102 protein-coding genes and 1 tRNA gene (2 of these 103 only partly in view) are annotated in these 115,001 nt (G+C 63.0%); 49 read left to right on the forward strand and 54 right to left on the reverse strand.

From position 1 onward, the window contains the following. From phnN to C8J36_RS11790, 6 genes are all read right to left on the reverse strand, one after another. On the reverse strand, positions 1-551 hold the 5' portion of the coding sequence (gene phnN / locus C8J36_RS11765; RefSeq protein ID WP_062593620.1) for a phosphonate metabolism protein/1,5-bisphosphokinase (PRPP-forming) PhnN. The gene continues 40 nt to the left of window position 1, outside the view; 551 of the gene's 591 nt are visible here — the first part of the coding sequence; the start codon lies at positions 549-551; its stop codon lies off the left edge, out of view. Continuing rightward, the gene (locus tag C8J36_RS11770) at positions 548-1,690 is read right to left on the reverse strand and encodes an alpha-D-ribose 1-methylphosphonate 5-triphosphate diphosphatase (protein ID WP_132535440.1); all 1,143 of its coding nucleotides are present in this window, start codon (positions 1,688-1,690) and stop codon (positions 548-550) included. Before C8J36_RS11770 ends, phnN begins: the two co-directional genes overlap by 4 nt. Further along, complete coding sequence (locus C8J36_RS11775) at positions 1,690-2,397, reverse strand: DUF1045 domain-containing protein (protein ID WP_132535117.1); 708 nt, start codon at positions 2,395-2,397, stop codon at positions 1,690-1,692. The genes C8J36_RS11770 and C8J36_RS11775 overlap by 1 nt, the downstream gene beginning before the upstream one ends. A gap of 372 nt (positions 2,398-2,769) precedes the next feature. Then, complete coding sequence (locus tag C8J36_RS11780; protein WP_245506546.1) at positions 2,770-3,264, reverse strand: gluconokinase; 495 nt, start codon at positions 3,262-3,264, stop codon at positions 2,770-2,772. Between the two features lie 113 nt (positions 3,265-3,377). Beyond that, entirely contained in the window at positions 3,378-4,424 is a 1,047-nt protein-coding gene (gene fba, locus C8J36_RS11785; RefSeq protein ID WP_062593624.1) for a class II fructose-bisphosphate aldolase, read from the reverse strand. Positions 4,425-4,593: 169 nt separating this feature from the next. Beyond that, positions 4,594-5,544: a DMT family transporter gene (locus C8J36_RS11790; protein ID WP_132535121.1), complete on the reverse strand. Its 951-nt coding sequence runs from the start codon at positions 5,542-5,544 to the stop codon at positions 4,594-4,596. Positions 5,545-6,021: 477 nt separating this feature from the next. Here C8J36_RS11790 and C8J36_RS11795 point away from each other — a divergent pair, with 477 nt between their 5' ends. Then, positions 6,022-7,119 (forward strand): DUF475 domain-containing protein, encoded by a 1,098-nt coding sequence (locus C8J36_RS11795; RefSeq protein ID WP_062593626.1) that lies wholly within the window; start codon positions 6,022-6,024, stop codon positions 7,117-7,119. A 219-nt stretch (positions 7,120-7,338) separates the two neighbouring features. Here C8J36_RS11795 and C8J36_RS24920 read toward each other — a convergent pair whose 3' ends face one another. The 5 genes from C8J36_RS24920 to C8J36_RS11815 all read right to left on the reverse strand — a co-directional run bounded on the left by C8J36_RS24920 (position 7,339) and on the right by C8J36_RS11815 (position 12,103). Further along, positions 7,339-7,500, reverse strand: coding sequence for a hypothetical protein (locus C8J36_RS24920; RefSeq protein WP_165915037.1), 162 nt, complete (start codon positions 7,498-7,500; stop codon positions 7,339-7,341). A gap of 270 nt (positions 7,501-7,770) precedes the next feature. Continuing rightward, positions 7,771-9,288 carry a tripartite tricarboxylate transporter permease gene (locus C8J36_RS11800; protein WP_132535123.1) on the reverse strand — a complete coding sequence of 506 codons (1,518 nt, stop codon included), beginning with the start codon at positions 9,286-9,288 and terminating at the stop codon, positions 7,771-7,773. Between the two features lie 9 nt (positions 9,289-9,297). Beyond that, positions 9,298-9,792, reverse strand: coding sequence for a tripartite tricarboxylate transporter TctB family protein (locus C8J36_RS11805; protein WP_062593630.1), 495 nt, complete (start codon positions 9,790-9,792; stop codon positions 9,298-9,300). After that, a complete protein-coding gene (locus tag C8J36_RS11810; protein WP_062593706.1) occupies positions 9,789-10,733 on the reverse strand; it encodes a tripartite tricarboxylate transporter substrate binding protein in 945 nt (314 codons plus the stop codon). The genes C8J36_RS11805 and C8J36_RS11810 overlap by 4 nt, the downstream gene beginning before the upstream one ends. A gap of 299 nt (positions 10,734-11,032) precedes the next feature. Beyond that, positions 11,033-12,103 (reverse strand): ABC transporter substrate-binding protein, encoded by a 1,071-nt coding sequence (locus tag C8J36_RS11815; protein ID WP_132535125.1) that lies wholly within the window; start codon positions 12,101-12,103, stop codon positions 11,033-11,035. Positions 12,104-12,246: 143 nt separating this feature from the next. Between C8J36_RS11815 and C8J36_RS11820 the strand changes: the two genes are divergently transcribed. The 4 genes from C8J36_RS11820 to C8J36_RS11835 all read left to right on the forward strand — a co-directional run bounded on the left by C8J36_RS11820 (position 12,247) and on the right by C8J36_RS11835 (position 17,257). Next, positions 12,247-12,945, forward strand: a complete 699-nt coding sequence (locus tag C8J36_RS11820) for a response regulator transcription factor (protein WP_132535127.1) — start codon at positions 12,247-12,249, stop codon at positions 12,943-12,945. A 5-nt stretch (positions 12,946-12,950) separates the two neighbouring features. Then, entirely contained in the window at positions 12,951-14,354 is a 1,404-nt protein-coding gene (locus C8J36_RS11825) for a sensor histidine kinase (protein WP_165915043.1), read from the forward strand. A 160-nt stretch (positions 14,355-14,514) separates the two neighbouring features. Continuing rightward, on the forward strand, positions 14,515-15,966 hold the full coding sequence (locus C8J36_RS11830) for an NAD-dependent succinate-semialdehyde dehydrogenase (protein ID WP_132535131.1): 1,452 nt from the start codon (positions 14,515-14,517) through the stop codon (positions 15,964-15,966). A gap of 46 nt (positions 15,967-16,012) precedes the next feature. Next, the gene (locus C8J36_RS11835) at positions 16,013-17,257 is read left to right on the forward strand and encodes a Xaa-Pro peptidase family protein (RefSeq protein ID WP_132535133.1); all 1,245 of its coding nucleotides are present in this window, start codon (positions 16,013-16,015) and stop codon (positions 17,255-17,257) included. 20 nt (positions 17,258-17,277) lie between these two features. Here C8J36_RS11835 and C8J36_RS11840 read toward each other — a convergent pair whose 3' ends face one another. Next, positions 17,278-18,807 carry a UdgX family uracil-DNA binding protein gene (locus C8J36_RS11840; RefSeq protein ID WP_245506535.1) on the reverse strand — a complete coding sequence of 510 codons (1,530 nt, stop codon included), beginning with the start codon at positions 18,805-18,807 and terminating at the stop codon, positions 17,278-17,280. 32 nt (positions 18,808-18,839) lie between these two features. After that, entirely contained in the window at positions 18,840-20,072 is a 1,233-nt protein-coding gene (locus tag C8J36_RS11845) for a putative DNA modification/repair radical SAM protein (RefSeq protein WP_062593639.1), read from the reverse strand. 190 nt (positions 20,073-20,262) lie between these two features. On the opposite strand from C8J36_RS11845, the gene C8J36_RS11850 reads away from it, so the two are divergent. The 3 genes from C8J36_RS11850 to C8J36_RS11860 all read left to right on the forward strand — a co-directional run bounded on the left by C8J36_RS11850 (position 20,263) and on the right by C8J36_RS11860 (position 22,074). Beyond that, positions 20,263-20,823 (forward strand): type 1 glutamine amidotransferase domain-containing protein, encoded by a 561-nt coding sequence (locus tag C8J36_RS11850; RefSeq protein WP_132535137.1) that lies wholly within the window; start codon positions 20,263-20,265, stop codon positions 20,821-20,823. Between the two features lie 145 nt (positions 20,824-20,968). Beyond that, positions 20,969-21,871: a CoA ester lyase gene (locus C8J36_RS11855; RefSeq protein ID WP_165915044.1), complete on the forward strand. Its 903-nt coding sequence runs from the start codon at positions 20,969-20,971 to the stop codon at positions 21,869-21,871. Then, positions 21,868-22,074 carry a DUF1737 domain-containing protein gene (locus C8J36_RS11860; protein ID WP_132535141.1) on the forward strand — a complete coding sequence of 69 codons (207 nt, stop codon included), beginning with the start codon at positions 21,868-21,870 and terminating at the stop codon, positions 22,072-22,074. The genes C8J36_RS11855 and C8J36_RS11860 overlap by 4 nt, the downstream gene beginning before the upstream one ends. 36 nt (positions 22,075-22,110) lie before the next feature. Here C8J36_RS11860 and C8J36_RS11865 read toward each other — a convergent pair whose 3' ends face one another. After that, a complete protein-coding gene (locus tag C8J36_RS11865) occupies positions 22,111-22,545 on the reverse strand; it encodes a metallopeptidase family protein (RefSeq protein WP_062593648.1) in 435 nt (144 codons plus the stop codon). 171 nt (positions 22,546-22,716) lie between these two features. Between C8J36_RS11865 and C8J36_RS25330 the strand changes: the two genes are divergently transcribed. The 5 genes from C8J36_RS25330 (at position 22,717) to bfr (ending at position 29,932) form a co-directional block, all read left to right on the forward strand. Then, positions 22,717-23,670: a hypothetical protein gene (locus tag C8J36_RS25330; RefSeq protein ID WP_245506536.1), complete on the forward strand. Its 954-nt coding sequence runs from the start codon at positions 22,717-22,719 to the stop codon at positions 23,668-23,670. Beyond that, positions 23,621-25,132: a DNA polymerase Y family protein gene (locus tag C8J36_RS11870; protein ID WP_281029234.1), complete on the forward strand. Its 1,512-nt coding sequence runs from the start codon at positions 23,621-23,623 to the stop codon at positions 25,130-25,132. The genes C8J36_RS25330 and C8J36_RS11870 overlap by 50 nt, the downstream gene beginning before the upstream one ends. Next, positions 25,129-28,707: an error-prone DNA polymerase gene (locus C8J36_RS11875; RefSeq protein ID WP_132535145.1), complete on the forward strand. Its 3,579-nt coding sequence runs from the start codon at positions 25,129-25,131 to the stop codon at positions 28,705-28,707. Before C8J36_RS11870 ends, C8J36_RS11875 begins: the two co-directional genes overlap by 4 nt. A gap of 444 nt (positions 28,708-29,151) precedes the next feature. Next, the gene (locus tag C8J36_RS11880; RefSeq protein WP_082476961.1) at positions 29,152-29,463 is read left to right on the forward strand and encodes a (2Fe-2S)-binding protein; all 312 of its coding nucleotides are present in this window, start codon (positions 29,152-29,154) and stop codon (positions 29,461-29,463) included. After that, positions 29,429-29,932 (forward strand): bacterioferritin, encoded by a 504-nt coding sequence (bfr, locus tag C8J36_RS11885; RefSeq protein ID WP_062593659.1) that lies wholly within the window; start codon positions 29,429-29,431, stop codon positions 29,930-29,932. The genes C8J36_RS11880 and bfr overlap by 35 nt, the downstream gene beginning before the upstream one ends. 91 nt (positions 29,933-30,023) lie before the next feature. Here bfr and C8J36_RS11890 read toward each other — a convergent pair whose 3' ends face one another. The 14 genes from C8J36_RS11890 to rplU form a co-directional block, all read right to left on the reverse strand. Beyond that, complete coding sequence (locus C8J36_RS11890) at positions 30,024-30,572, reverse strand: RNA pyrophosphohydrolase (protein WP_132535442.1); 549 nt, start codon at positions 30,570-30,572, stop codon at positions 30,024-30,026. Between the two features lie 53 nt (positions 30,573-30,625). Then, entirely contained in the window at positions 30,626-31,831 is a 1,206-nt protein-coding gene (locus C8J36_RS11895) for a divergent polysaccharide deacetylase family protein (protein ID WP_132535147.1), read from the reverse strand. Positions 31,832-32,075: 244 nt separating this feature from the next. Next, positions 32,076-33,398 carry a S41 family peptidase gene (locus C8J36_RS11900; protein ID WP_062477523.1) on the reverse strand — a complete coding sequence of 441 codons (1,323 nt, stop codon included), beginning with the start codon at positions 33,396-33,398 and terminating at the stop codon, positions 32,076-32,078. After that, complete coding sequence (locus C8J36_RS11905; protein WP_245506537.1) at positions 33,388-34,782, reverse strand: murein hydrolase activator EnvC; 1,395 nt, start codon at positions 34,780-34,782, stop codon at positions 33,388-33,390. The genes C8J36_RS11900 and C8J36_RS11905 overlap by 11 nt, the downstream gene beginning before the upstream one ends. Positions 34,783-34,964: 182 nt before the next feature. Then, positions 34,965-35,447, reverse strand: coding sequence for a 23S rRNA (pseudouridine(1915)-N(3))-methyltransferase RlmH (rlmH, locus tag C8J36_RS11910; protein WP_062593664.1), 483 nt, complete (start codon positions 35,445-35,447; stop codon positions 34,965-34,967). A gap of 167 nt (positions 35,448-35,614) precedes the next feature. After that, positions 35,615-36,061 (reverse strand): ribosome silencing factor, encoded by a 447-nt coding sequence (rsfS, locus tag C8J36_RS11915; RefSeq protein WP_062593720.1) that lies wholly within the window; start codon positions 36,059-36,061, stop codon positions 35,615-35,617. Between the two features lie 100 nt (positions 36,062-36,161). Continuing rightward, a complete protein-coding gene (locus C8J36_RS11920; protein WP_132535446.1) occupies positions 36,162-36,755 on the reverse strand; it encodes a nicotinate-nucleotide adenylyltransferase in 594 nt (197 codons plus the stop codon). 39 nt (positions 36,756-36,794) lie between these two features. Beyond that, positions 36,795-38,075 (reverse strand): glutamate-5-semialdehyde dehydrogenase, encoded by a 1,281-nt coding sequence (locus C8J36_RS11925; protein ID WP_132535149.1) that lies wholly within the window; start codon positions 38,073-38,075, stop codon positions 36,795-36,797. Next, positions 38,068-39,261 (reverse strand): glutamate 5-kinase, encoded by a 1,194-nt coding sequence (gene proB, locus C8J36_RS11930; RefSeq protein ID WP_132535151.1) that lies wholly within the window; start codon positions 39,259-39,261, stop codon positions 38,068-38,070. The genes C8J36_RS11925 and proB overlap by 8 nt, the downstream gene beginning before the upstream one ends. Continuing rightward, a complete protein-coding gene (obgE, locus tag C8J36_RS11935) occupies positions 39,261-40,286 on the reverse strand; it encodes a GTPase ObgE (protein WP_062593669.1) in 1,026 nt (341 codons plus the stop codon). The genes proB and obgE overlap by 1 nt, the downstream gene beginning before the upstream one ends. A 123-nt stretch (positions 40,287-40,409) precedes the next feature. Further along, complete coding sequence (locus C8J36_RS11940; RefSeq protein WP_132535153.1) at positions 40,410-41,018, reverse strand: GNAT family N-acetyltransferase; 609 nt, start codon at positions 41,016-41,018, stop codon at positions 40,410-40,412. Further along, positions 41,015-41,647 carry a GNAT family protein gene (locus C8J36_RS11945; protein ID WP_062593672.1) on the reverse strand — a complete coding sequence of 211 codons (633 nt, stop codon included), beginning with the start codon at positions 41,645-41,647 and terminating at the stop codon, positions 41,015-41,017. Before C8J36_RS11945 ends, C8J36_RS11940 begins: the two co-directional genes overlap by 4 nt. A 123-nt stretch (positions 41,648-41,770) precedes the next feature. Then, on the reverse strand, positions 41,771-42,040 hold the full coding sequence (rpmA, locus tag C8J36_RS11950; protein ID WP_062477551.1) for a 50S ribosomal protein L27: 270 nt from the start codon (positions 42,038-42,040) through the stop codon (positions 41,771-41,773). 30 nt (positions 42,041-42,070) lie between these two features. Next, positions 42,071-42,388 carry a 50S ribosomal protein L21 gene (gene rplU / locus C8J36_RS11955; RefSeq protein WP_132535155.1) on the reverse strand — a complete coding sequence of 106 codons (318 nt, stop codon included), beginning with the start codon at positions 42,386-42,388 and terminating at the stop codon, positions 42,071-42,073. A gap of 336 nt (positions 42,389-42,724) precedes the next feature. Here rplU and C8J36_RS11960 point away from each other — a divergent pair. The 7 genes from C8J36_RS11960 (at position 42,725) to C8J36_RS11990 (ending at position 48,241) form a co-directional block, all read left to right on the forward strand. After that, positions 42,725-42,814, forward strand: a tRNA-Ser gene (locus tag C8J36_RS11960). Positions 42,815-43,420: 606 nt separating this feature from the next. Continuing rightward, entirely contained in the window at positions 43,421-43,690 is a 270-nt protein-coding gene (locus C8J36_RS11970; RefSeq protein ID WP_132535159.1) for a hypothetical protein, read from the forward strand. Then, complete coding sequence (locus C8J36_RS11975) at positions 43,687-44,454, forward strand: hypothetical protein (protein ID WP_132535161.1); 768 nt, start codon at positions 43,687-43,689, stop codon at positions 44,452-44,454. Before C8J36_RS11970 ends, C8J36_RS11975 begins: the two co-directional genes overlap by 4 nt. A gap of 31 nt (positions 44,455-44,485) precedes the next feature. Next, entirely contained in the window at positions 44,486-44,737 is a 252-nt protein-coding gene (locus tag C8J36_RS25140; protein WP_207897494.1) for a hypothetical protein, read from the forward strand. Positions 44,738-44,830: 93 nt separating this feature from the next. After that, positions 44,831-47,041, forward strand: coding sequence for an AAA family ATPase (locus tag C8J36_RS11980; protein WP_132535163.1), 2,211 nt, complete (start codon positions 44,831-44,833; stop codon positions 47,039-47,041). Between the two features lie 361 nt (positions 47,042-47,402). Beyond that, complete coding sequence (locus C8J36_RS11985) at positions 47,403-47,930, forward strand: HGGxSTG domain-containing protein (RefSeq protein ID WP_132535165.1); 528 nt, start codon at positions 47,403-47,405, stop codon at positions 47,928-47,930. An 11-nt stretch (positions 47,931-47,941) separates the two neighbouring features. Next, positions 47,942-48,241 carry a hypothetical protein gene (locus C8J36_RS11990; RefSeq protein WP_132535167.1) on the forward strand — a complete coding sequence of 100 codons (300 nt, stop codon included), beginning with the start codon at positions 47,942-47,944 and terminating at the stop codon, positions 48,239-48,241. Here C8J36_RS11990 and C8J36_RS11995 read toward each other — a convergent pair. The 4 genes from C8J36_RS11995 to C8J36_RS12010 form a co-directional block, all read right to left on the reverse strand. Then, the gene (locus tag C8J36_RS11995; protein ID WP_132535169.1) at positions 48,238-48,492 is read right to left on the reverse strand and encodes a hypothetical protein; all 255 of its coding nucleotides are present in this window, start codon (positions 48,490-48,492) and stop codon (positions 48,238-48,240) included. The two genes, C8J36_RS11990 and C8J36_RS11995, sit on opposite strands and share 4 nt — an antisense overlap. Before the next feature lie 52 nt (positions 48,493-48,544). Further along, positions 48,545-48,895: a helix-turn-helix domain-containing protein gene (locus C8J36_RS12000; RefSeq protein ID WP_132535171.1), complete on the reverse strand. Its 351-nt coding sequence runs from the start codon at positions 48,893-48,895 to the stop codon at positions 48,545-48,547. Next, on the reverse strand, positions 48,892-49,524 hold the full coding sequence (locus C8J36_RS12005) for a recombinase family protein (RefSeq protein ID WP_132535173.1): 633 nt from the start codon (positions 49,522-49,524) through the stop codon (positions 48,892-48,894). Before C8J36_RS12005 ends, C8J36_RS12000 begins: the two co-directional genes overlap by 4 nt. Before the next feature lie 119 nt (positions 49,525-49,643). Next, positions 49,644-49,961 (reverse strand): hypothetical protein, encoded by a 318-nt coding sequence (locus tag C8J36_RS12010; RefSeq protein ID WP_132535174.1) that lies wholly within the window; start codon positions 49,959-49,961, stop codon positions 49,644-49,646. An 887-nt stretch (positions 49,962-50,848) separates the two neighbouring features. Between C8J36_RS12010 and C8J36_RS12015 the strand changes: the two genes are divergently transcribed. Then, positions 50,849-51,355: a hypothetical protein gene (locus C8J36_RS12015; RefSeq protein ID WP_132535176.1), complete on the forward strand. Its 507-nt coding sequence runs from the start codon at positions 50,849-50,851 to the stop codon at positions 51,353-51,355. 17 nt (positions 51,356-51,372) lie between these two features. Next, entirely contained in the window at positions 51,373-54,414 is a 3,042-nt protein-coding gene (locus tag C8J36_RS12020; protein ID WP_132535178.1) for a hypothetical protein, read from the forward strand. A 582-nt stretch (positions 54,415-54,996) separates the two neighbouring features. Here C8J36_RS12020 and C8J36_RS12025 read toward each other — a convergent pair. After that, positions 54,997-55,329, reverse strand: coding sequence for a hypothetical protein (locus C8J36_RS12025; protein ID WP_132535180.1), 333 nt, complete (start codon positions 55,327-55,329; stop codon positions 54,997-54,999). After that, positions 55,316-56,782, reverse strand: a complete 1,467-nt coding sequence (locus C8J36_RS12030; RefSeq protein WP_132535182.1) for a hypothetical protein — start codon at positions 56,780-56,782, stop codon at positions 55,316-55,318. The genes C8J36_RS12025 and C8J36_RS12030 overlap by 14 nt, the downstream gene beginning before the upstream one ends. A 281-nt stretch (positions 56,783-57,063) precedes the next feature. On the opposite strand from C8J36_RS12030, the gene C8J36_RS12035 reads away from it, so the two are divergent. Then, on the forward strand, positions 57,064-57,318 hold the full coding sequence (locus tag C8J36_RS12035; protein ID WP_132535184.1) for a hypothetical protein: 255 nt from the start codon (positions 57,064-57,066) through the stop codon (positions 57,316-57,318). A gap of 357 nt (positions 57,319-57,675) precedes the next feature. Here the strand turns inward: C8J36_RS12035 and C8J36_RS12040 are convergent, their stop codons facing one another. The 5 genes from C8J36_RS12040 to C8J36_RS12060 all read right to left on the reverse strand — a co-directional run bounded on the left by C8J36_RS12040 (position 57,676) and on the right by C8J36_RS12060 (position 61,167). Continuing rightward, positions 57,676-58,401, reverse strand: a complete 726-nt coding sequence (locus tag C8J36_RS12040; protein WP_132535186.1) for an SOS response-associated peptidase family protein — start codon at positions 58,399-58,401, stop codon at positions 57,676-57,678. 197 nt (positions 58,402-58,598) lie between these two features. Next, a complete protein-coding gene (locus C8J36_RS12045) occupies positions 58,599-59,045 on the reverse strand; it encodes a thermonuclease family protein (RefSeq protein ID WP_132535188.1) in 447 nt (148 codons plus the stop codon). Between the two features lie 102 nt (positions 59,046-59,147). Then, entirely contained in the window at positions 59,148-59,426 is a 279-nt protein-coding gene (locus tag C8J36_RS12050; RefSeq protein ID WP_132535190.1) for a hypothetical protein, read from the reverse strand. A gap of 10 nt (positions 59,427-59,436) precedes the next feature. Continuing rightward, positions 59,437-60,720: a Y-family DNA polymerase gene (locus C8J36_RS12055; RefSeq protein ID WP_132535192.1), complete on the reverse strand. Its 1,284-nt coding sequence runs from the start codon at positions 60,718-60,720 to the stop codon at positions 59,437-59,439. Between the two features lie 6 nt (positions 60,721-60,726). Further along, positions 60,727-61,167, reverse strand: coding sequence for a S24 family peptidase (locus tag C8J36_RS12060; RefSeq protein ID WP_132535194.1), 441 nt, complete (start codon positions 61,165-61,167; stop codon positions 60,727-60,729). 184 nt (positions 61,168-61,351) lie between these two features. Here C8J36_RS12060 and C8J36_RS12065 point away from each other — a divergent pair, with 184 nt between their 5' ends. Continuing rightward, positions 61,352-61,603, forward strand: coding sequence for a DUF982 domain-containing protein (locus C8J36_RS12065; protein ID WP_132535196.1), 252 nt, complete (start codon positions 61,352-61,354; stop codon positions 61,601-61,603). A gap of 150 nt (positions 61,604-61,753) precedes the next feature. Then, positions 61,754-63,277, forward strand: a complete 1,524-nt coding sequence (locus tag C8J36_RS12070) for a P-loop NTPase fold protein (protein ID WP_132535198.1) — start codon at positions 61,754-61,756, stop codon at positions 63,275-63,277. 197 nt (positions 63,278-63,474) lie between these two features. Here C8J36_RS12070 and C8J36_RS12075 read toward each other — a convergent pair whose 3' ends face one another. Together C8J36_RS12075 and C8J36_RS12080 are read right to left on the reverse strand one after the other, a co-directional pair. Continuing rightward, positions 63,475-63,852 carry a hypothetical protein gene (locus C8J36_RS12075; RefSeq protein ID WP_132535200.1) on the reverse strand — a complete coding sequence of 126 codons (378 nt, stop codon included), beginning with the start codon at positions 63,850-63,852 and terminating at the stop codon, positions 63,475-63,477. A gap of 9 nt (positions 63,853-63,861) precedes the next feature. Continuing rightward, complete coding sequence (locus C8J36_RS12080) at positions 63,862-65,094, reverse strand: site-specific integrase (protein WP_132535202.1); 1,233 nt, start codon at positions 65,092-65,094, stop codon at positions 63,862-63,864. A gap of 639 nt (positions 65,095-65,733) precedes the next feature. Here C8J36_RS12080 and C8J36_RS12085 point away from each other — a divergent pair. Next, the gene (locus C8J36_RS12085; protein ID WP_132535448.1) at positions 65,734-66,750 is read left to right on the forward strand and encodes a calcium-binding protein; all 1,017 of its coding nucleotides are present in this window, start codon (positions 65,734-65,736) and stop codon (positions 66,748-66,750) included. Between the two features lie 202 nt (positions 66,751-66,952). Here the strand turns inward: C8J36_RS12085 and ispG are convergent, their stop codons facing one another. The 3 genes from ispG to C8J36_RS12100 all read right to left on the reverse strand — a co-directional run bounded on the left by ispG (position 66,953) and on the right by C8J36_RS12100 (position 70,419). Next, complete coding sequence (gene ispG, locus C8J36_RS12090) at positions 66,953-68,206, reverse strand: flavodoxin-dependent (E)-4-hydroxy-3-methylbut-2-enyl-diphosphate synthase (protein WP_062596384.1); 1,254 nt, start codon at positions 68,204-68,206, stop codon at positions 66,953-66,955. A 174-nt stretch (positions 68,207-68,380) separates the two neighbouring features. After that, the gene (locus tag C8J36_RS12095; RefSeq protein WP_245506549.1) at positions 68,381-69,583 is read right to left on the reverse strand and encodes an MFS transporter; all 1,203 of its coding nucleotides are present in this window, start codon (positions 69,581-69,583) and stop codon (positions 68,381-68,383) included. 56 nt (positions 69,584-69,639) lie between these two features. Further along, complete coding sequence (locus tag C8J36_RS12100; RefSeq protein ID WP_132535204.1) at positions 69,640-70,419, reverse strand: DeoR/GlpR family DNA-binding transcription regulator; 780 nt, start codon at positions 70,417-70,419, stop codon at positions 69,640-69,642. Between the two features lie 211 nt (positions 70,420-70,630). Here C8J36_RS12100 and C8J36_RS12105 point away from each other — a divergent pair, with 211 nt between their 5' ends. Together C8J36_RS12105 and C8J36_RS12110 are read left to right on the forward strand one after the other, a co-directional pair. Next, a complete protein-coding gene (locus C8J36_RS12105; protein ID WP_132535206.1) occupies positions 70,631-71,008 on the forward strand; it encodes a CidA/LrgA family protein in 378 nt (125 codons plus the stop codon). Between the two features lie 149 nt (positions 71,009-71,157). After that, positions 71,158-71,865 carry an LrgB family protein gene (locus C8J36_RS12110; RefSeq protein ID WP_132535452.1) on the forward strand — a complete coding sequence of 236 codons (708 nt, stop codon included), beginning with the start codon at positions 71,158-71,160 and terminating at the stop codon, positions 71,863-71,865. Positions 71,866-71,977: 112 nt separating this feature from the next. On the opposite strand, the gene pyc is transcribed toward C8J36_RS12110, so the two are convergent. Further along, entirely contained in the window at positions 71,978-75,433 is a 3,456-nt protein-coding gene (pyc, locus tag C8J36_RS12115; RefSeq protein WP_132535208.1) for a pyruvate carboxylase, read from the reverse strand. Positions 75,434-75,843: 410 nt separating this feature from the next. On the opposite strand from pyc, the gene C8J36_RS12120 reads away from it, so the two are divergent. After that, positions 75,844-77,598 carry a glucan ABC transporter ATP-binding protein/ permease gene (locus C8J36_RS12120; protein WP_062596380.1) on the forward strand — a complete coding sequence of 585 codons (1,755 nt, stop codon included), beginning with the start codon at positions 75,844-75,846 and terminating at the stop codon, positions 77,596-77,598. 86 nt (positions 77,599-77,684) lie between these two features. Here C8J36_RS12120 and C8J36_RS12125 read toward each other — a convergent pair whose 3' ends face one another. Continuing rightward, on the reverse strand, positions 77,685-78,086 hold the full coding sequence (locus C8J36_RS12125) for a RidA family protein (RefSeq protein WP_132535210.1): 402 nt from the start codon (positions 78,084-78,086) through the stop codon (positions 77,685-77,687). After that, a complete protein-coding gene (leuD, locus tag C8J36_RS12130) occupies positions 78,086-78,691 on the reverse strand; it encodes a 3-isopropylmalate dehydratase small subunit (RefSeq protein ID WP_132535212.1) in 606 nt (201 codons plus the stop codon). Before leuD ends, C8J36_RS12125 begins: the two co-directional genes overlap by 1 nt. Positions 78,692-78,940: 249 nt before the next feature. Here leuD and C8J36_RS12135 point away from each other — a divergent pair, with 249 nt between their 5' ends. Then, positions 78,941-79,441, forward strand: coding sequence for a DUF3597 domain-containing protein (locus C8J36_RS12135; protein WP_062596377.1), 501 nt, complete (start codon positions 78,941-78,943; stop codon positions 79,439-79,441). 97 nt (positions 79,442-79,538) lie between these two features. On the opposite strand, the gene C8J36_RS12140 is transcribed toward C8J36_RS12135, so the two are convergent. Continuing rightward, positions 79,539-79,862 (reverse strand): hypothetical protein, encoded by a 324-nt coding sequence (locus tag C8J36_RS12140; RefSeq protein WP_132535214.1) that lies wholly within the window; start codon positions 79,860-79,862, stop codon positions 79,539-79,541. Between the two features lie 139 nt (positions 79,863-80,001). After that, on the reverse strand, positions 80,002-82,542 hold the full coding sequence (locus C8J36_RS12145; RefSeq protein WP_245506550.1) for a DNA translocase FtsK: 2,541 nt from the start codon (positions 82,540-82,542) through the stop codon (positions 80,002-80,004). A gap of 439 nt (positions 82,543-82,981) precedes the next feature. Here C8J36_RS12145 and C8J36_RS12150 point away from each other — a divergent pair, with 439 nt between their 5' ends. The 4 genes from C8J36_RS12150 (at position 82,982) to pbpC (ending at position 92,800) form a co-directional block, all read left to right on the forward strand. Then, a complete protein-coding gene (locus tag C8J36_RS12150; protein ID WP_132535218.1) occupies positions 82,982-83,374 on the forward strand; it encodes a hypothetical protein in 393 nt (130 codons plus the stop codon). Positions 83,375-83,643: 269 nt separating this feature from the next. Further along, on the forward strand, positions 83,644-85,041 hold the full coding sequence (locus tag C8J36_RS12155) for an FAD/NAD(P)-binding protein (RefSeq protein WP_132535220.1): 1,398 nt from the start codon (positions 83,644-83,646) through the stop codon (positions 85,039-85,041). A 188-nt stretch (positions 85,042-85,229) separates the two neighbouring features. Beyond that, positions 85,230-90,671, forward strand: a complete 5,442-nt coding sequence (locus tag C8J36_RS12160; protein ID WP_132535222.1) for an alpha-2-macroglobulin family protein — start codon at positions 85,230-85,232, stop codon at positions 90,669-90,671. 77 nt (positions 90,672-90,748) lie between these two features. Further along, positions 90,749-92,800: a penicillin-binding protein 1C gene (gene pbpC / locus C8J36_RS12165; protein ID WP_245506551.1), complete on the forward strand. Its 2,052-nt coding sequence runs from the start codon at positions 90,749-90,751 to the stop codon at positions 92,798-92,800. A gap of 55 nt (positions 92,801-92,855) precedes the next feature. Here the strand turns inward: pbpC and C8J36_RS12170 are convergent, their stop codons facing one another. Further along, positions 92,856-93,065, reverse strand: coding sequence for a hypothetical protein (locus C8J36_RS12170; protein WP_132535224.1), 210 nt, complete (start codon positions 93,063-93,065; stop codon positions 92,856-92,858). 424 nt (positions 93,066-93,489) lie between these two features. Here C8J36_RS12170 and C8J36_RS12175 point away from each other — a divergent pair, with 424 nt between their 5' ends. After that, positions 93,490-93,669: a hypothetical protein gene (locus tag C8J36_RS12175; RefSeq protein ID WP_132535226.1), complete on the forward strand. Its 180-nt coding sequence runs from the start codon at positions 93,490-93,492 to the stop codon at positions 93,667-93,669. A 94-nt stretch (positions 93,670-93,763) separates the two neighbouring features. On the opposite strand, the gene C8J36_RS12180 is transcribed toward C8J36_RS12175, so the two are convergent. Beyond that, entirely contained in the window at positions 93,764-96,802 is a 3,039-nt protein-coding gene (locus C8J36_RS12180) for a PAS domain-containing protein (RefSeq protein WP_132535228.1), read from the reverse strand. Positions 96,803-97,060: 258 nt separating this feature from the next. Between C8J36_RS12180 and C8J36_RS12185 the strand changes: the two genes are divergently transcribed. Both C8J36_RS12185 and C8J36_RS12190 read left to right on the forward strand, forming a co-directional pair. After that, complete coding sequence (locus C8J36_RS12185) at positions 97,061-97,594, forward strand: DUF4142 domain-containing protein (RefSeq protein WP_132535230.1); 534 nt, start codon at positions 97,061-97,063, stop codon at positions 97,592-97,594. Positions 97,595-97,896: 302 nt separating this feature from the next. Beyond that, positions 97,897-99,768, forward strand: a complete 1,872-nt coding sequence (locus C8J36_RS12190; RefSeq protein ID WP_245506552.1) for an AI-2E family transporter — start codon at positions 97,897-97,899, stop codon at positions 99,766-99,768. 19 nt (positions 99,769-99,787) lie between these two features. Here C8J36_RS12190 and C8J36_RS12195 read toward each other — a convergent pair whose 3' ends face one another. Then, positions 99,788-100,486 carry an FCD domain-containing protein gene (locus C8J36_RS12195; RefSeq protein WP_062596367.1) on the reverse strand — a complete coding sequence of 233 codons (699 nt, stop codon included), beginning with the start codon at positions 100,484-100,486 and terminating at the stop codon, positions 99,788-99,790. Positions 100,487-100,718: 232 nt separating this feature from the next. On the opposite strand from C8J36_RS12195, the gene C8J36_RS12200 reads away from it, so the two are divergent. The 5 genes from C8J36_RS12200 (at position 100,719) to hydA (ending at position 105,748) form a co-directional block, all read left to right on the forward strand. Further along, complete coding sequence (locus C8J36_RS12200) at positions 100,719-101,516, forward strand: ABC transporter substrate-binding protein (protein WP_062596366.1); 798 nt, start codon at positions 100,719-100,721, stop codon at positions 101,514-101,516. 63 nt (positions 101,517-101,579) lie between these two features. Further along, the gene (locus tag C8J36_RS12205) at positions 101,580-102,251 is read left to right on the forward strand and encodes an amino acid ABC transporter permease (protein ID WP_132535234.1); all 672 of its coding nucleotides are present in this window, start codon (positions 101,580-101,582) and stop codon (positions 102,249-102,251) included. Beyond that, positions 102,251-103,012, forward strand: coding sequence for an amino acid ABC transporter ATP-binding protein (locus C8J36_RS12210; protein WP_132535236.1), 762 nt, complete (start codon positions 102,251-102,253; stop codon positions 103,010-103,012). The genes C8J36_RS12205 and C8J36_RS12210 overlap by 1 nt, the downstream gene beginning before the upstream one ends. Before the next feature lie 26 nt (positions 103,013-103,038). Continuing rightward, on the forward strand, positions 103,039-104,304 hold the full coding sequence (locus tag C8J36_RS12215; RefSeq protein ID WP_132535238.1) for a cysteine desulfurase-like protein: 1,266 nt from the start codon (positions 103,039-103,041) through the stop codon (positions 104,302-104,304). 37 nt (positions 104,305-104,341) lie between these two features. Further along, complete coding sequence (hydA, locus tag C8J36_RS12220; protein WP_132535240.1) at positions 104,342-105,748, forward strand: dihydropyrimidinase; 1,407 nt, start codon at positions 104,342-104,344, stop codon at positions 105,746-105,748. 79 nt (positions 105,749-105,827) lie between these two features. Here hydA and C8J36_RS12225 read toward each other — a convergent pair whose 3' ends face one another. Beyond that, the gene (locus C8J36_RS12225; RefSeq protein WP_132535242.1) at positions 105,828-106,742 is read right to left on the reverse strand and encodes a polyprenyl synthetase family protein; all 915 of its coding nucleotides are present in this window, start codon (positions 106,740-106,742) and stop codon (positions 105,828-105,830) included. A gap of 414 nt (positions 106,743-107,156) precedes the next feature. On the opposite strand from C8J36_RS12225, the gene mtgA reads away from it, so the two are divergent. The 4 genes from mtgA (at position 107,157) to C8J36_RS12245 (ending at position 109,598) form a co-directional block, all read left to right on the forward strand. After that, positions 107,157-107,843 (forward strand): monofunctional biosynthetic peptidoglycan transglycosylase, encoded by a 687-nt coding sequence (mtgA, locus tag C8J36_RS12230; RefSeq protein ID WP_165915039.1) that lies wholly within the window; start codon positions 107,157-107,159, stop codon positions 107,841-107,843. 71 nt (positions 107,844-107,914) lie between these two features. Continuing rightward, positions 107,915-108,562: a glutathione S-transferase family protein gene (locus tag C8J36_RS12235; protein ID WP_132535244.1), complete on the forward strand. Its 648-nt coding sequence runs from the start codon at positions 107,915-107,917 to the stop codon at positions 108,560-108,562. 172 nt (positions 108,563-108,734) lie between these two features. Next, entirely contained in the window at positions 108,735-108,917 is a 183-nt protein-coding gene (rpmF, locus tag C8J36_RS12240; RefSeq protein WP_062477634.1) for a 50S ribosomal protein L32, read from the forward strand. Between the two features lie 273 nt (positions 108,918-109,190). Continuing rightward, positions 109,191-109,598 (forward strand): hypothetical protein, encoded by a 408-nt coding sequence (locus C8J36_RS12245; RefSeq protein WP_062596358.1) that lies wholly within the window; start codon positions 109,191-109,193, stop codon positions 109,596-109,598. Between the two features lie 94 nt (positions 109,599-109,692). Here C8J36_RS12245 and phaR read toward each other — a convergent pair whose 3' ends face one another. After that, on the reverse strand, positions 109,693-110,274 hold the full coding sequence (phaR, locus tag C8J36_RS12250) for a polyhydroxyalkanoate synthesis repressor PhaR (RefSeq protein WP_062596357.1): 582 nt from the start codon (positions 110,272-110,274) through the stop codon (positions 109,693-109,695). A gap of 221 nt (positions 110,275-110,495) precedes the next feature. Between phaR and C8J36_RS12255 the strand changes: the two genes are divergently transcribed. The 3 genes from C8J36_RS12255 to C8J36_RS12265 form a co-directional block, all read left to right on the forward strand. Beyond that, positions 110,496-111,677: an acetyl-CoA C-acetyltransferase gene (locus tag C8J36_RS12255; protein ID WP_132535246.1), complete on the forward strand. Its 1,182-nt coding sequence runs from the start codon at positions 110,496-110,498 to the stop codon at positions 111,675-111,677. A gap of 111 nt (positions 111,678-111,788) precedes the next feature. Then, positions 111,789-112,514: a beta-ketoacyl-ACP reductase gene (locus C8J36_RS12260; RefSeq protein WP_062596355.1), complete on the forward strand. Its 726-nt coding sequence runs from the start codon at positions 111,789-111,791 to the stop codon at positions 112,512-112,514. 151 nt (positions 112,515-112,665) lie between these two features. Further along, positions 112,666-115,001 carry the 5' portion of a helicase-related protein gene (locus C8J36_RS12265; protein ID WP_165915045.1) on the forward strand. It continues 973 nt past the right edge of the window, so only the first 2,336 of its 3,309 coding nucleotides appear in the window; the start codon lies at positions 112,666-112,668; the stop codon falls past the right edge of the window.

Raw genomic sequence — 115,001 nt, forward strand, 5'->3', positions numbered from 1 at the left:
GCGAAGCGCTCGCCGGCCTCTTCCAGCGGGCCGCTATTGTCGATGGTGGTCAGATGCGGATCGCTCGTCATATCCGGCACCTGGCGGGCGAGCCGCTGGCGGATCTCAGCCTCGCTTTCCCGCGCGCGGGCAATCAGACGGGCGGCGATGACCTCCGGCGACGCAACGATATTGACGACAGCTACGCGCGGAAATGCCTCCCGAAATTTCTCAAGCACGGCGCGGCTGCCATTGGCCACGAGCGTGCGTCCGTCCTTGAGTTTGGCGTGACATGCGGCGGGAATGCCGTAGTGAAGGCCGTGGGCCTCCCAATGCACGGCAAACGCACCCTGCTCGGCACGGGCGCAAAACGCCTCGGGCGATATGGCTTCGTGATCCTCGCCCCCGGCGTCGTGCGCGCGCGTGATCACGCGGCGCACAAGCTCCACCTCGGTCGATCTCGTCTTCAGCCGGGTCATGGCATAATCGATGACGCTGTCCTTGCCGGCGCCGCTCGGGCCGACGACGACGATCATGGCGCCGGTGCCGCCTGTCGGGTGATCCGGGGTCATGCGACACGCCGCCCCTTGCGCCAGACGGAGCGGACGATGGGAACGCCACGTGGGCGCTCGACGCGCACGAGGTCGGCGCGGCGACCGATCGCGATCCGTCCCCGATCTTCCAGACCGACCGTGCGGGCGGGATTGTCGCTGACGAGCGCGATCGCTTTTTCCAGGCCGAAGCCCTCGATGGCATCGGCGAGCAGAAAAGGCGCGTGGATAAGGCTGAAGGGCACATAGTCGGAGGAGAGCACATCGAGCACGCCGCGCTCGGCAAGATCACGCGCAGCGATGTTGCCGGAGTGCGAGCCGCCGCGAACGACGTTCGGCGCGCCCATGAGAACGCTGAGGCCGGCATCGTGCGAGAGGTCGGCGGCCTCCAGGCTGGTCGGAAATTCCGCCAGCTTGACGCCGAGGTCGATCGATTCTTCGACATGGGCGACCGTGGCATCGTCGTGGCTGGCGATCGGGATGCCGCGGGCGGCGCAGAGCTCGGCAAGCGCGATGCGGTGGCGGGCGGAATTGCGTTCCGACAGCGCCAGCTGCTTCTCGACATAGATTGCGAAGGCCTCGTCCGAGAGGCCGCGCTTGATCTTGTAATAGAGGATGTACTGATCCATCGTCTGGAACTGGCGCTGGCCCGGCGCGTGGTCCATCAGAGAGACGAGACCGACCTTCGGATCGTCGCGGAAGGCGTCGAACTGGTCGAGCACATTGTCGGTCGAGACCTCGCAGCGCAGGTGGATGCGGTGATCGGCGCGCAGCCGGTTCTCATGCTCGGCCTCGGCCAGCGCATCGGCCATGGCGCGCATCTCGCCGGTGGCAAAGCCATCGTCGCCCTCCGCCGATCCCATGCGCAGACAATCGAAGACGGTGGTGATGCCGGAGGTGACGATCTGCGCGTCATGCGCCTGGATCGCCGCCATCTTCATCCAGCGCAGGCCCGGACGGGGGGAATAATGCGTTTCCAGGTGGTCGGTGTGCAGTTCGACCAGGCCCGGAATGAGGTAATCGCCCTCGAAGTCTTCTCCGGTGTGCAGCGAGCCGGTCGAGATATCGGCAATCTCGCCGTCGCGAACGAGGACGGATCCCTTGACGATTTCATCCGGCAGAACAATGCTGGCATTGGTGAAGATCTGCTCGATGGCCATCATTTCTCTCCTTCGATCGCGGCATCGCCCAGCGGCATCAGCGAGTGGACGGTAAAAGGACTGCCGCGCTTCGGCTCTATGAAGAGCGCAAGGGCGGTCACCGGCAGCGGCTTTCCGAGGAAACCGGCAAAGGCCTCTTCGAGTGCGGTGCGCATGGCGGGGCGCCGATCTTCCGGAACCTTGCCGGTCAGCGTCATGTGAAAGCGAAACGCGTCGAAGACATAGGGATAGCCCCAGGTTTCGAGATTCCGCCGCTCGGCCGGCGGCAGCGTCTCCGGCTTGCGCCGCTCCATGTCTTCGGGCGACAGGGCTGCCCGGAAGGGCTCGAACCGCCGCACGGTTTCGGCGGCAAAGCTCGCAAGCGCATCCGACGGCGCACCGGGAACGAGCGCGAAGAAAGGCCCGAGCTGTCCGAGCGTCAGGGACGGGATCTCGAACGGCTCGCTTTCGGCGGAGAACTCGTCCAGCGCTGCCAGCAGCTCGGCCTCCGTGCGGCCGGGCGCAAGTTCGAAGGGCGCCTTCAGCGTGGCGTGAAAGCCGTAGCGCCGTGGGTCTGCCGTCAGCGTGCCCAATTCTTCCGTCGAGAAACCGGGGACCTCGGGCGTCGGCACGCGACCATCGAGAAAGGCATCGCGGGAGAGCCAAGCTGATGCAGCCAGGGTCAGCGCGTCGTCTTTGGGGGGCGTGAAGTAAAGGGCGTAGCGCATCGCATCCTCATCCTGGCCGCTTCCGGCCTTCGCACGATCTTGCAAAGCCGTGGCAGTCTTTCCTGTTCCACATCATCCGAGCACCAGGAGACGCATGTCGAAGCAGATGTGGATTTGTACCGTCGTTGCGGCACGCGTGTCATTCTCGTGTGACGACGTCATGACATCGCGCCATGTTCCCACCTTCCGTCGCCTCGCCCGCGTTCCCCCGTCGGTATGCCGTCTTGAGAATCACGGAAAGTCGTCTTCCGCATGTCCTTAAAGCGCTTTCCCCGCCGGAGTCACCGGGGCGAATGCGCTCTCAAAGAAGCAAAGCCGCTATGCGTCAAATATGCCGCAGCCCGGGTATCGGTGCCTTTGTCTAAAAAGCTGTCATTCCGTCGGGAGATTGCCCAGGCCATCGATGGCGGCGATCACGACCGCCTCGAGCGGGCGATCGATATCGACCGTGACCACGAGGTCTTCGCCTGTCGGCGGTTCCAGCGTGGCCAACTGGCTGTCCAGCAATGTCGTCGGCATGAAATGGCCCGTTCGGTGGCCCATGCGGGATTCGAGGACGGCTCTGGTGCCGGTGAGATAGACGAAGGCGAGCCGCCCGCCCGCGGCTTGGCGCAGGTGATCGCGGTAGACTTTCTTCAAGGCGGAACAGGATACGACGACCGCGTGTCCCGCATCCGAACCCTCGTGCAGAGCCTTGCCGACGGCATCGAGCCACGGCCAGCGATCCTCGTCGGTCAGCGGCGTACCGGCCGACATCTTGGCGATGTTTTCCGGTGGGTGAAGGGCGTCTCCCTCGATGAAATCGGTTGCGAAAGCCTTGGCGATGGCCTCGCCGACGGAGCTCTTGCCGCAACCGCTCACGCCCATGACCACGACGGGCGCGGGAAGGTGGTTGGCGGCTGTCGCGTCGAGAGAGGTGTCGGGGGCGGAAGCCCCCGGTTTTCCCCCCCGTTTTTCCTGGCTGCTACCCTGCACTGTGATCATGCCATCTTTGCGTAGGCGGCAGCCATTTCGGCCATGCGCTTGATACGGATCGACGGCGCCTTGCCGGCGGTGCGGAAGGCCTCGAAACGCTCCAGGCAGACATCGGTCATCAAGGCCGTCGCGGGCTTCAGATAGCCGCGCGGATCGAAGTTCTCAGGCTTCTCCTTGAAGCATTTGCGGATCGTTCCGGTCATCGCAAGACGCAGGTCGGTGTCGATATTGACCTTGCGGACACCGAAGGGAATGCCGCGCTGGATTTCCGACAGCGGCACGCCCCAGGTCTGGGTCATCTCGCCGCCATAGGCGGTGAACAGGTCCTGCAGGTCCTGCGGCACTGTGGAAGAGCCGTGCATGACGAGGTGCGTGTTGGGCAGGGCCTTGTGGATTTTCTCGATCGTCTCGATCGACAGGATGTCGCCATCCGGCGCGCGGGTGAACTTGTAGGCGCCATGGCTGGTGCCGATGGCGACGGCAAGCGCATCGACGCCGGTCTTGGCCACGAAGTCGAGGGCCTGTTCCGGGTCCGTCAGCAGTTCCTCGCGCGTCAGCCTGCCTTCGAAACCATGCCCGTCTTCCTTGTCGCCCGCACCCGTTTCCAGATTGCCGAGGCAGCCGAGTTCGCCTTCGACCGAGACACCGGCCGCGTGGGCGATCTTCACGACTTCGGCGGTCACCGCGACGTTGTATTCATAGCTTGCCACCGTCTTGCCGTCGGCGAGCAGCGAGCCGTCCATCATCACGGAGGTGAAGCCGTTGGTGATGGCCGAGATGCAGGTGGAGGGCTGGTCGCCGTGATCGAGATGGAGGCAGATCGGGATATGCGGATATTCCTCGGCCGCGCCGAGGATCAGGTGCCGCAGGAAGCCGTCGCCGGCATAGGCGCGCGCGCCGCGGCTCGCCTGGAGGATGACGGGGCTGTCCGTCTTGTCGGCAGCTCGCATGACCGCCTGGACATATTCCAGATTGTTGACGTTGAAAGCCGGTACCGCGTAGTCGTTTTCGGCCGCATGATCCAGCAATTGCCGAAGGCTGATCAGTCCCATTCCCACTCTCCCCGTTGTGCCGGCCGCATTGTTCGCCGCCGCGATTTTCTCCGGGCGTCCTCTCGAGGTTACGTCGCCGTCCCTTGGAGCCGCTGCCGCCCGTTCCCTGTTGGTTGACCAGCATAAGGATCGCAACCGCTTTGGCAACGCTCAACGGTCAATCCGGTCGCTATTCGTCGCGGTGGTTGATTTTCTTTAGCTTTTGCTCACGGAAAAAGATGAAGAGACCGGAGGCGACGATCAGCGCGGCACCGATGACGACCGTCGGGCGTGGCGTGTCGCCGAAAAAGATCCAGCCGAAGACCACGGCCCAGAAAAGCAGCGTGTATTGCAGCGGCACGACGGTTGCGGCATCCGCGAGCTTCAGGGAACGGCTGACAAGCACATGGGCGAGCATGGCGACCACGCCGAGCAGGGCGGGAAGGAGAATGGTTGCGGGATCGAGCGGCTTCCAGCTGCCGGGAACGACGGCCATCCCGATCAGCGAAAAGACGAGAGAGCCGACGAACTGCCAGACCACCAATGTCGTATCCGGCGTGGTGCGCAAGGTGCGGCCGAGCATGATGGCAAAGGCGAAGCAGGCACTGCCGAAGAGTGCGACCAGGGCCGGAAGCGACAGGCTCTCGCGCGAAGGGTCGAGCGCGACGAGCACGCCGGCAAAGCCGATGAGGATCGCCGTCCAGCGCCGCCAACCGACCTTTTCGCCGAGCAGGAAGGGCGACAGCGCCGCGACATAGATGGGGGCCGCGAGCCAGTAGATCATCGCATCGGCGAGCGGCATGAAGCCGACGGCAAAGTAGAAGGCGGTGGCATCGATGGCAAAGAGCAGTGCCCGCAAGGCCTGCAGCCCCGGACGCTCGACGCGGATGACGCTCGATACGCCCCGGCGCAGAACGAGCGGCAGCAGCACGAGGAGGGCGGCGACACTGCGGATCGCCATCAGCTGCAGGACCGGATAGGTCTCGACCAGCCATTTTCCCATCGTGTCGTTCAGCGAGAACATCAGCATGCCCAGGAGCATGAAGACGATTCCAAGGCCGGCCGAATGTTGCAGGGTCGCCGGACAGGCCGGGGTGACAGGCGGAATGGCAGGCGGTTGGGGAGGCGCGGTGGACGACATGGCGGCTTGCTCGGCGGGATCGGAGATGAGGTCGGGGAGCAGGCCGGTGCGCGGGTCGGTGCGCGCTCGATCCGGCGCTGCAGGCCGCTCCGCCTGTTGCCACAAAAGGCAGGCATGATCCAGTGCCGGTTCGCGATGGTCTCATGACAAAAGGAAATGAGTTTACCCGTCGCGCGTGTCCCGACTTGACGTCGGGTGCGAGATGGATAGATAGTTCAGCAATCCCGCGCATACGACATCGACACTCGCGCGGGACGAACTTGGTGCCGGGCCCCTCTGGCGAGAGTTTTAACGGCGCTCTCGCGATGTCGGTACCGCCAGCACACTGAGCCGGCGGATGTAAATTCCCATGACAAAGAACGTCTTCACGACGATGCGTACCCGCGCGGGCACGACATCGGTCTTTGCGTATAACGCGTCCTCCCTCACCGGGGCGAACCCGGCTGCGGATGCGGCTGCAAACGGGGGAGCAGGCGCATGACCCCCTCCACCGAGACCCCGACCCTCAGCTATTTCACCTGGGCCTTCATCGTCACCGGCGTCGGCCTTGCGCTCGGCGCCTGGCTCGGCTGGAACGAGACCGGCACGATCGGCGGCATGGCCACCGTCTTCTTCATCTGTACGGTTCTCGCCGTGCTCGAAATCTCGCTGTCCTTCGACAATGCCATCGTCAACGCCAACAAGCTCAAGGACATGACGCCGGTCTGGCAGCAGCGCTTCCTGACCTGGGGCATCCTGATCGCCGTCTTCGGCATGCGGATCGTCTTCCCGCTCCTGATCGTGGTCATCGCCGCCGGTATCGGCCCGATCGATGCGATCATCCTCGCGGCCGCAAGGCCGGACGAGTATGCGCGCATCATGAACGACGCCCACCTGCCGATCGCAGCCTTCGGCGGCACCTTCCTGATGATGGTCGGTCTCTCCTACTTCTTCGACCATGACAAGAAGATCCACTGGATCTCGTTCATCGAAAAGCGTCTGTCGGCGGCAGCCAGCATCAAGGGCGTCGAAATCGCCTTCGTCCTCATCCTGATTCTCGCCTTCTCCGCACTGATCCCGGACGATGCGGCGACGCCGGACGTCGAAAGCACCACCTTCGTCTTCTCCGCCATCTATGGCCTCGTGACCTTCCTTGTCGTCGAAGTCATCGGTGGCCTGCTCGATGCGTCGCAGAGGACGATGAGCGAGGCGGCAAAGGGCGGTCTCGGAGCGTTCATCTATCTCGAAGTGCTCGATGCCAGCTTCTCGTTCGACGGCGTCATCGGCGCCTTCGCCCTGACGCAGAACCTGTTCGTCATCGCTATCGGTCTCGGTATCGGCGCCATGTATGTGCGTTCCATGACGATCATGCTGGTGGAGAAGGGGACGCTCGCGGAATATCGCTACCTGGAACACGGTGCGTTCTACGCGATCCTGATCCTGTCGGTGATCATGTACGTCCAGACGCTGGTGCATATCCCGGAAGTCATCACCGGGCTCGGCGGCGCGACGCTCATCGGCATCGCTCTCTGGTCGTCCATCCGGTATAACCGGAAGCATCACCCCGTGGGCGCAGACGCCGTCTCCCCTCATTGAGGATCGGCGGCAAAAGCCGCTTTTACGTTTTATTCTGCAACAGCCCGCGGTTCGAAAGGATCGCGGGTTTTTCATGTGCCGTGACCGACGCCACCCCCCGCACAAAAGCAAAGCCCGCCGGTCCGTCATGGACCTGCGGGCTTTCTGCAGCCCGGGATAGATCATCCCAGGCGGAGTATCGGATGCGACATCCTGTCGATAGCCGTTTCGAAGGGGGTATCAGCCGCGGCGATAGGGAGCCGGGAAGCTGGTCGGGTCGATGCCGAGGGTGCTGAGGTCGCGGGCCTGGGGGCGACGGCCGCCTTCGATGGCTGCTGCTGCTGCGGATGCGGCGCCGATAACGGCAAAGGCACGGCCGAAAATGTTACGCTTGCTGGTCATTCTCTTCGTCTCCTGTTTTCGTCTTGTGTGACCTTAAGATGGGCCTTCCAAGCCGCTTTCACAACGTACAAGAGTTCATTGCAGCCATGCGTGGCAAGCAAGACGGAGGTCTTAAGAGATCGTTACTTTGCAAGGCAGCGCAACGATAGTGCCGAACCTGTGTATCTTTACAGGAATTAAACCGATTATATTTGCTGGTGAGCGCTGAACGAAAAATGGCCGGATGCTTCGGGGCATCCGGCCATTCATGGTTTCAAGAGGTGGTTTCGATCAGTCTTCGCTGGCGGCGAGCTGCGAGAGCACCTGGCCGCGGCCGCGGGCCCGCAGGATCAGGGGGACGATCAAAGCGAGCGCTGCGATGATCAGCAGGACCGCGGCGATCGGCGAGGTGAAGAGCACGCTCGGATCGCCCTGGCTGATCGCCAATGCCCGGCGCAGCTGTTGCTCGGCGAGCGGCCCGAGAATGAGGCCGACGACGACAGGGGCGATGGGATAGCCGAGGATGCGCATGACATAGCCGAGAAGGCCGAAGGCGAGCAGCATGCCGAGTTCGAAAACCGACGGATTGGCGCCGATGGTACCGAGCGTCGCGAATAGCAGGATGCCTGCATAGAGCCAGGGCTTCGGGATGGTCAGCAGCTTTACCCAGAGACCGACCAGCGGCAGGTTGAGGACGAGCAGCATGAAGTTGGCGATCAGCAGCGAGGCGATGAGGCCCCAGACGAGCTGCGGATTGGTCGCAAACAGCAGCGGGCCCGGCTGCAGGCCGTATTGCTGGAAGCCGGCGAGCATGATGGCGGCGGTGGCCGTCGTCGGCAGGCCGAGCGTCAGCAGCGGCACCAGGGTACCGGCGGCGGACGCATTGTTGGCGGCTTCCGGTCCGGCGACGCCTTCGATCGCTCCTTCGCCGAATTCCTCCGGATACTTCGTCAGTCGCTTTTCGGTGGCGTAGGAGAGGAAGGTGCCGATTTCGGCACCGCCGGCCGGCATGGCGCCGATCGGGAAGCCGATCAACGTGCCGCGCAGCCAGGGCTTCCAGGAGCGGGCCCAATCCTGCTTGGTCATCCAGACCGAGCCCTTGACCGCCTCGACCTTGTCCGGCCCGGTGGCGCCCTGTGCCGCGATGTAGAGCGTCTCGCCGATCGCGAACATGGCGACGGCCAGCGTCGTCACCTCGATGCCGTCGAGCAGATCCGGGACACCGAAGCTCATGCGGGCCTGGCCCGTCAGCTGGTCGATGCCGACGATGGCAAGCGCAAAGCCGATGAAGAGCGAGGTGAGACCGCGCAGCGTCGAATCGCCGAAGGCCGAGGAGACGGTGACGAAGGCGAGGACCATGAGCGCGAAATATTCGCGCGGGCCGAAGACGAGCGCCACCTTGACCACGAAGGGTGCGATAAAGGCGAGACCGATGGTGGCGATGAGGCCGGCGACGAACGAGCCGATGGCGGCCGTGGCAAGCGCGGGCCCGCCGCGCCCTTTCCGGGCCATCTTGTTGCCCTCCAGCGCGGTCACGATGGAGGCGCTTTCGCCGGGCGTGTTGAGCAGGATCGACGTGGTGGAGCCGCCATACATGCCGCCATAATAAATGCCTGCGAACATGATCAGCGATCCCGCGGGATCGAGCCGGTAGGTCACGGGAAGCAGGAGCGCCACCGTCAGCGCCGGACCGATGCCCGGGAGAACGCCGACCGCGGTGCCGAGCGTCACCCCGACGAGCGCGTAAATCAGGTTCATCGGCTGCATGGCAATGCCGATGCCCTGGAGCAGGAATTCGAATGTCGACATGACGCTCTCTTATAAGAAGAGGTGTTCGAGCGGCCCTGCCGGCAGCGACAGCTGCAGGAGACCGGCGAAGATGAGCCAGACGGCGAGACAGAGAAGAATGCCGACCGGAATGGTGATCCACAGCTTGCGCCGGCCGAAGCCCGCGGCCGTGAAGGCAAAGAGCAGGCCCGTGGCAACGGAGAAGCCGACCGTGCGCAGGAAGAGCATCTGCAGGACGAGGCCCCCGACGATCCAGGCGACCGGCGGAATCTCCTGGCGTTCGCGTGTCGGAAACTCGTTGCGGAAGGCGGCGACGGCCGTCCAGATGGCGAGACCGAGAAGACACCAGGCGATGACGAAGGGAACGGTGGCGGGGCCGATCTTGGAGTAATTGGCCATGGCCGAAAGGCGGGAGCTATCCCAGAAGATCAGGCCGGCAAGGGCCCCGAGGAAGACCGCAACTGCAAGCGCCGCCCTGTCGGGGCGGCGCGAGCTTGCGCTGGGGGTGCGCGAGACGTCGCTCATTGAACGAGGCCGATTTCTTTAAGGATGGTTTCGGTTGCCGAGACGTCCTTGGCGAGCTGTGCCTTGAAGGCGTCGCCCGAGAGATACGTATCCTGCCAGCCCTTGGTCTTCAGCGTTTCCTGCCAGGAGGCGGACTTCACCATCTTTTCGACGTCGGCTGTGACGGCGGCCTTCTGTTCGGCGGAAAGGCCGGGTGCAGCGGCGACCATGCGCCAGTTCTGCACGACGACGTCGAGGCCGCTTTCCTTCAAGGTCGGTGCTTCGACGCCGGCGATCTTCTCGGCGCTGGAGACGGCGAGAAGGCGCAGCGTGCCGGACTTCACCTGCGATTCGAATTCGCCGTAGCCGGAGATGCCGGCGGTGACCTGGTTGCCGAGGATGGCTGCGAGAGCCTCGCCGCCGCCCGAGAAGGCGATGTAGTTGATCTTGGTCGGATCGACACCGGCGGCCTTGGCGATGAGGCCGACCGCGATGTGGTCGGTGCCGCCGGCCGAGCCGCCGGCCCAGGACACCGAACCCGGATCCTTCTTCAGCGCCTCGACGAGGTCGCCCATGGTCTTCAGCGGCGATTCCGCGGGGACGACGATCGCTTCATATTCGCCGGTCAGGCGGGCGATCGGCTCGACTTCGCTCAGCGAAACCGGCGACTTGTTCGTAAGGATGGCGCCGACCATGACATAGCCGCCGACCAGCAGTGCGTTGGGGTTGCCGGCCGACTGGCTGGCGAACTGGGCGAGACCGATGGTGCCGCCGGCGCCGGGCACGTTCTGAACCTGGACGTTGCCGGCGATCTTTTCCTGCTGCAGGGCGGTCTGCATCGAGCGCGCCGTCTGGTCCCAGCCACCGCCGGGGTTTGCCGGGGCGATGATGGTGTAGTCGGCTGCGGCCGCCGGAAGCGCCATGGCCCCGGCGATCAGGGATGCAATGAGAAACTGTTTCAAGGTGACGTCCTCCGTCAGCGCGTGTGCGCGCTTTGCTTCGATTGTTGACGCGAGGAGTTTTGGAAACAGGCGCGCGGCCAAGATCGACACGATCCTCGCTCCGACTGTTTTGGGTGAGACACTCCTCCGCACCGCTTCGTCACCGCCTCCACGCTGACGAACACCAGTAAGCCACCATAATAAGCTGACATCAACCTGACATCCATGCATCCAGCGCATAACACAGCGTCGATCGCACGAGATTTCCGGGTGGCAGGCGGCTGTTCTCGGAGAAAGCCCGGCGTTTTCGCCGTCAGAGGCTAGCGAAGACCGAGCACGTCCTTCCAGCGGGCGATCAGACGGGCGCGCTTCACCTGGTCGAGATAGACCATCAGGCCGGGGCTGACGGGAACGGGGCGCAGCTGCGCGCCGAGAATGTCCTGGAGGGTGCTCGCCGTGTTGTCGCCGGCCACCTCCGGATTGACGGCGGCGATGTGGAGTTCGCGCGCCATGATCGACTGACCCTCGGCCGACATGAAGAATTCGAGATAGCGGCGTCCGAGTTCGGGTGCGGCGGCGGCCTCCGGCACGAGGCCGATCCTCGAGATGACGACCGTGTAGTCGGTCGGCAGGATGATGCCGAGATCGGGATGATGTTCGGCCCAGTCGGCCGCATAGGACCCGACGATGTTGTAGCCAAGCAGGAAACGGCCGTCGGCGACCCGCTCCAGAATGTCGGAACTCGTCGCGTAGAGCTTGACGCCGGCCTCGCCCATCGCGCGGATCACCGACCAGATATCGCTGAATTGCTCCTGGTCGCGCGCCATGAACAGAAATCCGACGCCGGAGCGCTCGATGTCGTAGGTGCCGATGCGGCCACGGGCTGACTGTCCCGCATCCTTGAGGAAACGGACGAACTCGGCCCGCGTCGAGGGCGGCTTGCGCCCGACGAAACTCGGCTTGTGGTAGACGAACACGGCCGGCTCGAATGTCAGCGCATAGGCCGTGTTGCGCCAGTTGGCCCAGGCCGGCCAGGAGCGCGAGAGCGGCAGATTGCTCGGCTGTGCATAGCCGTCATTGGTGAGCTTTACCTGTAGGTCCATGGCCGAGGAAAAGGCGAAATCCGCCGTCTTCTGCCCGGCATCCGTTTCCCGAACGATCCGGTCGTAGATCTCGCCGGTCAGCATGTTTTCGTGACGAACGGCAATGTCGGGATTGGCGTCTTGGAAGCCCCGGATCAGCGGCTGCGCAAGAGGATCGTCAAGCGAGGAGTAGACGTCGAGGATGGGTGCATCCGCCCGGCCGGATCGGGCAGGAAAGAAATCGGGCGCAGCCGCCGCATCGATCGCACCGGCGAGAAACAGGAGGATGGCGGCAGCGCGGCTGTACATGAGCGGGAGTGTGCGCCAGCGCCCGCTGCCGCACAAGTGTCGCGGTTACGGGTTCCGTTGCCTTTCCAGCCTCATGGCCGAATATCGTTTTGCCTGTGCCCGGACTTATTCTAGGATTGGCGGGGTCGAGGAGCCGCCGCGTTTTGAGAATTCTTCTGGTCGAAGACAACAAGGTCCTGTCGGAGGGGCTTGCCGCCATTCTTCGCGGCAGCGGCTATGCCGTTGACGTCGTGCGCGACGGCGCTTCGGCGGACGCGGCCGCGGCGACGGAGCGTTTCGACCTCGTGATCCTCGACCTGACGCTGCCGGAGATGGACGGGCTCGACGTGCTGCGCTCCATGCGGGCGCGGCAGAACCGATCGGCCGTGCTGATCCTCACCGCCCGTGGGAGTGCGGAGGAAAAGGTGCGCGGCCTCGATCTCGGTGCCGACGACTATATGATCAAGCCGTTCGATATCGGCGAGTTCGAAGCGCGCGTCCGCGTCCTCCTGCGGCGGCAGGCGGGTCTGCGTTCCTCCATGATCTCCTTCGCCTCCGTTTCGCTGGATCTGACCTCGCGGACCTTCTCGTCCGACGGCGTTCCCATCGATATTCCCTCGCGTGAAACAGGCCTTCTGGAGATCCTGTTCATGCGGGCCGGCAAGGTGGTGGCCAAGGATGCCATCATGCAGTCGCTGACGGCGTTCGACGACGATCTCAGCCCCAACGCCATCGAGCAATATGTCAGCCGCCTGCGCAAGCGCCTGTCCCCCTATGGGCTGACCGTGCGCACGGCGCGCGGCATCGGCTACTATCTCGACAAGGCGGACGCGCCGGCAGAGCCTGCACCGGAGACGCGATGAGCGGCGTGCGTGCGGCACATTCGCTGCGCCGGCGGCTGCTCGCCTGGCTGCTGGCGGCCACCGCCGTCATCGGCATCATCGCGCTCGGTGACACATACCGGGAAGCCGTGAAGACGGCGAACAGCGTGTCGGACCGCGTGCTGGCGGGATCCGCGCTCGCAATCGCCGATCGCGTCGTCGTCGCCGAGGACGGCACGCTCGAGGTCGATATGCCCTATGTCGCGCTGGAAATGCTGACCTCGGCTGCACAGGACCGGGTGTTCTACCGGGTCGACGGGCCGCCCGGCCACTTCATAACGGGCTATCGCACCCTGCCCGGCATCGCCGAAATGCAGGGGCGGCAGGCCGTCTACCTCGATTCGGATTATCGTGGCGAGCCGATCCGCATTGCAGCGCTGGAGCGCTCGGCCTCGACCGGGATCAACTCCCTGCCCTTCGTGGTGACGGTGGCGGAAACCACGGTGGCGCGCCAGCAGCTCGCCCGCGCGCTGCTGTTTCGCTCGGCGCTGCGGCTGTTTCTTCTGATCTTCGGCGCGGCGGCCATCGTCTGGATCGCCGTTACATTGTCGCTTCGTCCGCTCTACCGGCTGGGCGACGCGATCGCCGAGCGCAGCCCCGACGATCTCCGTCCGATCCGGCAGTCTGTCCCGCGGGAGGTGGAGGGGCTGGTCGAAACGGTCAATTCCTTCATGGTGCGGCTGCAATCGGCGCTCGATGCCATGCGGCATTTCTCGGGCAATGCGGGCCATCAGCTGCGCACGCCGCTTGCCGTCGTGCGGACGCAGCTTGCGCTGGCGGCCCGGTCCGAAAAGCCTGAGGACATCAAGACCTTCATCGCTCGCAGCGATGAGGCCGTCGGGCATGCCGAGCGGATTCTGGCGCAATTGCTGCTGCTTGCGAAGATCGACGCGACGGGATCGGGATTTGCGACGGCGCTCCCGCCGATGGACCTGATGGGGGTGGCGCGGGAGATCACGGCGGAATACGTGCCCCGCGCGGCCGATGCCGGCATCGACCTCGGCTTCGAGGGCGAGGGGACGGCGTCGATCGCGGCGGAACCGCTGCTGATCGGCGAACTCCTGCGCAATCTCGTGGAAAATGCGCTCGCCTATGCCGGGCAGGGCGCCGAGGTGACGGTGAGGGTGGGGCATGCCGCGGGCGTCGTGCTGCTCGATGTCGAGGACAACGGCCCCGGCATTCCGCCGGAACGATTGCCGGCCGTGCGCCAGCGCTTTGCCCGGGGGGAGAGCGAGGCGCCCGGTCTCGGGCTGGGACTGCCGATCGTCGAGGAGATCGCGGTTCGCTTCGAAGGCCGCCTTTCGCTGGGTCCGGCGGTGACAGCCGAGGGCAAGGCCGATCACGGTCTGAAGGCGAGGGTGACCTTTCCCGCGATTGTCGACGGCACGTGAACTCGCGGTCCTAAACGCGACCATTCGAAGGCGTGGTGATCCGATCAGCGGATTTCATTGGTCACGTCAAGGCAATCGCGGCAATCTCCGCAGCCATCTCTTGAAGGCGTCGATGGTGTCTGACGCTCGAAGAGGCGTGCGTCGATCCGGGAGCCTGCTCATGCGTGTCACATCCGATCTTACCCGTCATCTCAAGGACCCGCGGATCCTTGCCGAAGCCGAGGTGACGGGCGCGGCCTTCGAGGTGCGGAATCCCTCCAACGGCGTTCTGCTGGCCATCCTGCCGGATATGGGCGTTCCGGAAACGCGCGCCGCGATCGAGCGGGCGGCATTGGCGCAGCCGGCCTGGGCGGGGCTTCCGGCCAAGGATCGCAGCCAGCTCATGCGGCGCTGGCACGATCTCGTTCTCGCGCATATCGACGATCTCGCCGCGATCCTGACGGCCGAGATGGGCAAGCCGCTTGCCGAGGCCCGGTCGGAGGTGCAGCACGCCGCCGCCTATATCGAGTGGTATGCGGAAGAGGCGAAGCGCGTCTATGGCGAGACCTTCCCGGCACCCTCCACCGACCGGCGGATGTTCGTGATCAAGCAGCCGGTCGGCATCGTCGGCACGATCACGCCCTGGAATTTCCCGGCCTCCATGGTGGCGCGCAAGGTCGCGCCGGCGCTGGCGGTCGGCTGCCCCGTCATCCTGAAGCCGGCCGAACAGACGCCACTCGTTGCCGTCGCGCTGCACCGGCTGGCGCTCGATGCCGGTTTTCCCCAAGGCGTCTTCCAGCTCGTTCTTGCGAGCGAAGGCCAGGCGGTCGGCTACGAGCTCTGCACCCACCCGAAGGTCCGCAAGATCAGCTTTACCGGCTCGACCGAGGTCGGGCGGCTTCTGATGCGGCAGTGCGCCGACCAGATCAAGAAGGTTAGCCTGGAGCTCGGCGGAAGCGCGCCGTTCATCGTCTTCGATGACGCGGATATCGATGCCGCGGTGGATGGCGCCGTGCAGGCGAAGTTCCGCAATGCCGGGCAGACCTGCACCTCGGCCAACCGGATCTACGTCCAGTCCGGCGTCTACGATGCCTTTGCGGAGAAGCTCGCGGCCCATGTCGCCGATCTTGAGGTCGGGGACGGCTTCGAGCCCACCGTTTCGGTCGGCCCGCTGATCGACGAGGCGGCGTTGCGCAAGGTGGCGCATCATGTGGAGGATGCGACGCTGCGCGGGGCGCAGGTGCTCTGCGGCGGCGGCCGGGTCGGCGAGACCGGCACCTTCTTTGCGCCGACGGTGCTGACCCATGTCGATCACGGCATGCTGGTCGCCTGCGACGAGACTTTTGGCCCGGTCGCGCCGGTCATACGGTTCGAGACGGTCGAGGATGTGATCCGTCAGGCGAACGACACGATCTATGGCCTTGCCGCCTATTTCTACGCCACGGAGCTGCGCAAGGTCTGGCGGGTGGCGGAGGCACTGGAATACGGCATGATCGGGATAAATACCGGCCGCATGTCGTCGGAGGCAGCACCCTTCGGCGGGTTGAAACAGTCGGGGATCGGCCGCGAAGGATCGCGTCATGGCATGGAGGATTATCTCGACATGAAATATCTCTGCATGGGCAATATCTGAAACGCGTCGCCCCTGGGCGCGTCCCCTCATGCGGATGGAGACGAAGATGGCGTATCTCGACCGGGACCGGGCGGCACGGCTCATGGCGGCAGCCGGGCTCGATGCGCTTCTTCTGTTCACGCCCGAAGGCTTTACCTATGCGACGGGAGCGAGCCCGGGTGTCGGCACGATGTGGCGGCGGGCCGGTGCCGTCGCGGCCCTCGTGCCGGCAGACCCGGCTCTTGCCATCGGTGCCGTGGTCAGCGACCTTTTTGCAGAAAGTTTCCGGGCATCGAGCGCGGTCACGGATATCCGCGTCCACCCGCTTTGGGTGGAGACCGCGGATATCAGGCCGCATGACGGGGCCCTGCCTGTGCCAAAGCTCATTGCCGCCGCTTGGGCCGGCGCAGGCCGGGATTCAGGCTTTGCGCGGCCGGAAACGTTCGATGCGTCCCACGGATTTCGGCTGGCCGGCGATCTCCTGGCGTCGCGAAAACTGCAGGCCGCGCGTGTCGGCGTCGAACTCGATAGCCTTTCGGTCTCGGATTTCGGCCTGCTGACGGAGGCTTTGCCCGATTGTCGGCTGATGGATGGCAGCGACGTGCTGCGGCGGTTGAAGATGGTGAAATCGTCGCAGGAGATCGAGCACCTGCGAACGGCCGTCCGGCTGTCGGAGATCGGGATCGGCGCTCTGGCCGCAGCGATCGCCCCCGGACAGACGCGCGATGCGCTGGCGCACGTCTGGACGTCGGCGGTTCAGACGGCAGCGCGCGTGCAGGATATCCGCAATCTCACCGGTCACTGGGAATATGTGTCCGTCGGGGAAAATCCATGGTCGCGCGGCGGCGTGGTGGAGACCGGCTCCCTGATCAAGGTCGATGTCGGTTGCCTCGTCCAGGGCTATACCTCGGACACCGGCCGGACATTCGTTTGCGGTGAACCCACCGCGATGCAAAGCAGGCTATTTGATGCGCTGTCGCAGGCCTTCGATGCAGGGCTCGCGCACATCCGGCCGGGCAACGAGATGCGGACAGTGCATGAGGCTGCGACCGCCGCGATGGCGGGAGCCGGATTTCCCGGTTTTACGCGCGGCCATTTCGGACATGGGCTGGGCGCCGGGCTCGGCAGCGAGGAATGGCCGTTCTTCTCTGCAACCAGCGGTGTGGTGCTGGAGCCAGGCATGGTCGTTGCCTTCGAGACGCCCTGGTATGTCGATGGCGTCGGCGGCATGATCATCGAAAACCAGTTGCTGATCACGCCGGAGGGTCATGAGGTGATGAACGACCTTCCCTCACATTTGATCTCTGTGTAGCGGAAAACGCATAGCCGGCTTTACAGTCTGTCGCTCAAGCTCTTGATGGCTTGGAGATCCTCGCGAAACCGGTCGATCTCCTCGCGCTTGCGCCCCTCGTCGGGGATGCGCAGGAGGTAGGACGGGTGGACCGTGGTGTAGAGCGCGCGGCCATCGTCGAGCTCGACCTTGCGGCTCCGGTAGTCGCCCAGCCGCTCGGCATGGTCCATGACGGATGTCAGCGCGGTTGCGCCCATCGCCACCACCAGTTTCGGCTGGATCAGGTCGAGCTCCAGCTTGAGCCACCAGCGACAGGCGCGGATTTCGCCCATATTCGGCTTCTGGTGGATGCGGCGCTTGCCGCGCGGCTCATATTTGAAATGCTTGACGGCATTGGTGACATAGGCCGTTTTTCGATCGAGGTCGACCTCGCCGGCGATCGTGTCGAACATCCGTCCGGCGGGGCCGATGAAGGGACGTCCCGCGAGATCCTCCTGGTCGCCCGGCTGCTCGCCGACGAACATGAGTTTCGCATCCTCTGGCCCCTCGCCGAACACGGTCTGCGTCGCCTTGCAGGAGAGCGGACAGCGGGTGCAGTCGCGCGCCTCTGCCCGCGCGGCCTCCAGCGTGCCGGGAATGGCGGTGTTCTCCTCGGTCTTCGGCATGGCGGCCTCGCGCACCTTGGCGTGGAAGGCCGGCGGGTCCTTCATCGCCTGTCTCGCCATCGCCCGCACCTTTTCCTCCGCGCCGGCGATCAGACCGGGGATGAGGTCGGCTTCGGGCAGGTTTTTCCAGTATTTCTTCGGCATTTCCGACTGCATGGCTTTCACCTTCAGCCGCGCCGGATTGAAGATGTTGCTGTAATAGGTGCGCCACAGCGTGTCCGCGTCATCGGTCAGCTTGGGGTCTTCCGCCGGCTCGGACGTTACCGTCAGTGTGGTTCCATTCCAGGCGGCGGAGCCTTTCGGCGTGGCGATGATCCAGTCCATGTCCGTAAAGCGCCGCTGGAAGAAAGGGGCAACGCGGGCGACAATGAAATGATCCGGCTCGAACCAGGCGAAAAACCGGCGGCGGCCGATCGTCAGGCTGCCGGCCTCCAGAGCGATCGGGCTGGCGATCACCTCCATGACATCCCCGCCCGATGCGCCTGTCGTCGCGATTCCGGCCCCGATCTCCTTGAAGCGGACGAAGGCTTTCATCTTGTGACTGTCGCGCCGAACGGATTTCTCCATGGCATTGAGCCGGACGATATCCGCATCGGAGACGATATCGAGCAGGTTTCGCTCGGCCTGCAGGCGCCAGAGCGTGCGATAGAGGAGAGTGAAACGGCCGGGATCGGAATGGCAGATCACGGTTTCGGCAAGCGCCATGAAGGCGCGGGGAACGGTGATCTCCGGCCTTGCTTCCTCCGGTTTCCGCTCCGGGTCGGGCTGCGCCGGCGGCGGGTCGGCAAAGAGATCGGTGGCGCCCTGCTTGTCCCGCCAGTCCACGGCGGCGGGTGATAATCCCGCCTTGAGGAGCCGGCGAGCGGCCTCCCGCCATTCGCCGAAATCGCCCTTCCCGTCGAGCATGACGGTTTGTCTCTCAACCTCGAGCGGCGGCATCAGAGAAGGACCAGCTGTTCCGGTTTTGGCTCGAACATCGTGCGCAGATCCGGACGGTCGATGAGGCGGGACGGCGTCCAGCCTTCCGCAACGATGAAGGCCTGGACCTTTTTCAGCGAGACTTTGAGGCGAACGAGATCGTCCAGGCGCAGAGTGCGATATCGGCGGGCGGTGAGGATGGCGCGGACGATCTTCGCGCCGAAACCGGGAACGCGCAGCAGCATTTCACGATCGGCCTTGTTGATATCAACCGGAAAACGCTGCCGGTTGGCGAGCGCCCAGGCGAGCTTCGGGTCCAAATCGAGGTCGAGCATGCCGTCGGGCTGATCGCGGGTGATCTCCTCGATGCCGAAGCCATAGAAGCGGTAGAGCCAGTCGGCCTGGTAGAGCCGGTGCTCGCGCATCAAGGGCGGCTTGACGAGGGGCAGGTTGCGCGAGGCATCGGGAATGGGGCTGAAGGCGGAATAATAGACCCGCCTAAGGCCGTAGCTGCCGTAAAGCCGGGCGCTGGTACCGAGGATGACGCTGTCGTTCGCCTGGTCGGCGCCGACGATCATCTGCGTGCTCTGTCCGGCCGGGGCGAAGCGCCGTGTGCGCTTGGTCTGAAGCGTCGGGTCGCGCATCTCCTCGATCTTCAAGCGGAGATCGCCCATCGACTTGCGGATACCCGCCGGTCGCTTCTCCGGCGCATAGCGCGTCAGGCCCGCATCGGTCGGCAGTTCGATGTTGATCGACAGGCGGTCCGCATAGAGCCCGGCCTCCTCGATCAGCGCCGGGGAGGCTTCCGGGATCGATTTCAGGTGGATATAGCCGCGGAAATTATGCGTCACGCGCAGTTCGCGGGCGATCCGCACCATCTCCTCCATCGTGTGGTCCGACGAACGGATGATTCCGGAGGATAGAAACAGGCCTTCGATATAGTTGCGGCGATAGAATTCGAGCGTCAGCCAGACGACTTCCTCGACCGAAAACCGCGCGCGCTCGACATTGCTGGATGACCGGTTGATGCAATAGGCGCAGTCGTAGATGCAGAAATTCGTCATCAGGATCTTGAGCAGCGAAATGCATCGCCCGTCCGGCGCATAGGCGTGACAGATGCCCGATCCCTCGGTGGAGCCGAGCCCGCCGCTTGCGGACGAATTGCGTTTCGTCGTGCCGCTGGAGGCGCAGGATGCATCGTATTTGGCAGCATCCGAAAGGATGGCCAAACGCTCTTTCAGCGATTTCTTCATGGTGTTCTACATATGTTCTTTTTCCCGAAACGTCAATCTTGCGTGCGTTGACGGTTTCATTTTCGGAACGATCCGCACTTCGTCTCGTTAACGGACCGAACCCGTCGTGACATCCGCTTCGACATCGACCAGCCGGACAGGCTGCGGTGACCGAAGCTCAGAACACGAAAAAACATCAAGGAGCAGGCTCATGCCTTCCATCAAGGAATCCAAAATCCTCATTCTCGCGACCGATGGCTATGAACGGTCGGAACTGCGCGTCCCTTATGACGGCCTGAAGAAGCAGGGTGCGACCGTGAAGATCGCCTCGATCGGAAAGACCAGCATCAAGAGCTGGGACGAAAAGGATTGGGGCGATAGCATCGACGTCGATCTCGATGCCAAGGACGTTGATATCGCCGACTTCGATGCGCTCGTTCTGCCGGGTGGCCAGATTAACCCGGACAAGCTGCGCGTCGAGGACGAAGCCCTGCGGATCGTCCGCGAGTTCGTCTCCTCCGGCAAGGTCGTCGCTGCCATCTGCCATGCGCCGTGGCTTCTGGTCGAGGCCGGTGCGGTCAAGGGTCGCAAGGTCACCTCCTATAAGTCCATCAAGACCGACGTCGTCAATGCCGGTGGTCTGTGGTCGGATGAGGCCGTGGTCACAGACAAGGGCATCATCACCTCCCGCAATCCCGGAGATCTCGATGCCTTCGTGGCAAAGATCGTCGAGGAAGTCGAAGAAGGTCTCCACGACCGCAAGGCCGCCTGAGGCCTACCCTTCTAAAACAGTCAGCCGGCTCCGTCGAACGATGGAGCCGGCTTGTTGCTGCCTGTCTCTCGGCGTGTTGCTCCCGGGGGAACTTCGGACGGGTGAGACTTGCGCAGACGGGAAGGGAAAGGCACAACAGGGCATGATATCTATGTCCGACCGCCATCCCCGTCGCCTGCGCCGTTCCGTGCTCTGCGTGCCGGCCGATAATGACCGTGCGCTTGCAAAGGTTATCAGCCTTGCGCCCGATGCGGTGATCTACGATCTGGAAGATGCCGTGCTTCCGGATCGGAAGTCCGACGCGCGCGCGGCACTGGTGCGCCATCTGGCGCAGGAGACGCCGGGCATCGAGCGGATCGTGCGGATCAATGGCCTTGCCTCCGGTTTCGGCGAAGCGGATCTCGCCGCTCTCTCAAACTGCCGGTTCGATGCCATCCTCGTGCCCAAGGTGGAGGGGCCGCGGGATATCCTCGACATCGCCGAACGGCTGGACGAGGGGGACGCACCGGAGGACCTGCGGCTTTGGGCGATGATCGAGACCCCGAGGGGCGTTCTCAACGTGGCGCCGATCGCCGAGACGGGGCGCACGCGCGGCGGACGGCTCGATTGCCTCATTCCCGGCCTTAACGATCTGCGCAAGGAGACGGGCGTTGCGGCTCTTCCCGGACGCACCTATCTCGTGCCCTGGCTCATGCAGATCCTTCTCGCGGCCCGCGGCAGCGGACTCGATGTTCTCGACGCCGTGTTCAACGACATCCGCGACGCGGAAGGTTTTGCGCAGGAATGCGCGGCGGGTCGCGATATGGGGTTTGACGGCAAGATGCTGATCCATCCGCAGCAGATCGCCCCGGCGAATGCCGCTTTCGCACCTTCGGCCGCGGACGAGGCCGACGCCCGGGAGATCGTTGTGGCCTTCGATCATCCCGACAATGCGGGCCGATCGGTCATCGTCCACAAGGGCAAGATGGTCGAGGTCCTGCATCTGGAACAGGCGCTCGCCTGCCTTGCCAAGATCGAGGCTATCAAAAGCAAAGGAACGCCGACATGAAACTCTATCGCTTTCTCACCGGTCCCGACGATGCGAGCTTCTGCCACAAGGTGACGGCCGCCCTGAATCAGGGCTGGGTTCTGCACGGATCGCCGACCTATACCTTCAACGCGGATGCGCAGGTCATGCAGTGCGGTCAGGCCGTGGTGAAAGAGGTCGCGGGCAAGGACTATGTGCCGGATATGAAGCTGTCCGAGCAATAGGCGACAGCGCGGTTCACACATCATGCGGCGGGTTCATCACCCGCCGACATGCTCCACGCTGGCCTCGATGCGCTCCATATCGTCGTCCGACAGGCCGAAATGGTGACCGATCTCGTGGATCAGCACATGGGTGATGATGTCGCCCAGCGTTTCATCGTTTTCGGCCCAGTAATCGAGGATGGGCCGGCGGTAGAGCGTGATCCGGTTCGGCATCGTGCCGGTTTCCATGGTGAAACGCTCGCCGATGCCGCGGCCCTCGAACAGACCCAGCAGGTCGAACGGCGTTTCCAGCGCCATGTCTTCGAACACGTCGTCATCCGGAAAATCCTTGATGTCGATGATCAGATCGGTGGCCAGCAGCCGGAATTCCTCTGGAAGATGCCCATAGGCCTCCAGCGTCAGGGACTCGAACGTGCTGATGGTCGGCGCATGGCGCTCACGCCAATCGTCGCTTTGGTCAATCCGGGCCATGGATACTCCTTGTCTCGTTTATATAGACATTTCCCGGTTCATTTCGAGAAGCATTTCGCACCGGCAGGCGATTGTGCAGAATCTACGGAATCTTTTCCCAACTGCGTTGACTCTTTTTTGAAGCTCTGGAATCAATAAGAACATAGCAAGAACGGATAGGAGCTGACTGCCATGGCTGAAAACGCTGTGCCGCGGGAGACGGTGCTCGCCCTGCGCGATGCCATTGCCCGATTGGAACGAGACAGGCCCTCCGGTTCCTGTCTTCCCACCTTGAAGACCGAGGGCGAACACGCCGGGTTTTCCGCGTCCGGCCGGTTTTCGACCGTGCAGGACGACGTGCTGCCGCTTGGCGTTCCCGCGCTCGATCATGCCATGTCCGGCGGCCTGCCGCTCAAGGGTTTGAGCGAGATCCGTGTGGCGGAAACGCGCGATGCCGGTGCCGCCACAGGGTTCACGCTCGGGCTTGCCGCCCTTTGTCAGGCACGGCGCAAGGCGCAAGGCGAGCTCGGCCCCATCCTCTGGATCTCCGAGCCGATGGCGGGACAGGAAGCGGGCGAACCCTACGGGGTCGGTCTGTCGCTTCTCGGCATCGATCTTCGTGCCGCCCTTTTCTCGCGGCCGCGCAACCTCCAGCAGGCGTTGTGGATTGCCGAGGCGGCGCTCGGCTTTTCCGTCTTCTCCGCCGTCATTCTGGAGATCCGCGGCAATCCGGCACGTCTCGGTCTTGTCGAAAGCCGGCGGCTGCAGCTGCGGTCGATGGGCAGCGGCGTTCCGATCCTTCTGCTGCGCCAGGCAGGCGAGGAGGAGACGAGCAGCGCGCATCTGCGCCTTCTCGTACGTCCTGCGCCCGCGGCCCCGTTCATGCTGCCCGATGGCACGATGCTTTCGACCGGCATCGGGCATCCTGCCTTTCACGTGATTGCCGAGAAGACACGGGCCTTTTCCCCTGTCGATGCCTATCTTGAATGGAGTTCCCATGCGCGCCGGTTCTACCCTCTCGATTCCGTCGCCGTCCCTCTTCCGGCAAACGCAGCGGATCCTGTCGCTGTCCTTCCCGCATCTGTCGGCCGACCGGGTGGCACGCCGGCGCTGGGGCGCGTCGTGGCTTACAAACGGGCGTCCTGATCACCCGCCGGTGGTGTTCTCCGACAAGGTCGAGAATGCCATGCGGATCGTGGCGCTCGACGGCCTGGCCGAGCGCCTGCGGCTGAAGCGGGGGCAGGGCGTGGCCGAAGCCCGCGCCATGCATCCGACGCTCGACGTGCTGCCGGCCGATCCCGCCGCCGACCAGAGCTTTCTCTCTGGGCTTGCCGACTGGTGCGATCGCTACACGCCGCTGGTCGCCTATGCGGGTGCCGACGGCCTGGCGCTCGACATCACCGGCTGTACGCATCTGCATGGTGGAGAAAAAGCGCTGCTCGACGATGTCCTGTCGCGGCTTTTCCAGCTCGGCGTTGAAGCGCGCGGAGCGATTGCGGCTTCGCCGGGTCTGGCTTGGGCGCTCGCCCGGTTTTCCGGCAATGACGTCATCGAAGCGGGGGAGGAGGCCGTGGCGCTCGGACCGCTGCCCGTGATGGCGCTGCGATTGCCGCAGGCGGTGACGGATACGCTGATCCGGCTGGGGCTGACGCATATCGGAGATCTCATGGAGGCGCCGAGGGCCGCCCTTGCCCGCCGCTTCGGGCCGCTCGTCTTCCTCCGGCTCGACCAGGCGCTGGGGCTCGACGACGAGCCGCTGTCTCCGCGTCGGCCTGTGGCCGAGCTTTCGGTCGAGCGCCGGCTGATCTCGCCGGTTTCGGGCGAGGACGACATTCTCGGCCTGGCGCTGCAACTGGCCGGCGGGCTGAAGACCCGGCTGGAGGAGCGGGGAGAGGGCGGGCGCCAGTTCGAACTTCTGCTTTTCCGCGTCGACGGCAAGGTGTTCCGACTGCTCGCCGGCACGTCGTCTCCGTTGCGCGATCCAAAGCGCATCGCAGCGCTCTATCGGGAGCGGCTGGCTGCGGTGCATGACGATCTGGATGCCGGCTATGGTTTCGAGATCTTGCGGCTCTGCGTGCTCAAGGCCGAGCCGATCTCCTCCGTTCAGGACGACTTTTCCGGACGACCGGACCAAAGCCGGGCGCTTGCCGATTTCACCGATCGCGTTATTGCCCGCTTCGGAGATGACGTGCTGTCGATCGCCGTTCTCGCGGCAAGCCATATTCCCGAGCGGGCGGCAAGCCTTCAGCCGGCGAGCGATGGCGCGTTTTCGGCAGCCAGACGGCTGCAGGCGGAGGAATGGCCGGTCGTGCCCGTGCGGCCCCTGCGGCTTCTGACCCATCCCGAACGGGTGGAGGTCCCGGCAGCCGACGTTCCAGACGGTGCACCGGAACGATTCTTCTGGCGGCGAACGGCCTACCGTGTCGCCCGGGCGGAAGGGCCGGAGCGTATTGCCGCGGAATGGTGGATCGACGGCGAGGATGCGCCGACGCGCGACTATTTCCGCATCGAGGACGAGACGGGGCGTCGGTTCTGGATGTTCCGCAACGGCCTCTTCCAGCGCGAGCGGATGCATCCCGACTGGTTCATGCACGGTCTTTTTGCATGACCCGCGAGCCTGCAAGGGGTCCGGTCGGGGCAGGGGAGAGGCCACCCAAGGCCCCGCCTCCGGCCTTTTTCGAGCTGGGCGCCTGCACCAATTTCTCCTTCCTGCGCGGTGCCTCGGGCGCCAAGGAGATGGTGGTCACGGCCAAGCGGACTGGTCTCAAAGGGCTCGGGATCGCCGATCTCAACACGCTGTCGGGCGTCGTGCGGGTTCATGCGGAGGCGAAAGAGGAAAAATTTCCTTTCCAGCCGGGCGCACGCCTCGTCTTTGCCGATGGTTCGCCGGATATGCTCGCCTATCCGCGCAACCGGCAGGGATGGGCCCATCTCTGCCGCCTGCTGAGCGCCGGCAACCTGCGTGCCGACGACAAGGGCACCTGCACGCTCTTCCTGTCCGATCTCCTTGCATGGCAGGAGCATCTGCAGGTGATCGTGATGAAAGGGCGTGCCGGTGAAAGCGCGTCCGCAGAGGCCCTCCATGCCGGCATGACCAATGTCCAAGGCATGCGCAGCGATCAACTCGATGGAGGGGGGACAGACGTCCGCCCCGACGATACGTCTCGTGCGAGCGATGACTGGACAATGCTCGGCGAGGCCTTGAGAACATTGCAGCCGCGCATGAAGAACCGGCTCTTTCTCGGCATGACGCCGCGCTATGACGGGTTCGATGCGCAGGATTTCGCAGCCCTCGCGGCGCTTGCCGATCGCACGGATGTGCGCCTCATCGCCACGAACGACGTGCTCTACCACGCTCCGGACAGCCGACCGCTGGCGGACGTGATGACGGCCATCCGCGAGCATGTGACGATCGCACAAGCCGGCTTCCGGCTGCAGGCCAATGCCGAGCGGTTTCTCAAGACGCCGGGCGAGATGGCCCGTATCTTCCGCCGTTATCCGCAAGCGGTCGCCAATACCGAGCGCTTTTTCCGGACGCTCGACTTTACGCTCGATGAACTGAAGCACAATTATCCCGACGAGGCCGGCCCGGGCGAGACGTCGGCGCAGACGCTCGAGCGGCTGGTGCGGGAAGGGGCGGCGCGGCGATATCCGCACGGCGTATCGGAGGCGGTCGAAACCAAGATCGCCTACGAGCTCGATCTCATCCGCAAGAAGCAATACGAGCCTTACTTTCTGACCGTCCACCGGCTGGTGACCTTTGCACGATCCAAAGGCATACTCTGCCAGGGGCGCGGATCTGCGGCCAACTCGTCCGTCTGCTATTGCCTCCATGTGACGGAGGTCGATCCGGTCAAGTTCACCCTGCTCTTCGATCGCTTTCTGTCGATGGACCGTGACGAGCCGCCGGATATCGATATCGATTTCGAGCACGCCCGGCGCGAAGAGGTGATCCAGTTCATCTATGACACCTATACCAAGGAGCATTCTGGCATCGCGGCGGCTGCCATCAGCTATCGTGCGCGCTCGGCCGGGCGCGAGGTGGCCAAGGTGTTCGGCTTTTCCGAGGATGTGCAGACGGCGCTCGCCGCCTCCATCTGGGGCTGGTGGACATCGTCCTTCACCGACGAGCAGGCAAAGGCCGCCGGGCTGGATCTGACGGACCCGACGGTCATGCGCATGTTCACCTATGCGGGGCGGCTGATGGACATGCCGCGGCATCTGTCCCAGCATGTCGGCGGCTTCGTCATCACGAAAGACCGGCTCGACGAGGTGGTGCCGATCATGCCGACGGCCATGCCCGGCCGCTACATGATCGAGTGGAACAAGGACGATCTCGACACGCTGAAGATCCTCAAGGTCGACGTTCTCGCGCTCGGCATGCTCACCTGTCTCGCCAAGGCGTTCCGCATGCTGGAAACCCATTACGGCAAGCAGATGCTGCTTTCGCAGGTCTATGATACCGAGCACGATTATGGGAACGACGACAACCCGGTCTACGACATGATCTGCCGGGCCGATACGGTCGGGGTGTTCCAGATCGAGAGCCGGGCGCAGATGAGCATGCTGCCACGGCTTCGGCCGCGGGCGTTCTACGATCTCGTCATCGAAGTGGCGATCGTGCGGCCGGGCCCCATCCAGGGCGACATGGTGCATCCCTATCTCAAGCGCCGGGAGGCAAAGCTGCGGGGCGAGGCGATCCCCTATGAAAGCCTTGAGTTGAAGGCCGTGCTGCAGCGGACGCTCGGTGTGCCCCTGTTTCAGGAGCAGGCGATGCAGATCGCCATGACGGCGGCGCGGTTCACGGCGGCCGAAGCCGACCAGTTGCGTCGCGCCATGGCCACTTTCCGCCGATCCGGGCTGGTCGCGAATTTCGAGACCAAGATGATCGAGGGCATGGTCGATAATGGTTACAGCCGCGATTTCGCCGTCCGCTGCTTCAACCAGATCAAAGGTTTCGGCGAATACGGCTTTCCCGAAAGCCATGCCGCTTCCTTCGCTCTCCTCGTCTACGCCTCGTGCTGGTTCAAGACCTTCTATCCCGACATCTTCTGCGCCGCGCTGCTCAATGCCCAGCCGATGGGGTTCTATGCACCGGCGCAGCTGGTGCGCGACGCGCGGGAGCATGGCGTGCAGATCCGCGCCGTCGATATCAATCTCTCCGGCTGGGAAACGATCCTGGAGGGCGACGGACCGCACGGATCAAACGATCGGTCTGCCGCACGACCCGATTTCGACCCACGGTCAATCGATCCGCGCCACCGCGACATGCGCACCGTCATCCTGACCCAATATGCCGTCCGCCTCGGGTTCCGGCTGGTGAAGGGTCTGCGGGAAGGCGACATGGCGCGCCTGGTGGCAAACCGCGGCGAGGGATATGTCTCGATCTACGATCTCTGGCTGCGGTCCGGGCTGACGCGCAGCGTGCTGGAGCGGCTGGCGGATGCCGATGCGTTCGGCTCGATCGGGATCGGTCGTCGCCGGGCGCTATGGGAGATCAAGGCGCTTGACGAAAAGGCGCCGGCCGAACGCCTGCCGCTGTTTGCCGCAGCCGGGGAGGTGGACCTCCGGGCCGATCCTGCCATGCGCCTGCCGACCATGCCGGCCGGCGAGGAGGTGGTGAACGATTACAGGGCCCTGTCGCTCTCGCTGAAGGCGCATCCGGTCTCCTTCATGCGGGAGGCCTTTGCGCGGGACGGCGTGGTGGCGAGCCGTGGCCTTGGGTCCTTGCGTCCCGGACGTCGGGTCACGGTGGCCGGCCTCGTTCTCGTGCGGCAGCGGCCGGGCTCCGCCAAGGGCGTGATCTTCATGACGCTGGAGGACGAGACGGGCGTCGCCAACATCATCGTCTGGAAGGCGGTCTTCGAAACGTTCCGTGCCGTCGTCATGGGGGCAAGGCTGGTCAAGGTCACCGGCCGTCTGCAAAGTCAGAACGGCGTCATTCATGTCGTCGCGGAAAGGCTGGAAGACATGACGGAGGCTCTGGGTCTCCTGAAGGGCGAGGCCCGGCGCTTTGCCGTCAACGAACGGGCCGACGAGGTGCTGCGCCCGACGGTCGACCAGCGACAGAAGGGGAATGCGAGGGATCAGGCCCTGCGCGAGCAGGCCCGTCGCGAGGCGCGACTCAAATCCGGCCTGATGGACACGGCGCAGGTTATGCCGAAGGGTCGGAATTTTCACTAAGGGCCGCGCTTTGGTCTGCGCCGGGATAAGAGCAATCGCGCGTCCACAAAAAATATCAGAGGACGCGCATATCGTCGCTGACCTCGCCCCGAGCGGGACGATGTTCGTTTTCGAGACGCCTGACACGTCCGGGGACATGTCCCGTCGGCACGCCGAGGCGGACGTGGCTCGATCCGCTGCCGTCGTCTGGGCGCGACCGTCCTGGGCAAAGCCTTCCGGATGGATTTCGCCCGGTGTCCCACCTCGCAGGGACGCCGTCGCGCATGGGGCTGGTATTCCAACAGTACCCACCTCCGGCGGATATCCGGCTTTCGATTCCACCGGTCTATCTCTTTGGAATTGTTCTAAACTAAGCAAGCTTTCCTCACGGGGTTTTTTCTTGACACCAATTATCTTGTTTGTTTACTGCTGCCTCAGCGAGGATGCGAAAACGGGCAAGACGCCATGCTGGTCTGCAGTTGCAATTTCATCTCCGAAAAGGAGATCGAGGACACGATCACCGCCCTTCTCGATGAGGACTGTTGGCAGCTGATCGTGCCTGCGAAAGTGTATCACGCCATGGAGAAGCGCGGTCGTTGCTGCGGCTGCTTCCCGAATGTCGTGGATCTGATTATCCGGACCACCGAGCGCTATCATGCCCTGCGGCACTCGACGGATGATCAAATATTTGATTTCATGACCCGTCTCAAAAATTTCCATGAAGAAAACAGGAGAGCGGATCTTGAAAGGCGACACAAAGGTCATAGAGCGGCTTAACGAAGCCCTCTATCTCGAACTGGGGGCGGTCAACCAGTACTGGCTGCACTTCCGGCTGCTCGAGGACTGGGGCTACACGCTCCTGGCCAAGAAGGAACGGGCCGAATCCATCGAGGAAATGCATCACGCCGACAAGATTATCGCGCGCATCATCTTCCTCGACGGCCATCCAAACCTGCAGACCGTCGGTGCGCTGCGCATCGGGCAGAACGTCAAGGAAGTGCTCGAGGCGGATCTTGCCGGCGAATACGACGCCCGCGCCTCCTACAAGGAATCGCGCGACATCTGTCACGCGGCTGGCGACTACGTCACCATGAAGCTGTTCGAACAATTGCTGATCGATGAAGAAGGCCATATCGACTTCCTCGAAACGCAGCTGCAGCTGTTCAATACGATCGGTGCCGAGAAATACGGCCAGCTGAACGCTGCCTCCGCCGACAAGGCCGAAGTCGGTAGCGAAGACGCCTGACACAGGATATCGCGAGGGATGCGGCGTTCAACGCGCCGCATCTCCTTCACGCGAGAGACAGGCCTGCCGGTCCGGGTCCCTCTCCGCCTGCTCAGGGCTTCCTGGCCGTTTCCGTTGCCAGATGCGCGAATGTGGCGACCACCGTATCATAGACGGCGCGCTTGAACGGCACGATGAGATCGGGAAGGTCCGTCATCGGCTTCCAGGCCCACTCCTCGAATTCCGCTTCATGTCCGCCGGGTGGCGGGTTGATGGCGATCTCGCTGTCGTCGCCATGGAAGCGGAAGGCAAACCAGCGCTGGGTCTGCCCCCGAAATTTCCCCTTCAGGCCGATGCCGATCAGATGCGCCGGCAGATCGTAGTTGATCCAGTCCGGCGCTTCCATCAGCAGCGACACGCTGCGCATGCCGGTTTCCTCGTAAAGCTCGCGCTTAGCCGCCTCCAGCGGGTCTTCGCCCTTGTCGATGCCGCCTTGCGGCATCTGCCAGAGCTGGCCCGATCCGTCATATTCGGAATTCCCCAGAGGGATGCGCCGCCCGGCCCAGACGAGACCCTGCTCATTCAACACCATGATGCCGACGCAGGGCCGATAGGGGAGATCTTCGGCGCGCAGAGGCGGGTTCTTGCCGGTCTTGCTCATCATCTATCCTCGAAACATTTGGCGGCTGTCTGGCAGCGCGCACGGGGGTCGGTTCAGTTTCGCTTCGTGTCCTTCACCAGCGCGGAGACGCCGACGAATTCGATGCCCCGTTTCTCCGCCTCCTCCATCCATTGTGCAATGGCCGAAACGCTTTCATCGAAGGCGGACGCCGTGCCGATCGCGGTGCCGTTACGCCGCGCAATCCGCTCGAGATCGTCGAGCTTGCGCAGGATGGCGGTGCGGTCAAGCTGCGTATCGACCACGACATCGCCGAACGCATAGGGCACTTCGAGAGCATCGCCGAGCGTCGATGTCAGCGATTGCGCCGAGGTGCCGTCATCCAGGAACAGCAGACCGCGTCGCCCGAGATCGCGCATCACGGGTTCCAGCGCACCCGCATCGGACAGAAAGCGTCCGCCGAGGAAGTTCATGACACCGGTATAGTTCGTGATTTTGCCGAGCGCGTCGCGCAGTTGCGCCAGATTTTGCTGCGCGCCGTCGCCGACCAACAGCGTTTGCGGCCCGGGATTGTTCGTCGGATAGTCGAAAGGCTCGAACGGCACCTGTAGCAGGATCTCGTGGCCCGCTCGCCGCGCCTCCTGCATCCAGCGCTGGAGACTGTTGCCGGAGGCGGCAAATGCGAGCGTCGTTGCCGGGGGAAGACTGCGGATGGCATTCTGCGTGCCCGTCTGGCTCAGTCCCAAGCCACCGATCACGAGAGCGATCCGCGTACCGCGCGCGCCCGACCAGGGCCGGGCATATTGATCCATCGGACGCAGTCCATCCGGGCCGATGACGGGCAGGCGCCCCTCCGAAGCGTCCTCCAGCAGAAGATCGTTCGGCTGTGCCGCCATCCGCGGATCCTGTCCCCGGACCGGCCCGACCTCGATGATGGCGGGGCCGTCCTTGCCGCGCTGGCCAGGCGAATAGGTCGTGACGACATTGCCGTCGCTCAGGAGCGTCCGATTGACGGTTGCACCGTCGGAGGGCGGTGTTGCACGCCCCGGCTCGGAGCCGGCTTTCGCCAGATCCTGCGGGCCTTTCCCGGATGGTCCACCGGATGGCGCAACGGCGATATCGGTCTGGACCGGCACCGGCGAAGGCGGGAGAAGCCCCGAGGGCGACATCAGCGCAAAGGCGGTCACCCCGGCAATGGCGGCCGCGAACAGGCCAAGCGCTGCCGGGCCCTTGCGCAGCCGCGCCTTGGTCTTTGCCGGTCGCCTGTTCTGGCCAAGCGGTGCGTTGAGATCCGTCCCCAAAGTCGTCCTGCACAGGTGGCTGGTGCTTCCCGCTTGGGAATGCCGCAGCAAGTTTATCAGCGCGCCCTCACCCCGATTCGCTCGGGCACGCCTGTGGTCACACAGTTGGCGTCATGACCGTTCGGTAAGGGTCCAGCGACCTCTATACCGTGCCAAGCTTGTGCGTCGCCGACGCCCGACATGCAAAAACGCCGCCCGGCGAGCCGGACGGCGTTTGCAAACACGTGCGACAGTCGCTCGGCCTTTACGGTGCGAGCTCGGCCTTCTGCGGGTTGGCCGGGAAGCTCGGGTCGCTCTTCTTGCCGCGCAGCAGGTCCAGCGCATAGTTCAGCTGGATGTCGTCCTTGGGTTCCGGCGGAACATAGGCAACCGAGCCGGAGCCCTCCTGCGTCTCGTTCTGGCCCTGGATATGACCGCGCAGGCTCGATTCGCTGGTGTTCTCGACCTTGCCGAGAAGTTCCGGCGGAAGCGGCTGCTCGACCTTGATATCCGGCGAGATGCCGGTGCCCTGGATCGATTTGCCCGACGGCGTGTAATAGAGCGCCGTCGTCAGGCGAAGCGCACCGGCCTCGCCGAGCGGGATGATCGTCTGGACGGAGCCCTTGCCGAAGGAGCGCGTGCCGAGAACCGTCGCACGCTTCAGGTCCTGGAGAGCGCCGGCGACGATTTCCGATGCGGACGCCGAACCGCCGTTGACGAGCACGATGACCGGCTTGCCGTCGGTCAGATCGCCCGGCGTGGCGTTGAAGCGACGGGTTTCGTCCGCGTTGCGGCCCCGGGTGGAGACGACTTCGCCGCGCTCGAGGAAGGCGTCGGAAACGTTGATCGCCTGATCGAGCAGACCGCCCGGGTTCAGGCGCAGATCCAGCACGTAGCCCTTGAGCTTGTCGGCGGGCACGTCCTTCTTGATCTTCTCGATCGCGTTCTTCAGGTCGTCATAGGTCTTTTCCGTGAACGAGATGACACGGACATAGCCGACATCGCCTTCGACACGCGACTTGACGGCGCGGACCGCGATGACGTCGCGCACGATCGTCAGTTCGATCGGCTTGTCGGCGCCCTTGCGCAGGATGGTGAGCTTGATCGGCTTGCCGACCGCACCGCGCATCTTGTCGACGGCTTCTTCCAGCTTCAGACCGCGAACGTCCTGGCCATCGATCTTGGAAATGAAGTCGCCGGCGAGGACACCGGCCTTGGCGGCGGGCGTATCGTCGATCGGGCTCGTGACCTTGACCAGTTCGTCTTCCATCGTGACTTCGATGCCGAGACCGCCGAATTCACCCTTGGTCTGGGTGCGCATGTCTTCCGCGTCGGTGGCATTCATGTAACTCGAATGCGGATCGAGCGACGAGAGCATGCCGTTGATGGCATTCTCGATCAGCTTGTCGTCCTGCGGCGGCGTGACGTACTGGGCGCGGACGCGCTCGAAGACGTCGCCGAAAATCGACAGTTCGCGATAGGTCGACGGATTGGCCGCAACGGCCGGAACGACCGCAGAGTAGACGACGCTCATCGCCGTCGCGCCCATCAACGCCCCAACCAGAACTAGAGAAGCCCTACGAATCATTTCGTACCTTTCCGGTGTCCGAGGCGGTCCACCATGGTCGAGAATCAACCGGTTTACCGTCTTTTCTGAATTCAATGTAAAGCGTTGGTCGATCTGTTTCCAGCGCCAAAGCCGCAGCACTCGCTACTCTTTTCGCGCCCATCTGGCCAAGGGGTTCGCCGGCAACGACAAACTGGCCAGGCTGGACAGCGACCGTCTCCATCCCGGACAAAACAACAAGATAGCCGTCACCCGGATTGAGAATGATCATCTGTCCGTAGCTGCGGAACGCGCCGGAGAACATCACCCATCCATCCGCCGGGGCGGTTACCAGCGCGCCGGCTTCGGTGCGCAGCATCATGCCTTGCGAGGAATGCCCGGTGCCGTCGTCCTCGCCGTAGCGGCGCAGGACCGAGCCTGCGACGGGGAAGGCGAGTTTCTTCTGCAACTCGGAAAATTCGTATGCCGGGGCAATACGGTTTTTGTCAGGCACCGCGTTGCGGGCCAACTCGCGTGCCGCCTCGCGTTCGGCCTCCGACAGGCGGGATCGGGCTTCTTCCTCCGCGCGTGCCGCGTCGGCCGCAGCCCGCACCGAGCCGATCTCGCTTTCGAGCGAGCCGATCAGGCTCTGAAGGCTCGTTGCCTGGGAGGCCAGCTGCTCCGCCTTGCGCCGTTCGGCGGCCAGTTCCGTCGTGTTGCTGCTCTTGAGCTTTTCTTTCTCGGCCACCAGCATGTTCATCCGCCGCTCTTCCTCGAGCCGGGCGGTCATGTCGTTGCCGAGCGCCTGCTTCTGGGTCACGATATCGGAGCGCAGGCCGGCAAGAGCCTGCAGATCGGCAGCAAGGCTTTCCGTTTCGTGACGGATGCCCGGCACGACGGCGCCGAGCAGGATGGCGCTACGAACGGAGCCGAGAGCGTCTTCCGGCGTGACCAGAAGTGCAGGCGGCGGGTTGCGGCCCATTCGCTGGAGGGCGGCGAGAACTTCTGCCAGCACCCCGCGCCGCGCCTTGAGCGACTGGTGGACGGTGTCTTCGCGAACGCGCAGATCGGCAAGCTTGGTCTCGCCATCCGCAATCTGTTGTTCGAGCGTCCGGCGCTTGCCGGCGGACTCCACCAGTGCCTGGCGCAGGGACTCGTTGGTCTTCTCGATGTCCGCGATCTCGGTCTGGAGCACGCGCGCGCGCTCTTCCGAGACGCTGATGGTCTTCGACAGAGCGTCCAGCTCGATGCGGGTATTGTTGCGTCTCTGGGAGAGGGCGGCGGCGGGGTCCTCGGGCGCGGCTGCGGCCGGACGATCGCCGCGCTCGGCCTCCTGCGCCTGCGCCGGCAGATCCAGCGAACCGAAGGACGTGAGCGCTACCGAGAGAAGAAGCGCTTGTCCGAGGCGGTGGGCACGCGGGTTCATCCGGTCGCCTACCTCGACTTTTCCGCGTCTCGTCTGCCGGTTGCTGATCATCCCGCCATCTGCCGTCGTCCGCCTTGCCCGAAGCTTGCCCTTGAGGATGGTCAAAGCCTTTCGTCACAAATGCGGCGCACGCATGGCCAAAGGCATGATGACGCAAGCTTGATGACGCGGCGGCGCGTTGCTCAGACGCGGTGGTAGGGATGTCCGGAGAGGATGGTAACAGCGCGGTAGAGCTGTTCTGCAATGAGAATGCGGACGAGCTGGTGGGGCCAGGTCAGGCGGCCGAGGCAGATGACGGCGTCCGCACGGGCGTGCAGATCAGGGTCGAGACCGTCCGCTCCACCGATCGCGATCGTCATGTCACGCTTCCCCTGATCGCGAAATCCGCCGATGAGGTCGGCCAAGGCAGGGGAGTCCAGGTGTTTGCCGCGCTCGTCCAGCAGAATGAGAAGACCCGCCTCAGGCAGCGACTTCAACAGCTGGGCACCTTCCTCGCGCTTGCGCGTCTCGCTGGACGAGGCGCGGCTTTCGGCGATCTCCGTCATTCGCCCGGCCTCGAGCCCGATTGCCGGGCCGGCCTTGGCGAAGCGATCGAGATAGCGCGCCGCAAGATCCTTCTCCGGGCCGGCTTTCAGGCGCCCGACAGCAAAAAGTCCGATTTTCACCCTCTGGCCTCCGGCACAGCAATGTCTTGGCCAACCGTCTCCGTGTCGGCCCTGGTCCGTATGATGCTTGTCAGCCGCGTTGCAAGACGGCCGTGCATCTGCTGCACCCTTCGACGCACGCGTCATGGGTTCGTCGAAGCCTTGATGTCAAGGATCGGCGTCGAGGTTCAGTGGCGCGTGCCGTCATCCATTTCGGGCGCCGCCCACATCCGCTCGATGTTGTAGAATTCGCGGATTTCGGGACGGAACACATGGATGATGATATCGCCGGCGTCGATCAGCACCCAGTCGGCCGTCTCCAGGCCTTCGACCCGGGGGGAACCCAAGCCTTCGTCCTTCATGTCGGATACCAAGTGATCGGAGATCGCTGCAACATGGCGGCTCGATCGCCCGGAAACCACAACCATGTAGTCGCCCAGCGCCGATTTCCCGGCAATGTTGATCGTGACAATATCTTCTGCCTTTGAGTCCTCGAGGCTGGCGAGGACCAGTTGAAGTGCCCGGTCGGCGGCATCGTCGCCACGTTCCGTGCTTTTCGGGAAGATGCGGGTGACATTTCCCTTGGCGTGTACTGTTGTCAGAGTTTTTCCTTTCCCAATGACCAGAACATGCACGTTCGGCACATCTTGCGCCGGGCAACCGCTTGTCGAACGGCGACCTTGATAAATGTAGTCATCAAAGCCTTAAGGTTTCAAGACGCCCGCGAAAAGATCGTCAGCCCCGCACAGGCTTGGTCGCCCGCAAGGCAGTCGAGCTCAGGGGCGATCGAGGTCCGTGGAGGAAGGTCCAGGCCGGCGCGGGCCGCCGGGCCAGAAGGGCCGCATCCTCCTCGTCGACGCGGGCGTAGTCGAAGGTTTGTGCCATCTTCGAGGAGAGATAGGCAAGGGTTGCGCCCGGCCGATCGACGACGGCAATGGGCACGCTGCGGGCAATCTCCTGCCAGCGCTGCCAGCGATCGAAGGTCTTCAGATTGTCGGCGCCCATGACCCAGACGAAGTGGATGGCCGGATTTCGGGCGCGAATCCTTTCGAGCGTCCGTGCCGTGTAGCTCTGCCCGAGCGTCTGCTCGAAGGCTGTCACCTTGATGCGCGGGCTTTCCGTGATGGCTTCGCTCAGCGCGATGCGATCGGCGAGCGACGCCAGTTCGCGCCGGCTCTTCAGCGGGTTGCCCGGCGTCACCATCCACCACAGCTGGTCGAGCCTGAGCCGACGCAGGGCGATATCGGCCACCAGCACATGCCCGTCATGCGGCGGGTTGAACGAGCCGCCGAACAGGCCGACGGTCATGCCCGGCTCGACATGCGGCATTCGCAGATAGCGGTCGGCGACGCCTGCGTTTCCCGTCACCTAAGGCCGAACCTGTCCGGTGCCGTGCACGCGATACTGGAAGGAGGTCAGCTGCTCGACGCCCACAGGTCCGCGCGCATGCATCTTGCCGGTGGAAATGCCGATCTCGCCGCCCATGCCGAATTCGCCGCCGTCGGCAAACTGGGTCGAGGCATTGTGCAGGAGAATGGCGCTATCGATCTCGGTGAAGAAGCGGCCGACCACCTCGGGGTTCTCGGCGATGACGGCCTCCGTGTGGGACGACGACCAGAGAGCGATATGCTCGATCGCGCCGGAAATGCCCTCGACCATCCGCACCGCGATGATGGCATCGAGATATTCGGTTGCCCAGTCCTCCTCCGTGGCGGCGATCAGGCCTGGGACGATGGCCCGAACCGCGTCGTCGCCGCGCACTTCGCAGCCGGCGGTCTGCAGCGCGGCAACCAGCGGCGCGACGAAGCGTGCAGCACCGGCCGTGTCGATCAGCAGCGTCTCCGCCGAGCCGCAGACGCCGGTGCGGCGCATCTTGGCGTTGACGATGATGTCCCGCGCCATGTCGAGATCCGCCGATGCATCGACATAGACATGGCACAAGCCTTCCAGATGCGCGAAGACGGGCACGCGGGCCTCGTTCTGGACGCGGGCGACGAGGCTCTTGCCGCCGCGCGGCACGATCACGTCGATCGCACCGTTCAGCCCGGTGAGCATGGCGCCGACGGCGGCGCGGTCGGCGACCGGAACCATCTGGATCGCATGCTCGGGAAGGCCGGCCGAAGCCAGACCCTCCAGCAGGCAGGCGTGGATCGCCTGCGAGGAATGGAGGCTGTCGGAGCCACCGCGCAGGATCACCGGATTGCCGGCCTTCAGGCACAGCGCACCCGCATCCGCCGTCACGTTCGGCCGGCTTTCATAGATGACGCCGATGACGCCGAGCGGCGTGCGGACGCGTTGGATGCGCAGGCCGTTCGGCCTGTCCCACTCGGCGATGACGTCGCCAACCGGATCCGGCAGAGCGGCGATATCGCGAATGGCGCTCGCCATGCTCGCCACGCGCTCTTCGCTCAGCGTCAGCCTGTCGATGAAGGCGGCGGCAACGCCGGTTTCCCGCGCATTTTCCAGATCGAGCGCATTGGCAGACAGGATCTCGGCCGTCCGCTTGACGATCGCATCCGCCATGGCCATCAGGGCTGCGGTCTTCTGCGCCGGCAGCGCCATGGCGAGCGGCCGGGCCGAAGCCTTGGCCTGCCGGCCGATGGTCGCCATCAGGTCCTGGATTTCGCGCTTGCGGGGATCGTCAAGCATGGATGTCGCTCCTCTTCGTCTCCATCTGCGTTTCCGACCCCGGCGTCGTGCTCTCCTGCAGCGCGCCGGTCATGACGAGATCGTCACGATGCACCATCGCGGCGCGACCGGCATAGCCGAGAATTGCCGCGATTTCTCCCGATTTCCGGCCTGCGATCTGCCGCGTTTCGTCGGCGTCGTAGCCGGCAAGGCCGCGGGCGATCTCGCGCCCGTTCGCACTGAGGATCGCGATCGTATCGCCGCGACTGAAGGAGCCGGTGACGTCGCGCACGCCGGCCGGCAGCAGGCTCTTGCCGGAACGCAAGGCCGTTTCGGCGCCTGTATCGATGGCCAGGCTGCCGGAGGGCAGCAATTGCCCGGCGATCCATGTCTTGCGAGCCGTCACGGGCGTGGTGGACGGTGCAAACCACGAGGAGCGGGCGCCTTCGGCGAGAGCTCTCAAAGGATGATCGACCTTGCCCGAAGCGATGATCATCGCGCAGCCGGCGCTGGTCGCCATCTTGCCGGCGTCGATTTTCGTGCGCATGCCGCCCCGCGAGAGTTCAGAGGCGGCACCGCCGGCCATCGCCTCGATTTCGGGCGTAATCGACGGGATGATCTCGAGAAACGCGGCCTGCGGATCGAGATGCGGCGGCGCCGTGTAGAGGCCGTCGATATCGGAAAGCAGGACGAGCAGGTCCGCGCCGATCATGGTGGCGACGCGCGCGGCCAGCCGGTCGTTGTCGCCATAGCGGATTTCGCTGGTGGCGACCGTGTCGTTCTCGTTGATGATGGGGATGGCGCCCATTTTCAGGAGCTGCTTCATCGTCGCGCGGGCGTTCAGATACCGCCGGCGCTCTTCCGTGTCGCCGAGCGTCAGCAGAACCTGCCCGGCGATGATCGCATCCCGCGACAGGCTTTCCGACCAGGCCCGTGCCAGCGCGATCTGCCCGACCGCCGCCGCCGCCTGGCTCTCCTCCAGCTTGAGAGCGCCGGCCGGCAGCTTCAGCACCGAGCGGCCGAGCGCAATGGCGCCCGAGGAGACCACGAGAACATCGACGCCCTTTGCTTTCAGCGCCGCAATATCGGCGCAGATGGCGTCGAGCCATGTCGTCTTCAGCCCGCGCGCGCCATCGACCAGCAGCGCCGATCCGATCTTGATGACGATCCGCCGATAGGTCGAAAGCGGCTTGCGGGCAGCACGCATCAGTCGTCGCTCCCGAATTCGTCGATGCCCGCGGTCTGGGCGGTCACGATGATATCGCGCAAAGCGCGCAAGGTTTCCGTCATGCCCGTGCCGACAATGGCCGAGAGCAGGAAGGGTGTCTTGCCCGAGGCCTTCGCCAGCGCCTTCTGCTTTGCCTTCAGCTCCGTCGGGTCAAGCGTATCGACCTGCGAGAGGGCAACGATCTCCACCTTGTCCGTCAGCTCGCCACCATAGGCCTGCAGCTCGCGCTTCACGGTCTTGTAGGCCTTGGCCACATCCTCTTCCTGCCCGGAAACGAGGTGAAGCAGAACGCGCGTGCGCTCGACATGGCCGAGGAAACGGTCGCCGAGGCCGACGCCTTCATGCGCGCCTTCGATCAGGCCGGGAATATCCGCGAGAATGAATTCGCGCCCATCGATCGTGGCAACGCCGAGGTTCGGGTGCAGCGTGGTGAAGGGGTAGTTCGCGATCTTCGGCCGCGCGCGCGTGCACGTGGCGAGGAAGGTGGACTTGCCGGCGTTCGGCAGTCCGACGAGCCCGGCATCGGCGATCAGCTTCAGCCGCAGCCAGATGGTCTTTTCCTCGCCCTCGAGCCCCGGATTGGCCCAGCTCGGCGCCTGGTTGGTGGCCGATTTGAAATGCGCATTGCCGAAACCGCCATTGCCGCCGGCCGCGATGCGAAAGCGCTGGCCCTCGGTGATCATGTCGATGATCAGCGTTTCGCCGTCTTGTTCGAAGATCTGCGTGCCGACCGGCACTTTCAACGTGACATGATCGCCGCCCGCGCCCGTGCGGTTGCGGCCCATGCCGTGGATGCCCGTGCCGGCCTTGAAATGCTGCTGAAAGCGGAAGTCGATCAGGGTGTTCAGGCCGTTGACCGCCTCGACCCAGACATCGCCGCCCCGTCCGCCGTCGCCGCCGTCGGGACCGCCGAACTCGATAAACTTCTCGCGCCGGAAAGAGACCGCGCCGGCACCCCCGTCGCCGGAGCGGATATAGACCTTGGCCTCATCAAGAAATTTCATCGTCGTACCGTTCGTGGTTACTGCCGGAAATGCCGCCATCGATATAGGCGCGGCCCGGACAGGTCAAAGAAATCCTTCATGCAGGCGGCCCCGGCCGCAAGGCTAAAGCCGCCTGCAAGATCCTTATATCGCGGGTACGAACCCGTCCCGCGTGAGGCGTGTCTCGATCCGGTTGACCGCCCCGCCCCGCGCCGGGACATAGACATCCGAGATGCCCGTGATCGCGAAACCGAGCTTGGCCTGGACCTTCAGCGAGGCCGTGTTGTCCGCAAAGACGCCGGACAACAGGACGCAGTCGGGCCGCTGCCGGAAGAACGTCTCGATGAGGGCAGTGGCAGCTTCGCTCATGATGCCGCGGCCCCAGGCCTGCCGGTTCAGCCAGTAACCGAGGTGCCAGCCGTTCCCCAGTCTCTCGATCGAGGCCACGCCGATATGGACATCGCCCTTCTCGGTAATGGCCGCGTTCCAGGCGGTGCCGGCATTGGCCTGCGTTTCCAGCCACTCCCGCGCATCGTCCAGATGATAGGGCTGGGGCACACGCATGAGCATGCGCGCGACGCCGAAGTCGCAGAGGGAAGCGGTGATCGCCGCCGCATCGGACAGGGCATGCGGCCGCAGGATCAGACGCGGTGTCCGGATGACCGGGCAGGGTGGCAAGGCTCCCGAGGTCCGGCTCCTTGCGCCCGAGATCTCGGGCTTCAACCGTGCCGGCCTGTCAAGGTCGAGCGTCATCGTCCGCCTCCCCAGCTTCTGAGCGAGATCCAGGTCTTGCGATCCAGCCGGAACCACTCGACCGGAACCATTCCGCCCAGTGCCAGGCTGCCGACCATGCCGCCGCCCTGATACTGGAACCCGCACTTCTGGATGACCCGCCGCGAAGCGACGTTCATCACCCGGCAGCGGGCATCCAGCTGGGCGATGTCGCGCGTGCGGAAAGCCATGTCGATCAGCGCCTGGGCGGCTTCGGTCGCATAGCCCTTGTTCCAGTGCGGCTCACCCAGCCAGTAGCCGAGCTCGGCGGTGCGCCCATCCTCGTGCGGCTCGACACCGCAGCAGCCGAGAAAGGCGCCCGTGTCCGCTTTGGTGATGGCATAGACGCACTTGCCAATCGTGCCGGCATTCGTGCGTCGCACGAAATCCGCGGCATCCGCCACCGTGTAGGGATGCGGCATGCGCGAAACCATGGTGGCGATGTTGGCGTTGTTGGCAAGATGGGCAAGGGCGTCGATATCGTCTTCATGGGGCGCGCGCAGGACGAGCCGCGGTGACAACAATATCGGGCAATCGGTCCTTGACCGTTGCGGCCTCGGCCGCTCGTCGGGAAACCTCAGCGGGTCTTCCCGTAACAGTTCGCTCTGCATGTCTCGTCCTCCAGACGTGAAAAAGGGGAGTTGGGTCTTGCCCCATCTCCCCTTTGTCGTGGTCTGAACCTGAAACGGCCAGCCGGGTCGATGAGACGCCGGCTGTTTTAGAGCGCTACCGGCTTATTCCGCTGCTTCTGCTTTCGGCATGACCGAGACGTACACGCGGCCGTTGGCCTTCGTGCGGAAGTCCACATTGCCTGTCGTCAGCGAGAAAATGGTGTGGTCCTTGCCGAGGCCGACATTGGCGCCCGGATGCCACTTCGTCCCGCGCTGGCGCAGGATGATGTTGCCTGGAATGACGGCTTCGCCGCCGAACTTCTTCACGCCAAGGCGCTTGGATTCCGAATCGCGACCGTTACGCGACGAACCGCCAGCTTTTTTGTGTGCCATGGGTCTTCTCCTTTAAACCTTCGATCGATCTTACTTGGCGCCTGCGATGTCCAGGATACGGACAGTCGTCTGGTGCTGACGATGGCCGCGCGTGCGCTTGGAGTTCTGGCGACGGCGCTTCTTGAAGGCGATGACCTTCTTGGCGCGGCCATGGCCGACAACTTCCGCGCTGACGATCGCGCCTTCGACGAAGGGAAGGCCGATCGTGGCATCGGCGCCGACGCCGACCATCAGGATCTCGGTGAATTCGATCTTGTCGCCCTCGGCGCCATCCAGCTTTTCGATGGTGATGACGTCGTCTGCGGCTACGCGGTACTGCTTACCGCCGGTCTTGATGACTGCGAACATGTCTTGTCCTTGTCTGTTCGGTCCGGCTCTGTCCCAACAGGTTCCGAATGCTCGGAAACCGGTCATGAACGGCCGTCTTTTTATCAGTCGGAATGGCCAAGGGAAGGTTCTCCCCGGCCGACGAAACGGATACCCTCTCGGACATCCGGATGACGTGACGCCGCAACCCCATCACGGAGTCCGCACCACTTCAGATGCGCCCGTTACGCGAACTTTAGAAAACTGTCAAGGTAAAAGCCCTGAAATCCTTCCCATTCAAGCCTTTCTCCCTCTTGCCATCCCCCCGAACTGCCGCTATGAACCGCTTCGCGCTTCCAAAGCGCCTTCTGACCCCGCGGAGAGGTGGCAGAGTGGTCGAATGCACCGCACTCGAAATGCGGCATGCCTGCAAGGGCATCGTGGGTTCAAATCCCACCCTCTCCGCCACTTCCCATTGATTTCATTGTCTAATTTCAATTTTCTCGCGATCCGTCCTTACGGATACCCTAACTTGCATCTCCGCCGGCAGTGCTTCCGATGGATAGGCGGCGCACGAGTTTTTTCCGAGCATTCTGGGGTGCCTGCTAACTGCCTGACCCTATTGCGATAACGGAATTGCTGCCACGGTGTGATACAACTGTCATACAACAAGCCATTGAAATTGCACTCTTTTCCCTAGAATTTCTTGGTGCTAGAGTTCTTCTGAACAAGGAGAACCGGGATGAAACATCAAGAACCGAGTGCAGCCATGTCGATCCAATCGGCGGCGAAGTATCTGTCTCTATCCCGCTCTGGGATCTATCGCCTCATCAACAGCGGCACGCTTAACCGGGTGAAAATTGGCGGTCGCTCCGTGATCCGGCGCGCGGACGCTGATGCGTTGCTTGGAGCCTCGCACGATAGCTCTGTTGCTCTTACAGAGCCCCCGCTCGAGAGAGGTAGTGTTTCGGGGATTTTCGGATGAGTGGTCAGAGGCGGCGCTACCGAACGTCGATGAAGCATGTGCAACGCTGCCCTCTGCTACTTCAGTTGCGGCAAATGACGATCGGGGACATGGTCCAAGGTTTCCAATATCCGCCAGGGCTGTCGGTGCTGACAATTCAGACCCACCCCGTATTCGGTGAACGGGGGGACGCGGCCTTGGTGTACGACGTGCCTGTGATGTTGCCGCCTGAGTTTCGCGCGTCCACCGAAACAAATTTGCGGCTGGCATTAGCCATGGTCGAGGCTGTTGATCCAGAGGCCGCTGCAACTATCGCCAATCTCAAAACCCTAGCCCGTTCGCAGCGTTCCAGGGCCTATGAAGCGAGGTTGCGCAAATGACGCGACACGCTCACCCGGCTTCCTTTTTGGCGTTTGCGGTTGAGGTGGCCACCTTCGTCGAGGAAATTGAAACGGCTGTTCCTCCCGCCCCTTTTCCATTGGCCTCTGGCTCTGACGCATTACTGCGATCGGCGTTTGCTGACGCCAAGAGGCGCCACGACGGCCTGTTTTATGTCTTAGTCGAAGAGGAGCGGGCGCGGTTGGAAGCAGCTGAGGGCGAGTACCGTCCGGAGTTGCGGCCATATCTTGAGGATGTCGCCAGCAGGCGGATTGCTGAGCAATCCAGAAATTACACACCTATCGCTCGGACGTCTCGATCAATTCAGGCGGAGGTGATCGCCGGCGTCCACTTCGCCGCCGCTAGAAACCGCGCCTTCACGGCAAAGGCGCTAAACCGTGGCATTCCTCGTGCGGAGATGATGTTCGGCTTCTCACCCTCCACTGTCCGAAACGCCTTGGATAGCTTCGTGCGCCCGTTGATCGCTCAAACCGAAGTGCTTCTTGTGGCGGTCGATCTCGCTGCGTCAAAAGCGACGGCCTTGCTCCATCTGTGGCAGCACTTAGGAGGGCCGGGCCGTGCGTTGATCAACGCACGCGAGCTCATGGCTACAGGTCAGATCCTAACTCCTTTCCGGTCTGTGGAGGAGCGGGCGATCCGAGAGCCGCGACCCTTTGCGCGCGCTGATGCCGCTGAGCGTGCGCTGAACATGCTGCGCCATGAGCTGCAGCTGCGTTGCGAAAAGGGTGCCGTATCGGACGGCTAGAAACGCATTCTAATCTGCGGAGAATGACGTCATGGAAAATCACTTCACCAACCGAAATGCCTACCGGGGCTGTTCCGTCGTCGATGTAGCTACAGCCGCCGAAATCGCCGGGCGCTCGGTGTCATGGATCCGCACACATCTGAATTTCGGGCCCCTTGAGCGAGCTGATGTCAATGGTCGGCAGGGCGTCACGGTCGCAAGCTTACGCCTTCTCATTGAACACCAACGCAGTCGCAGGCGAGTGCGTCGCAAGCTCGTCCTTGTCGTCGACAACACGAAATAGAACGGCCGGCTCTCATTGCAGTGAGGCCGGCCTGAAAGGCATATTGTGAACAGCCACAGCATACCAAAACCTGGCACTGTAGAAAAGACGCAGTTGAACTATTTCGAGCGCCTCGCAGATCTCGGTTACACGCGCCTGGTCCCCGTCATCCCGCCAACTGCGGAGATCAGCCAAGGCTCATCACTGTTCAAGCGCCTGGGCACGAAGCAGGACGGCCGCGGCAAGACACCCGGCGTAAAAGGGCGCGACGGTAAATTCTATAGCTTCGACTGGGTGCCGTACGAGGCCGACGAGCGGGACTATCGCCGCTGGCATGACATGGGCGCCGGCGTCGGCATCAAGACGGGGCGCGGTCTAGTCGGCATCGACGCCGACACGCTCGACGACGGCCACGCCAAGATCATCAAGGACACGATCGAGGAAGAGTTGGGGATCTCACCGATCCGTGTAGGGAACCGCCCGAAAGCCTTGTACCCGTTTCGTGTGACAGGACCTGTTCAGTATCAACGCATCGACTTCGGGCCGAACATCGCGCCGCCTGGCGAGGCACCGAATTTTGAGCGTGTCGAGATCCTGTCGGACGGGCGGTTCTTCGTCGCCCAGGGCATCCACCCCAAGACCGGAAAGCCGTACGAGTGGCTCCGACCGCCTACCGCTGTCGAAGCGCTGCCAGTAGTGACGCCCGAGCAGATCACGCAGTTGCTCGAGATGCTGCGCATGCGCTTGCCTGAAGCGTCCAAGGTGCAGAAGGAGGGCGGAACGTCTGAGGTCTCTCAGCAGTCGCTGCGCAGCGCACCTGAGATAGTGCGAAAGGCCGTCACCGCCATTCCCAACACGTCGGCCTTGTTCCCCTCGCGCGAAAGCTATCGGGATATGGGGTACGCGATTAAAGCCGCCGTCGAGAACGAACACGACGCGTTCGAGATCTTCGCGGACTGGTGCGACAGGTGGGTCGATGGCAGCAACGACCCGGACGTGATCGCGTCGGACTGGTCGCGCATGAAGCCGCCGTTTCGGCGTGGTGCTCAATGGCTATACCAGCTCGCCGAACGGCACGGCGCTGGTTCCTTCTCGATTGGGGAAGTGTGGTTCGAGGATCTCGAAAATCCCGATAACCCGTTCCAGTCTCTTGAGATTGTGCGCACGCCCGCCCCTTCGCCCCCCGCGGTGATCGAGTGGATCAGCCCGTCGCAATGGGAGGGTCGCGCGCCCGCCGTTCGGCAATGGGAAGTCAAAGACTGGATACCAAGAGGGGAGGTGACCCTTCTATATGGAGATGGCGGTATCGGGAAGACACTTCTTGCACACCAATACGCGACTGCGGCAGCGGCTGGCCTTCCTTGGCTCGGTCAGGAAACTCGAAAGGCCAAGGTCATGTGCTTCTTTTGCGAGGACAGCGCTGATGAGTTGCACCGGCGCCAAATCGACATCAATCGCGCCTTGGGCCTTACGCTGACCGATATTGACGCAAATCTGAGGATCGCGCCGCGCAAATATTTCGATAATCTCATGGTCCAATGGGATCGCAACACCGGTGCGATGAATCGGCAGGCGGTCTGGGAAAAATTGCGCGACGACGCAGTAGCCTTTGGCGCGGACGTCGTGATCATCGATACGATTGCCGACGCGTATAGCGGCTCTGAGATCGATCGAGCCCAAGTCAGTGCGTTTATCAAATCCTGCCTTGGAAGGCTGGCCCAAGAGATCGGCGGCACGGTCATAGCGCTGGGGCATCCTTCCGCGGCTGGCAAGGCATCAGGATCTGGAACCAGCGGCTCAACAGCCTGGAGCAATGCCGTAAGGTCCCGCCTATATCTTCGGTATCCGAAGGGCGTAACGAAGGGTTCTGTTCGCGAACTTGAAGGCATGAAGAGCAACTACGGACCCGCCGGAAACCTGATAAAACTCCGATGGGATCAAGGTGCTTTCGCAGTGCTTGCGTCGAGCGCGCCCCAAACTGCAGAAGCTGTCGAGCGTGGGGGCGTATTTGCCGTGCCCAGCGTTGAAGTTGCAGCGTGTGACGCCCTACTGGCGGCCCTTCGCGCTTGCTCCGATCAGAGAATGGCCGGGGCTCAGAATTCCCAGTTCTATTTTTTGAAAATTTTGAGGCGTCGCGAAAGTGGGCTTATCGAAGCTTTCGATGATGCCGAATTGGTCCGTGCAATGAACACTTTGGAAAAGGCTGGCGCCGTGGTGTCTCGCGTTATCGGGCGTGACGGGAGCCGGCGCCCGATGAGCGGTTATGCTGTTGTCGCGGACATTCTGTCCTATGCGGACGAAGCGAATGGAGGAATTTTCGAATGAAAGTTTCCTGCCGTTCTTGCCGCTGCTGCAGCAAAGTGCAGCAAAGTCCTTTTGCGGCACGTAGTCAGGCTATTGTAATCATTGAACATTATAGCTTTGCTGCACTTTGCTGCAGCAGGTCCGCCGCAAAGTGCAGCAAAGTGCAGCAAAGTCCTTGGTTTCTGGCCATTTCCTGTGCCGCAAAGTGTGTTGCAGCAAAGTCCCACCCTAAAGGGGGAGCGATGCTGCGCACCGCCTCCAGGCTTCGCTCCCCCATCGGTCTTAGGGTTACGCGCGTTAGTACAACGACCCGTGCGCATAATAGACGGAGGCCGAATGCCCGCGATACCTCAAAGGCCTTGCGTACGAGAGGGCGGTCCAGATGGTGACATCGACCCAGAACCGTATGCAGGCACGCGCGGCTATTTTGCGCTGGCATCGAAAACTCCGCGCCACTCGGCCCCGGTGCGGCGCGAAGCGGAAGCATGACGGCGAGCCCTGTCAGCAGATCGCTATGGGGAACGGCCGCTGCCACTATCACGGCGGGCGCACCGGATCGGGAAAAGACTGGCACAAAACCAAGTGGCCAAATAGCAAGGAGACTGACGCGGAGGGGAAGCTCGCGCGCAAACTCCACGACCAGGCGAAAGCCGCAAAAGCGCGCGCCAAGCGCCTTGCCACGATGACACCAGAACAGCGAACCACACACGAAGCTTGGCAGCAATCGCACCGACCTGGACCTGCTGCAGCGCGTGTGGTGAAGCGTCGCGAACGCGAGCAAAGTGCATACATCGCGGCCGTTTTCGCCAAGGAGCGATTGCCTGATCCGGCAAGCGTCGAACTCCAATTGGAGATTGAAGCGCTGGAGCGGCGCCTGACCGCGGTCGCTGCCGTAAACATTTTTGATTGAGGAAGCGCGGAATGGGAAAGCCAGAGACCGTCGAAGATATCCAGCGCGAGCTTTTAGTTCGTGTGCGCACAGAAGGCGTTGTTGCTGCCTACGAGGCCAGCTTGGCCATATGCCGTGATCCGAAAGCGCCGGCGCCTGCTCGTGCTACCGCCTCCGCAACCATTTTCCGCGTTGCCGGGCTGTTCGACCGGAAAGACGGGGATAAGCTCGTCGAGCCGCATGAAATGACGGCTGATCAACTGAATGCCGAAATCAAACGGCTTGGGGAAAGGCAGTCGAGGCCAGCTGACGATAGCGACATCTTCGGCTAGGCCGGGCGACGCAATGGGATCACGTTGCTCTTAGGCAACTCGATCGAACCGCCCGACGCGCTAGGCTGCGATAGGCAAGGTGTGGGACCCATTTCCGGGAAAAGAGCTTGAGCATTCATTTCTATCTGCTCGATTATGCAGGCAATACGGTTCGCGCTGAGCGCCGGCAGTTGCAGATCTCGTAATTCCTCCGAGAGAGCACCCACGGCTGCGCTGATCATGTGGGCGCGATATTCAGTCGGCAGGTCCATATCAGCGATCGTCGCTTGTCGGTCTTTGAGGTAGAGCAGGCTGCTGATACTCTCACTTTTCTTGCTTAGCTTTTTTGTTTACAGGGCCAGCCTTCTGCGAGGCGCGCCATTTTCGTTTGAGCATCTGGTTCAGCGCCCATGTTCGCGCATCCCTCGACGCGGCATTCTTTTTGCGGATCTGTTCCACAATGTCCATTTCGAGACTGTCCGCGGCCTCGGACACGGTTAGCGACTTGCCGCGGGTCACCGACGCTAGGTACGCGTCGAGATCTTGCTGCCGTATTAGAACGGGGCGCCCTCTAATATAAGTGAGTTTTCCGCCGAGGCGCAGCCTTTTGACCTTCGAGGTCGAGCAGCGCAATATCTCGGCGACCTCAGGCTCGGTGAAAAAACGCTCAGTCACTGCGATACCTCCCCAAGCTCTTTCATTCGCTTGGAAAGCCGAAGGAGTGTCGATCGCGAGCAGCCCGTTGCAGCAACGATATCGTTCCAAGACATCTTGCGCGCCAGCATCCGCGTGATTGCTTCATTACGTTCAGTATCTTCGGGCCGGCCTTTGTAACGGCCCGACACTTTTGCCTTTTCGATCCCCTGGGCCTGGCGGCGTTGGCGATCCTCGTAATCCTTTCGCGCGACGGCCGCCAAGACATCCAGCAACATTCCGTTGATCGCCGTGAACATTCGCCCGGTGAACTGATCCTCTGCTTTCGACAGCATCATATGCGAGGTGGGCAGGTCTAGTGCGACTACCCGCACCTGGCGCGCGGCAATTTCACGTTTTAGAGTTTCCCAGTCGGCCTCATTGAGACGGCTTAACCGGTCGACTTGCTCAGTCAGCAAAACGTCGTCAGGCCGGCAATCTGCTAGGAGCCTGAAGAGTTCCGGCCGCCTTAACGAAGCGCCGCTCTTGTTTTCAACATAGTAGGCTGCGATCGAGAAGCCCTTCTCTCGTGCGAAGTCATCCAGCTGAGACTTCGCGCGCGATGCATCCTGCTCCAGGGTGCTGGCGCGCAGATATGCGCGAACAAACATGGCATTCATCCTCAGTTCGATTTAGATGGTTCGGTTCTACTCAGTTCGATTTGCACCGTGAGACGAGTTATCGAACCGGCAAAAGAGCTGGTTCGATTGGGGCATATTCTAAAGAACGGTCACTGCAGGCGCCGCGCAGCTTTCTCCAAGCTGGCTCTGATCGCCGCATTGCAACGAGCGCGATGCACTTCGTCTTGCGTGTAGATTGACAGCACGTCGAGCTCGTCGCGCCACTCGGCCGCCTCGGTAGCGTCGTCTCGACGATCGGCTTCCATAAGAGCGATGGTTGCCCGGTTCAGGGCCGCCAGTTCGTTATCGGCAGGTGCCAAAGCTTTCGTCCTTTTAAACGCGATGATCGAACCTTCTCCGAAGCTGCCGCCGCAGGGCGGAGCAGCCGCTGGGGAAGTGCGGGGAACGAAAGCGATGATGTTGGCCATGTTAATCTCCTAGCCTGCCGTACCGATAAGCTGGGTTTATTTACATGGTTCGATAATGTCAACAGTTCGTTTTGCTCTCGTTCTCAGCCTGACGGTAGGACCCAAGCTCTATGTCGGTCAAACAGTCTGATCTGCCGGAAGCGTCGGCCGTTGAATGCGACAAAGGGTAATGGTGCAGTATCCGGATCGCATGGTGGCTAGGCGCAACGTGGCATCCACCCCCTGGGTGCGCTCCAACTGCCGATCCGGATACCGCAACAGACGGCCATAGAAAAATTCAATGAGCTGGAACTTTTTTGCTCACGAGAAAGATTTGCGGCTGCATTTTAGAAAAGAGTTTCGGCTAGACTGTCGCATGACCTGTGTTGTCTGAAGGCCCCGTCAGACATTCGGCGCGAAAGAGGGCGCTTTGCCCGCTCATCCGCATGCGAAGCTCAGACCGGGCGCCAGGCCCCCACCCCCTGCCTGACCAACGATCCCTACCCCACCCCCTGGGGGCGGTCCGCCGGCCAACCCGGATGTGGTGCCAGACGCCCATAGGAATTTTTGCCCCGACAGAACTTTTGGACACTTTGTCGCCTCGCCTCATTGAGCGCAAACCGGCCCTGTTTTTCGCAAAAATCAGCCGCAGGCGCTCTATCGGATATGGCTTTCAGCGAAAACGCATGGTAGCTTTCATCACCGCCTGAACAACTGCGGAGCTCAGGCCTCCGCGCTCACCGCCTCCAAGATCTGGAGGCACGTCAGATCCTTCGAACACACGCGGCTTTTGCCGGTTCGATCGACGTTGGTAGCGCGATGACATTCCCATTTCTTCATTGGTCACGCCCGGTGCGCTTGAGCGTTCTGTGGTCTCTCTCAGGGCTTGGCCTTGCCGATGGCACGCGATGAGCGAGGCAGCACGAACACAGGCCGCCGCCACGCTTCTGGTCACGGCTGTCGAGAATTTCGACCAGGCCTTAGCGACGACCCACCCCATTTACTTTGCCGTGCTCGGCCTCGACGCGATCGCGCAAGCGGTAGCACCTTGCCGGGATCTCGTGGACGTTGAGCCGCAGGCGGCAGCGCGGATCGCAGAGCAGACGCATCCCGTAGCAGCCAGGATAGCGGAGGCCATCGCAACCGAGGTGCCCGCGGACATCGTCTACGCCGGCTTCGGTGCCGCGAAAGACTTGGTGACAGTGCGCTCCGACGCGTTGCGCGCAGACCGGAGTCTCTACGTCGCCATGATCTTGGGCGATCTCCGGTCATATCTCTGCCGGATTGAGATCCGCCGCCGTGGCGATCCGCTGAGGCATCTCGCCAGGGAACAGGCCGCCTTCGAAGCATTCAAGGCAGGGATCTGGACAACCGCCGGGTTTGATCCCCGGGACACACAGTCGCGTTGGCACTGAGACCGGAGACACCGCAGATGGCAAACTTCTTCGATCAGTTCGACAGTCCCGCCACAGCCGCCCCGCCGCCGGCAGCGGCTGTCGGACCCTGGACGAAATACGCCGCGCAGACGCCGCAGACGCCGCCCGCGCAAGGTCGCCCTTGGGAGAAGTACCAGACCGCTCCGGGGGCGCCGCAAGCTGCACCGCAGGCGCCCAACTATTTCGATCAGTTCGACGCCCCCGCCTCAAATGCGTCTCAGCCATATCCAGGGCCGACCGGACAGCCGCAGGCGTCCGCGGTGGCGGACGAGGAGCGCTCGCTCGTCGACACGATCATGGACGGCGGCGCCTACGGCATGGGTATCGCTGACCAGGGCGCGCGCGGCGTGGCGAATGGCGTCGCGAACATCGCGGGCCTACCGAACGCCATCCAGCAGGGTGGCCTCTCCGCTCTGGAATGGGGCCTTGGAAAGGCCGGCGCGCCAGAGGCTGTTCTCGACACTGTCGGCGGTTTCAAAAATCTCGTCGATGTCTTCCCGAGCGCCGAAGGCATCAAGGCCACTTTGGACAGCGCCAACAACACGACGGCTGACGTTCTGGGCGTCGAGCGGCCCCGCGTCTCGCCGGATAATTTTCCGGAGCGCGCGGCAAGCCGGATCATGGAAGAGGTCGGCGCCGCCGCGGTTCCCGCAGGTGCGGCGCTGAACAAGGCGCGGGCGATCGGCGTTCAAGGCGCGCGTGCGATGCCTGGCATGATCGGGCGCTATGTCGAGAGTGCTGCGGTCAATCCGGCGCGCTTCGCGCGGCGCGAGGGCGCCATGGCCCTTGGCGCCGGTGCCGGCGCGGCTACGGCAAACGAGGCCGTCGATCGCGACACGACCGCGGGCGCGCTTGCCGACTTCTTTGGAGCGGTCACCGGTGCCGGGACCGTTGGCGGCGGTGCGGCGCTCGGCCGCGTCATGGGCGACATCGGAGCCGCGGCAACGGGCCGCCCTGGCTTTGCCTCGAATGTCGTTCGCGATACCGTCACCGATGCCTTGATCCAGAATTCGGACATCATGAGCCGACAGGTCGATCCCTCGAACCTGACGCAGCCCCTCGATACACAGGCCCTTATCGACGCAATCAACCGTCCGTCGGATGCGGAGCGGCTCGTACCGGGCCTGCGCGCATCGACGGCCGACACCGCGGGCGACGCCGGGCTGGCGTCTCTTGAGAATGCGAGATCCCGGGCCAATCCCGGACCGTACCGCGATCGCGTCGATCATAACGCAATGCGCATCGAAGACGTAATCATGGGCATGCGGCCCGACGAGCGGCCCGGCGCCTATCGCAGCACCGCTGAAGCCGTTCGGGAGCAGTTGTTTGCCGAAGCGGCTACCGGGCGCCAATCGGCCGCCGACGCGGCTGCGGAGGCTGTCCGCCAGATCACGCCCGCAGACACCGCCGCGCAGCGCGGCAGCATGGTGCGCGAGGGCCTCGAGACCGCCCGCGATGCAGCGCGGGCCCGCACCGATGCGGCATATGCGCAAGCCAACATCGCTGGCCGTCAGGTCGATCCGGCGCCGCTGACCAGTGCCCTCGACGTAGCTGTCGGCGGGCTGACCGAGGTCGAGCGCGGACTGGTGCCGCAGGGCGTCGTTGATCGCGTGCGCGGGCTCGGACTGCCGCTCGAGAACGGACCGCAGCCAACAGGTCTGTTGGACGCCGCCGGCGCCACCATCACGCGCCCGCCGCGCGGGCCGGAGCCCGTCGCCCTGAAGGAGGCAACCGACCTGAAGTCCGAGCTGCAGCGCCTGCAGCGCGCCGCGCTTGCCGATCCGCGGGCAGAAAAGGGCGGGCGGAATGCCGCGCGCGTTCTCGGTCAAATGGTCGATACGGTCGACGGCTTCATCGCGTCCAATCTCGACGAGACCGATCAGGCCGCATTGTCGGCGGCGCGCGGCGCCAAGTTCGACGAGGCGGAACGGTTCACGCGCCAAGGCGACCCGGTCCAGTCCGCGCTGGCGCGCTACGAGGGCGGCTTGCCCGCCGTTCGCGACGATCGCGTGGCGGGCCTTTTCACGAACACGCAGGCGATGGACCGTCTCTTTGCCCAGGCAGATACGCCCGCGGTGCGCGACGCGATCCGCAACGAGCTGCTTTCGCGCGCGGACACGTCCACCGCTGCCGGCGTCGATCGCTTCATGTCGGCCAATGCCGAGCAGATCGAGCGTTTCCCGGGCCTGGGCAACGAGCTGACGCGCGCCGCAGCCGCCCGGACAGCCGAGGCGGAGGCGGGAACGCGTTTCGGCTCGCTGGAGCGGGATCTCGGCACCGACACGCGACCGGGCCGCAGCACCGTCGGGCGGTATCTGCAGTACAGCGACGCCAACGCCCGGAAGGGCATCCGCGACGTGATGGCCGCGAAAGATCCGGGCCGCGCGGCCGATGAGCTGGTCAACTTCGTGGGGAACGACAAGCAGGCCATCGACGGGCTGCGCGCCGCTTTCTGGGATGATCTCGACGCGTCCGGCCGCTCTGCGAATGCCGCGGCCGAGACTAAGGGCGGCACGATGCCGTGGATCCCGCGCAAGATGTTGAACTATCTCGACGACCCGGCAAAGGCCGCGGTGGCGGAGCGCATCTATCGCGATGACCCGCAGCATCTCGCCATGATCCGGGAACTCGCCGGCGCGCTGAAGGGCGTGAACACGGGCCAGCGTATCGGCAACGCCGTGAACCCGTCCGGCACCGCCCAGATGATGCGCGGCCAGCCGCCGGTCAGCTTCGCCGAAATCAGCTCAAAGGCCTACCAGGCCAAGATCGGCCGAGTTGGCGTGCCGTATGTCGCGTTGCACCTTGCGGGCAAGCTGGCGCGCGGTGTCGTCCAGAAGCAGAGCACGAAGGCCTACGAGCTTCTGCTCGATCGGGCGCTGACGGACCGGGCCGCCGCAACGGCGCTATTGGCCGAGAATAACCCGGCCAACCGTGCGGCTATCACGCGCATGACAAAGGGGTGGTTCGGTGCCGAGATGGCCTTTGCCATTGGTCATCTCGTATCTGAAAGTAAGGAAGCTGATGAGCTTAAGAAATAAGAAATAATTAAAATATGACAGTCGGCACTATTACTCTTGAGCTCGACCCTTAACGGGCGTGTAGATAGCCGAACTAGTCCATCTTAATGGATAGCTCTGCTTCTAGCTTTTTGGCCAGAGCATTCAGGAACGAATCAAGCTTTGTCGCTACTGTGACAACTGTCCGTTTCCTTTCTTCCAAATTTCGGGGAGCATACAGGCGCTCAAACGCCTCTATAAATCGCTCATATGCCGCGTTTGCGACGCTATTCCAGTCTTCATATTTTGAGTGCTCGCTAGTATCAAGCGCTTCAAGAGCTACAATTAACTCGTTGTAGATCTCTGAAAGCTCAGCATTCAGAGGCCCAATTGTTTTTTAAACTCTAGATCTGGAGAAGCTGAAAGCTCTAGAGCCTTCAACTTCTGTTTTGCTGATCTAAATTTGGAAATTACTCCATCAACAGATGCTTTTAGCGATCTATACTCAGATAGCTCATTCGAGCGACGTCGTTGAGTGGAGGCTATGCGTGTATTAATTAAATTCCATAACAGACTGATACCGATACCGGCCCAAGGCGCCCAATCTTTTAGATCCATGAGCGATCAATACTCTGCGAGGATTTCACGGCGCTTCATAAGCGATGAGCGGATGCCGTTATCGATCTGCTGCAGGACAACTGGGTCTGCAGTAAAAGAATATCGAGATAGGAAATTGTCTCTCCCACCTAGTGCACGAACGCTTTCAGCGAACATTCCTTGAAAAAACGATGGCGTAATCGTGTAAACGAAATCTGGAATCTCGATAACGACCTTTTCAGCGGACTCGTCAAGCGTTGCAATGTTGAATAATTCGCGCGCGGCTTGACCTCTGTCGTGCCCAGACAGATTATGAACTTCGCCGCCGCCCGTTAATTCAACGAGGTTAATCTTCTGCATCCAGCACCGCCTTCAAATCATCTTTACTTAACACGAACGTGAGCCCAATAATTGTGCCCGGAAATCGTGATTCTAGGTCAAAAACAAAACTCGCATCCGGCGGTTGTACAGGGCTGTTCCCTGAATTAAACCACTGCATGCGAGGCTCGTCTTCCCCAGTGCGCGTACCATGCAGGTAAGGCGCCCGTGCCCTGATGCAAGAGCTGCCTGAGACGATGGTCATGCGCGGGCCCTTGTCAGTACCACTTGATACTCCTAGGGCGCTGACCAACTCTAGCACCTCTTGAAGTCCTATGCCACCGCGTTGATTCGCTGCGGCTGCATGATCACTGGTGATGCCGTCTTGAAGTGCAACCAAAGTGGCGAGCGTATCTCGAGAAATGCCACAATCTCGATGCCGATCAGTGTACTTGTTAACCTGAGCTCTGATCGATATCGGAGCCCGTGCTAGGGATTCTGCGATGGAACTTCCGACGCTTAAGAACCCCATGTGACACCGGTAAACATCACGGTCTCCTTCAAGGCGCCTTGCCATGAACGCTGCCGTTGACCATCCGCCATCTTTACCCGGCGGGTGACTGTGACGCTCAGCGTTGTCGAGTAGCTCACCAATGATGCTTGCCAATCTAGCTTTTCCGCCTTGAGCAAGGCAGACTTCGTCCTCGGAGGCAGCTGCTAACCATTCGTCCAAAGCTTCACAAAATTCATCTGCGACTTTTTCCTTGGACTGCGGGTGCAGATAACGATCAACGCTTGTGGACGTTCCTGCTCTTCTGCGAGAGCGTTTGGGGAATGCCCAAACGTCATCAACATTCTCTAACCCCTTTAAGCGCATGGAGAGATCTTTTTTCAACTTGAGAGTCTCGACAACCTTTTGGATAGGCATCTCCATTCGCCCACCTTTAAAAACCTTGGACATGTGCGGCCACATCTCAGCAAGAGCTAGATAAGCAGAGACATCGACGCAGTATGGATCGTCAAAATGCAGTTGTGCGTTCGCCGCTTTCCCCTCAAATTTGAGAATTTCGGCGAGCTGATCTAAGGTGTTTTGCGGATGATCGATGAATGAGAAATTCCGCAAGACAAGCTGATCGTATTTTTTATCGTAGCGTCGTTTTAGAATAGGAATCCATTCGGACTTCCTTTTTGGGTAAAGCCCTGATGCTAAAGCGTCCTCACTGAATGAACTTTTAATTAGAAGAGACTTAGGAAGCTGGAATCGCTTGCCTTTTTGATTATCTCGTATGATCTCACGAGATTTCCTTTTAGCAAAACGGCCTTTGCCAAGTCGCCCTTTAGGGTTGCCTGATGCAGCTACTGCTCGCAGCTGTCGTCTGTATGCTTGCAGCAGTAAGCGAAATTCCCGATCAATACCTTGAGGTGCAACTTCGTGAGGCTTCGCAATTTGCCCACGTGTGCGATGCTTGATCTGCTGGAAGAGATTTTTGAACACTGGCGACCCTGTACTTTGGGCTGCTCTCATAGCTGTATTTGCATTGTAAGCGCAACCTGACAGCTCTGTTTCATCCTCGAGACACACAGGCTTAACTCAAAGACGAGCAGGAGTTGGGCGCGTCAATGTCGAGCAGCTGCAACTTATCGCCGGCCTGCCAGATCGTTTCGCCATCGACAACGCAGGTTACCTTCGATCGCCGCGGGCGCCGCACTCAACAGCATGCGATGGCCGGAACCTAAAGGAGCTAAGGGTGTTCCTCAGCGCGAATGGAGCACATCATGATCAGAGCGCCGATAAGCGAAATCCAAGGGCCAGACCGACAGCTTGAGTGTCATCGAGCGCTTGATGCGCACGTGATGGAGGCCGTCGATCAGGCTACGAAAGTCGGCTGGACCGCTTCGGAAGTCTTTGGTGCCTTGGAGGCTGTGATCGCTGATCGTCGCCTCGCTTATTCCACGTCAACCAGCACGACAGAGGCAAACTCCGAGATCTCGATGGCCTCCGGCGTCGATGGCGCCACTGCCAACCTCTGAGGTTTGCTCTGTCCACATTTACACCGGTGCATTGTATGCGAATGAGATTTCACATGTTTGAGCCCGATTCAACGGTCGGGGTCGAAGGCTTTGGTACGCAACGTGAGCTGTACACCGTGCTCCTTCGCCGAGGCGTTAAAGGCGATCATGCGCTGCTAATAGCTTTGGATGTCCTCACAAACATCCAGCGTCAGTCACCTCACAAACATCCAGCGTCAGTCACCTTAAACATGTCACGGCGATGGCTACACCATTGTGGCAGAAGCGAGCTAACGAAGAAGCCACGGCCCATTGACCCGTTTCCAGTTTCGGCAGTCGTTTTTGCCTGAAATGCGCGCCTCGGCGCGGAATGAGACACTAGCGGCCGCGTTCCGGAAGCAGAATCAGCTGATCATCCGGTAGTGGCCGCTGCAGCGCTTTCGCCTCTGCCCAGGGGAGCGTGAGCCACGCCTCGACTTCATCTTGTGTTGTCAGGATCACAGGCATCGCTTTCGGATGGATCGGGCCGACGACGCCGTTCGGCGGGCAGGTGAGGAAGGCATAGTAGTCCGCGGTGATCAGGCCTTCCTTGACCTTGCGCACGCTTGTCCAGTCTTTGACCCAGATCCCAGCGAAGAACATCAACGGCTCTGTCGCGTCGCCCGCAAACCATGCATTCGGTGTGCGGCCGCCTTCGACCTTGGCGGCCGGGTCCGGCTCGGCAAACCGTGTCAACGGCACGACGCACCGGTTCTCGACACCCAGCCATCGCGTCCAATGCCTGCTTGCCGTATTCCGCACGTTGGTGGTGCCGCCATCGGGCTCCATCTTCAGCAATGCATCGAAGTCCACGTCCTTGCCCTTGGCGCGCAACTTGTCAGCTCGCTTGATTGCAGCTTCGTAAAGCGCCTGGCTCGAGCTCGGCATTCCCCATCGCACGGAAGCGAGCTCCCGCACGCCGTCGGGCGCGTTGCGCACGATCGGGGCCATTCGGTCGGGGTAGACGTCTAGGGACGGCTCCATATTTCCCATGACGTCGCGCGCCGCTCTCGCGAAAGCTCGGATTGCCTCCTGGTTGGTCGTGATGTTGTAGAGATTACACATTTGACCACTGCCTCCCCGTCATCGGACCTGGACCCTCTTGAACGCTTGTGAGTTAAAATGCCAGGATCCGAGCCGCAGCAGCATGAGGATATGCTTTCTATGATCATGACGTCTACAGCCAGGACCGTCGGTGAGGACCAGGAGAACGGGGAGAACCCGAGGGAAGTAAAGGCCATGAAAGCGGCCACTCACCGGCCCTACTGCACCATGTGGCTCGCGCTACACCAGATGTTCCCAACGTTCGGCCAACGCTGAGCAAGTCCCTCTCGCACCAGGACTTTGCCAGCATCTCGCCCGTCTGGCAGCCGAATGCGGATCAGGGATCTCCGATCGGAGGTCCGGTCCTTTTTGCCGCTGTCGTTGATCCGGTAGCCCTTAGACATAAGACCGACCAACCGAGCTGTCGCCTCGCGCGCCTTCAGCTTTTCAGCCTGACACTCCCCTGACATCTCGGGCGCATCAATATCGAGCAGCCTCATTTTCACACCTTGCTGCCAGATCGTATCCCCATCGACGACGCAGGTAGCCTTTCGCTCGGCCCGCTTGCCACCTTTGCAAAGGTCGATGGCATGGGCCGGCGCCACCAGCACCAGGCACGGCAGCAGCGCCAGTAGCGCGAGCCGAAAGGGTGCGGCCGGGATCAATGGCTGGCCCTCCGCCCGCTGGGCGCGGCGCGATCTTGCGCGGTCATTCCGTGTGAGCTGCTGCGGGTCATATGGTCGTCATGCATCACGTCGTCTTCATCGTCAGTCCCGCGGCATCGTTCCGAGCAACAGCATGTTGCCTGTCTTGTTTCGGCAGTTCTGGCACGTTAGTCGGGCGCCGATCGCGCAGAGGGGCAGCGCCGCGCCATGGGCACGGGCAAGCGCATAGCGATCGACGCGGGAGACCCGCCCGCAGCCGCCGCAGCGGGCGGCGAGCTGGTACCATTGCTGCAGCTGGCTGAGCGTCGTCCAATCGTCCGGCGGCACCTCCTCGTAGCGGTCGCCTCGGAAGCTCAGATCCTTTCCTCTCGCGTGCCTCATCGCGCTCCCCTCATCGCAAATGCACGACCGGCAGGTCCGACAGCCGCGTCGTGTAACGCGGCGAGCGGTGATCGGCCTTCGTGGTATAGGTTCGCTTGAAGCCTTCGGAGGCGAGCACGAGCGCCTTCTTGCCGAACTGGTCGTTGACGCTGTCGAGCGCCTTCATCAGTTTTGCCCCGCGCTCGATGTCGGCTTCGAACAGGTCCCGCGACCGGTCCTCCTCGCGCACTAGGTCGTCGAGGATCACGCCTGCCTTCGTGTAGGCGTGGCCGTTGCCGGATCGATCGCCCTTCCAGGACTTCTCGACGCAGCGCCGCGCGGCGCGCACCAAGTCGAATGTGCTGCTGGAGGCCGGTGACAGTTCGATCGAGCGGGAGGCCGAGTGCTGCGGACGGTCCGGCTTGTGCGGATTGGTGTGGAAGAAGGCATTGAGATGGCCCGCAACGAGGCCGTGGCTGCGCAGCTTCTCGGCCGCCCGCGTGGCGTGCGCGGTCATCGCCTGCATGAGCGCATCGAAGGTCAGCATGGGCGTGCCGGCCGAACGCGTGACGGCCATGCCCTTGCGCTGCGGCTCGACGGCCTCGATGTCTATGCAGCGGATCCCCTGCAGTTCGCAGACAATGCGCTCCAGCACGACGGTGCCGACCTTCCGGGCGAGCGGCAATGGCATCGCGCGCAGCTGGGCGACGGTGCGGATGCCCTGGGCGGTAAGCTTGGCCTCCGTCTGCCGGCCGACGCCCCAGACCTCGCCGGCGGCGATGCGGGGCAGGGCAAAGGTGAGAATGGTCTCGTCCATGAAATCGCAGACGCCTGCAAAGAGCGGGTTTTTCTTGGCGGCATAGTTGGCGAGCTTCGCCAGCGTCTTCGTTGGCGCAATGCCGACGCAAGTGGGAATGCCGACGCTCTCGCGAACGGCCGCGCGCATCGCGCCGGCATGGTCGAGCATCCGGCCGCCAAAACCTGAGAGATCCACGAACGTCTCGTCGATCGAGTAGACCTCCGTGACCGGCGAGAAATCACGGATCGTCGTCGCGACGCGCCGGCTGATATCGCCGTAGAGCGTATAATTCGAGGAGAAGACCCGGATGCCGTGGGCCTTGATCTTGTCCTTCAGGTGGTGCGCCGGCGCGCCCATCTTGATCCCGAGGATCTTGGCCTCTTCGCTGCGGGCGATCGCGCAACCGTCATTGTTCGAAAGCACGATGACGGGAATGCCGGCGAGCCTGGGGTCGAATAGGCGCTCGCAGGAAATATAGAAATTGTTGCAGTCGATGAGGGCGATCGGCTCGGGCATAGCCGGTCACTCGATCGGGCAGCGCCGGACGACGCCGGCCACGACACCCCAGATCTCCGTCGTTTCCGTCACCTTGATCGGGCGGTAAACGGGATTGTCGCTGTTCGGATCGAGCCAGATCTCGCCATTGCGGCGCGCGACCTTCTTTGCGGTGATCTCGCCATCGACGACGGCGATGACGACGCGGCCGACCCGCATCTTGCCGGCACGATCCACCGCGATCATATCCCCGTCGCAAATCCCCTCCCGCATGAGACTGTCACCGGACACGCGCCACCAGAAGGTGGACGGCTCGTGCCGCACGATCCACGCGATCGGATCGACGACGTCCTCCAGATCATCGGCCGCCGGCGAAGGGAAGCCGGCCGGCACCCGGAGGCTGGAAACCTTGACGACCGAGCGCACGTAATCGAGCGCAACCGGCGAAAGCGTCGGGTGCTGGAGCATGACGAATGAGATCCGATTGAAATTCCAGAAGCGTAAGGCGGCGCTTCTGTTCTACAATTGTTCTCATTCATTTCAGGAGTCAAGCCCGCGCTTCGACGTTCCTTTCGAGGGCTGTTTCCTGCAACCGGAACGAGTCACGCAGCCAGTCGTTGAGTGGGCAGTATAGCGTCAGGAGTATTGCGTAATGGATCAGAAACGGTGGGATAAGCCGGTCACGTTCGAAGAAGATGACCGCGGGCACTTCAGGACACTCACGACAACGGAAGAGGCGGCCCGTGCCCTTTTGATGGATTGGCCTGGAAAAGGCACGAAGGTTCACAAAAGGGCGAAAGAGATCATGATTTTGGTTTTGATGGGCGAGCGACCGCCGACCGAAGCGCGGGACGCGTTTCTTGCGGCCGCCGCGGACGCGAACGTTTTCGTTCGAAGCGCTTGAGCTACTCCAATAGGCGAAGCGCATTCCTGTGAAATTTACAAACTAGGTGGACGATCTCGTGGATTCGCGCTTCTACAACCTCGACAAAATAGGCGCTCAAGTATCAGGTAAGCGTCCAGTCAATAGACAATTCTAAGTGGATTGAACGCAATGGCACGGAACGAGCTTCGAGATCTGGATAGCATCTGGGAATCTGATCTTCTTGATCGACGAGGCGATGCCGAATTCCTTCAAAAATTTCTAAATGGCCGCATGGGAGAGCGTGCCAAGGCCGGCATGAGCGGCTCCTTTGTTCTAAATCTTGAGGCCGAATGGGGTTTCGGGAAGACCTTTTTCATGACACGATTTGCCGAACAGCTGTCGGCGTCCGGGCATCCAGTCGTATTCATCGACGCGTGGAAGAACGATTTCTCTGACGATCCATACACCAATGTAGTCGCCGAAATCGAACGCTACTTCCAGCAATTTCTTGATGAGGCAAGAGCGACGGAAGGCGGCTTCGTTAAAGCTTACGATGCTGTCAAGAAGAACGTGGGCAAGATTTTTTGGATAGGGCTAAAGGGCGGCCTTAAGCGTGGCAGCCGCTGGTTGATAGCCGAGGGTGCCGACGAGATTGTCGAAGTTGTCGATAAACACGTTGTCGATACCGGCGAGGTCGGGGAAAAGATTGGCAGCGATATGGAAGAGCAAACGATAAAAGTCACGGACGCTATAATTGATGCCTTTGCGGAAAAGCGGATCAAAGACTTTGAAGAGGCCAAAGTCAGCCTAGATCGCTTCCGCGAAAGCTTGGCACGCTTGCTTTTAGAACTCGAAGAGCAGACAGGGAAAAAGCTTCCGTTTTACGTGCTAATCGATGAACTTGATCGATGTAGGCCTACCTACGCAATTGCTATGCTTGAGCGCATCAAGCACCTATTCGATGTCGATAATGTCGTCTTTCTCGTTTCTACCGATACGCAGCAACTTGCTCACTCAATAAACGGAGTTTACGGCCAAGGATTTGACAGCCGGCGTTATCTTCAGCGATTCTTTTCAAGATCCTATGTGCTCCCAAAGCCTACACCGAGGGCATTGATAGATTCGATCCTCGATAGCAGCGGCACGAACGAAAGTAAGTGGCAGGCGCCTGGTATTGAAAACGACAACCGAGGTTTTCTCGCGGAAGCGTCGACGCGGTATGGGATGAGTATTCGCGAAACCCAACAGGCAGTCGATATTCTCCAGAGCCTAACAACCGTTTGGTCTCACAACTCGCCTATCCAGCTACTCGTTATGTATCCACTGATATTCGGTTTTCTTTCTGGAAAAGATATTACCGACCTGACTTCCGCAGGTTGGTTGTATCGTTCCGCTAATCCTATTTTGCACGATTGGACAGTCATCGATCAAGGCGTTTTCAGCGGCTTTAAAAAGTTTCGGCAAACTAACCGGATCTCGGATTATCTTCGGAGTCTTCTTGATGCAGTGAGCGGATCGATGCGGGCTTACCTAGATATAAATCCGGATCGCTACAATGCCCAAGAAGTTCCCAATTATATTGATCTTTGGGTCGAGGATCTACAGAGCCGCGAATACAATTTGCGCTTCAGCAATGCTGTCCGAAAAGAAGAAGTGTCACTTATCCGATCATATCCTGATTATATAAGGCACGCGGGCCGGATCTCAGTCTAGCTGAATATTCGAAATTGAGATCGGCTGAATGTCTGCAGCGGGGTCTTCATTGACAAAGCGGATCGCCTTCGCCCGCAAATCTGACGACGTGCTGCATTGTTTGAGATAAAATGACGGGGGTAAGGCCATCCAAACGCTCGACCCCAAACTACTGAAAATGCGGCCCAAAAAAACTGTCGATCTCCGTACATCTTAGTTCAAAGATCCGAGCACGCTCCGGAGCGCTGCGTCCCGACGATCCGCCAGCTATCCGCGGTCCCGCCCGCGCCGATCGGCTCCGCCTGGACCAGCAACTGGCACTGCGACGAGCGGGTAACGGCTGGCGTCACGTTCGTTGCGGGCAGCGTGAGGAAAACAGGATCTGTCCGGAACACGAACACACGGCCGCCGCTGACCGGGTACGCGTCGGCAGGCAGCATGCCGGTCTGTGCCGTGAACTGCGCGATCGTCGAACCGTTGAAGGCCCCGAGCCTGGCGTCCAGCACTGCGCCGGTGTGTGCCTGTTGCTCCTGGGTCGTCTGGCACCCCGATAGGGCCAGCAGAACGGCTAAAGCGGCGAAGAGCTTGCTATGCATGTTCGATCCTCAGAGAAAGATGTTCGGTCCGCTGGCCTGTGTGTCCGCAATCGCTTCGGCTGCTGCGCGCCCGTGGGGCTCGCAGAAGTCGGCCCACGCCACCATCAGCCGGCGGCGCTTCTCGAGCGCGTCACCGCGGCGATAGGCGCGCTCTGTTTCGTCTCCGACCACATGGGCAAGGGCGGCCTCTGCCACCTCTCTTGGGAACTCTGTCGCCTCGCCGCACCAGTCCCGAAACGACGATCGAAAGCCATGCACCGTGACGTCGACCTGCATCCGCCGCAACGTCATCTCCATCGCGAGCCCGGACAGAGGCCGGCCCATCTTCTGGCCCGGGAAAACCAATGCATCCGGCGCTATGCCGAAGGCCGCGACCTCCTCGAGGATCTCGATCGCCCGCCGCGCCAGAGGGACGCGGTGTTCGCGTTGCGCCTTCATTCGCTCCTTCGGGACCGTCCAGACGCCGGCCTTCAGGTCGAACTCTTTCCAAGTCGCATGATAGGTCTCTCCGGACCTGGCAGCGGTGAGGATCGTGAATTCCAGCGCGCGGGCCGACAGCGCGGGCCGGTCGCGCAGGTCGCCGACGAACGCCGGCACATCGGCATAGGGCATTGCCGCATGGTGGCCGCGTGTGAGCTTCCGGCGCTTCGGCAGCAGCTTGTCGAGATGGCCGCGCCAGAGCGCCGGGTTTTCGCCCGATCGATGGCCCTTGGCCCTGGCGGCGTCGAGCACGCGCTCTATTCTGCCCCGCACGCGGGATGCCGTTTCCGACTTCGTCAGCCAGATCGGTTTCAGCACCGCCAGGATATCGGCCGTTCCGATCTGGTCCACCGGCTTTGCTCGCAGCGGGCCCGCATATTCCCGAAGGGTCATTTGCCACTGGGCAACGTGCTTGGCGTTCCGGAACTGCGGCTTCATCGCCTCAATGTAAGCGTCGGCCTCGTCACCGAATGTCGGCACGATCGTGATATCGGCCGAGCGCTTGGCCTCGATAGGGTCTATGCCAGCCTTAAGGTCCGCGCGTGCCGCGGCGGCCAGCTCCCGCGCTCTTGCGAGAGTGACAGAATTCACCCCGCCCAATCCCATTTCCCGCAGACGCTCAAGGCGCCGGTAGAGGAACACCCAGCGCTTGGCGCCACTCTTGTCGACGACCAGGTAGAGGCTGCCACCGTCGCCATGACGGCCTGGCGTGCTGATCGAGGTCACGCCCCTTGCAGTCAATTTATTCAAAGAAAGCGCCATAACTGCCCCAACAATCACCCTAACGCACGACGGTCATTCTATGGAACGACGTGAAACACACAATAAGGGCAGGATCTCTAAGTTCCGGACATTATTGGCTGATTAGAGATGACATGAAACGCTATGAAACGGTAGTTTGGCGGACACCCTCTCCGCCATTTGTCTCGCTGTGCGCATCGATATCTGACGGCAGCTCAGCCTTCTTTCTCGTCATGGTTAGCGTCGCGATCGACGAGGCTCGGTCTTCCGCACGAACGCTGTGTATCAGCTAGAACCACTCAATTTCTATCAGGCGCCAGATCTTGCGCTTGAAATGATATCGATCGTTACCTGTTCGTCTGCCTGATTGTTCAGTTTTTGATTGCGTCAAGGCGCGGCACTTGGGTTGCGTGGAACAGACTGGGTCATTCACTCTGTCGCTCTTGCTTCACCTGAAGCTCGCGGATTCTTACTTTTTTCGGTTCGAAACGATCAAGCCGAAGCGAACATGCAGCCGGCTGCTGGGCGGATCCGCATCGTCGCAAGACTGGAAAATCAACAACAGCATCGAATGGAACGGAGTTGTTTTAGAGATCGTTCATTCATAAGATATTAGAAAACGGTTATGATCAAATAATCTCAGATAACATAGGTGTGGACATGGCAAAGATTACTGTTGGTGCGCTTGGGGCAGGGAAGGGGTTCGACTTCAACATGTTCGAAGAGCTGGATTTCTTCGATTACGATAACGCGTCGACGCCGACGGCCAGCGGTTTCAAGATCTATGGAGACAGCCGCAATTACACGGAGGTCAAGGGCACAAACCTGACCTACCAGATCGAGAATGGCGAGATCTACGGTCTGAAAAGCGGAACCGTGAACGCGCTGACCCAGGTGACGAATGGGAAGGTTCTCTTTGCCGCGACGGATCTCGGTCTTTCGGCCGTTGCGCTGAGCAAGACGATCGACGGCACGGCAATGGATGGTTTGAAGCTGCTGCTGTCAGGGAACGACACGGTTACGGGCACCGCTTATGCCGATACGTTGTTCGGACTTGCGGGCAACGATATCCTGATCGGTGGCTTGGGCGCGGATAAACTGGTTGGGGGCGCGGGACGGGATACGGCGTCGTACGAAAATGCGACGAGCGGCGTAACGGCCAGTCTGGCGACGAATGTCAGCGGCACCAACGAGGCTAAAGGGGATGTGTATGTCTCCGTCGAGAACCTGACCGGCTCGAAATATGCCGACAAGCTCTACGGCGACGCCAATGCCAATGCCAATGCGCTCAGCGGTGGGGCAGGGAACGATGCGCTGTCCGGTGGCGCGGGGGCTGACGCGCTCTCTGGCGGGGCGGGGAAGGACACGTTCGCGTTCAAGGCGCTTTCGGACTCGACCGTAGCGGCATCCGGCCGGGATACGATCTTCGATTTCTCGCGTGCCGACGGCGACAAGATCGACCTCTCCCAGATCGATGCGAACACCAAACTTGCTGGAAACAACGCGTTTACGCTGATCGGCGGCAAGGACTTCACGGGCAAAGCCGGCGAACTGCGGGTCGAGAAGATGGCCTCGGATACGTATGTCTATGGCGACGTCAACGGCGATCGGAAGGCCGACTTCGCGATCCACCTGGATGATGCCGTCACTTTGACGGCCGATTTTTTCATCCTTTAGACCGGATAGACGAGGTCTGGAGGGGCGCTCTGCTTCTCCAGATGGTCCTCCCTCGGCCTTCGCTGTCGGCTGTCGCGCGCGGCGCGGGCGACGTTGCCCGGCAAATCCCAAGGATGCGGGCCTGACGAAGCCGGACCGCAGCCAGCAGGTAAACGCGAGGGTGTCATGCCCTCGCTGTTCTCTCCGGATCGCGCCTATCGCCTCACTCCGCCGCGGCCTGGCCCTGGCCGAAGCGCTTTTCGATATATTCGCCAACGAGCGTTTCGAAATCGCCGGCGATGTTGGTGCCGCGGATGGTCAGGGCCTTCTTACCGTCGATATAGACCGGCGCCGCAGGGAGTTCCCCGGTTCCCGGCAGGGAAATACCGATGTCGGCGTGCTTGCTTTCGCCGGGACCATTGACGATGCAGCCCATGACGGCGACTTTCAGGCCTTCGACGCCCGGATACTTCTCGCGCCAGACCGGCATATTGCGGCGGATGTCGTCCTGGATCTTCTGGGCGAGCTCCTGAAACACGGTGGATGTCGTGCGTCCGCAGCCCGGACAGGCGGCAACCACCGGGACGAACTGTCGGAAGCCCATGACCTGCAAGAGTTCCTGCGCCACCTGCACCTCGCGGGTGCGGTCGCCGCCGGGCTCGGGCGTCAGCGAAATGCGGATCGTATCGCCGATGCCCTGCTGCATCAGAATGCCGAGCGAAGCGGAGGAGGCGACGATGCCCTTGGAGCCCATGCCGGCTTCCGTCAGGCCGAGATGGAGCGCGTGATTGGTGCGCACCGAGAGCATGGCATAGGTCGGAATGAGATCCTGAACGTTGGAAACCTTGGCCGAGAGAATGATCCGGTTGCGCGGCAACCCGATCTCTTCGGCAAGTTCCGCCGAAATCAGCGCCGACTGCACGATGGTCTCGCGCATGACCTGCTGCGCGGTGAGCGGAAAGCCTTTTTCCTGATTGTCGTTCATCAGGCGGGTCAGGAGTTCCTGGTCGAGGGAGCCCCAGTTGACGCCGATGCGCACGGGTTTGTCGTATTCAATCGCCCGCTCGATGATGGCGCCGAACTGCCGGTCCTTCTTTTCCTTGAAGCCGACATTGCCGGGATTGATCCGGTATTTGGCCAGGGCCTCCGCGCAGGCCGGGTGATCGGCGAGCAGCTTGTGGCCGATATAATGGAAATCGCCGATCAGGGGCACGTCGAGGCCGAGGCGCTCCAGCCGTTCGCGGATGCGCGGCACGGCGGCCGCGCTCTCGTCGCGATCGACGGTGATGCGCACGAGTTCCGAGCCGGCGCGGTGAAGCGCCGCCACCTGCGCCACCGTCGCATCCACGTCGGCCGTGTCGGTATTGGTCATCGACTGCACGACGACGGGCGCGCCGCCGCCGACGAGGACACCCCCGACATCCACCCCGACCGTTTCGCGGCGTGGCTGGGGTTCGAAGGCAAAGGACATGGACATGGTGGGCCTCGTGCATTCCCGGTCGATCGGCGCCCCTGAGGTGCAGGAGGATCGCCGCGCTGTCAACTGACGGCGCCTCTCAAGGGTCGAAAAGGGGCCATGGCAGCCCCCGTCCTCCATCAGATCTTGGCGGCGAATTCATGACGCGCACCCGCCGTCTCGCCTGGCTTCAGCTCAGTCCTTCGTCGCATCGGCATGAACCGCATGGCCCGACAGCAGGAGGACGACGATGAACAATGCGGGGATGGAGGTGAAGATGATCGAGAAGCCGACATGTTCGGCAATGAAGCCGATGAGGGACGGGGCAAACAGAATGCCCGAATAGCCCATGAAGGTCACGACCGAGAGGCCGATGCCGGGCGCCAGACCCGGCAGATTGCCGGCTGCCGAAAACGCGATCGGCACCATGTTGGAAATGCCGATGCCGGCGAGCGCAAAGCCGATGATGGCAACCGTCGCATCGGGTGCAAGACCGGCCATCACCAGCCCGACGAGGGCAAGCAGGGTGCAGACCCGGAGCGTCCTCACCGCTCCGAAGCGATCACGGAGTTGATCGCCGGCAAAGCGCATGATTGCCATGGTGGCGGAGAAGGCGGCAAAGCCGTAGCCCGACAAGGCGACCGATGCGCCGAGTTCGTTGCGCAGGTAGAGCGCGCTCCAGTCGATGACCGATCCCTCGGGGATCATCGAGAACAAGGCGACGATGCCGATCAGCCAGGGCAGCGGCGAGCGCGGCAGGGCCAGCTTCTCCCTTTCCGCCTCGGGATGCGGATGGTCGGCCATGACCATCGGCCAGGCGACCGCAAGGATCGCAAAGCCGGCGATGGTGACGAGGACCGCATGCATGATCTCGCCGAACTGCGCGATCGCAGGGCCGCCGAGCGCCGCTCCGGCCAGTGCGCCGAGGCTCCAATAGGCATGGCAGGACGACATGATCGCCCGCCGCATGCGCTTCTCCACGGCCACCGCATTGGCGTTCATCGCCACATCCATCGCGCCGATGAAACCACCGAACAGAAACAGTCCCACGAAGGCGAGAGGCAGGCCCGGCACCAGGCTGAGCACGAGCAGGACGGGCACGAGACAGGCCGCCATCAGCTTGGAGATTTTTTGCGAGCCGAGCCGGGAGATCAGGCCGCCCGCAATGGGCATCATCAGAAGCGAGCCGATCCCGAAGGTGAGAATGAGCAGGCCGAGCATGCCCTCGCTGATGCCGAGACGGTCTTTCAGTACGGGGATCTTCGGTGCCCAGCTGCCCATCATGAAGCCGTTCATGAGGAACAGCAGGGACACGGCGAGCCGGATCCGCGGCATGTAGCCCTGCGGGGCCATCTCTCTTGGGGCGTCGGATGCGCCTGCGGTGGTGTGGTGGTCCATCATCTGTCTCCTTCCGGCCTGCGACCGGATCGTGTCGTTCTGGTTCCGTATGCGGATCAGCCGGCGACCGGCTGCGCCTGCAGAATGGTGACGCCCGTCGTCTCAAGCCCGGCGGTGACCGCATCCGGCGCGTCCGCCTCGAGCGTCAGCGTCATCCGGTCGTTGAGGGCGGCGATGACGAAGGGATGGACCGCGCCCAGCTTGTCGGTCGTGCAGGCGACGAGCACGGCGGCCGCATGGGCCGCAGCGATCGTCTTGAAGGCCACGTCGTCATAGACGAGACCCGTCAGGCCCGCCGCACTGTCGATGCCGCAGGCGCCGAGAATGCAGAGGTCCGGTCGCAGCATCTGCAGATCCCGTTCCGCCTGCCGGCCGATCGCTGCGCCGACATGCCGGTCGATCCGACCGCCGATGGTGATGACCTCGATCCGGGGATGTTCCAGCGCGGCCGTGGCGATGGCCGGCATGTTGGTGGCCAGAGTGAAGGAGAGCCCCGGCGGGAGCGCCTGGACGATGGCGAGATTGGTCGATCCGGCATCGACGAACACCGTCATCCCGTCCTTCAGGCGCGTGACGGCAGCCTCGGCCAGCGCCTGCTTGCGCCCGCGCGAGATGCCGGTCCGCACCGAAAACGGTTGTTCCGACGGCAAGGCCAGTGCGCCGCCATAGACCCGTTCGCAGAGGCCGGCCGCAGCCATGTCACGCAGGTCACGCCGGATCGTGTCCTCCGAGACCTTGAAGTGACGCGCAAGGTCGCCGGCCAGAACCCGGCCGGACTGGCGGAGCTCGATCCTGATCGCATCCTGTCTTTCGCGCGACAGCAGATCGCTCGACATTCATCTCGTCCAATCGTGCATGAATCGGTATGAACGTGCATAAACAATTTTGGCGGATATGCAAAGGGGTCCGTCGAATATGATCTGGTTGACGTCGAGACGACTGAGGTCGCCGCGTCTCGTTTCAGACATCTTGACGCTTTCGGGAGCGGCGGTTCACAAGCAGAGCCCAGCGCAAGTTTTGCGTGCCGAACCCGAGGAGACACCTGGCATGATCCAAGGCATCACATGGCTGCTTGGCTTCCAACTCGTGGGCGAAGTTCTGTCCTATGCGAGCGGGGGGCAGGTTCCGGGCCCCGTCATCGGGCTGGCGCTGCTGGCGGTCTTTCTGCTGGCGACACGTCGCTTGCCGGCTGCAGCCGCCATGGAGCAATCCACCGGCAAGGTCGCAGACGGGCTTCTGACCAATCTCGGCATTTTGTTCGTGCCCGCGGGTGTGGGCATCATCCAGCATCTGGATCTCGTCATGTCCTTGGGCCTGCCGATTCTTGCCGCCATCCTCGTCTCCACCATCGTCACGCTCGTCGTCACCGTCTGGGCCTTCACATTGGCCAAGCATCTGGAGCACAGGTGGAGGCGCAAGCCATGATCGGTATGAGCGTGACCGCCCTTGCGGCGATGGAGGGCATACCGGCAGCGGTGCCGTCAGGGCATAGGCTGACGGTTCCCCAAGCTTTATCCGAACACGTGCTCTCTGCGCAGGTCCTCTCCGGGCAGGTGGCCGATCAGGCGCAGGGCGTGCCCCTTCTGCCGTCCAGCCTCTGGGTCTATCTCTCGGCGACGCCGCTGTTCTGGCTGACCGCGACGCTTGTCGTCTGGCTGCTCGCCAATGCTGCTGCCCGCCGCGCGAACGGACATCCGCTGGTCAATCCGGTGCTGATCTCCGTTATCGTCATCGGCATGGGTCTGACGCTCGGTGGCGTCGCCTATCCCGCCTATTTCGAAGGCGCGCAGTTCATTCACTTCCTCTTGGGTCCGGCAACGGTCGCGCTGGCGGTGCCGCTCGTGCGGCAGATCAAGCTCGTCGTTGCCAATCTTCTGCCCATGCTGGCGGCGCTTGCCGCCGGCAGCATCACCGCCGTTCTCAGCGTTCTCGCGCTCGGGTCCCTCTTCGGCTTTCCCGATGCGCTCACCGTCTCCATGGCGCCGAAATCCTCGACGGCCGGCGTCGCCATGGCGATTTCGAAAGGCCTCGGGGGCGATCCGGGCCTCACCGCCGTCTTCGTCATCCTCACCGGCATTACCGGCGCGGTCGTCGTCACGGGTTTGATGAACCGCATGCGGATCACCGACTATGCGGCGCGCGGCTTTGCGGCGGGTCTCGCGTCCCACGGCATCGGTACCGCCCGTGCCTTTCAGGTCGATCCGGTGGCGGGCCTCTTCGCCGGCATTGCCATGGCGCTGAACGCGTTGGTCACCGCGCTGATCGTGCCGCTGTTTCTGTAGCAGAGACCTGGGAAACCCTGGAGATAGCCCGTCTCGAACGCAGAACACCGGCTCGAACGCAGAACACCGGCCGTCGCCGGCCGGTGTTCTCGATGTCATCGGGTCGCAGTCTTCAACCGAAGACGACGAGCAAGTCCTTCGTGTCGATCTGGTCGCCGGCCTTCACCAGCACTTCTGCGATCGTGCCGTCCTTTTCAGCGTGAAGCGCGGTTTCCATCTTCATGGCTTCGATGGAGAGCAGCACGTCGCCGGCCTTGACGGTCTGGCCGGCGGAGATGGCGACGGTCGAGACGACGCCCGGCATCGGCGCGCCGAGATGGGCGACGTTGCCGGCTTCGGCCTTGCGGCGCACGGCGGCGGTCGCCGCGCGGTTGCGGTCGGGCACCTTGATCATGCGGGCCTGGCCGTTCAGCTCGAAGAAGACCTTGACCATGGCCTGCTCGTCCGGCTCGCTCTTGGCCTGGTGCTGGATGACCAGCGCCTTGCCGCGCTCGATCTCGGGTAGAAGCTCCTCGCCCGTCGTCAGTCCGTAGAAATAGGCATTCGTCGGCAGCACCGAGACGGGACCGTAGGTCTCGACAGCCAGCGCGTAGTCGGTGAAGACCTTGGGATACATGAGGTAGGAGGCGAACTCGGCATCCGACACCGGACGGCCGATCTTGGCCTCGACCTCCTGGCGTTCGGCATCGAGATCGGCGTCCGGCAGCAGCGACCCTGGGCGATCGGTATAAGCGTCCTCGCCCTTCAGCGCCTTCTTCTGCAGCGCTTCCGGCCACCCGCCCGGAGGCTGACCGAGATCCCCCTTCAGCATGGAGACGACCGATTCCGGGAAGGACACGTCCTTGGCCGGATTTTCGACGTCGGCAACGGAGAGATCCTGACTCACCATCATCAGCGCCATGTCGCCCACCACCTTGGAGGACGGCGTGACCTTGACGATGTCGCCGAACATCTGGTTGACGTCGGCATAGGTCTGGGCGACCCGATGCCACTTGGTCTCCAGACCCAGCGAGCGCGCCTGTTCCTTGAGATTGGTGAACTGGCCGCCCGGCATTTCGTGGAGATAGACTTCCGATGCCGGTCCCTTGAGGTCACTCTCGAAGGCCGCATACTGGTGGCGCACGGCTTCCCAGTAGAAGGAGATGCGGCGGATCGCTTCGGGATCGAGACCCGGATCGCGCTCGGAGCCCTTCAGCGCTTCGACGATCGAGCCGAGGCAGGGCTGCGAGGTGTTGCCGGACAGCGCGTCCATCGCGGCATCGACCACATCGACGCCCGCATCCACGGCGGCGAGCACGGTTGCCGCGGCAATGCCCGAGGTGTCGTGCGTGTGGAAATGGATCGGCAGGTCTGTCGCCTCGCGCAGCGCCTTGAACAGCACGGTGGCCGCCGCCGGCTTCAGCAGGCCGGCCATGTCCTTCAGCGCGATCATGTGGGCGCCGGCCCGTTCCAGCTCGCCGGCAAGGGCCGTGTAGTATTTCAGGTCGTATTTCGGGCGAGCGGCGTTGAGAATGTCGCCGGTGTAGCAGATCGCCGCTTCGCAGATGCGGTTCTCCTCGTTCACGGCGTCCATCGACACGCGCATGTTCTCCACCCAGTTCAGGCAGTCGAACACGCGGAACACGTCGATGCCTTCGCGGGCCGCTTGGCGCACGAAGTATTTGACGACATTGTCGGGATAGTTCTTGTAGCCGACGCCGTTCGCCCCGCGCAGCAGCATCTGAAGAAGCAGGTTCGGCGCGTCCTCGCGGATGCGGGCGAGACGGTCCCACGGATCTTCGGTCAGGAAGCGCATGGAGACGTCGAAGGTCGCGCCGCCCCAGCATTCGAGCGAGAACAACTGCGGCAGGGCTTTCGCATAGGTACCGGCGATCCGTGCGATGTCGTAGGTCCGCATGCGCGTTGCCAGCAGCGACTGATGGCCGTCGCGCATGGTGGTGTCGGTCATCAGCACGGGCTTTTCGGCACGCACCCATTCGGCGAATTTTTTCGGCCCGAGTTCGTCCAGCTTCTGCTTGGTGCCGGGCACGATGTCGGTCTTGACGTAGGGCACGACCGGTTTTGCGACATCGGCCGGCGGGCGCGGCCGGCCCTTGGCTTCGGGATGGCCGTTGACGGTGACGTCGGCGAGATAGGTCAGCAGCTTCGACGCGCGGTCCTGACGCTTGACCTGCTGGAAGAGCTCCGGCGTCGTATCGATGAAGCGCGTCGTATAGGAATTGTCCCGGAATTTTGGATGCGTGATGATGGCCTCGAGGAAGGTGAGGTTCGTCGCCACGCCGCGGATACGGAATTCGCGCAGGGCGCGCTCCATGCGGGTGATCGCCTCGGCCGCTCCCGGCGCCCAGACGGTCACTTTGACCAGCAGCGGATCGTAGAAGCGGGTAATGACCGCGCCGGTATAGGCCGTGCCGCCATCGAGCCGGATGCCGAAGCCGGCCGCCGAGCGATAGCCGGTGATACGGCCATAGTCGGGAATAAAGTTCTGCTCGGGGTCTTCCGTCGTAATGCGGCACTGAAGCGCGTTGCCGTTCAGCCGGATGTCCGCCTGCTTCGGCACGCCCGATTCCGGCGTCCCGATCGCGTGGCCGTCGAGAATGTGGATCTGCGCCTTGACAATGTCGATGCCGGTGACGACTTCGGTCACGGTGTGCTCGACCTGGATGCGCGGGTTCACCTCAATGAAGTAGAACTTGCCGGTGTCCATATCCATCAGATACTCGACCGTGCCGGCGCCGATGTAGCTGGTCGCCTGGGCGATCTTGACCGAGTAGGCTGCAAGCTCCTGGCGCTGCGCCTCGTTCAGATAGGGGGCGGGCGCCCGCTCCACGACCTTCTGGTTACGGCGTTGAACCGAACAGTCACGCTCGAACAGGTGCACGACATTGCCGTGGGTGTCGCCCAGAACCTGGCTTTCCACATGGCGTGCACGCTCCACTAGCTTTTCCAGATAGACTTCGTCCTTGCCGAAGGCGGCCTTCGCCTCGCGCTTGGCTTCCGTCACTTCGCGGGCAAGATCCTTCGGATCGCGGATGGCGCGCATGCCGCGCCCGCCGCCGCCCCAGGAGGCCTTGAGCATGATCGGATAGCCGATCTCCTCGGCCATGCGCGCCACCTGCGCCATATCGTCGGGCAGCGGTTCGGTGGCAGGGACCACGGGAACGCCGATCTCGATGGCCAGATTGCGGGCGGCGACCTTGTTGCCGAGGCGGCGCATCGTATCGCCCGTCGGGCCGATGAAGATGATGCCGGCTTCCTTGCAGGCATCCACGAATTCCGGGCTCTCCGACAACAGGCCGTAACCCGGATGGATCGCGTCCGCACCCGAGAGCTTGGCGACCCGCAGGATCTCGTCGATCGAGAGATAGCTTTCGATCGGTCCGAGGTCGCGCTCCAGATGGGGCCCCCGCCCGATCTGGTAGCTTTCGTCCGCCTTGAAGCGGTGCAGGGCAAGCTTGTCCTCTTCGGCCCAGATCGCCACCGTCTTCAGGCCCAGCTCGTCGGCTGCCCGAAACACGCGGATCGCGATTTCCGATCGATTGGCAACGAGAATCTTTTTAATGGACAAGCTGGCCTCCTACACCTTGACAGGCGGTTCTGCTGCACCGCGGAATAACTTCTATCGGTTGCCATTCGGAAGTTCAATTTCGGATTTCATGCGCATGTCATATTCGACGCCCTCTCGCGTCCTGTCCTTCCAAGCGATCGAAGTCCCGGACCGCAGCGTGTTCAGCGACACTGACGCAACACGATAGCCAATCCCGGACACTCTCGGAAGGGCTGTTGCGAGCGGTGAATGCACCGCCTCCATTTCGCTGCGACGCAACATGAATACCCCGTTCAGCGACCATTCATGTTGCGATTGCGATAGTGGCGTCATCGAACAGGGAGAAGCACGCCTTCTGACCGGTTCGCCATCAAGCCGGGCCGGTTGGCCGGTCTGGCGCGACAACGAGTTTTCCCACGAGGGATAAGATAGTGTCATTGTTTCAGGTCTATGCGAGAGCCCTCCAGTATCTCGCCGCTCACAAGCTTCGCGTTTCCGCCATCGTGGTCGCCAATATCGTCCTGGCCTGCATCACGATCGCCGAGCCGATCCTGTTCGGCCGCATCATCGACGCGATCTCCTCCAAGACGGAAGTCACGTCGACCCTGATCATGTGGGCGACGCTCGGCATCTTCAACACCATCGCTTTCGTGCTGGTTGCCCGTGAGGCCGACCGCCTGGCGCATCAGCGCCGCGCGACGCTGATCACGGAAGCCTTCAGCCGCATCATTTCCATGCCGCTGTCCTGGCACAGCCAGCGTGGCACGTCGAACGCGCTGCATACGCTGCTGCGGGCTTGCGAAACGCTGTTCGGCCTCTGGCTCGAATTCATGCGCGAGCATCTCTCGACGGCCGTTGCGCTGACGCTGCTGGTTCCCACCGCCTTTGCGATGGACTGGCGCCTGTCGATCGTCCTCGTCGTTCTCGGCACGCTCTATGTCGTCATCGGCAAGCTCGTCATGGCGAAGACCAAGGATGGCCAGGCTGCGGTCGAAGGTCACTATCACACCGTGTTCGGCCATGTGTCGGACGCCATCAGCAACGTCTCGGTCGTTCACAGCTACAACCGTATCGAAGCCGAAACACGCGAACTGAAGGCCTTTACGCAGAAGCTCATGTCGGTCCAGCTGCCGGTCCTCGACTGGTGGGCGCTGGCCAGCGGCCTCAACCGCATGGCCTCCACGATCTCCATGATGACGATCCTCGTCATCGGCACCATCCTCGTCCAGCGCGGCGAACTGGGTGTCGGCGAAGTGGTTGCCTTCATCGGCTTTGCGAACCTTCTGATCGGCCGTCTCGACCAGATGAAGAACTTCGTCAACCAGATCTTTGAAGCCCGCGCCAAGCTGGAAGACTTCTTCAACCTGGAAGACTCGGTTCGTGACCGGGAAGAGCCTGCCGATGCCGGTGAACTGAACCATGTTCGTGGCGACGTCGAGTTCCGCGACCTGACCTATCATTTCCCGGGCACCTCGGACGGCCTGCACGACATCAACATCAAGGTGAAAGCCGGCCAGACCATCGCCATCGTCGGCCCGACCGGCTCCGGCAAGACCACGCTGATCAACATGCTGCAGCGTGTAAACGAACCGGCCTCCGGCAAGGTCCTGATCGACGGCGTCGATGTTGCCAAGGTGACCCGCAAGTCGCTGCGTGCCTCGATCGCCACCGTCTTCCAGGATGCCGGCCTGCTCAACCGGTCGATTTCGGACAACATCCGTCTGGGCCGCGAAGATGCCACGCTCGAAGAGGTCGTGAAGGCCGCTGAAGCTGCCGCTGCTTCGGACTTCATCGAAAGCCGTGACACGGGCTACGACACACGGGTCGGCGAACGGGGCAACCGCCTCTCCGGCGGCGAGCGCCAGCGGATCGCGATCGCTCGTGCCATCCTGAAGAACGCACCGATCCTGGTGCTGGACGAAGCCACCTCCGCGCTCGACGTGGAAACCGAAAACCGGGTGAAGGACGCCATCGACAACCTGCGCAAGGATCGTACGACCTTCATCATCGCCCACCGTCTCTCGACGGTTCGCGAAGCCGACCTGGTGGTCTTCATGGACCGTGGCCGGATCGTCGAAATGGGCGGGTTCAACGAACTCAGCCAGTCCAACGGCCGCTTTGCAGCCCTGCTGCGGGCCTCGGGCATCCTGACGGACGACGACGTCCGCCGCGCGACGGCTGCCTGATCCGTCAGCGATCGAAACACCGGATACGAGAACGCCCCGTTGAAAGCGGGGCGTTCTTGCGTTGGGGCTAGGCATTGGCGTCGTGGTCAGCGGCGAAGGGCCGTGACCTCGATCTCGATCAGCATTTCCGGGCGGATCAGGCCGCAGACGACCATGGTGGCCGCCGGGCGGATCTCGCCGAAGGCTTCCCCGAGGGTCGGGAAGACCCGGTCGGCGAAGGCGGCATCGGTGATGTAATAGTGGCAGCGAACGACATCGGACAAAGAGAAGCCGGCTTCCCGGACGACGCCTTCGATGGTCCTCAGGCAATTGCGGGCCTGTTCTTCCACCGTGTCGGGCATGGTCATCGTCGCGTAGTCATAGCCCGTCGTGCCCGAGACGAAGCACCAGTCGCCCTGCACCACGGCACGCGAATAGCCCGCCGTTCTTTCGAACGGCGAGCCGGAAGAGATCAGATGGCGGGTTTCCGGTGCTTCAGCGCCGGGCATCAGGCCCAGGGCCGCTCGACGGCATTGACCTTCTCGAAGCCATCGATGGCCGAGACCTTTTCCAGCGTCAGGCCGATATCATCGAGACCGTTCAGCATGCAATGACGCTTGAAGGCGTCGAGCTCGAAGCTGATCTTGCCGCCGTCGGGGCCGGTGATCTCCAGGTTTTCCAGATCGACGGTGAGAACGGCGTTCGAGCCGCGGCTCGCATCGTCCATCAGCTTTTCCAGATCCTCGGGGCTGACGACGACCGGCAGAATGCCGTTCTTGAAACAGTTGTTGTAGAAGATATCGGCAAACGACGTCGAGATGACGCAACGGATGCCGAAGTCGAGCAGCGCCCACGGCGCATGTTCGCGCGAGGAGCCGCAGCCGAAGTTGTCGCCGGCAACGAGGATCTTGGCATCCTTGTAGGCGGGCTTGTTCAGAACGAAGCTTTCGTTTGGCGTTCCGTCCTCGTTGTAGCGCGCCTCGGCGAACAGGCCGGTGCCGAGCCCGGTGCGCTTGATCGTCTTCAGGTAATCCTTCGGAATGATCATGTCCGTGTCGACATTGACGACGGGCAGGGGAGCGGCGACGCCGGTGAGCTTGACGAACTTGTCCATGGCCTTGCGACTTTCGTTTCCAGAAGAGGGAATTGCTCGCGCTTTAGAGCAAAACGCCGATGAATTGAAGGAAAATTTCTGGCTGTGAGGCGGCCTCCGCGACACCTGGGTGCCGGAAACGCGCGTTAACCCGCATCTTTCGGTTGCCATTCCGGAGCGAGGTCTTGGAGAACGAAACCTGCGGCATAGGTAAAGCGTTGAGGACGGTGCGCATGCAATGCGCCGCCCCACCACAGGAGGACGTTCCCAATGGGCATTTTCGATAAGATCAAGGACGCGATCTTCGGCCATCACGATAAGGCCGCTGCACCCGCGTCGCCGACCGGCACGACCATCAACCCGACCGGCACCGGTCCCGTCGTCGCATCGACGGCACCCTCGGCCACGCCGGTTGCCCCGACGGGAACGGCAGGCACGGCTACGGCGGGCACGACGTCCGGGACCCCGGCAGCGGCGCCGTCGCAGGCACCTTCGGCCACATCGGCATCCGGTCCGGTCGATGTCGCAGCCATGCTCGACAAGGCCGTTGCCGCCAAGGGCCAGAAGCTCGACTGGCGCCACTCGATCGTCGATCTGATGAAGGCGCTTGGCATGGAAGCGAGCCTTTCGGAACGCAAGGAACTGGCGCAGGAGCTGCATTATACCGGCGACGCGAACGATTCCGGCAAGATGAACATGTTCCTGCACAAGGCGCTGCTGCAGAAGCTGTCGGAAAACGGCGGCAAGGTTCCGGCCGAACTGCTCGACTGATCCGGATCCTCACGGATCGACGTCGAGGTCAATAAAAAGGGCTTCCGCGGCGACGCGGAAGCCCTTTTGTTCGGTGTGGCTTTTCAGAATGGACGGCTCAGATTTCAGGGCAGCCGTCCCGGTTGGCGAACGTGATGCGCTGCGGACCGCGGCGGGTCATGCCTTCGACGACGACGCGACGTTCGGTGACGCGGACGACCTCGGGATCGCGCAGGCCGGAATCGCGGGCAGCGGCGCGGGCTTCACGCTCGCCGCAGCGATCGCGACCACGCTCACGACGGGGCTCGCGAATGACCGGACGAATGCCGTCCGGGCCGACACGCAGCTCGACACCCTGGGCGTTGGCAACGCCCGCAAACCCTGCGGTTCCGCCCGCTGCAATCGCCAGCGCCATGCCGGCAGAAACGAGAACTTTCATCATGATACGACCTCCCACGCGCCATTTCGCGCCTTGAACAATCTCCTTCAATCCAATTGGCAGAATTTGGTTCCAGCGCTTTGACAGGACATGATGCGAGAGCGCCGAGGCATGTTGCCATGCCGCGGCGCATCCCGGGTTCTCAATCGTCGCTTTCCATCATGGCGGGCTCGATGGCGACGGGCTCCATGGCGTCGCGTCCGCCGGCAATGATCGACCGCTTGCCGACATGGTTCGCCGCGCCGACCAGGCCTTCGCGCTCCATGCGCTCCACCAGGGAGGCGGCCCGGTTATAGCCGATCTGGAGGCGGCGCTGGATGTAGGAGGTCGAGCACTTCTTGTCGCGCAGCACCACCTTCACGGCCTTGTCGTATAGGTCCTGACCGTCTTCCTCGGCCATGCCGGACTTGTCGAACACAGCCGTATCTTCTTCGGGAGCCTCTTCCACCTCGTCCGCATCTTCCGTCACGGTGCCGAGATATTCGGGACGGCCCTGGGCCTTCAGATGAGTGACGACCTTCTCGACCTCTTCGTCGGAGACGAACGGCCCGTGGACACGGGCGATGCGTCCGCCGCCGACCATGTGCAGCATGTCACCCTGTCCGAGCAGATGTTCGGCACCCTGCTCGCCCAGGATGGTGCGGCTGTCGATCTTCGACGTCACCTGGAAGGAGATGCGGGTCGGGAAGTTGGCCTTGATCGTGCCGGTGATGACATCGACCGAGGGACGCTGCGTCGCCATGATCAGGTGGATGCCGGCGGCACGCGCCATCTGGGCGAGCCGCTGGATCGCGCCTTCGATCTCCTTGCCGGCCACCATCATCAGGTCGGCCATCTCGTCGACGATGATGACGATATAGGGCATCGGCGCGAGGTCGAGTTCCTGCTCCTCGAACACCGGCTCGCCGGAGCCGCGGTCGAAACCGGTCTGGACCGTCGTGAACACCGTTTCGCCCTTGGCGCGGGCGATGGCTGCGCGGCCGTTATAGCCGTCGATATTGCGCACGCCGAGCCGCGACATCTTGCGATAGCGGTCTTCCATTTCCCGCACCGCCCATTTCAGTGCCATGACGGCCTTCTTCGGGTCGGTGACGACGGGGGTCAGGAGATGCGGGATGCCGTCGTAGATCGACAGTTCCAGCATTTTCGGATCGACCATGATCAGGCGGCATTCCTCGGGCTTCAGCCGGTAGAGCAGCGACAGGATCATCGTGTTGATCGCCACCGACTTGCCGGAACCCGTCGTTCCCGCAACAAGCAGGTGCGGCATCTTGGCGAGTTCCGCCACGACCGGCTCGCCGCCGATCGTCTTGCCAAGGCAGAGCGGCAGCTTGAACTTCGTTTCCTCGTAGCTGTGGGACTCGATCATCTCGCGGAAATAGACCGTTTCGCGCACGGGATTGGGCAGCTCGATGCCGATGACGTTGCGGCCGGGAACGACCGCGACGCGGGCCGACAGCGCCGACATGGAGCGGGCGATATCGTCGGAGAGGCCGATGACGCGCGAGGATTTGACGCCGGGTGCCGGCTCGAACTCATAGAGCGTGACGACCGGGCCCGGCCGGACATCGATGATCTCGCCGCGGACGCCGAAGTCCTCCAGCACGCTTTCCAGCAGGCCGGCGCTCTGCTCCAGCGCTTCCTGGCTCATGGAGGTGGTCTGCTGGAACACCGGCTCCTGCAGAAGATCGACTGGCGGCAGCTGATAGCCCTCCATCTCCGGCAACACCGAGAGATCGATGGCGCGGGCGGCGGCACTCAGTTGCAGCGAGGGGGTCAGACGTCCGGCGAGAACCTGCGCGGCGCGGATGCGCGGCTTGAAGGCAGCCGGCGCATCCGCCTCGGCAACTTCGGGAACGGCGGAGACTTCGGCGGCAACCGGCTCCGGGGCAGCATGTGGCGCAGGCTCGGCTTCGACCGTCGCGACATCCGCGACGTCTTCGGCGATCGGCAAGACCGGAGCCTTGGTCGCGCCGACCTCGATCACGCGGTAGAGCGCCGTGACGGATTCCGGGCTTGCGCGAAACGCGATGGCCGGCATGACGGGTGGCGTCGAAAGCGCAAGCGTTTCGGGCGAGGTCGGGGTGGCGGCCTGCTCGGGCACCGTCTCGACAGCCGCGGCCTCGCGAATGGCTGGAGCCGGAACGAGAGAGAGCGACGGATCGAAATCCGGGTTCGACAGCAGTGTCTCGAAGAAGAGCGCGTCGTTGATCGCAAAGCTGAAGGCGCGGGGTGCGACGGTCGCGATGACGGGCGCCTCCGCCTCGACGGTCACGGTCTCGATGACAGGCGTCAAAACAGGCTCCGCTTCCATCGTCTGGACTGCCGCCGGCGCGCCGGCGCGCGGTGCTTCGATCTGCGCCTGAGGCCATCCCTCCGGCTGGGAAAATTCGCGGCGCAGTTTCAGCGCCAAGGCGAGCGCGCCACGCGCTGTCGCGAAGTCGGTGGGGATATCGAAGGTCTGTGTCATTTCAGGGCGTTCCATTGAGGCGTTGGCCTCTGTCATGTCCGCGGTCAACGCGGCGAGGGGCTCGTTGATCTGCACCATTTCGAGCATGGGCGGCGATTTCGGGCTGCGTTTGGGGTAGGCGCTGTCCGGTGTCCGGGTGAAGCGGACATTCGGGCCGATGACGAAGTTGCTTTGCCAGATCGGCGCGCGTCCTTCGATCTCGCCCGCGGCCATCTCGTCGGCATTCTCCGTATCGGTGCCCGACAGGAAAGCGCTGCCGAGCGTCTCCGGCGTGCCGTAGATGCGCTTGACCGGCTCGATGCGCTGGTGCGCATCCTCCGCTTTCGTCGTTTCGATACCGTGGGGAAGATTCGTTCTGGATAGACGCATGGGAACCTGCAAACTCGGGAACATGAGGGCCGATGGGCACCTCTATTCAATAGAAAATAAAGGTTAATCAGCCCTTTCCACGCGACACGCCCAACAGGGGTGAAAGGCCGATGTCCCTTTGCTACAGTATTGTAATCGTTGACTTAAGAATTATAACTGCTCTGAAATGCGCAAAAAAATTTCTCGCAAGGCTGGAACCGGACGGCAAAGCAGGTCATTAATACGTCAGGCGGAAATGTGCAGGCGCGACCCGCCCGCGTCGAAGCAAAGTGAGGAGACGCAGATGAACACTCTACTGCCAGAGCTTCACCAGGGGCATGCTCCGATTACCCTGCATCAGCTGTTCCGCGAGGCGATCGACGCCTATGAGGAATGGGACGGCGGCGCCGATGCGCCGACCCTCTACTACCAAGGTGCACTCCTGCCGATCACGCTGATCTTCGATCATATGCGCGGATGCACCGATATTCTGCCGACGTCCGTCCGGGAGGTGGTGACGTCGCAGTTGACCAAGCCGTGGTCGAGCGAAAGCCCGCTCGACGACATGACGGTGTCCACGGCGGCCCGCATCATGGGCATCATGGTGCGCAAGCGTCAGGTGCGCAACGGTCGCGCCGATATCAATGCCTTCATCCGACGGATGGAGCGACAGCAGGCGCATCGCGCCGTTCGCTGAGAACCAGACAAGGGGCTGCGAAAGCGGCCCCTTTCTCGTTGTACGACGGCCTTTTCGTCCGACGGGGCGTCCTACCCGTCGATGGCAGACGTTAACGGATCGTGAAAACCGCTTGATGGCGGGCCGGACCCATGGTGTAATCCAGGATCACGACAGAAACCGCATATGTGTGAACGCATGCGCCGGTGACGTCCCAGGGACGATCGGGGCGAGGGCATCAAGTTCAACAATCCGACACCTGCCAGAGGTGGCAGCAAGGGAGGAATGATATGACGGTTCAGGGCTTTTCCATGTCCAGCCGACGCGCACCTGGCGACCCGCTCGATATCGCGGTGGTCGGTCGTGGCTTCTCCGGCATCATGATGGCCATCGCTCTCCTGAAGACGGTCTCGCAACCCTTCCGGTTGCGCCTTTTCGATCCCGCGCCCACCATCAGCGGCGGACAGGCGCTTGCCGGCGCGCGTTCGACCGAAATTCTCAACAGTCGCGCACGGGATCTCTCCGTGGCGACCGGGGAGCCGAAGGATTTCACCCGCTGGCTGCAGGCCAGCAGCGAGTTTCGCGATGCGGTGTCCGCCGCCATACCCGGTTTCGGACAGATCTTCGTGCCGAAGTCGATCTTCAGCGATTATGTCTACCAGCGCTTCTCCGAGGCGCTGGCCCAGCGGCGCGACGTCACGGTGCAGATGTCCCATGATGTCGCCGACGATCTTCGACGGCTCGATCATGGCGGCGTGCGTCTCGGCTTTGCCGATGGCGGCGCCATGGTGTTCGACGACGTGATCCTTGCCACCGGCTACGGGCTGAAGGCCGATGCCGGCGACGTGGCGCGGGCGGTGACCCGGGAAATCACCACGCGGGAAAGCGTCGAAAAGCATGTGATCGTCATGGGCAGCGGTCTTCGGGCCATCGACCAGGTGCTGCAGCTGCGCGATGCCGGGTTTGCCGGACGGATCTCCATCCTCTCGCGCCGTGGCTTCCTGCCCCAGCCGCACACGCGGCTTGCTGCCGATTCCGTGTTCCCCACCCAGCCCATGCCGTCGCAGCTGCGCCATATCCTGCGGTTCGTGCGGGAGGCCTGTGCGGAGGCGGAAGAGAACGGCTGGAGCTGGCAGGCGGCCATGAACGGGCTGCGCAAGCGGGCAAGCTCGCTCTGGTCGTCGCTTCCGCCCAGCGAGAAGCGGCAGTTCAACCGGCATCTCCGCTCGATCTACGACGCCCATCGCAACCGGTTGCCTGCCGACGTCCATGCCCGGCTGGAGCGCGAGCTCGGCGCCGGCCTGACGGACCTCAGGCGTGGCACGGCGCTGCGGCGGTCGAGCGAAGGCCTCGTCGTGCGTTGGGCCGGGGAGCAGGGCGAAAGCCTGTTCACGGCCGACCGGATCATCGATTGCCGCTGCCTGTCGGCCGATCTCGACGTGCCGGTGATCGCCGCCGCCCTTCGCAATCAGCTCGCTGTCACCGACGAACTGCATCTCGGCCTCGCGGTCAATTCGGCCGGCGAGCTTCTGGACACGCGTGGCCGCCCGGTTGGCCTCTTCGCCATCGGCCCGCTCGGGCTGGGCTCCCTGCCGGACATCGATCTGGTGCCGGAGATCGTCGCCCAGACCTATGCCGCAGCCGCCCTCATCGACCTGCGCGCCCGCCCGCAACGACAGGCCGGCTGAAGAAAGCATCTGTCTCGCAAAGGGCCTGTTCAGCGACGGGTCTGGCGAGCGTTTCTCCCCGAGGTTCCCGTCTCTCCTTCCTGCTCCCCGGCAAAGTCCGTTTGCATTGACAATGACGGGGGCTGGACAGAGAGTGACGACGGAACCGGCCACCTTGAGCAGGCCGGACCTTGTGGGGGAAATTCGCTATGCGCGCGACACTTCGGTTTTCCGTCGGTCTTCTGATGCTGCTCGGTTCGACGATTTCGGCCGTGGCCGCCGGGGGGCGAACCGTCGTCACGACGCCGGACCGCGACTATTTCGGTTTCGACCTGCGCACCGAGCAGAATCTCTCGCTGGCCGCCTGCGAGAAGGTCTGCATCGCGGACCGCAACTGCCGCGCCTTCACCTATAATCCCAAGGTGAAATGGTGCTTCCTGAAATCGGATTTCCATACGCTCAATGATTTTCCCGGCGCCGTCGCCGGCCGGATCGCCGATGCTGCCACGGCCGGCCCGGATATCGGCGCGCCGCTCGCCTTGCCTTTCCTGTCGGACGATCTGGTAACCCAGGCACGAGACGCCAAGCGCGCGCTGACCGTGCCGGACGATCGCGCCGAAGCCGGTCGCGCGGCGCTCGTCGCGCAGGCGGCTCGGGAACGCCAGGATGGCGCGATCGAGGCATCCCTGCAGAGCCTCATGGCTGCCCTTGCGATCGATCCCGAGGATGGGCGCTTGTGGACGCAGGCCTCCCGCACGGCCAATCTCATCACCGGCAATGCGACGGTCGCCAACCAGTCGGCGCTCGCCGCCATCAATGGCTACGAGCTTTCGCGCACCGCCACCGACCGCGCCGATGCCCTGACGACGCTGGCGCAGGCGCTGGCGGCCACCGAAAGCTACCGCCCGGCGCTCGAAGCCTACAAGGCGAGCCTTGCCCTCGTCGAAAACCCCACAGTGCGGGCCGCTTTTGCCGAGCTGCGCAGCAAGAACGGTTTTCGCGTGATCGGCAACACGGTGGAGGCGGAGGCCGCTTCGCCGCGCGCCTGCGTGCAGTTTTCCGAGCCGCTGCAGCCGGGCGTCGACTACACGCCATTCCTGGCGCTCGACAAAGCCGCGCCGCAGGCCGTCGAGGCGAAGGACAGCCAGATCTGCGTCGAAGGGCTGTCGCATGGCCAGCGCTACAAGCTGTCGCTGCGTCCGGGCCTCCCGTCATCCGTCGAGGAGCCGCTCGAGGCCGCCGTCGATCTCGATCTCTACATTCCCGATCGCCCGGCCATGGTGCGCTTCACGGGCGACAGCTTCGTGTTGCCGATGACGGCGCGCCGGGGCATTCCGCTCGTCTCGGTCAACACGACGAGCGCCAATCTCAAGCTTTATCGCGTCGGCGATCGCAACATCGCCCAGCTGCTGACGAACTCGCAATTCCTCACCCAGCTCGACGGCTACAGCGCCGACCGCATTCGCGACGAGAGCGGGGAGCTTGTTTGGCAGGGCACGATCGATCTCCAGACCGACCTCAACAAGGAGGTCGTCACCAGCTTCCCGGTGGACGAGGCGCTGCCGCAGCGCAAGCCCGGCGTCTATGTGCTGACGGCCGTCTCGGCCACCGGCGCGTCCAACGAATGGGACAGCCAGGCCACACAGTGGTTCGTGGTCTCCGATATCGGCCTGTCGACCTTTGCCGGGACCGACGGCCTCAGCGTCTTTACCCGCTCGCTGTCATCCGCACGGCCCCTGCCGGGCATCGTGCTGGAGCTCGTCGCCAAGAACAACGAGGTGCTCGGCACCGCGACCAGCGATGCCGACGGCCGCGCCGTCTTCGATGCAGGCCTGCTGCGCGGGGCCGATGCCGCTCTGCCGGCCGTGATCTCGGCCCGGGCCGGGACGGACGACTATGTGTTTCTCGACATGACGCGCGCCGGCTTCGACCTGTCGGATCGTGGGGTTACAGGTCGCCCGGCTCCGGGTGCCGTCGATGTGCTGACCTGGACCGAGCGCGGTATCTATCGCGCCGGCGAGACGGTTCATGTGTCCGCGCTTGCCCGCGACCCGACCTCCACCGCCGTTCCAGACCTGCCGCTGACCTTCGTGTTCCTGCGACCGGATGGCGTCGAGGACCGGCGGATCGTCTCGACGGACGGCAAGCTCGGCGGCTATACGCTCGAGATGGCGCTGCAGCCGAACGCCATGCGCGGCACCTGGACCGTGCAGGTCTTCACGGACCCGAAGGGCAAGGCGATCAGCGAGAAGCCGTTTCAGGTCGACGACTTCGTGCCGGACCGCATCGAATTCGATCTTGCAAGCACCGCAAAGGCCATCACGCCCGGCATGCCGGTGGCCGTGACCGTCGATGGCCGCTACCTCTATGGCGCGCCGGCAGCGGGCCTCGAGCTCGAAGGCGATGTGCTTTTGAAACCGACGCATGAAAATGCCGATTATCCCGGCTATGTCTTCGGCCTTGCGGACGAGGAGAACACCGAGGACAGCCGCCAGACGCTCGAAATGTTGCCGCCGCTCGATGCGGACGGAAAAGCGACGTTCGATGTCGATCTTTCCGAGCTTCCCGCCACGACCCAGCTCGTCAACGCCACGATCGCGGTGCGGCTTCTGGAGGCCGGCGGGCGTGCCGTCGAACGGACGCTGGAGCTTCCCGTGCGATCCGAGACCGACCGGATCGGCATCAAGCCGAATTTCAGCGGCGCACTCACCGAGAATTCGACGGGAACGTTCCAGGTGATCGGCGTCGGGCCGGATGGCGCGCGCAAGGCGATGACGGGCCTGAGCTGGAAGCTCATGAGCGTCGAGCGCCAATATCAGTGGTATCGCGAAGGAACGGCCTGGCGTTACGAGCCCATTCTCTCGACGAAGCTTCTGTCGAACGGCACGGTCGATGCGGGTCTCGAAGGCGGTACGCTCAGCGTTCCCGTCACCTGGGGTCGCTATCGGCTGGAGATCGCGGGTCCCGGTGGCGATCCCGTCTCCAGCGTCGAGTTCGATGCCGGCTTCTACGTCGCGGCAACCTCGACGGAGACGCCTGACGGGCTGGAGATCGCGCTCGACAAGGACAGCTACAAGGTCGGGGAAACCGCAACCCTCAACGTCTCGCCGCGTTTTGCCGGCGAACTGCTGGTGACCGTCGGTTCCGAAACGCTGATCGCGACCAAGTCCGTCTCGATCCCCGCGACCGGAGACAAGATCGCCCTGCCGATCACGGCGGAGTTCGGCGCCGGCGCCTATGTCACCGCGACGCTCTATCGCCCGGGCGATGCGCAGGAAAGCCGCATGCCGATGCGTGCGATCGGCGTCAAATGGCTCACGGTCGATCCGGCCGAGCGCAAGCTCGACGTGTCCATGACGCTGCCGGACAAGACATTGCCCCGCCAGACGCTGAACATTCCGGTCACCGTCGCGGGTGCCGGTATCGGCGAGGAGGCCTATGTGACGCTCGCCGCCGTCGATGTCGGCATTCTCAATCTCACGCGCTATCAGGCGCCGGATCCGGATGGCTGGTACTTCGGCCAGCGCCGGCTCGGGCTCGAGATCCGCGATCTCTACGGCCGCCTGATCGATGGCTCGCTGGGTGCGACCGGACGTCTGCGCACTGGCGGCGATGGCGGTGCCATGGCGCTGCAGGGCAGCCCGCCCAAGGAAAAGCTGGTCGCCTTCTTCTCCGGCCCGGTCAAGCTCGATGCCGAGGGAAAAGCCATCATCGGCTTCGATATTCCGCAATTCAACGGCACCGCGCGCGTCATGGCCGTGGCCTGGACGAAGACCGGCGTTGGTCATGCGAGTGCCGACGTGATCATTCGCGACCCGGTCGTCGTCACGGCCAGCCTGCCGAAGTTCCTGGCGCCCGGCGACAGTGCCGAGGTGCGTCTGGATATCGCCAACACCGACGCGCCGGCCGGCGATCTCTCGATCACGGTCGAAGCCGATCCCTCCCTCTCCGTCGATACGGCGTCGCTCGGCCAGAGCTTCGCCATTCCGGCCGGCTCGAAGATCGACGTGACCCTGCCCTTGAAGGGCGTGCAGCCGGGAGACGGCACGCTGACGGTCAAGATCGCCGGTGCCGATGGCCTGTCGCTCGACCAGATCCTGTCGATCCCGGTCCGGCCTGCCTCCCTTCCCGTCACCACCCGCCTTCCGGTCGAGCTGAAGCCGGGGGCGAGCCTTGTCGTGGACGAGGGTCTGCTGGCGGAAAGCCAGCTGCGCGGGGCGTCCGTCAGCCTTAGCGTCAGCCGGGCTGCGGCGTTCGATATTCCCGCCCTCCTGATGGTGCTCGACCGCTATCCCTATGGTTGCGCCGAGCAGACGACGAGCCGCGCCTTGCCGCTTCTCTATCTGAGTGAACTCTCCGCTCGATCCGGTCTTCCCGTGGACGGCGATGTGCGGACGCGGGTCCAGGATGCGATCCATCGCGTCCTTTCCTACCAGTCGTCCTCGGGCAGTTTCGGGCTCTGGGCGCCGGGTTCCGGCGATCTCTGGCTCGACAGCTACGTGACCGAGTTCCTGACCCGTGCCCGCGAGAAGAACTTCGACGTGCCGGAGCAGGCCATGGTGCAGGCGCTCGACAACCTGCAGAACTCCCTTTCCTACGACGTCAACGTGGCGGAGCAGGGCAATGGCATCGCCTATGCGCTCTATGTTCTCGCGCGCAACCGCAAGGCTGCCATCAGCGACCTTCGCTATTACGTCGATACGAAGCTCGGCGAATTCCCGACCGCGCTTTCCAAGGGCCATCTGGCAGCGGCTCTTTCGCTCTATGGCGATGCGAACCGGGCGGAAACGGTGTTTTCGCAGGCAGCCACCATGTCGAAGGATGCCAAGATGGCCGATCTCGCCCGGTCGGATTACGGCTCTGCGCTTCGGGACGATGCAGCCGTCCTGACGCTCGCCGCCGAAAGCCGTCCTGTTCCTACGATCATTCCGGCACTTGCGAAACAGGTGGCCGCCGCCTGGGATCGCACCTCGACGACCAGCACGCAGGAACAATTGTGGATGCTGCTTGCCGCCCGTGCCGTATCTGGCGGAGATGAGGGCCTTTCCCTGACCGTGGACGGCGTGGCGACCTCGGGCACCTTTGCCGCCCGCAAGACGGGTGACGAGATTCTCGCCCGGCCCGTCACCATCGCCAATAGCGGCCCGGATCCGGTGACCGCGACGGTGACGACCGTTGCCGCGCCTGCCTTCCCGCTGCCGGCCGGCGGCAATGGCTATGCGATCGAGCGCAGCTACTACACGCTCGACGGCGAACCGGCGAATGTCAGCGAGGCCCGCCAGAACGAGCGCTACGTGGTGGTGATCAAGGCGACCGATCTCAATCCCGGTCCCGCCCGGATTCTGGTGACCGACCTTCTGCCCGCCGGCTTCGAGATCGACAATCCGACGCTGGTGGACAGCGCCAAGCTGTCGAATTTCGAGTGGCTGGGCGAGATGCAGGCCGCCCACAGCGAGTTCCGAAGCGACCGTTTCGTTGCCGCTTTCGACCATGCGTCCGGCGATGCGAACGAGATGACGGTTGCCTATGTCGTGCGCGCCGTGACCCCCGGCACGTACGATCATCCCGCCGCAACCGTCGAGGATATGTACCGTCCGCAATTTTCCGCCCGCACGGCGACGGGCCGCATGGAGGTTCGGGCGGTCGAGTGATGCGTCCTTCGGATAGCCCACTCTTGAAGCCTCGCGGTCTTGCCCGGACGATGAGCGCCACCCTCGTCGGTGGCGGCATGCTTGTCGCGGTCGTCGTTGTCGCCGGTTTCGGCATCGATGCCGCGGATCATGCCTATCCGCCGCCGCTCGACGGCCCGGCGCTCGCGACATCGGCCGAAATGGTCGATCGCGACGGCCGGCTGTTGCGCGCCTTTGCGACAGTCGATGGACGCTGGCGGCTGAGGACGACCGCAACGGATGTCGATCCGCAATTCGTCCGGATGCTGGTCGCCTATGAAGACCGCCGGTTCGCCGAGCATGGCGGCATCGATTTTCGCGCGCTTGCCCGTGCCGCCGTGCAGTTCATTACCCATGGGCGCATCGTGTCCGGCGCCTCGACCCTGTCCATGCAGGTCGCCCGCCTGATCGAGCCGCGCGAAAGCCGGTCGATCGGTGCAAAACTTCGGCAGATGGTTCGCGCGTGGCAGCTGGAGCGCCGGCTGACCAAGGCGCAGATTCTCGACCTCTACCTCACCCATGCGCCCTATGGCGGCAATCTGGAGGGCGTGCGGGCGGCAAGTCTTGCCTATTTCGGAAAGGAGCCGCGCCGCCTGACGGTCGCGGAGGCCTCCCTGCTGGTGGCCCTGCCGCAACTGCCCGAACGTCGCCGCCCGGACAGGCATCCCCGGGCGGCCGAAACGGCCCGGGCCCGCGTGCTGGAGCGTGCTGCGGTTGCCGCCGTGATCGGCGAGGGGGAGGCGGAGCGCGCAAGCCTCATGCCCGTGCCCGGGCGCCGGCGTCCCTTGCCGACGCTCAGTCCGCATCTCGCCGAAACCGCCCGCCGCAAGGCACCTGCCGCCCCCACGCTGCGCACCACGCTGGTTGCGCCGGTTCAGGCCGCGCTCGAATCCGTGGCGAAGGCTGCAGCGGAGCGGGCGGGGCCGCGCCTCTCGATCGCGATGGTCATGGCCGATGCGGCCACGGGCGAGATCCTGGCAGAGGTGGGGTCTTCGGATTATTTCGATTCGAGCCGCAAGGGCTGGATCGACATGACCCGCGTGCCGCGCTCGCCGGGATCGACGCTCAAACCCTTCATCTACGGCCTTGCCTTCGAGGAGGGGCTGGTCTCGCAGGAGACCGTGATCGAAGATCGCCCTGCCGACTTCTTCGGATATCGCCCGCGCAACTTCGACATGACCTATCAGGGCGACGTCACGATCCGTCAGGCTTTGCAATTGTCGCTCAACGTTCCCGCCATCCGCTTGCTGGATGCCGTCGGCCCGTCCCGGCTGATGTTGCGCATGCGCCGGGCCGGCATCAACCCCATCCTGCCGCCCGAAGAGACGCCGGGTCTGGCGATCGGGCTCGGGGGCCTCGGCGTGACGCTGCGCGATCTGGTGCAACTCTATGCCGGGCTGGCGAATGAAGGGCACCCTGTGCGCCTCGGCGACGGGGTCGATTCCGTGCCCGGACCGATGTCCGGCGAGCCGATGCTCGATCCGGCCGCGACATGGCGGGTGGCCGATATTCTCTCCGGCGTCCTGCCGCCCACCGGAAGCGCCCGCCGTGGGATCGCCTACAAGACAGGCACGAGCTATGGCTACCGCGATGCCTGGTCGGTCGGTTATGACGGGCGGACGGTGCTTGGCGTCTGGGTCGGGCGCGCCGACAACGGTGCCGTGCCGGGCATGACCGGCTATGCCACGGCGGCGCCGGTCCTGTTCGAAGCCTTTGCCAAATCGGGCATTGCCGGCGTGCCGCTGCCGCGGGCGCCGGCGGGCGCCGTTCGCATTGCGGCACAGGAGCTGCCCATCAGCCAGCGCCGCTTCTCCATGACGACGAGCGGGCTGCCTCGCGCCACCATACGGGAAGCCGCGCCGCAGATCGTCTATCCGCCCGAAGGCGCGCGCGTCGATCTCGGCAAGGATGTCGCAGGCGTGCCTTTGCCGCTCATGCTCAAGCTGCAGGGGGGCCGGGCGCCGTTTCGCTGGCTGGCCAATGGCCGGCCCCTGGCCGATCTGACCCGGCGGCGCGTCAACCAGTGGGTGCCGGATGGGGCCGGCTATTCGACGCTGACGGTGATCGACGCGGCGGGACGTGCGGCAAGCGTCCGGGTGTTCCTGCAGTGATCAACGCTTTCTGACTTGAAAGCGCACGCGCGGCAGCGCGCCTGTTGCCGCCGCGTCAGTTCTTCTCGTCGAGCGCCTTCAGCACACGCTTGAGAAGTTCTTCCTCGTCGAGAACGCCGTGTCGATAGAGCGTGAGGACGAGGGCGGCGACAGGATTGCTGGCATCGCTGTCGGGCGCGATCTTGCGTTTCTTGCGAGCGGCGTCGTAGACGCGCTGACAGAGAGCGACATGCTCGGGAAGCATGGGTTCGTTACGCCAAGGCATCGGTTCAGTCTCTTCTCGTTAACGCTGCCAGGCGATGGCCGAGCAGTTTTCATGTTCGGGATATCCCGTAAATGAAAATAGGGCAGTTCGGGTAAAAGTGTAAAACCTCATTTGGTTCGATTTACGGAAAAACAATGGTTCTCCTCGAAAAAGAAGCGCGTAGAAGGCAAGAATTCTTCCAACGCTGACGGCTTATAAACAGCAAGCAGGCCTCCTGAATCCGTCGGGGTGCCGGTTTTTCTACGACAGCCGCTTTGATCCATACTGCAACTTCCACGACATATTGAAATAGCTGTGGTAAACGTTACGTGACATGAGATGGATCGTACGGTGACGACATCCGCGCCGGATCGGCCAATAAAGGCTGCTGTAGAGTAGCCGGGAGCATGTCATGCTGGGCTCGTATGTTTTTCAGGAAGGGACTGTGATTACGCCGACAGAGATGGATATGCTCTTTCGCGTCTTCCAGCGTCTCTGCGATCATCGCCAGATACCCCATACCGGCCCGAAGGCCGAAATCGAGGCCGCCTATCTCGTCGCCTTGTTCAGCGATGGCCTGAATACGGAAGAGCTTCTGTGGAGCGTGGTCGGCGCCGAGGCGTAAAACAGCGCCCCGGCCGTGATTTCCATAGCTTGCCATGTGATGGCATCCCGGAACGCGCGAACGGTCATCACGTTTGCACACGTCAAGCCGATGGTCAGGTTGCGGTGGCTCTGCGAACGGCTGCCTTGATGGCGGCTTCCAGACCATCTGCATCATAGGGCTTGCGCAACAGCACCGCATCCGGTGGCGCCCTGTCCGGTGCGTGATCGTTGCCCGTGGCAAAGACGATGCCGAGGGACGGGTTCGTCGCCAGAGCTTCCGTGGCCAGATCCGCGCCGGAGGCATCGGGAAGGCCGAGATCCGTCACGAGAACGTCGATCGTGCGATCGGCCAGCCTCTCCCTTGCCTCGCGCGCACTGCCCGCCTCGATCACGGCATGGCCGAAATCCTCGACGAGTTCGACGGTGTTAGCGCGGATCAGCGGGTCGTCCTCGACCACCAGAACCGTCAGCGGCGCCGGCTCGGGTGCCCGTGTCACGAGCGGCACGGATACGGGAGCCGCCGGGACGGGCGCGTCGGACGTTGCTGCTGAAGGATGGGGCGTGGCTGCACCTGACGCGTCGTGACCGGGAGCGATCGTGCCCGAGACCCGCATGTTCATGGCGGAGCGCTGTTTCTGGTTGGCGATGACATGCCGGATCTTCCGGGCAAGCGCCTCGCGGGTATAGGGCTTGGAGAGAAGCTCGACGCCCGCATCCAGGCGGCCGCCGTGAACGATCGAGTTCTCGGTGTAGCCCGAGGTGAAGAGCACGGCGATATCGGGCAGGCGCTCTTTTGCCTTGCGCGCCATCTCCACGCTTTTCAAAGGTCCGGGCATGACGACGTCCGTGAACAGGAGATCGATCGCGATGCCGCTTTCCACGACGCTCAGGGCGTTCTGCGCATTGGTCGCTTTCAAGACGCCGTAGCCGAGATCGCTCAGCATCTCCACGACCGTGTTGCGCACCTCGTCGTCATCCTCCACCACGAGGATCATTTCCGTGCCGCCGACGACGGGGCCGGACTGGATCGTGACCTCGCGGTCTTCGCCGGCCGTGGCACGGGGCAGATAGAGCTTGACCGTCGTGCCGTGACCGACCTCGCTGTAGATCTTCACATGACCGCCCGACTGCTTGACGAAGCCGTAGACCATCGACAGGCCGAGCCCGCTGCCCTTGCCCTCGGCCTTCGTGGAGAAGAACGGCTCGAAGACCTGCTCCAGCACCTCCGGCGCAATGCCCGATCCCGTATCGCTGACCGAGAGAACCACATATTGGCCCGCCTCAACTTCGGCATGGTTGCGGGCGTAGTCGTCATCGAGATAGGCGTTGCCGACCTCGATCGTGAGCTTGCCGTTGCCTTCCATGGCGTCGCGCGCGTTGATCGCAAGGTTCAAGACCGCGTTCTCGACCTGTACCGGATCGACGAACGTGTTCCACAAGCCGCCGGCGACGATGGTTTCGAGCTCGATCGCCTCGCCGATCGAGCGTCGCAGCAGATCGTCCATGCCCGACATGAAGCGGCCGACATTGATGACCTTGGGCTCCAGGGCCTGTCGGCGACCGAAGGCGAGGAGCTGGCTTGCGAGCTTGGCGCCGCGGCTGACGCCGGCCAGTGCGTTGGCGACCCGCCGTTCAGCCCGCTCGTTGCCGGCCACGTCCTTGGACAGAAGCTGCAGATTGCCGGAGACAACCTGCAGCAGATTGTTGAAGTCGTGGGCGACGCCGCCGGTCAGCTTGCCGATCGTCTCCATCTTCTGCGCCTGTTGCAGAGCCCGCTCCGCCTGGCGGCGTATGGCGATCTCCTCGCCGACGCGGGCCTCCAGCGTCTCGTTGAGCAGACGCAACTGCTCTTCGGCGCGCTGGCGGTGGCGAACCTGCCGCTCCAGGTGAACCGCGTGGCGGCGCAGCTCGTCTTCCGCCTGCCGCTGGTCGCTGATATCGGTATGGACGCCGACCCATTCGGTGATGTCGCCCTGCTCATCGAAGATGGGAACGCCGCGAATGGCAAACATCCGCCAGGCGCCGTCGTGCCGGCGCACCCGGTGCTCCCAGATGAAGGTGTGCCGGTGTGCAACGGCGCCGTTCCAGGCTTCGACGGTCGCCTGCCGGTCGTCGGGATGCACCGCATCCGCCCAGCCGTAGTCCTGATAGGCTTCGTAGGCCTGGCCTGTCAGTTCGGCCCAGCCCGGCTGCGGCCCGATCATCCGGCCATCGGCGCTGTTGGTCCAGAGCACGCCATGCACGGCGCGCACCGCGGCGCGAAACCGGTCGTTGCTGGCCACCAGCTCCCGTTCGGCGCGTTTGCGGTCTTCGATGTCGATCAGCAGGATGTAGATGCCATCGACCGTGCCGCCATCGGTCATCCGCGGAAGGTATCGCACCTCGGCGGTCCGGTCGTCGCCGCCCGGCCTGCGGATCACCGTGTCCGTGACGACAGGCTCGCCGGCAAAGGCGCGATCGAGAAAGGGGAGGCGCTTGCGATAATAGTCCTCGCCGATAATCTCGCCGATGTGCCGGCCGACGACCGCACTGGCGGGATGGCCGAACCAGTCCAGATAGCCCTTGTTGGCAAAGCGGTAGATGTGATCGACATCCAGGAACCCGACGAGAATGGGCAGCGCATCGCTGATCCGGCTCAGTTCGGCCTGGCTTTCGGCCAGCGCCCGTACGGCCCGCACCCGATCGGTGTTCTCCAGCACTGTGCAGAGAACGCCATCGACCGCGCCTTCGTCGTTGTAAATGGGCGTGTAGAACAGGTCGAAAACGATCTCTTCGGGCCGACCATTTCGGTTTAGCACGAGAGGCTGATCCCGAAAGCTCTGGACCTCACCCTGAAGGCCGCGGCTCAGGATCCGGCTGTTCCAATCCCAGATTTCCGGCCAGATTTCCGGCACCTTGCCGCCGAGCGCGCGCGGATGATTGCCGCCGGCGATTTCCCGGTAGCCGTCATTGTAGATCATCACATGATCCAAACCCCACATCAGCACCTGCGGGATCGGCGAATTGATCATCGAGTTGACCTTGATTCGCAGATTGGGCGGCCAGGTGGACATCGGCCCGAGCGAGGTCGAGGCCCAGTCGAAGTCCCGAATGCGGCCGCCAAGCTCGCCACCGCCGAAGGGCCAGGTCGCCTTGCTGGAACCAATGCTCATGATGTTCGTATCTCGCCGGCTGTGCGTGATGGATCGGGATAGGGATGACTACTACTGCATTATCCGGGAAATCGGAATCGATTCGCCGCAAAAAATCCTGCGACAGCTCAACGCGTTAGAGCCGAAGGACAGGGACGACGAACGCGAGGAGCCCAATGGCAAGGCGCCTCGCCGGGCGATGGCCTTTCTGTGCGCCTCGACGGAACCGAGATGGCAGACCGTAGTTCGACGGTGCATCCATTCAAAGGAGATCACCCCATGAAACGCATTCTTGCCGCCGTCACGGCATCCCTTCTGCTTGCAACCGGCGTTCACGCCCAGTCGGCCGCTGAAAAATCCGGCATCAACAGCGTGGCCGGCATCGCGCCGAAGACACAGGACTTCGTGCAGGAAGCGGCGGCCAGTGACATGTTCGAGATTGAATCCAGCAAGCTTGCGGTCGAGCGGGGCGACGAGGCCACCAAGGCCTTCGCTCAGCAGATGATCGCCGATCACGAAAAGACCAGCAGCGAACTGAAGACGATGGTCGGCGACCTCAAGCTCAGCCCGCCGCCGGCCAATGCGCTGTCATCCGCCCAAAAGGGCATGCTCGACGAGCTGAAGGCGCTGCAGGGCGCCGATTTCAACGAGGAGTATCACGACCGGCAGGTCACCGCCCATGAGAACGCCGTCGATCTCTTCAAGCGCTACGGCGAAGAAGGCGAGACGGCGGAACTGAAGAGCTGGGCTGCCAAGACGCTGCCGGCGCTCCAGCATCACTACGAAATGGCCCAGACGCTCGACGCCGAGTAACGCCACGCCGCGATAACATGGCTTGGGACGGATCGTCCCGGCCCCGCAGGCGGGCCTGTGGAGCCACCGAGACGGCAGCGTCGTTGCTGCCTTCTCGCATCTTCCCGTTCTAGCCGGATATTGGTCTGGCGAAGGGAACCAATATTCGGCATCAGTGTTCTCTAAAGCTCGGTCCTCAGCCGCGCCGTCCGCGGGTTCTGGCGCGGGTTCTGGAGAGACATGTGAGCACCAAAGCGACCGTTACCACCTCTCTTCGCAAGGCTGACCTTTCAGCGCCGCGCGAACCGGGCACCGCCAACAGGCTGTCGGGGCATGTCCTGCTGATCCTGATCGGCGTCACCGTCGTGTTGAAGGTGGGGCAGGAGATCTTCGTTCCGCTCGCGCTGTCGCTGCTTCTCACCTTCACGCTGGCCCCGATCGTCTCGTTCCTGCGCCGCCGTTCGGTGCCGAAGATCGCCGCGGTGATGATCGCGGTTGCCTCGGCTTTCTGCGCGATCGCACTCTTCAGCGTCATCGTCGCTTCGCAGGTGGCAAATCTCGCCCAGAATATCCCCGCCTATCAGCGCAATATCGTCGTCAAGGTCCAGACACTGGCGCAGGCCGGGTCCGGCGACGGCATCATGAAGCATCTCAGCGGCATCGTCGAACGGGTCGGGGAGGAAATCCAGACGCGGGCGGAGGAGAGCCAGGACGCCACGGCCGCCGCCGCGACCGCGCCGACCTCGCGCGAGCCCATGCCGGTCGAGATCGTCACGCGCTCGAACCCGATCCAGACACTCGGCAACTTCATCCTGCCGCTGATCAGCCCGTTCGCAACCGCCGGTCTCGTCATCGTTCTCGTCATCTTCATGCTTCTGGAGCGGGAGGATCTGCGCGATCGCTTCATCCGGCTGGTCGGCCTCAACGATCTGCACCGAACGACCGAAGCGCTTCAGGACGCCGGCAAGCGGGTCGGCAAATATCTGCTGATGCAGCTCGTGGTGAACGCGCTCTACGCCTTTCCGATCACCATCGGCCTCTGGATCCTCGGTATCCCCAATGCCATTCTCTGGGGGCTCCTGACGCTGGTCCTGCGCTTCGTGCCCTATATCGGCCCCGTCATCGGCATGATCCTGCCGCTGTTTCTGGCGCTCGCGATCGCGCCCGGCTGGTCGCTCGTGCTCTGGGTCGGCGCCCTGTTCCTGACGACGGAGCTGATCAGCAACAATGTCGTCGAGCCCTGGCTTTACGGATCGCATACGGGCCTGTCGCCGCTTGCCATCATTATCTCGGCCATCTTCTGGTCCTGGCTCTGGGGGCCGCTCGGTCTGATGCTGTCGACGCCTCTCACCGTCTGCCTTGTCGTTCTCGGCCGGTATGTCCCGCAATTCAGCTTTCTCGATGTGTTGCTCGGCAACGATCCCGTGCTCGAGCCGCACGAGAAGCTCTATCAGCGGCTCCTGGCGGGCGATCCGGACGAGGCGACGGCCAATGCGGAGGAGTATCTCGAAGACGAGTATCTGCTAGACTATTACGAAAAGGTCGGCATGCCGGCTCTGCTTCTCGGCGAGGGCGACAGGCAGCGCGGCGTCATGTCGGATGCGCAGGTCGAGCGCTTTTCCGGCAGCGTCCGGTCGCTGGTCGACAATCTCTCAGAGATCGCCGACGAGGAGGAAACCGAGGAAGAGACTCCGAAAGACGACGGAGACGACGGGACGGGTGAGAGCGTGGCGATGGACCTGCCGGACGGCACCGGCCACTCTCTTCTCTGCATCGGGGGGCGCGGAGAGATCGACGATGCCGCCGCCACGATGCTCGCCCAGCTTCTCGAAATTCAGGGTGCCAATGCCCTCGGCGTCGCCCATTCCACGACCGACATGCGCATGCTGAAGGACAGCGATACGATCGACACGGTCGTCTTTACGTTTCTCAATGGAAACTCCAAGACGCATGCCCGCAGCCTCGTCCGTCGTCTGAAGCGTTTGAAGCCCGGCCTGCGCGTCGGTCTCTTCGTGCCGCTTGCCAATGGCCAGGACAATCCGCGCCTCACGCTGGAGGATACGAATGCCGATTTCATCACGCTGACGCTGGCCGATACGGTGCGTTCAGCGCTGACCGAGACCGGCCCGGTGCCGCTGATGACCATTACCCGCAAGCTCGGCCGCCCGCGCATTCGCCTGGCAAAGACGGCCTGAGGAGGCTGCGGCAGCCTTGTCAAGGCGATAGGCCGGCGCATCGTGCCGTGTTGCGGATATGGGCTTCCATCTCCCCGCGCGCCGCCGCGGCATCGTTGCTGCGCAAGGCCGCGATGATGCGGCGATGCTCGGCGATGGAGTGGCGCATGCGTTCCGGATCGGTGATCGGGATCGGCTGACGCTGGGTCTCGGTCACCTGGTCGCGCACGGTCTGGTAGAGCGCTTTCAACATGGCGTTGGAACAGGCCGAGACGATCGTGCCGTGAAAGGCAAGGTCTGCTTCGACATTGGCAAGGAGATCCTGGCGCGCCCAGCATTCCTCCATGGTCTGCGTCGCCATTTCCATGCGGTCGAGCTGCAGCTGCGTCAGGCGACCCGCCGACAGCCGCGCGATCTCCCCCTCAAGCAGGATCCGGGTCTGGAAGACGTCGAACACCGAATAGCTGTCGGAATACCGCCATGGCGCCATGTGCCCGGACGCGCCCTTCGCATTCTCTCCCGCCGCTGCCACGAAAGTGCCGCGCCCGGCTTCGGTCTTTAAAAGCCCCAGCGTTTCCAGCGTCAGCAGCGCCTCGCGCAACGACGCGCGGCTGACGCCGAGGGTCTGGGAGAAGCCGCGCTGCGAGGGGATCTTTTCGCCCGCCTTCAAGGTCCCGTTCTGGATCATCGCCTGGATTTCGCGGGCGACCGATTGCGGCACGAGCGTCTTGTTCAACATGAAAACCCCATTCCGCACCTCAAGCGCTCGGCATCGAGCGCTCGCAACCCGTTACGTCCGATCACCTCGTGAACGCTTGCCCATTCAGGTCCACGATCCCGGAGACAGGCGTCCAATCTATTTTGTTCCCAGCCATTGCCAAGCGGAAAGCATCGTGCTTCTTTGGCCTGACTGGTCTGACCAGTCAGGCCACTGTAGATTGAGTCACGTTCAAATAACAAGGGGAACTCTCATGACACGAACGAACACATTCAAGACCACGCTTCTCGCCGGTGCCCTCGCGATCTTCGGTGCGGCCGGTGCATTCGCGGCCGATCTCACCGTCGGCGCCAATATCGGCAACGTGCCGTGGGAATTCGAGGATGCCAGCGGCAAGGTCACCGGATTCGAAGTCGATCTCGTCAACGAAATCGCCAAGCGTCTCGGAAAGACCGTCGAGTTCGTCAACACGCCGTTCAACGGCCTCTTCCCGGCCGTCCAGTCCGGCCGCATCAACATGGCGGTCTCCTCGATCACCATCACCGAGAAGCGCCTCGCGTCCGTCACCTTCGCCCAGCCCTATTACGACAGCGACCAGTCGCTGACCGTCACGTCCGCCTCCGGCATCACGGGTCTGAAAGACATGGGCGGCAAGGTCGTCGGCGTCGATACCGGCTCGACCGGCGACATGTGGGCGGATGCGCACAAGGCCGAGTACAAGCTGGGCGAAATCCGCCGCTTCGAAGGTCTCCAGCCCGCCATGCTCGACCTCGTCGCCGGCCGCGTCGATGGCTACATCTCCGACATTCCGGCGCTGCTCTATTATGCCAAGGACAAGCCGGAGCTGAAGGTTGTCGAGCGGATTCCGACCGGCGAGAAATACTCGATCATGTTCAACAAGGGCGATCCGCTGGCCAGTGAGGTGAACGACGTGATCACCAAGCTCAAGGGCGAGGGCTTCATCGCCAAGCTTCACGAGACCTGGTTCGGCGCCAAGGCCGAGGACACGACCTCGACCGTCGCCGTCATGGACATGCCCAAGGCCAAGTAAGCCGCAACCGCACCGGCAGGGCCTGTCAAAGATCCTGCCGGATGCCAGGGAGCCGTTTCGGCCATGAATCTGATCAATACCTTCTTCAACATGCAGGTGCTGGCCGATAGCCTGCCGCAGCTCCTGTGGGGGCTTCTGGTCACGCTGAAGATCGGCGTCACCAGCATTCTCTGCGGCCTTGCCGGTGGCCTGTTTCTTGCCATTGCGCGGCTCTACGCGCCGGCCGTCTTCAAGCTGCTGATCCGGTTTTATATCGATATCTTCCGGTCTATCCCGCTGCTCGTGCTGCTGATCGTCATCTATTATGCGCTTCCCTTCGTGGGCATCCGCCTGTCGCCCTTCCTCTCGGCGGTCGCGGCGCTCTCGCTGGTGTCGGCGGCCTATACGGCCGAAATCTTCCGTGCCGGCATCGAGGCCATTCCGCATGGCCAGTTCGAGGCGTCGGCCGCGCTCGGCCTTTCCAACCGGCACACGATGATCGACGTGATCCTGCCGCAGGCCGTCCGCATCGTCATTCCGCCGCTCACCAACAATTGCATCAACGTCATGAAGGATACGGCGCTCGCCTCCGTCGTTGCCATGCCGGATCTTCTGAAGCAGGCGACGCAGGCGCAGGCGCTCTCCGCCAATCCGACGCCGCTGATCGGCGCCGCCCTCATCTATGTCCTGCTGCTCTGGCCGATGGTCGCGGTCGTCGCCCGCCTCGAAAAACATTTCGCACGGGGGAAACGCTGATGACCACACCCGTCTCGACGCCGGCTTCGGCGATCATCTCCATCCGCGGCCTGACGAAGGCCTACGGCACCTTCACCGTTCTGCACGGCATCGATCTCGATATCGCCGAGGGCGAGGTCGTCTGCGTCATCGGACCGTCCGGCTCCGGCAAATCGACGCTGATCCGCTGCATCAATCATCTCGAAGCCTTCTCGCCGGACAGCGCCATCACGGTCGATGGCATCCGCGTCGAACCCGGCAAGGCGCTGGCCAAGGTTCGCGCCGAAGTCGGCATGGTGTTCCAGTCCTTCAATCTCTTTCCGCACATGACCGTGCTGAAGAACGTCATGCTCGCGCCGATGCGGGTGCGGGGCACCACGAAGATCGAGGCGGAGCGCAAGGCGCGCGAATTGCTGTCCCGCGTCGGCATTGCCGAACAGGCGGAGAAGTTTCCAGGTCAGCTGTCCGGCGGCCAGCAGCAACGCGTGGCCATCGCCCGCGCGCTCGCCATGGAGCCGCGCGTCCTGCTGTTCGACGAGCCGACCTCGTCGCTCGATCCGGAAATGGTGGGTGAGGTGCTGGATGTGATGCGCACGCTCGCCGGCACCGGCGTCACGATGATCATCGTGACGCACGAGATGGGTTTTGCCCGGCAGGTCGCCGACCGCGTCATCTTCATGGACAGCGGGCGGCTGGTCGAAGCCGGCACGCCGGCCCTGATCTTCGACAGCCCGGCGGAGGAGCGGACGCGCAGCTTCCTGCGCGCCGTCCTCAATCACTAACAAGAAAACGATACGGAGGAACTCCCATGGCCACCACGACCCCGCTCGATCTCGATTATGTGCGCAGCCAGTTTCCAGGGCTCGGCCGCGGCTGGGCCTTTTTCGACAATGCGGGGGGATCGCAGATCCTCCAGGGGGCGATCGAGCGCATCAACACGTTCCTGATCGAAAAGAACGTCCAGATCGGCGGCTCCTACGACGTTTCCCAGGAGGCCGCCCGCGCGCTCTACGAGGCGCGCACGGCTGCCATGCATCTCGTCAATGCGCGCCGACCGGAAGAGATCGTCTTCGGCAGTTCGACCACGGCGCTGCTGCAGAACCTCGCCCGCGCCATGCAGAGCCAGCTGTCGCCGGGCGACGAGATCGTCATCACCGTCAGCGATCACGAATCCAATATCGGCCCCTGGGACCGGCTGCAGGCGGCCGGCATCACGCTGAAGGTCTGGCCGCTCAATACCGAGACAATGACGCTCGATCTCGCCGATCTCGCCCCGTTGATGACCGAGCGCACGAAGCTCGTCTGCGTCACCCACGTCTCCAACATTCTCGGCTCGGTCAACCCGATCCGCGAGATTGCCGATTTCGTGCATGCGCGCGGCGCTCAGATCTGCGTCGATGCGGTCGCCTATGCGCCGCACCGCGCCATCGACGTGCAGGCCTTCGACGCCGACTATTACGTCTTCAGCCTCTACAAGACGTATGGCCCGCACTACGCCTTGATGTACGGCAAATACGACCTGCTGCTCGAACTCGATACGCTCTACCACTACTTCTACGGCAAGGACAAAGTGCCGGGCAAGCTGGAGCCGGGCAACCCGAACTACGAGCTGGCCTATGCCACCTGCGGCATCGTCGATTATCTTGCGACGCTCGGCGAGCAGTCCGGCGAGACCGGCTCCACCCGCCAAAAGATCGAGGCGGCGTTTTCGGCGATCACGGCACAGGAGAATGCGCTGGCCGAGCGGCTGCTCGCCTATCTCCGCGCCCGCAACGACTGCCATATCGTCGGTCAGGCCACCAATCGCGGCGACACGCGCGTGCCCACCATCGCCTTCCGCTTCGATGGCCGGGATGCCGGCGAACTTTGCAAGGCGATGGACGCCGAGAAGATCGCCATGCGGTTCGGGGATTTCCACTCCCGCCGCCTTGCCGAATATCTCGGCCTCACCGACCATGGCGGCATGCTGCGGGTCTCGATGGTTCACTACAACACGCTGGAAGAGGTCGATCGCTTTACCGCGGCGCTCGACCGCATCCTTGCCGGCGATGCCGGGCTTGCCAAGGCCTGTTGAGCAGGCCGTATCAACCGCAGGAACGAAGGAGAGAACGATGCGCTTCGATACGGTGATCCGCCACGGAACGGTGGTGACGGCCTCCGATACGTTCAAGAGCGATATCGGCATCCGTAATGGCCGCATCGCCGCGCTTGCGGCCGAGCTGACGGACGCCGACGAGGTGATCGATGCGACCGGCCTTCTGGTTCTTCCCGGCGGGATCGACAGCCATGTGCATCTCGACCAGCCCTCCGGCGACGGCATCGTCATGGCCGATGATTTCGACAGCGGCACCCGCTCGGCGGCCATCGGGGGCAACACGACGGTCATGGCCTTCTGCATGCAGGAAAAGGGCCAGTCGCTGCGCGAAGCCCTGAAGATCTACCATGCCAAGGCCGACGACAAATGCCAGGTGGACGTCTCCTTCCACATGGTCATCACCGATCCGACGCCCGACGTGCTCGGTCAGGAAGTGCCGGCTCTGGTCGAGGACGGCTATACCTCGATGAAGGTGTTCATGACCTATGACGGCCTGCGCCTGCGGGACGACGAGATCCTCGCCACGCTCGACACCGCGCGGCGCACCGGCGCGCTCGTCATGGTCCATTGCGAGAACGAGGATGCCATCCGCTACCTCATCGGCCGTCACGAGGCGGAGGGCAAGCTTGCGCCGAAATTCCACGCGACGACCCGTCCGGTGGCGGCGGAACGCGAGGCGACGCACCGCGCTTTGTCGCTGGCCGAGATCGTCGACGTGCCGATCGTCATCGTCCACGTCTCCAACCGCGAGGCGATGGAGGAAATCCGCCGCGCGCGCCAGCGCGGCCAGAAGATCGCCGGAGAGACCTGCCCGCAATATCTGATGCTGACGGCGGACGATCTGGACCAGGAGGCGCTCGAGGGCGCAAAATATGTCTGCTCGCCGCCGCCGCGCGACAAGGCCAGTCAGGACGCCTGCTGGGAGGGTCTCGAACAGGGCGTGTTCGACCTCTTCTCCTCGGATCATTGCCCCTTCCGTTTCGATGATGGGGAAGGCAAGCTGAACGAGAAGGGCAAACGGCATTTCCGCTGGATTCCCAACGGCATCCCGGGCGTCGCCACGCGTCTTCCGATCCTCTTTTCCGAAGGCGTGATGAAGGGCCGGATCGACCTCAACACCTTCGTCGCGGTCACCGCCACCAATCATGCCAAGCTCTACGGGCTCTACCCGCGCAAGGGCACGATCGCCATCGGCTCGGATGCCGACCTTGCGCTCTGGGACCCCGAAAAGCGCACGACGCTCAGCAACGACCTCCTCCACCACGGCGCCGATTACACACCTTACGAAGGCCTCGACCTCAAAGGCTGGCCTATCCGCGTGCTCCTGCGTGGCCGGACGATCGTTGAGGACGGCAAGCCCGCCAATGTCGGCGTGCCCGGCGGCACCTATCTGCCGCGGGGAAAATCTTCGCTCATTCGATGACGGCAGATCCGATGGGCACGGATGGTGACGCATCGCTCAGGGCCTGGGTCGCCTGACGCCTGTCGTGCGAAACGAAGACCTAGTGATCGCGGTTTGCGACGAAGGCTGCGGCGTCGACCAGGGTTCTCGCGGCATCGCCATGGGGCGCCAGCAGAGCGCTGGCCTCTGCGATCAGGCGCGCGAGCTCGGTTTCGGCCCAGTCGGTGCCGCGGCGGGAGACCAGGGTTGCCTTGCCGCGTGCCGCGTCCTTGCCGGTCGCCTTGCCCATGGTCTTGGCGTCCGCCTTGAGGTCGAGCAGATCGTCCGCGAGCTGGAAGGCGCGGCCGATATGCTCGCCGAACCGGCGGAGCCGGGTTCGGTCTTCGGCACCTTTGCCGGAAACGATCGCGCCGGCTTCGCAGGCGAAACGGATCAGCGCGCCGGTTTTCATGGCCTGGAGCGTGACGATGCCCTGCTCATCGGGTGCCTGGCTTTCGGCGGCAAGATCGAGCGCCTGTCCCCCGGCCATGCCGCCGAGGCCGGAAGCGCGGGCCAGCGCCAGCACCAGCGCCGTTTTCACCGCATCCGGAAGCACGGTCTCGGGGCCCGCAAGAATGTCGAAGGCGAGCGTCAGCAAGCTGTCGCCGGCAAGGATCGCGTTCGCCTCGCCATAGGCGATGTGGACCGTCGGCTTCCCACGGCGCAGGTCGTCGTCGTCCATGGCCGGGAGATCGTCATGGACGAGAGAATAGCAGTGTACGCATTCCAGCGCCGCGGCGACGCGAAGGGCCGCCTTTTCGTCTCCCCCGAACAGCGCGGTACTTTCCAGGACAAGGAAGGGGCGCAGACGCTTGCCGCCGTTCAGCACGCCGTGCCGCATGGCGGCCAGCAGCGCCGGCGGACGGGCGATCTCGTCGGGGGCAAGCGCGTCGCCAAGGAGCGCGTCGAGGCAGGCCTTGACCTGATCGGCACGCCTTCGGAGTTGGGCATCGAAGGTCGGGGCAACTGCGTTCATGGCGGCTCTTTGGCACGAGCGTGCGGCGCCATGCAATAAATTTCACGTAGAAGGCCCTTTCCACCGGGGACAGCCGTGAAAATGACGTTCAAATCCCCAGCGTCTTAGATTAAGACGGTGGGCACGGATGGGGCCATGGATGGGTTGATCAGGCGGGACGACCAGAACTGGGATATCGTACCCGAACCACGTGAGCCAGAATCGCGGGGGACAGATGCCCGTACGCTGCCGGCCGATGCGTCCCAAACGCCGGAGCCCGGATTTCCCGTCACGGACGCGCCACCGGACGTGCCCTTCGAGGCACGCCCGGAAATGCGTTCGGGCGATGCTGGCGGGAGGCGTCCGGCGGATCGGGACGACCGTGGCCCGGACACAGGTGGAGATGAGGAACTGCCGTCAAACGCCAAACGAGGCATGCTCGCGCGGATGAGGCGCCGCTGGCGTCGGCTGGTCGTCATCGCCGTCGTTCTCCTGCTGCTGCCCTATGCATTGATCATCCTCTATTCTCCGAACATCGTGCATCCCGTGTCCTCGCTCATGCTGCGCGACCTCGCGCTGTTTCGCGGCTATGACCGGCAATGGGTGCCGTTCGAGAAAATTTCGCCCAATCTCGTCCAGGCGGTCATGATGTCGGAAGACGGGCAGTTCTGCATGCATGCCGGGGTCGACTGGGTGCAGATGCGCGGCGTCGTCGATGACGCGCTGGAGGGCGAGCAGACGCGGGGCGCGAGCACCATTCCCATGCAGACGGCCAAGAACCTGTTTCTTTGGAACGGCCGCTCCTTCGTGCGCAAGGCCATGGAACTGCCTTTGGCGCTGGCCGCGGATTTTGTATGGACCAAGCGACGGCTGATGGAGATCTATCTCAATATCGCCGAATGGGGGCCGGGGATCTACGGCGCGGAGGCGGCGGCGCAGCATCATTTCGGCGTGCCCGCCTCCAAGCTGACGCGGCGCCAGGCCGCCCTTCTCGCCGTTTCCTTGCCCAATCCGATCGATCGCAATGCCGGCAAGCCGGGGCGGGGGCTAAAGCGGCTCGCGGCCATGATCGAGCGTCGGGCGGGCGCGTCGGGCGGATACATCAAGTGCCTTTATCCCTGAAATCACGCCTTTTGATTGGATAGGCTTTCCCAGGTCTGGTCTAACGCCGGGACGGTTACAGGAGACCCCGCATGAGCGAACTCGTCCTTTACGTCGGCAACAAGAACTATTCCTCCTGGTCGCTGCGGCCATGGCTGGCTCTGAAAGCCTGCGGCGTCCCCTTTGCCGATGTCGTCATCCCCTTCGACTTCCCCAACGGCAATCCGCGCTTCCGGGAGATTTCGCCGACAGCCCGGGTTCCGGTGCTGCACCATGGCGATATCAGGGTGTGGGAATCGCTGGCGATCATCGAATATGCGGCCGAATTCTTTCCCGAGGCCGGCTTGTGGCCGGAGGACCGAACCGACCGCGCCACGGCGCGCAGCATCTCGATGGAAATGCTGGCGGGGTTTCGGGCGTTGCGCGGCGCCTGCCCGATGAACATCCGCCGGCCGGTCGGCGCGATCGCCCTGCCGGACAGCGTGACGGAAGACGTCGCGCGGATCGAGACCATCTGGGCGCAGGCTCTCGCCAGATCGGGCGGGCCGTTTCTCTTCGGACGCTTTACGGCCGCGGATGCCATGTTCGCCCCGGTCGTCAACCGCTTCGAGATCTATGCCCTGACGAAAGATGCGGTGTCGCTGGCTTACATGGCCGCGGTCAAGGCGCATCCGGCCTTCGTCGCCTGGCAGACGGATGCCCTGAAAGAGACCTGGATCGTGCCGGAAGACGAGGCCTGAGCGCGACCTGCCGAAACTTCGCATTGGCAGGCCAAAAAAAACCTGTGGGGTCTGGCCAAGATGGCATCTTGCATGTATAAGCCCGGCCAATTCCGAGATTGAAACGCCTTCATCCCGGCCCGTTCAACGGTCCGCAGACTGGTGGTTTCCCCCGATACGTGGAGTGTTTGAAATGGCTGTTCCTAAGAGAAAAACGAGCCCGTCGAAGCGCGGCATGCGCCGTTCTGCTGATGCGCTGAAGACCCCGACCTACATCGAAGACAAGAACTCCGGTGAACTGCGTCGCCCGCATCACATCGACATGAAGACCGGTATGTACCGTGGTCGTCAGGTCCTGACGCCGAAGGCAAGCTGATCGTCGTCCGTTCGGCCCGCCTGACCTTGGCGGTGCTGCGAACGGGGCGTCAAAGCGACAGATTTTGAAAAAGGCTGGCCCCGTGCCGGCCTTTTCCGCGTTTTCAGGGTCAGTCCCAACCGCACGGCCGACCGCCGACCGTCTCGATTGCCGTCTCCCTCCCTTGCCTTGATTGCTGCACATGCCTGGTTCATACCTCGGCCGTGCCCAGAACCAGGGCAGGAACCGGGACAAAACCGGGACAGACGATTTTTGCCAGACAGGACCTCCGCCATGCTCGCATCCATCCCCCTCCTGATCCTGCCGTTCGCGCTCTACAATCTCGCGATGACGGGGGCATTCGGCTCGGGTGGCGTTGCCGTCTTCGCAGATACCGTGACGAGCCTTGCCATGCTGTCCGGCGCGACGTGGAACATGAGCCTCGGCGATCTCCTGATCGTCGGAAGCCTGGTTCTTCTCTTCGTGGAAATTCTCAAAGCCACCCGGACGAGTTCCAAGACGCTGGTCGATCACATCCTGTCGATGGTGCTCTTCATCGTCTTCCTGGTCGAGTTCCTGCTGGTGGCGGGCGCGGCGACCGACATCTTCTTCATCCTGATGGCGATCAGCTTCATCGACGTGATCGCCGGCTTCACGATCTCGATGCGCACGGCGGGGCGGGATGTCTCGATCGGGCTTTGATCAAGCCCTGAAGGCAAGAGAGAGCCAAGGGGAGCCAGCTGGAAGCTGGGGGCGGGAGAACGGCGACCGTGACGAGCGCCGTCTCCGGTAGACCTCAGGTCAGGTTCTCAAGCTTGCTCTGGAGCGCGCGCAGCTGCTCCTTCAGCTCGTCGATGTCCTTGGCCTCGGCTTTGCGCGGTTCGCGCGCCTGCGGTGCTGCGGCCATGAAGGGCGAGAACATCTGCATGGCCTGATGGAACATCTCCGTGTTCCGCTTCACCTGTTCCTCGACAAGCTGCAGCGGCACCTGAAGGTTCTTGCTCAGGGGCGTGTCTCCGAAGGCCTTGCCGATCTGCTCGCGCATCTGCACCTGCTGGTCGGTAAAGGCCTGCATGGAATGTTCGAGATAGCTCGGCACGACCGCCTGCATCTGATCGCCATAAAAGGCGATGAGCTGGCGCAGGAACGAGATCGGCAGCAGCGTGTTGCCGGTCTTGCTCTCCTGCTCGAAGATGATCTGCGTCAGGACGGAATGGGTGATGTCTTCCCCGGTCTTTGCGTCCTGAACGTTGAACTCCTCCCCCTTCTTGACCATGACCGCGAGATCGTCGAGCGTGACATAGGTGCTCGTGCCGGTGTTGTAGAGCCGCCGGTTCGCGTATTTCTTGATAACGATCTGACCGTCCTGCTTCGCCATCAGGGTCTCCTCCCCAAATTGCTGTTTTTATGGCATTTCATGAGGATATGCGGAAAGCGCAGCATAAGACAATCTCTTTGTGCGCTGCGGCGATCACGCTCGCGTATCAACTTACAGGTTTATCCAGTTACGCTTTGACTTGCGCGCTGACCTAGTTCAGACTCCTCTCATAGAGGGTCTCGCCAGCCGGATCCGATTGCATCAAAAGGGAGGAGACCGTGATGAGCACACCGTCCATCGTCATCGCCAGCGCAGGACGCACCGCCGTCGGCGCGTTCAATGGTTCGTTCGCCAATACGCCGGCCCATGAGCTGGGCGCCGCCGTGATCAAGGGCGTGCTGGCGCGCGCCGGCGTCGAAGCCGCCGAGGTCGATGAGGTCATTCTCGGGCAGGTGCTGTCTGCCGGCGAGGGACAGAACCCGGCGCGTCAGGCGGCCATGAAGGCCGGCGTGCCGCAGGAAAAGACGGCCTGGGGCATGAACCAGCTCTGCGGCTCGGGCCTGCGGGCCGTCGCGCTCGGCATGCAGCAGATCGCCACGGGCGATGCCTCCATCATCGTCGCCGGCGGCATGGAATCCATGTCCATGGCACCGCACTGCGCGCATCTGCGCTCCGGCGTGAAGATGGGCGATTTCAAGATGATCGACACCATGATCAAGGACGGTCTGACGGACGCGTTCCATGGCTACCACATGGGCGTGACGGCCGAAAACATCGCCAAGAAGTGGCAGTTGTCGCGCGACGACCAGGACCAGTTCGCGCTCGCGTCGCAGAACAAGGCCGAAGCCGCCCAGAAGGCAGGACGCTTTGCCGACGAGATCATTCCGTTCATCGTCTCGACGCGCAAGGGCGACGTGACCGTGGACAGCGACGAGTATATCCGCCATGGCGCGACGATCGAGAGCATGGCGAAGCTGCGCCCGGCCTTCGACAAGGAAGGCACCGTGACGGCTGCCAATGCCTCTGGCCTCAATGACGGTGCCGCGGCAACGCTCCTGATGAGCGAGCAGGAAGCCACGCGCCGGGGCATCACCCCGCTGGCCCGCATCGCCTCCTGGGCGACGGCCGGCGTCGATCCGCAGATCATGGGCACGGGCCCGATCCCCGCCTCGCGCAAGGCGCTGGAAAAGGCCGGATGGTCCGCGTCTGACCTCGACCTCGTGGAAGCCAACGAGGCCTTCGCGGCGCAGGCCTGCGCCGTCAACAAGGATCTCGGCTGGGATACGTCCATCGTCAACGTCAATGGCGGTGCGATCGCCATCGGTCATCCGATCGGCGCTTCGGGCGCGCGCATTCTCAACACGTTGCTGTTCGAGATGAAGCGCCGGGGCGCCAAGCGTGGCCTTGCCACGCTCTGCATCGGCGGCGGCATGGGCATCGCCCTCTGCGTCGAAGGGCTCTGAAACGGGGCCGACGCCAAAGGCCGGCGCTGAGCCGGCCTGCAAGCGTCCCGCCGATACCCGCCGGGACGATACGATCGATTTCAAAGACCGTCATGAAGAGGGAGGACGTGCATGAGCAGGGTTGCCTTGGTAACGGGGGGAACGCGCGGCATCGGTGCCGCCATTTCGATTGCACTCAAGGGTGCCGGATATCGCGTTGCAGCGAATTATGCCGGCAATGACGAAAAGGCGCAGGCCTTTTCCGAGGTCACGGGTGTGCCGGTCTTCAAATGGGATGTGTCGGACTATGCCGCTTGCGCGGCCGGTGTCGCCAAGATCGAGGAGGCCTTCGGGCCGGTCGAGGTTCTGGTCAACAATGCGGGCATCACGCGCGACGCCATGTTTCACAAGATGACGCCGTCCCAGTGGACGGAGGTCGTCAACGTCAACCTGAACGGCCTCTTCAACATGACGCATCCGGTCTGGTCCGGCATGCGGGACCGTAATTTCGGTCGTGTCGTCAATATTTCCTCGATCAACGCCCAGAAGGGCCAGATGGGTCAGGCCAACTATTCCGCCTCCAAGGCCGGCGACATCGGCTTTACCAAGGCGCTGGCGCAGGAAGGTGCCGCAAAGGGCATCACCGTCAATGCCATCTGCCCCGGCTATATCGGCACGGAAATGGTGCGGGCGATTCCCGAAAAGGTCCTGAACGAGCGGATCATTCCGCAGATCCCGGTCGGCCGGCTCGGCGAGCCCGAGGAAGTGGCGCGCTGCGTGGTGTTCCTGGCATCGGACGATGCCGGATTCATCACCGGATCGACACTGTCGGCCAATGGCGGACAGTTCTTCGTCTGAGAAATTCCGTCCATCGCATCGCGATGGACGGTCTTTTTGGCCGCGTGGCCTTGTGTTTCCCGCACAGCGTGGTCATGTGTGTCGCGCCGCCGATGTTTCGACGTCTGCCGCCCATACAATGCGCAAGGTCTGAAACGTGCCTGACCAACCGATGATCTTGAGTGGCCGCGGCGTGATCGCGGTCCTCGGCCCGACCAACACCGGCAAGACGCATTATGCAATCGAACGCATGGTCGCGCATGAAACCGGTGTCATCGGTCTTCCGCTGCGTCTTCTCGCCCGCGAAGTCTACACGCGGGTGGTCGAGCGGGTCGGCGCGCACAATGTCGCGCTCGTCACCGGCGAAGAGAAGATAACCCCGCATCTCGCCCGCTATTCCGTCTGTACCGTCGAGGCGATGCCGCGCGAAACGAAGGCCGCCTTCGTCGCGATCGACGAGGTGCAGCTGGCCGGCGATCTCGAGCGTGGGCACATCTTTACCGACCGGTTGATGCATTTGCGGGGGCGGCAGGAGACGCTGCTGCTCGGCGCGTCGACCATGCGGCCGATCCTCGAGCATCTCCTGCCGGGCATCACCATCGTCGAGCGTCCGCGCCTGTCGCAGCTCCTCTATGCCGGCTCCAAGAAGATCACGCGGCTGCCGCAGCGCTCGGCCATCGTCGCCTTCTCGGCCGACGAGGTCTATGCCATCGCGGAGCTCATCCGCCGCCAGCGGGGCGGCGCTGCCGTCGTGCTCGGCGCGCTGAGCCCACGCACGCGCAATGCACAGGTCGCGCTCTATCAGGAAGGCGAGGTCGAATATCTGGTGGCGACCGATGCCATCGGCATGGGTCTCAATCTCGACGTCGATCATGTCGCCTTCGCGCAGGACCGCAAATATGACGGCTATCAGTTCCGCAACCTCAATCCGGGCGAGCTTGCCCAGATCGCGGGCCGGGCCGGGCGGCATCTGCGCGATGGGACGTTCGGCGTCACGTCGCGCGTCGAGCCCTTCGATGACGAACTCGTCCACCGCATCGAGCAGCACCAGTTCGATCCGGTGCGCGTGCTGCAATGGCGCTCCAAGGCGCTCGACTTCACCTCGGTGACGACGCTGAAGAAGACGCTGGAAGCGCCGCCGGCCGTTCACGGCCTGACACGGGCGCTTCCGGCGGTCGATCAGCAGGCGCTCGAATTCCTGACGACGCTTCCCGAGGTCAAGGCGCTGGCGACGAATGCGCAGACGGTGGAAAAGCTCTGGGAGGCCTGCGCGCTTCCCGACTACCGGCGGATCGCGCCGGCGCAGCATGCCGATCTCATCGCCACGATCTATTCCGACCTTGTGCGACGCGGCACCGTCAACGAGGATTTCATGTCCGAGCAGGTGCGTCGGGCGGACCATACGGACGGGGAAATCGACACGCTATCGGCGCGAATCGCGCAGATCAGGACGTGGACCTATGTGTCGAACCGGCCCGGCTGGCTTGCCGATCCGACACACTGGCAGGAAAAGACGCGGGAAATCGAAGATCGATTGTCCGACGCGTTACATGAACGGTTGACGAAACGGTTCGTTGACCGCAGGACATCTGTGCTCATGAAGCGGCTGAGAGAGAATGCGATGCTGGAAGCGGAAATCAGTGTGAATGGCGATGTCTTCGTAGAGGGACATCATGTGGGACAACTCACCGGTTTCCGGTTCGTGCTGGCCACCACGACGGACGGGCTGGATGCCCGCGCCGTGCAGGGTGCCGCCCAGAAGGCGCTGGCGCTGGAGTTCGAAGCCCGTGCCGCCCGTCTGCACGCTGCCGGCAATGCCGATCTGGCGCTGTCGTCGGACGGCCTTGTGCGCTGGCTCGGCGATCCCGTCGCGCGGCTTGCCCCGAGCGAGCACATCATGCGGCCCCGCGTCATCCTGCTGGCGGATGAACAGCTGCAGGGCGCGGCGCGCGATCATGTCGCTGCCCGCATCGAGCGCTACGTCAATCACCATATCGCCACCGTGCTGAAGCCGCTCGACGACCTCTCGCGCGCCGAAGACCTGCAGGGTCTTGCCAAGGGGCTCGCCTTCCAGCTGGTCGAAAGCCTCGGTGTCCTCTTCCGGCGTGATGTCGCCGAAGACGTGAAGTCGCTCGATCAGGAGGCGCGTGCCTCGATCCGCCGCCATGGCATCCGGTTCGGCGCCTATCACATCTTCATGCCCGCGCTTCTGAAGCCGGCCCCGGCCGAACTCATCACGCTGCTCTGGGCGCTGAAGAACGATGGCCTCGACAAGCCGGGCTATGGCGAGCTTATTCCGGTTCTTGCAGCCGGCCGCACGTCGATCGTCACCGATCCGTCCTATGAGCGCATGTTCTACAAGCTTGCCGGTTTCCGCTTCCTCGGCAAGCGCGCGGTGCGCATCGATATTCTCGAGCGTCTCGCCGATCTCATTCGTCCGCTTCTGCAGTGGAAGCCGGGCACGACGGCGCGGCCGGACGGCGCTTATGACGGCCGCCGGTTCACGAC

The sequence above is a fragment of the Rhizobium sp. PP-F2F-G48 genome (assembly GCF_004342335.1).
In the GTDB taxonomy this organism is placed as follows: Bacteria; Pseudomonadota; Alphaproteobacteria; order Rhizobiales; family Rhizobiaceae; genus Ferranicluibacter.

Excerpts from the sequence above, each read along its gene's own strand:
- C8J36_RS12010 (WP_132535174.1), bottom strand. The coding sequence starts at position 49,961 with ATGGCCAACATCATCGCTTTCGTTCCCCGCACTTCCCCAGCGGCTGCT.
- C8J36_RS12095 (WP_245506549.1), bottom strand. The coding sequence starts at position 69,583 with ATGGACCACCACACCACCGCAGGCGCATCCGACGCCCCAAGAGAGATG.
- C8J36_RS11770 (WP_132535440.1), bottom strand. The coding sequence starts at position 1,690 with ATGGCCATCGAGCAGATCTTCACCAATGCCAGCATTGTTCTGCCGGAT.
- C8J36_RS12080 (WP_132535202.1), bottom strand. The coding sequence starts at position 65,094 with ATGGCGCTTTCTTTGAATAAATTGACTGCAAGGGGCGTGACCTCGATC.
- C8J36_RS12135 (WP_062596377.1), top strand. The coding sequence starts at position 78,941 with ATGGGCATTTTCGATAAGATCAAGGACGCGATCTTCGGCCATCACGAT.
- ispG (WP_062596384.1), bottom strand. The coding sequence starts at position 68,206 with ATGTCCATGTCCTTTGCCTTCGAACCCCAGCCACGCCGCGAAACGGTC.
- C8J36_RS11845 (WP_062593639.1), bottom strand. The coding sequence starts at position 20,072 with ATGAAGAAATCGCTGAAAGAGCGTTTGGCCATCCTTTCGGATGCTGCC.
- C8J36_RS11900 (WP_062477523.1), bottom strand. The coding sequence starts at position 33,398 with ATGATTCGTAGGGCTTCTCTAGTTCTGGTTGGGGCGTTGATGGGCGCG.
- C8J36_RS11920 (WP_132535446.1), bottom strand. The coding sequence starts at position 36,755 with ATGCCGCATGTCGAGCCGGGCATGACCGTCGGCCTGTTCGGCGGCTCG.
- C8J36_RS12260 (WP_062596355.1), top strand. The coding sequence starts at position 111,789 with ATGAGCAGGGTTGCCTTGGTAACGGGGGGAACGCGCGGCATCGGTGCC.
- C8J36_RS12235 (WP_132535244.1), top strand. The coding sequence starts at position 107,915 with ATGAGCGAACTCGTCCTTTACGTCGGCAACAAGAACTATTCCTCCTGG.
- C8J36_RS11975 (WP_132535161.1), top strand. The coding sequence starts at position 43,687 with ATGACGCGACACGCTCACCCGGCTTCCTTTTTGGCGTTTGCGGTTGAG.
- C8J36_RS12200 (WP_062596366.1), top strand. The coding sequence starts at position 100,719 with ATGACACGAACGAACACATTCAAGACCACGCTTCTCGCCGGTGCCCTC.
- C8J36_RS11970 (WP_132535159.1), top strand. The coding sequence starts at position 43,421 with ATGGTCCAAGGTTTCCAATATCCGCCAGGGCTGTCGGTGCTGACAATT.
- rpmA (WP_062477551.1), bottom strand. The coding sequence starts at position 42,040 with ATGGCACACAAAAAAGCTGGCGGTTCGTCGCGTAACGGTCGCGATTCG.
- C8J36_RS11830 (WP_132535131.1), top strand. The coding sequence starts at position 14,515 with ATGCGTGTCACATCCGATCTTACCCGTCATCTCAAGGACCCGCGGATC.
- C8J36_RS12015 (WP_132535176.1), top strand. The coding sequence starts at position 50,849 with ATGAGCGAGGCAGCACGAACACAGGCCGCCGCCACGCTTCTGGTCACG.
- C8J36_RS12155 (WP_132535220.1), top strand. The coding sequence starts at position 83,644 with ATGACGGTTCAGGGCTTTTCCATGTCCAGCCGACGCGCACCTGGCGAC.
- C8J36_RS11890 (WP_132535442.1), bottom strand. The coding sequence starts at position 30,572 with ATGAGCAAGACCGGCAAGAACCCGCCTCTGCGCGCCGAAGATCTCCCC.
- proB (WP_132535151.1), bottom strand. The coding sequence starts at position 39,261 with ATGCGTGCTGCCCGCAAGCCGCTTTCGACCTATCGGCGGATCGTCATC.
- C8J36_RS12145 (WP_245506550.1), bottom strand. The coding sequence starts at position 82,542 with ATGGCCGCGGGCGAGATCGAAGGACGCGCGCCGATCTGGCAAAGCAAC.
- pbpC (WP_245506551.1), top strand. The coding sequence starts at position 90,749 with ATGCTTGTCGCGGTCGTCGTTGTCGCCGGTTTCGGCATCGATGCCGCG.
- C8J36_RS11940 (WP_132535153.1), bottom strand. The coding sequence starts at position 41,018 with ATGACGCTCGACCTTGACAGGCCGGCACGGTTGAAGCCCGAGATCTCG.
- C8J36_RS11805 (WP_062593630.1), bottom strand. The coding sequence starts at position 9,792 with ATGAGCGACGTCTCGCGCACCCCCAGCGCAAGCTCGCGCCGCCCCGAC.
- C8J36_RS11775 (WP_132535117.1), bottom strand. The coding sequence starts at position 2,397 with ATGCGCTACGCCCTTTACTTCACGCCCCCCAAAGACGACGCGCTGACC.
- C8J36_RS11815 (WP_132535125.1), bottom strand. The coding sequence starts at position 12,103 with ATGTACAGCCGCGCTGCCGCCATCCTCCTGTTTCTCGCCGGTGCGATC.
- leuD (WP_132535212.1), bottom strand. The coding sequence starts at position 78,691 with ATGGACAAGTTCGTCAAGCTCACCGGCGTCGCCGCTCCCCTGCCCGTC.
- C8J36_RS11850 (WP_132535137.1), top strand. The coding sequence starts at position 20,263 with ATGCCTTCCATCAAGGAATCCAAAATCCTCATTCTCGCGACCGATGGC.
- C8J36_RS11880 (WP_082476961.1), top strand. The coding sequence starts at position 29,152 with ATGCTGGTCTGCAGTTGCAATTTCATCTCCGAAAAGGAGATCGAGGAC.
- C8J36_RS12105 (WP_132535206.1), top strand. The coding sequence starts at position 70,631 with ATGATCCAAGGCATCACATGGCTGCTTGGCTTCCAACTCGTGGGCGAA.
- C8J36_RS11860 (WP_132535141.1), top strand. The coding sequence starts at position 21,868 with ATGAAACTCTATCGCTTTCTCACCGGTCCCGACGATGCGAGCTTCTGC.
- hydA (WP_132535240.1), top strand. The coding sequence starts at position 104,342 with ATGCGCTTCGATACGGTGATCCGCCACGGAACGGTGGTGACGGCCTCC.
- C8J36_RS11835 (WP_132535133.1), top strand. The coding sequence starts at position 16,013 with ATGGCGTATCTCGACCGGGACCGGGCGGCACGGCTCATGGCGGCAGCC.
- C8J36_RS12055 (WP_132535192.1), bottom strand. The coding sequence starts at position 60,720 with ATGCCCGAGCCGATCGCCCTCATCGACTGCAACAATTTCTATATTTCC.
- C8J36_RS12020 (WP_132535178.1), top strand. The coding sequence starts at position 51,373 with ATGGCAAACTTCTTCGATCAGTTCGACAGTCCCGCCACAGCCGCCCCG.
- C8J36_RS11865 (WP_062593648.1), bottom strand. The coding sequence starts at position 22,545 with ATGGCCCGGATTGACCAAAGCGACGATTGGCGTGAGCGCCATGCGCCG.
- C8J36_RS11795 (WP_062593626.1), top strand. The coding sequence starts at position 6,022 with ATGACCCCCTCCACCGAGACCCCGACCCTCAGCTATTTCACCTGGGCC.
- C8J36_RS12195 (WP_062596367.1), bottom strand. The coding sequence starts at position 100,486 with ATGTTGAACAAGACGCTCGTGCCGCAATCGGTCGCCCGCGAAATCCAG.
- C8J36_RS12205 (WP_132535234.1), top strand. The coding sequence starts at position 101,580 with ATGAATCTGATCAATACCTTCTTCAACATGCAGGTGCTGGCCGATAGC.
- C8J36_RS12060 (WP_132535194.1), bottom strand. The coding sequence starts at position 61,167 with ATGCTCCAGCACCCGACGCTTTCGCCGGTTGCGCTCGATTACGTGCGC.
- C8J36_RS11790 (WP_132535121.1), bottom strand. The coding sequence starts at position 5,544 with ATGTCGTCCACCGCGCCTCCCCAACCGCCTGCCATTCCGCCTGTCACC.
- C8J36_RS12245 (WP_062596358.1), top strand. The coding sequence starts at position 109,191 with ATGCTCGCATCCATCCCCCTCCTGATCCTGCCGTTCGCGCTCTACAAT.
- C8J36_RS12140 (WP_132535214.1), bottom strand. The coding sequence starts at position 79,862 with ATGATGAAAGTTCTCGTTTCTGCCGGCATGGCGCTGGCGATTGCAGCG.
- C8J36_RS12085 (WP_132535448.1), top strand. The coding sequence starts at position 65,734 with ATGGCAAAGATTACTGTTGGTGCGCTTGGGGCAGGGAAGGGGTTCGAC.
- C8J36_RS12125 (WP_132535210.1), bottom strand. The coding sequence starts at position 78,086 with ATGCCCGGCGCTGAAGCACCGGAAACCCGCCATCTGATCTCTTCCGGC.
- C8J36_RS11800 (WP_132535123.1), bottom strand. The coding sequence starts at position 9,288 with ATGTCGACATTCGAATTCCTGCTCCAGGGCATCGGCATTGCCATGCAG.
- C8J36_RS12180 (WP_132535228.1), bottom strand. The coding sequence starts at position 96,802 with ATGAGCATTGGTTCCAGCAAGGCGACCTGGCCCTTCGGCGGTGGCGAG.
- C8J36_RS11840 (WP_245506535.1), bottom strand. The coding sequence starts at position 18,807 with ATGCTCGACGGGAAGGGCGATTTCGGCGAATGGCGGGAGGCCGCTCGC.
- C8J36_RS11995 (WP_132535169.1), bottom strand. The coding sequence starts at position 48,492 with ATGGACCTGCCGACTGAATATCGCGCCCACATGATCAGCGCAGCCGTG.
- C8J36_RS12065 (WP_132535196.1), top strand. The coding sequence starts at position 61,352 with ATGGATCAGAAACGGTGGGATAAGCCGGTCACGTTCGAAGAAGATGAC.
- C8J36_RS11990 (WP_132535167.1), top strand. The coding sequence starts at position 47,942 with ATGGGAAAGCCAGAGACCGTCGAAGATATCCAGCGCGAGCTTTTAGTT.
- mtgA (WP_165915039.1), top strand. The coding sequence starts at position 107,157 with ATGCTCGCGCGGATGAGGCGCCGCTGGCGTCGGCTGGTCGTCATCGCC.
- C8J36_RS12070 (WP_132535198.1), top strand. The coding sequence starts at position 61,754 with ATGGCACGGAACGAGCTTCGAGATCTGGATAGCATCTGGGAATCTGAT.
- C8J36_RS12170 (WP_132535224.1), bottom strand. The coding sequence starts at position 93,065 with ATGCCTTGGCGTAACGAACCCATGCTTCCCGAGCATGTCGCTCTCTGT.
- obgE (WP_062593669.1), bottom strand. The coding sequence starts at position 40,286 with ATGAAATTTCTTGATGAGGCCAAGGTCTATATCCGCTCCGGCGACGGG.
- C8J36_RS25330 (WP_245506536.1), top strand. The coding sequence starts at position 22,717 with ATGGCTGAAAACGCTGTGCCGCGGGAGACGGTGCTCGCCCTGCGCGAT.
- phaR (WP_062596357.1), bottom strand. The coding sequence starts at position 110,274 with ATGGCGAAGCAGGACGGTCAGATCGTTATCAAGAAATACGCGAACCGG.
- C8J36_RS25140 (WP_207897494.1), top strand. The coding sequence starts at position 44,486 with ATGGAAAATCACTTCACCAACCGAAATGCCTACCGGGGCTGTTCCGTC.
- C8J36_RS11945 (WP_062593672.1), bottom strand. The coding sequence starts at position 41,647 with ATGCAGAGCGAACTGTTACGGGAAGACCCGCTGAGGTTTCCCGACGAG.
- rpmF (WP_062477634.1), top strand. The coding sequence starts at position 108,735 with ATGGCTGTTCCTAAGAGAAAAACGAGCCCGTCGAAGCGCGGCATGCGC.
- C8J36_RS12160 (WP_132535222.1), top strand. The coding sequence starts at position 85,230 with ATGCGCGCGACACTTCGGTTTTCCGTCGGTCTTCTGATGCTGCTCGGT.
- C8J36_RS12100 (WP_132535204.1), bottom strand. The coding sequence starts at position 70,419 with ATGTCGAGCGATCTGCTGTCGCGCGAAAGACAGGATGCGATCAGGATC.
- C8J36_RS12225 (WP_132535242.1), bottom strand. The coding sequence starts at position 106,742 with ATGAACGCAGTTGCCCCGACCTTCGATGCCCAACTCCGAAGGCGTGCC.
- C8J36_RS12185 (WP_132535230.1), top strand. The coding sequence starts at position 97,061 with ATGAAACGCATTCTTGCCGCCGTCACGGCATCCCTTCTGCTTGCAACC.
- C8J36_RS12210 (WP_132535236.1), top strand. The coding sequence starts at position 102,251 with ATGACCACACCCGTCTCGACGCCGGCTTCGGCGATCATCTCCATCCGC.
- fba (WP_062593624.1), bottom strand. The coding sequence starts at position 4,424 with ATGGGACTGATCAGCCTTCGGCAATTGCTGGATCATGCGGCCGAAAAC.
- C8J36_RS12255 (WP_132535246.1), top strand. The coding sequence starts at position 110,496 with ATGAGCACACCGTCCATCGTCATCGCCAGCGCAGGACGCACCGCCGTC.
- C8J36_RS11925 (WP_132535149.1), bottom strand. The coding sequence starts at position 38,075 with ATGCTTGACGATCCCCGCAAGCGCGAAATCCAGGACCTGATGGCGACC.
- C8J36_RS12050 (WP_132535190.1), bottom strand. The coding sequence starts at position 59,426 with ATGAGGCACGCGAGAGGAAAGGATCTGAGCTTCCGAGGCGACCGCTAC.
- C8J36_RS24920 (WP_165915037.1), bottom strand. The coding sequence starts at position 7,500 with ATGACCAGCAAGCGTAACATTTTCGGCCGTGCCTTTGCCGTTATCGGC.
- C8J36_RS12040 (WP_132535186.1), bottom strand. The coding sequence starts at position 58,401 with ATGTGTAATCTCTACAACATCACGACCAACCAGGAGGCAATCCGAGCT.
- C8J36_RS12075 (WP_132535200.1), bottom strand. The coding sequence starts at position 63,852 with ATGCATAGCAAGCTCTTCGCCGCTTTAGCCGTTCTGCTGGCCCTATCG.
- C8J36_RS12005 (WP_132535173.1), bottom strand. The coding sequence starts at position 49,524 with ATGTTTGTTCGCGCATATCTGCGCGCCAGCACCCTGGAGCAGGATGCA.
- C8J36_RS12035 (WP_132535184.1), top strand. The coding sequence starts at position 57,064 with ATGATCAGAGCGCCGATAAGCGAAATCCAAGGGCCAGACCGACAGCTT.
- rplU (WP_132535155.1), bottom strand. The coding sequence starts at position 42,388 with ATGTTCGCAGTCATCAAGACCGGCGGTAAGCAGTACCGCGTAGCCGCA.
- C8J36_RS12150 (WP_132535218.1), top strand. The coding sequence starts at position 82,982 with ATGAACACTCTACTGCCAGAGCTTCACCAGGGGCATGCTCCGATTACC.
- C8J36_RS11905 (WP_245506537.1), bottom strand. The coding sequence starts at position 34,782 with ATGAACCCGCGTGCCCACCGCCTCGGACAAGCGCTTCTTCTCTCGGTA.
- C8J36_RS11875 (WP_132535145.1), top strand. The coding sequence starts at position 25,129 with ATGACCCGCGAGCCTGCAAGGGGTCCGGTCGGGGCAGGGGAGAGGCCA.
- C8J36_RS11985 (WP_132535165.1), top strand. The coding sequence starts at position 47,403 with ATGGTGACATCGACCCAGAACCGTATGCAGGCACGCGCGGCTATTTTG.
- C8J36_RS12215 (WP_132535238.1), top strand. The coding sequence starts at position 103,039 with ATGGCCACCACGACCCCGCTCGATCTCGATTATGTGCGCAGCCAGTTT.
- C8J36_RS11780 (WP_245506546.1), bottom strand. The coding sequence starts at position 3,264 with ATGGGCGTGAGCGGTTGCGGCAAGAGCTCCGTCGGCGAGGCCATCGCC.
- C8J36_RS12025 (WP_132535180.1), bottom strand. The coding sequence starts at position 55,329 with ATGCAGAAGATTAACCTCGTTGAATTAACGGGCGGCGGCGAAGTTCAT.